The sequence below is a fragment of the Bacillus sp. FSL M8-0071 genome (assembly GCF_037975455.1).
GTDB classification, from domain to species: domain Bacteria; phylum Bacillota; class Bacilli; order Bacillales; family Bacillaceae; genus Bacillus; species Bacillus subtilis.
The window spans coordinates 2886076-3001418 of record NZ_CP150256.1 but is presented as its reverse complement, the minus strand read 5'-3'; the positions used below and the strand labels follow the sequence as shown (position 1 = coordinate 3001418).

Sequence of the window (115343 nt, the reverse complement as noted above, 5' to 3'; positions counted from 1 at the left end):
CTTACGGTGAGCTGGAATTTTGGTTCGCATTGATTAAAATTGTTGCGATCTTATCCATGATTGCTGTCGGTTTATTGATGATTATTGCAGGAGTCGGCAATGGGGGCATTGCAACTGGAATCAGCAATTTGTGGAACAACGGAGGATTTTTCCCTCATGGTTTAAAAGGGGTTCTATTGTCTCTTCAAATGGTCATGTTCGCCTATTTAGGGATTGAAATGATCGGGGTGACGGCTGGCGAAGTAAAAAACCCGCAAAAATCGTTAGCCAAAGCAATCGATACAGTATTTTGGCGGATTTTGATTTTTTATGTAGGCGCTTTATTTGTCATTATGTCTATTTATCCGTGGCAGGAAATTGGCTCTCAAGGAAGTCCATTTGTTCTCACATTTCAAAAAGTGGGCATTCCATCGGCCGCAGGTATCATTAACTTTGTCGTGTTGACAGCCGCGCTGTCTTCATGCAACAGCGGTATTTTCAGCACAGGGCGGATGCTGTTTAACTTGGCGGAACAGAAAGAGGCGCCACAAGCATATGGTCAGCTGACGAAAGGCGGCATCCCGGGTAAAGCTGTTCTGGCTTCAGCGGGCGCTTTATTAGTCGGAGTGCTGTTAAACTATGTTGTCCCTGCGAAGGTATTTACTTGGGTTACAAGTATTGCGACGTTCGGAGCGATTTGGACGTGGGCAATCATTTTGCTTTCTCAAATAAAATACAGGAAAAGTTTGAAGCCGGAAGAAAAGAAACAATTAAAGTACAAAATGCCTTTATTTCCGTTTACGTCTTATGTGTCATTGGCATTTCTAGCATTCGTCGTCATTCTTATGGCTTACAGCCCTGATACAAGAGTAGCCGTGATTATCGGGCCGATATGGTTTCTCATCTTGCTGGCTGTGTACTATGGAAAAGGGTTTCATAAAAAAAATGCAGCTGCTGCCAGCGAACGAAATATCAGCTGACAAAAAGAGCTCCCAGTGGGCTCTTTTTGTGTGTGCTCATAGAAAATAGAGAACAGGAAAGAATAGGTATGTGTTTTTGCAGAGGCTGTTTATAGTTTTGTGATAAGATAAAAGTCATACGTTTCATGCTATATGTGAACGTTTTATGGAAAAATCGAAACCCGAACTGTTATGACGTCCGGGTTAACGATGGTTATTGCTTTCAAATATAATTTGAAAAATGGTAAAGTAAGACGAAGCAGGTCTTATGTTTGTTGAAGAAATTTATAATATTGGCCCTTTTCTACATATTCTGACCGTATTCTTTGCATATCTTTTCGGTCTTCTTCCGTCAAAGGGCGGATGACTTTTGCAGGGCGGCCAAAGGCGAGATGGTCAGGCGGAATGATTTTTCCGGGCGGGACAAGACTGCCGGCACCAATAAAAGCGCCTTCGCCAATTTCGGCTCCGTCTAAAATGATTGAGCCCATCCCGATTAAGGCGTTCTTGCGGATAACAGCGCTATGAAGTGTAACCTGATGGCCTATCGTGGCGTCATCTTCAATGAGCAGCGTCTTGTTCGGGCTTTGATGGAGGCAGCTTAAATCTTGGATATTGACTCTGTTTCCGATTCTGGTCGGCGCAACATCTCCCCTTATGACAACAGAAAACCAAATGCTGGACTGTTCTCCGATCACGACATCACCGGTAATTGTTGCATTATCAGCTATAAAGGCTGTTGGGTGGATATCTGGCTTGTGTTCCTTATAAGGGTAGATCATAAGATTCATCCTTCTTTCTCTATTTAAATTTCGTATGAGGTGAAGAACATGTGGACCTGGAAAGCAGACAGACCTGTTGCAGTGATTGTAATCATTCACGGGGCAAGTGAATATCACGGACGATATAAATGGCTGATTGAAATGTGGCGGTCTTCGGGTTATCACGTTGTCATGGGCGATTTGCCTGGACAGGGAACAACGACAAGAGCGAGAGGGCATATTCGCTCGTTTCAAGAATACATTGATGAAGTAGATGCTTGGATAGATAAAGCGCGAACTTTTGATCTGCCGGTTTTTCTTCTAGGTCACAGCATGGGCGGTCTGGTCGCGATTGAATGGATTAAACAGCAAAGAAATCCCAAGATTACGGGAATTATTTTATCATCACCGTGTCTCGGACTGCAAATTAAAGTGAATAAAGCGCTTGATCTTGCATCAAAAGGCCTGAATGTCATCGCTCCGTCACTTAAGGTTGATTCGGGATTATCAATTGATATGGCGACGCGCAATGAGGACGTCATTGAGGCTGACCAAAATGATTCGTTATACGTCAGGAAAGTTTCTGTCAGATGGTACAGAGAGCTTTTAAAGACAATTGAATCGGCAATGGTGCCGACAGAGGCATTTTTGAAAGTTCCGCTTCTTGTGATGCAAGCCGGTGATGACAAGCTTGTTGACAAAACGATGGTCATCAAGTGGTTTAATGGTGTTGCTTCTCATAATAAAGCATACAGAGAGTGGGAAGGGCTTTACCATGAGATCTTCAATGAACCCGAGAGAGAAGATGTTTTTAAAGCAGCAAGAGCGTTTACTGATCAATATATTTGAACTAGTAGGGGGTGCATGTGTTGACAGTACCGGAACATCCTTTTGGATTGATGGCAAAGGTATATCGAGATATTTTTCCGCTCGTTCATCAAGAGCTGGACATATGGAAGCAAAAATCAGAATCGATTCATAACAGTGAATTGAAAGCACAGGCAACCGCAAGTATTCGGGACAAAACGTTTCACTGTGAAGGCGGCGGCATACTGGCCTTATTGTCAGGCAGCCAAAAACAGAAATGTGTCGAGTTTATCATCGCGTATCAAACGATTAGTGATTATTTGGACAATCTGTGTGACCGCAGCACCTCGCTGGACCCGCAGGATTTTCGGATGCTCCATGCCTCAATGCAGGATGCACTGACAGTTGGGGCGGAACTGCAAAACTATTATCAATTCAGGGAAGAACAGGATGACAGCGGATATCTGCACGAACTGGTCAAAACGTGCCAGCGTGTCCTTGGTTCCATTGAGCACTATGACATGATTAAACCTTATCTGCTTGAACTGTGCGGCTATTATTGCGATTTGCAGGTGCATAAGCACGTTATTGAGCATGAGCGTGTTCCGCGGCTTGAAAAGTGGTTTACTCAATATGAATCAGAGCTGCCTGAGATGGAATGGTATGAATTTTCAGCCTGTGCAGGCTCAACGTTAGGCATTTTCTGTCTGGTTGCGTATTCGTTCCAGCCTGATTTCACAGAAAGCACCGCTAAAAAAATCCGCGACAGTTATTTTCCTTACATACAGGGTCTTCATATTCTTCTTGATTATTTGATTGATCAAGAGGAGGACTTGCTGGAAGGAGACTTGAATTTCTGCTCGTATTATCAGTCTCATGAAGAGATGATGAATCGGCTTGAACACTTTATCTATAAAGCCGACGAGCATTTACAAGGCATTCCGCATGAAAACTTCCATCGTTTAATCAATCGCGGCTTGCTTGGCGTTTATTTGTCGGATGATAAAGTGGCGGGCCAAAAGGAAATGGGCCGGCTCGCAAGGAAGCTGATCAAAGCCAGCGGAAAAACTTCCTTTTTCTTTTATATCAACGGCAGAGCCTACCGGAAATTTCAAAAAATATCCTGGATGAAAAACTCAAAGAAAAAAGCTCAAATCATTTGCTGATCTGAGCTTTTTTTTCGATTGCGACAATAAATGGCGGGTCATTTTGCTGATTGATAAACCCGTAAGTTAATACACGGGCTGATTGCTGGTCCAAGTCCCGGCAAAACTCGAGCACGTCGTTTTTTTCAGCTTTGCCTTCCGGGTGGCCATGATAGACGACGAGAACAATCAGACCTTCGTCTTTCATGATGCTGAGAAGCTGTTCAATTGCTTTGATCGTAGAACTGCCGTTTGTCGTAATTGATTTGTCCCCGCCCGGCAAATAGCCGAGGTTAAATACCGCGGCCGCCACTTTGCCATGTGTTTCAGGCGGGAGGGATTCAGCGATTTTGTCATGGCTTTTGTGAAATAACGTTGTTCGCGCTTGATACATGTCACCAAGCCGTTCCTTTGTATTGGCCACGGCTGATTCTTGGATGTCGAATGCGTACACATGGCCGTTTTCACCGACAAGCTCCGCTAAAAACTGTGTATCATGTCCGTTGCCCATTGTCGCATCTACGACAATATCTCCTTCTCCCGCGGCCATTTTCAGCAGTTCTTTACTGTAGGGAAGAATTTTCTTCAAAATCATAGCGCTGATTCCTCCTCAAGCCGCTGAAAGAACTTTCCTTGATAGCTGCCTCGGTTTTCGAGCTCTTTATTAATGGCGCCAAGTACTTCCCATTTGTTGACGCTCCACATTGGCCCGATCATCAACTCAATCGGTCCGTCACCTGTAATGCGGTGGACGATCATTTCAGGCGGAATGATCTCAAGCTGATCGCAGACGAGCTGCACATAATCATCTTGAGAAAGAAATTCCAGCTTTCCTTTTTCATATTGCTTGACCATCGGCGTGCCTTTCAGTAGGTGAAGCAGATGGATTTTAATGCCCTGGACATCCAAATCTGCGACGGCCTTTGCCGTTTCCATCATCATGTCCCGGTCTTCCAAAGGCAGCCCGTTGATAATATGCGAGCAGACACGTATGCCGTGTTTTCTTAATTTATTGACGCCTTCCACATAGCAGTTAAAATCATGTGCACGGTTGATCAGAAGTGCAGTCCGTTCATGAACTGTTTGAAGCCCAAGCTCCACCCACAAATACGTACGTTCATTCAGCTCTGCCAAGTAATCAACGACATCATCAGGCAGACAGTCCGGGCGTGTGGCGATCGAAATGCCGACCACATCATCTAAGGAGAGGACGGATTCGAATTTCTCACGAAGCACCTCAACCGGGGCGTGAGTGTTTGTGAAAGCCTGAAAATAAGCGATGTACTTGCCATCCTTCCATTTTTCGTGCATGCGGTTTTTGATGTCATGGAATTGCGTAATTAAATCATCGGCCCGGTTCCCGGCAAAATCGCCGGAGCCTGCTGCGCTGCAAAAAGTACAGCCTCCGTGGGCTACGGTGCCGTCCCGATTCGGACAGTCAAAACCGCCGTCAAGCGCTACTTTAAACACCTTATGGCCGAAATGTTCTCTGAGATGATAATTCAATGTATGATAGCGTTTTTCCGTATTTGAATAAGGAAAAGGATTGTTCTGCATCACAATTCATGTGCCTCCTTGCGTACGATTGCATCCTAAAATTGTAGCACGCATTTCACAAGAGAACAAATGAATATCGACCATAAATTACTTTATTGAATAAAGTCAGATGAGGCTACAATATGAATGATGGATGATTTCCATTACCAAGAGGAGGGGTTACTGTGGCAACAAGACAATCAGTAGATGAACATCTCCAGCAATGTATGCAGGCCTATGATTATGCTGAAGAACAGCTGAAAATCGCTTCTAAACAAGAGCATTATAACGATCAAGAATATAGTGATGCACAAATGCAGCTAGAAGATGCGGTAAATGCCTTGAATAAACTATGGCTGTCGTCAAATGATCAGCAGAGAGAACAGCTGTACAGAATGAGACTTCAGCTTCAATCTTTGCAAAATAATATGATCCTGCAGCACCCTCTTGATGTGTAGGAAAACGGACCCTTTTAAAAGGGTCCGTTTTTTTTGTAAAAAAAGGATTGACTTTGTGAGTCAAAGTATTTATTGTATTAAGTGTACTAATTGAAGTAATACACTATAGACACTAATATAAAATCATTTATATATTGACATTAAGGGAGGCAGTTATGAAACATAAAAAACGAAACAAACGTAACGTGCCAATGCTGATTGCGGCATCTGTGATCGCTTGTTCTTTTTTTCTTGTTCTTGTGATGATCGGTTTTGAATGGCAAAAAAGTATAATTGATCATTTTTATCTATAAAAGGTTCAGATCGTATAGAAAGTAGGGAAGTAAATGATTCAAATCGATCCAAGAAGCTCAACACCCATTTACGAACAAATTATTCAGCAAATGAAAGAGCTTTGTTTGAAAGGGATCATGAAGCCTGGTGATAAGCTTCCTTCTGTCAGAGAATTGGCAACGATCATTATTGCGAATCCGAACACTGTCAGCAAAGCGTATAAAGAACTTGAGCGAGAGGGGATTATTGAAACGCTGCGGGGCAGAGGGACCTATATATCGGAGAATGCAAAAACGACACTGGTTGAAGGGAAGATGACGATGATTAAAGAGCAACTCAAACAGCTCATCATCGATGCACACTATGCAGGGGTTGAGCTGGAAAAACTGCACGAATGGATAAAGGAAATCAGCGCTGATGTGAAGGGAGGCAAAAAAAATGATTGAACTACGGCAGCTGTCAAAAGCGATTGACGGCAATCAAGTATTAAAAGATGTTTCATTAACAATCGAAAAAGGAGAAATCTTTGGATTGCTTGGACGCAACGGATCAGGGAAAACGACGATGCTTCGCTTAATCCAGCAAATCATTTTCGCTGACAGCGGAACGATTTTATTTGACGGCGTAGAAATCAAAAAGCACCCGAAGGTCAAACAAAATATCATCTACATGCCTGTTCAAAATCCTTTTTACGACAAGTATACATACAAGCAGCTTGTTGATATCCTGAGAAGAATATATCCGAAATTTGATGTCACGTACGCGAATGAACTGATGAACAGATACGAAATTCCAGAAACGAAAAAATACCGTGAGCTGTCGACAGGCTTGAAAAAACAGCTGTCGCTCGTTCTGTCGTTTGCGGCGAGACCGGCGCTGATCCTCCTTGATGAGCCGACGGATGGTATTGATGCGGTAACTAGACATGATGTGCTGCAGCTGATGGTCGATGAAGTGGCAGAGCGTGATACGAGTATCCTGATTACGTCCCACCGGCTTGAAGACATAGAGCGGATGTGCAACCGAATTGGCTTTCTTGAAGATAACAGGCTGACCAACGTCATGGATCTTGATGAATTAAAAGAAGAATACATCAAAATACAAATGGCGTTTGACACAGATGTCAATCTGGCCATCAGAGAGCAAAACATTCCGATGCTCGATCAGGCCGGCGTGTTTTACACAGTGCTGATACCGAAAAGCGATGAGGAGAAAAAGAGCTTTTTGAGAGAGCTGAAGCCAAAAGTATGGAATGAGCTTCCTGTCAACCTGGAAGAAGTGTTCATTGCGAAGTTTGGAGGGAAGCGGAGATGGTAGACCGAGGTCTCCTCTATCGAGAGTGGAAACAGAATCAAGTGGTGATTTTGCTAAGTATTGCGTTTTTAGTGCTGGCAAATCCGCTTTCTATCATTAATACGTATTTGTCTTATCAAGGGTGTCTGGCTCATCAAGACCCGCAATATTGTGAATTTATTGTGAATTATCATAGGAGCAATCTAATAGATATCAACTGGGTGCCGGGGGTCATTTTGGCGGTCTGCTTCCTCGGAATGGAACGTTCGAAAGGCACGATGGATTTTATATTAAGCCTCCCATATAACAGAAGCCAAATTTTTCAGACGAAATTTTGGTTAGGCGGTTTTGTGATTGTGCTGTCGCAATTAATTGGCTTTTTATTTGCGTGGCTGCTGATTCTTGTCTATAACCCTGAACACGTCTACTTTTTTGAGCACAGCAGCGTTGGAGTAATTGTGATTAGTTTTATGGCTTATTGTTTGTTGATGGCTGCTGGTGCATTAACGGGGAATGTTTTTGCCCAGTTATTAACGGCATTTGCTGCTGCGGTATTGCCGTATTTAATTGTTGCATTGCCGGTTGGAAACTTTGAAGTTGTTTTTGGTGTGAATATATGGGAAATGTTCCCTTCCCCGGAGGTGTATTTCTCTCTGACGAGCAATTTATTATATCTTGTGCCCATTGGTTATGTTGCAAGTGACTGGCTTATCGATAGTAAATATATTTTAATGATTCCAGCTGCCATGAGCATTCTGTTTTACTTGATTGGTTTGATAAGCTTCAAAAAGCTTCCAAGTGAACGAAACGGACACTTTTTCTTATGGAACAGATTAGACCGTCCGGTGCAAATTCTGGTTATGGCTTTTGGTATTCTTGGATTTGGTTTGTTTGGATACTATACCGGACATTCCATTATTGGTTATATTTTGGGTATGATCATTGGGGCAGTGGCTGGATTCTTTGTGAGCTACTTCTCTATATATAAGAAAACAAAAGTGTAAGAAATGCCTTAGGTTTGGAGGGAAGTGAGTTGCCGGATTCCGGACTGCTTTACAAAGAGTGGCGGCAGAATAAAGTCGCCTTAGTTATCACCATTTTGGCTTTTATATTTGGTAATCCATTATCAATTTTAAATATGTATCTCATCTATCAAGGCTGTGTCACTGGAAAAGAAAATTGGGTCGGCCCCTGCGTATTCAGCGTTGATTATTTAAACAGCTCATTTATCTCATTGTTTTGGATTTGGGGAGTCGTTTTGGCGGTCAGCCAGCTTGGGATTGAACGAAGCAAGGGCTTTTTTGATTTTACATTAAGCCTTCCTTATACACGAGGGCAGATATTTAACGCGAAGTTCTTTACCGGCGGAATGGTGATTGTGGTGCCGCAGCTCATAGGTTATGTTTTGTCTGTTTTGCTGATCATGCTTTTGAAGCCAGATCAGGCCGTTTATTTTCACAATTACAGCCTTGGAATGATCATTGTCAGCATGCTGGCTTATTCGCTTGTTATGGCCGGAGGAGCTTTGACAGGCAATAGTTTCTCACAGCTTCTAGTCTCATTTACCGTGGCCATTTCGCCATTTTTGCTCATCAGCCTGCCTGCGATCAACCTCGAGATCCTTTTTGGCGGATCAATAGATTTTATCCATGGTCCAGTACCTAAATGGGTGCAGTATTTCATTCCGATAATTTATGTAGACTCGAAATGGGCTGAGAATTCACCATATTATTTAGTCATTCCGGCTATCATGACTATCATTTTTTTCATCATCGGCTATATTAGCTTTGTTAAAATGTCTAATGAAAGAAACGGATATTTCTTCTTATGGAAGCCGCTTAACCGCCCGGTGCAGATCATCGTTATTATCATAGGAATCATGGGCTTCGGCTATTTTGGATTTACTGCAAGCGAGAGCTTTGCCGGTTATCTCATTGGCATGGCTGCAGGTGCGGTAATCGGTTTCTTGATTAGTTATTTTGCGATTTATAAAAAAACGAAACTTTTGTAAGGGAGAGAGAACTTATGATAGATGTTCAGCATATCGACCATTCTTTCAAGATCGGAAAAAAGGGCCGTGAGAATGAAGTTCCAGTATTGAAGGATGTTTCATTGAGCGTGGCGAAAGGTGAGATCGCCTGTATTGTCGGGCGAAGCGGCTCAGGGAAATCAACGCTTTTGAATTTGATTTCCGGCTACATATCGCCGACAAAAGGGCGGATTGTCATTAATGGCACTGATGTTACGGGGTTTAATGAAAAGGAATGGGCGCAATTTCGGCTTGACCATTTCGGGTTTATTTTTCAAAGCTTTCAGCTCATTCCGGGCTTAACGACGTATGAGAATGTGGAAATGCCGCTGGCGTTAAAAGGAATCAAGCCATCTGAGCGGAAGCAAAAGGTGCAGGACATGCTGAAACGCGTCGGTCTGGAAAACCACGCCGCTCATTATCCGAATGAACTGTCAGGCGGCCAGCAGCAGCGTGTCAGTATTGCTCGAGCATTGATTTTAAATCCTTCGATTATCTTAGCGGATGAGCCGACGGGAAGCCTTGATTCAGAAACGGAACATGAAGTGCTGGAATTGATCCAGCAGCTGAATCGTGAGCGTGGCATTACATTTGTGATCATTACTCACGATGATGAAGTCGCTTCTATCGGACATTCAAAATTTCAGCTTCATGATGGTGTGCTAAAAGGAGGAATTACCGTTGAGGTTTAAGGATCAGGTTCATTTTATCAGAAGAAATATGAAGAAAAACAGGCTTCGCGTCTTTATGACGATTCTGGCGACAACAATGGCGTGTGCGTTTTTGGTTGTGTTGTCGTCCGTTGGATTTGGGATTCAAAAGACGATTACAGATATGACAATGAGCCAGCAGATTGTAACGAAAGTCAGCGTAATGGGCAAGGAAGGAGACAAGCCGATTAAAAAAGCTGATTTAGAGAAGTATGATCACGTAAGGTCAGTTGTAGAAAGAACGCAAGTGTATGAACCAAACAAAGCTACTTTAGGCAATCGTACAAATGAAAGCTCAAATCTCATTTTTACTAATATGAATGATGAATTAAAGGCCAATATGGAATTGGAAAAGGGAAGAGTCGCAAAGTCGGAAAATGAAATCGTAGTAGGATACGACTTCGCAAAGAGATTATTAACGAAAAAAGAATCGGAAGAATATAACAAAAAAATCGAGGAAGCAAAAGGAAATCCAGAAGATATAAAAGAACCAAAGGGCTATACGAAAGATATTCTAAATAAAACAATTGAACTAAGTGTATCGAAGACAGATTCTAAAACAGGGGATGTTACAAAAACAAAAACATATGACTTTAAAATTGTCGGTATTACAAAAAAACCATCTCAAGACTGGATGGAGGACTCAAATATTTTTATCAGTGATCAATTCAAAAAAGATTTTTCGGAATTTTTAGATTTCAAAGGCGGAAATGTTGAAACGAACATTGGTGTTTTTGCTGATAAGTTTGAGAATGTGGAACAGCTGACAAATGATCTAACAGATGACGGGTACTATGTCACATCAGTGACTACCGAACTTGAGGGAGCCAATACCTTCTTCATGGTCTTCAAAATCGGACTGATCTTTGTCGGATGTATCGCAGTTATCATTTCAGCGATCGGCATTTTTAACACGATGACGATGGCGGTGACAGAGAGAACGCAAGAGATCGGCATTATGAAAGCGATTGGGGCGAGCCCGTCAATCATTCGCCGAATGTTCTTGATGGAAAGCGCGTATATCGGAATTTTAGGCTGTGTGATTGGGATTATCATTTCTTACGGCGTGAGCTACCTTGTCAACCTGGCCGTTCCGATGATTCTTGCGGCCACAAGCGGAAGTGATGCGGGCGACTTGAATTACACATTCTCCTACATCCCGGCGAGTCTTGTGATCATTGCCGTTGTGATTTGCGGAGGGGTCGCAGTCATTTCCGGAATGAACCCGGCGAGAAAAGCAACAAAAACCAACGTGCTGACAGCCTTGAGAAGAGAACTATAATGTGAACGAGCCGGCTGAGACAGCCGGCTTTTTCTATAGCACATGCTGGCGTTTTGCTATACACTTGATAAAAAAGGAAAAAGTGCGGTGAGTCGATTGTTTAAACTTTTGCTGATTGAAGATGATGAATCGCTGTTTCATGAAATCAAGGATCGTTTAACGGGATGGTCCTATGATGTATACGGCATTCAGGATTTCAGTCAGGTGCTGCAGGAATTTGCGGCGGTTAATCCTGATTGTGTCATTATTGATGTACAGCTGCCTAAATTTGACGGCTTTCATTGGTGCCGGCTGATCCGCTCCCGGTCAAATGTTCCGATTCTCTTTTTATCCTCCCGGGATCATCCTGCTGATATGGTGATGTCCATGCAGCTCGGGGCAGATGACTTTATTCAAAAGCCATTTCATTTTGATGTACTGATCGCGAAAATCCAAGCGATGTTCCGGCGTGTGCACCATTATAATATGGAGCCGAGTACGATTAAAACGTGGTGCGGCGCTGCTGTAGACGCGGAGCAGAACCTCGTCAGCAATGACAAAGGATCTGTTGAACTGACCAAAAATGAAATGTTCATTCTAAAACAATTAATAGAGCAAAAAAACAAGATCGTCAGCCGGGAAGAGCTGATCAGAAGCTTGTGGAACGATGAGCGTTTTGTTAGTGATAATACGCTGACCGTCAATGTCAATCGCCTGCGAAAAAAACTGGACGCCCTGCAGCTTGGCGCATATATCGAGACAAAGGTGGGCCAGGGCTACATCGCGAAGGAAGAGGACAAGTTTTATGATTAAAGCATTCCTTATCGAAAGGCGGAGCTGGATTGCCGCGTTTTTGTTTCAGCAGGCTTTGATGCTGTTCATTGCTTTTGTCGATCCTTCCATATCATTTGGGAATGTACTTTATATGGTGTATTTGTGCATCTTGTTTTTTATCATATTCCTTTGGTTCCGCTATCGGAAAGAAACAGCGTTTTATAAAAGCTTGAAAACATGGGAGAACAATCTCGATGTGACAGCCATAAATGAACCGGAAACGCCGTTTGAAGCAATGGTTGAAAGAAGCATTGCCGGGCAAACAGAACACTTGAAGCAGACCGCAGCACGGCATCGCTTAGCATTGGAAAATGAAAAAGATGAGCTGATGGCATGGATACATGAGGTCAAAACCCCATTAACAGCGATGCATTTAATCATTGATAGAATGGAAGAAAAAGCACTGAAATCCCAGCTGTCATATGAATGGCTGCGTATTCACCTGCTTCTTGATCAGCAGCTTCATCAAAAACGCATTTCATTTATTGAAAACGACCTGTCAGTAGAATTCATTCAGCTTCAGCCTTTGATTTTTAAAGAAATCAAAGATTTACAATCGTGGTGTATCCAAAAAGGGATCGGTTTTGACATACAGCTCGATGCCAAAGAAGTGCTGAGCGATGCAAAATGGCTGGCGTTTATCATCAGGCAGCTGCTGACAAACGCGGTGAAATACAGCGAAGCCTCTGAAATCGAGATCAAAAGCTTTCAAAAAGGGGAACAGACGCAGCTCCAAGTGAAGGACTGTGGCAGGGGCATTGATCCAAAAGATGTACCGCGTATTTTTGATAAAGGGTTTACATCCACAACGGATCACCATGATCAAGCATCAACTGGCATGGGGCTGTACTTGGCAAAAAAAGCAGCGGCGCCGTTATTGATCCATATTGATGTTGAGTCGGAGTTTGGTGCGGGAACAGTTTTTACATTAACCTTTCCAATACGGAATCAATTTGAACATGTCATAAGCGTGTGACGAAAATGTCACATGCTTTTCTTTTTTGTTCGCCGTATCGAAGGAAAAGCCCGGCATTCCTTTTTATAATGAGATTATCCAATATAAAGGAGACTGCGTAAATGGTGATTTTAGAAGCGAATAAAATTCGAAAAAGTTATGGAAACAAGCTGAATAAACAGGAAGTGCTGAAGGGCATCGATATTCACATTGAAAAGGGCGAATTCGTCAGTATTATGGGTGCTTCCGGGTCGGGAAAAACCACTTTGCTCAACGTTCTGTCCTCAATCGATCAGGTCAGTCACGGAACCATTCATATTAATGGAAATGACATGACGGCTATGAAGGAAAAGCAGCTGGCTGAATTTAGAAAACAGCATTTAGGTTTTATCTTTCAGGATTACAATTTGTTAGACACATTGACAGTGAAAGAGAATATCCTTCTGCCTTTATCGATCACGAAACTATCAAAAAAGGAAGCCAATCGCAAGTTTGAGGAAGTTGCCAAGGAACTGGGAATATATGAATTGCGGGATAAATACCCGAATGAAATTTCCGGCGGCCAGAAGCAGAGAACATCCGCTGGAAGAGCGTTTATTCATGACCCGAGCATTATTTTCGCTGATGAACCGACCGGCGCGCTCGATTCGAAATCGGCCTCCGATCTATTAAATAAGCTGAGCCAGCTCAATCAAAAACGCAACGCGACGATTATTATGGTTACCCATGATCCCGTCGCTGCCAGCTACTGCGGCAGAGTCATTTTTATTAAGGACGGGCAAATGTATACACAGCTGAATAAAGGGGGCCAGGACAGGCAAACGTTTTTCCAGGATATTATGAAAACGCAAGGCGTGTTAGGCGGGGTGCAGCATGAACATTAATCAGCTCATCCTGCGAAATTTGAAAAAGAATCTTCGTAATTACTATCTGTATGTGTTTGCGCTCATCTTTAGCGTGGCGCTTTATTTCGCCTTTGTCACGCTGCAGTATGACCCAGCAATTAACGAAGTGAAGGCTTCGATCAAGGGAGCCGCGGCTATTAAAACCGCTTCGATTTTGCTTGTGGCTGTTGTGGCGATCTTCATTTTATATGCCAATACGATTTTTATTAAGAGACGGAGTAAAGAAATCGGGCTGTTTCAATTGATTGGAATGACGAAGCATAAAATTTTTCGCATCTTAAGTGCAGAAAATGTCATGCTGTATTTCGGTTCATTAGCGATCGGGGTAGCGGCCGGGTTTTCGATATCGAAGCTTGTCTTGATGATTCTGTTCAAAATTGTCGATGTCAAAGCGGATGCGAAACTGCATTTTTCTGAGCAGGCCTTGGTCCAAACGGTCATTGTGTTCTGCGGCATTTACCTTTTGATCATGATCATGAATTATACGTTTATCAAAAAACAGAGTATTTTATCTTTGTTTAAAGTAACGTCCTCCACTGAAGACAAAGTGAAGAAAATATCATTTTTCCAAATGCTGATCGGCGCTTTAGGCATCGTGTTGATTTTGACAGGATACTATGTGTCTTCTGAGCTGTTTGGCGGAAAATTTAAGACCATTAATGAACTGTTTGTTGCGATGAGCTTCATTCTGGGGAGCGTCATTATCGGGACGTTTTTGTTTTATAAAGGATCAGTTACGTTTATCTCGAATATCATTCGAAAAAGCAAGGGCGGTTACTTAAATATTTCTGAGGTTCTGTCACTGTCATCGATCATGTTCAGAATGAAATCGAACGCATTGCTGCTGACGATTATTACAACCGTTTCAGCGCTCGCCATCGGGCTGTTATCTCTTGCTTACATCTCGTATTACTCGTCGGAAAAGACCGCTGAACAAAATGTAGCGGCTGATTTTTCATTCATGAATGAGAAAGATGCCAAGTTATTTGAAAACAATTTGAGTGAAAGCAACATCTCGTTTGTAAAAAAAGCAACACCTGTCCTGCAAGCAAATGTTGACATTGCAAATATCATGGATGGAACTCCGAAAGAGATGCAGGGCGATCCCGGCAATATGCAGCTTGCTGTTGTTAGCGACAAAGATGTAAAAGGAGTCGATGTGGCGGCTGGAGAAGCCGTTTTCTCAGGATACACCGACTTGCTGCAAAAAATAATGGTTTTCAAGGACTCTGGTGTTATTAAAGTAAAAAGCAAGCATGAGGCGCAGCCATTAAAATATAAAGGATTAAGAGAAGAGTTTCTTGTATCCTACACGTTTACAAGCGGGGGCATGCCCGCTGTCATTGTGGATGACAGCCTGTTTAAACAGCTGGACAAGGATAAAGACCCCCGCATTCAGCTGGCGCAATCTACATTTATCGGCATCAATGTGAAACATGAAGATCAAATGGAAAAAGCAAATGAGCTTTTTCAACAGGTGAACAAGAAAAACGAGCATTTATCAAGACTGGATACAAGCGCTGCGCAAAAATCACTGTTTGGTATGGTGATGTTCATCGTCGGCTTCTTAGGGTTAACGTTCCTGATTACATCAGGTTGTATCCTTTATTTTAAACAAATGGGAGAAAGTGAAGATGAAAAACCGAGCTATACGATTTTAAGAAAACTCGGTTTTACGCAGGGCGACCTGATAAAGGGGATACGCATCAAACAAATGTACAACTTCGGCATTCCGCTCGTTGTCGGCCTCTTCCACAGTTACTTTGCCGTCCAATCCGGCTGGTTCTTATTCGGATCAGAGGTATGGGCGCCTATGATTATGGTGATGGTGTTATATACTGCGCTCTACTCCATTTTTGGTTTTCTGTCAGTTCTTTATTATAAGAAGGTCATTAAATCGTCGTTGTGAAACAGAAAAAGCTCCAGACATTCTGGAGCTTTTTGTTTATCGTTTTGGCGCCCGATAACCGGCGGCTTCAGCTTCTTCAACTGAGCAAAACATTTCAGCCGGATCGGTTGTCCGGTCGTAGTATGTACTGCCTGGCGTGTGGTAGATGCCGTTTTTGCTTCCTTTGATATTACAGCCTTCTGCTTTGTCAGCTGTTTTGGTTTCATCACTTTTACTCGTATTGTTTGAAGAACTTCCAGTGTCTTCATGAGAACTGGCAGTTTGGCTTTCCGTCTCTTTTAATTGATTTTCAAGCTTTGTTTTATCTTGTCGGAGTGTTTCATTTTCAGCCTTTGCCGTTTTTGCATCTTCTTTGAGCTGCTTTTGATTTTCTTGAAGCTCTTTAATCTCAGCTTTTAATGATTTCTGAGTCTTTTTTAGATCGCTATTTTCGTTTTTAAGCTTTTCAAGCTTGTCTTGATCTTCTTTGTTGTCTTTTAATTTCTTTGCTTCGGAGCTGACAGATTTATATTCTTTCTCAAGTTCTTCATGCTCTTTTGTGAGGTTTTTATATTCGGCGTTTAGCGCTGAATATTTTTTCTCGGCATTTGCTGCGGAAGTGTCAGGTTCTGCCAATGCTGCCCCGGTAAAGAGCAGCACAAGGCCTCCAATGAAAAGCGGCCAAAAAAGTCTCTTGGAGAAACGTTTTTCCTTTTTCAGTACATATCTGACAAGGTGATATAATCCATAGCCCAGTGCAATGAGACATGCCAGAAAACCTAAGAATGCTAATACCATTTCCATAATATGACCCCTTTTTCTATTTATTTTACATTTTTCAAACAATATTTGTTAGATTTTTTCACGCTCATCAGTTGAAAAATGTGAGAGAGACAGATAGAATGAATGTGCTATGATAACTGGATTCGTACGGAGCCGTTTTAGGTTTCGTTTTTTTCATGAGCTTTTTTAGGTAAGAAAGGGGGATGAGTATGCCGCGTGCTCTTAAAATTTTAGTCATTGGAATGTTTATCAATGTGACGGGTGCTTCTTTTTTATGGCCGCTGAATACGATTTATATCCATAATCATTTAGGAAAGTCGTTAACAGTAGCCGGACTTGTCCTGATGCTGAATTCCGGCGCCAGTGTGGCTGGTAATTTATGCGGAGGTTTTTTGTTTGATAAAATCGGCGGTTTTAAATCGATTATGCTTGGGATAGCCATTACGTTAGCAAGCCTGATGGGTCTTGTCTTTTTTCATGATTGGCCAGCCTATATTGTGCTGCTGACGATTGTGGGCTTTGGCTCCGGTGTTGTTTTTCCGGCCAGCTACGCAATGGCGGGATCGGTATGGCCTGAAGGGGGAAGGAAGGCATTTAATGCGATATATGTCGCGCAAAACGCGGGCGTGGCCGTCGGTTCAGCGCTTGGCGGTATCGTGGCATCTTTCTCGTTTTCATATGTATTTTTGGCAAATGCCGCGCTGTATCTGGTCTTTTTCTTTATTGTATATTTCGGATTTCGAAATATTCAGACGGGAGATGCGTCCCAAACGTCTGTGCTTGATTATGATGCTGTGAACAGCAAAGCAAAATTTGCCGCACTGATCATTTTAAGCGGAGGCTATGTACTCGGATGGCTGGCTTATTCTCAGTGGTCAACCACAATTGCTTCGTACACACAAAGCATTGGAATATCTCTTTCCTTATACAGCGTGCTGTGGACGGTTAACGGAATTCTCATTGTGCTCGGCCAGCCGCTCGTCAGTTTTGTGGTGAAAAAATGGGCCGAGTCGCTAAAAGCGCAAATGGTCATCGGCTTTATCATTTTTATTGTGTCTTTCAGCATGCTGCTGACTGCAAAGCAATTTCCGATGTTTCTCGCTGCGATGGTAATCCTGACTATCGGAGAAATGCTTGTTTGGCCTGCTGTGCCGACTATTGCCAATCAGCTTGCCCCTAAAGGGAAAGAAGGCTTTTATCAAGGCTTTGTCAACAGTGCGGCGACAGGCGGCAGAATGATTGGTCCCCTGTTCGGAGGAGTGCTTGTCGATCATTACGGCATTAGGGCTCTTGTTTTATCTCTGTTGGTATTGCTGCTGATCAGTATTGCCACAACGCTTCTATATGACAAACGGCTAAAATCAGCTAAAGAAACAAATAAGCAGGCATCAATCTCTTCATAATAAAAGATCCCGCTGGGTGAGCGGGATCTTTCAGCGTGTCGACAAACCCTCGCATTCGTTGTCAGGCCTGCGCTTCGGTGCTCACGAATTAGAACATTCGCTCCGCTCCTATGCTCGTCCTTCCTAGACTTCAAGGGTTTTCAATCACGCTGAAAAGATGACAAAATCCTAAAATGAAAACCATTTTAGGATTTTGTCAACAATCTGAAAGATCCCGCCGGATGAGCGGGATCTTTTTACATAATCGGAAGCACTTTAACAGCATCCTTTACATTTGAATATGTTTTCAGCGACGAAAAATTGGCATCCAGTTTATTCATTTTCATGGCCAATTCAGGCTTAATGCCGGTAATGATTAACTCAGTTCCGGTCAATTTCAGCAAATGGCTCAGCTTGAAAATTTGGTCGGCCGTTTGTTCGTTCACTTGGGCCAATCCGGATAAATCAATGATCAAATAATCATCTTTGGATGTTGATAAGATATTCGTCAATGTGCAAACGATGGAATTAAATCGCTCCTCTGTCAGGTTTCCGACTAGCGGAAGAGCCGAAATGCCATTGCGAATCGGGACAATAGGAGTTGAAAGTGCAGTAATTTCCGTGAGGGAATCCTCGAGAAGCTTTTCATACTCTTTTTGCTTGGTGATGTCTTTCTGAATTCCGACAAAATACGTTTTATCCTCTATTTCCATTGGATCAATATTTAATTCATTCCAGAACATCGTTCCGTCTTTTTTGTAGTTTTGAATCTGAACGGTGACCGGTTCTTTATTTTGTAAAGCGGTTCTGATGTTGTCCACTTCTGCAGGATCTGTGTGTTTCCCCTGTAAGAAGCGGCAGTTCTTTCCTAAAATTTCCTCGGTCTCGTAGCCGGTCATTTGAACAAAGCCTTGATTTACGTAGATAATAGGATTATCTTCAAGTGCGGGATCTGTAATTACCACACCGACTCGCACGTGATCAAGCGCTTTTTTGATGACTTCCAGCTGTCCTGGTATCCCAAATGATTGAAAACTAGCCATATAAATCCCCCTTAGGCCGTCAGCTTGCTATGCGAAAGCCTGATATTCCCCTTTTTAAAATGAATTCTACAGTAACCGTAGCACAACACATGTTCTGATTCAAGCAAGTGCAGTTTGTTGTTTGTCATTAGGGCTTGTCCTCGTATACACTAAAAATAAGAACAGAATTTGAACATATGAACGGAAAGGTTTTCTACATGCTAAATAGGTGACTAGGTCAATGTCACTGGGTGAAAAATGAATCCAATGCATCAAGCTTACCGATCATGTGTTCACATATAATGGAAGAAACAAGCTTTTTACAGATTTGCCGGTATGTAGATATCGAAAATCATCGGAATCGTTTAAGGGGGCTGGATGGCCTGAAGTCGCTTTACGAAATAAGGGCTTTAGGAAGGTGATGATGAAGATGCTGCATCAGGTACTCATTGCTTGTGTAATTGGAGGAATCATGGGGATTCTCGGTCATGTGAAAAAGAGAGGCAGGCTGGAGAAGCCCAGAATGACGAAGCGGTTTATCTACCTTGGATTTTTGGAAGATTGGTTTATCGGCATGACGGCTTCCATTTTACTTGTATTATCCGCTGACCCCGATTCAGGAATTCAACTTGTCATCTTATCCATTATCTCAGGCTACGGCGGTGAAGCTGTTCTCAGAAGTTTTGACTTTGTGAGAGAACTGAACAGCGGCGGCGAACCGGCCGAGTCCAAACGTCAAACCAAAACTCCACCCGAATAATTGTCCTCAATCTCCGCCCGTTCAGGGTACATTCCCATTGTATACAAACCTGCTTGCACTTATGAACAGAATTCTATAAAATACAGTTAGATTACGGTTGCGATAAGAACAATGAAGAGGAGCAGTAAGAAACAGATATTGTTGCAGAGAGTTGACGGCTGGTGAAAGTCAATCAAGTTTGTTTCCGAACTCACCTCAGAGTTGCAGCGGTGAAAAGCCGCTGACGCATAACTGCGTTAAAAGTATCAAGTGAGTGCGGCGTATGCCGCGCTAACGAGGGTGGTACCGCGGGAAAACGAAAGTCTCTCGTCCCTTTTTGGGATGAGGGAGTTTTTTTTAGTTTGGGAATATTCTGAATATAATCCTCTCCTTCCCGTCAATACTTGAACCATACACGCCGTATTCAATCAGAAGGAGGTTTTTACTTTGAGTTTTCAGCACAAAGAGATAGAAAAGAAATGGCAGACATATTGGCTTGAAAACAAAACATTTGCCACTCTTGATAATAATGAAAAACAAAAATTTTACGCGCTGGACATGTTTCCTTATCCGTCTGGAGCTGGGTTGCACGTCGGCCATCCTGAAGGATATACAGCTACGGATATTCTGTCCCGCATGAAGCGCATGCAGGGCTATGATGTCCTTCATCCAATGGGCTGGGACGCATTCGGCCTGCCAGCTGAACAGTACGCGCTTGACACAGGGAACGACCCCGCTGTGTTTACGAAGCAGAATATTGATAACTTCCGCCGCCAAATTCAAGCGCTTGGCTTCTCATATGACTGGGATCGCGAAATCAATACGACTGACCCTGAATACTATAAATGGACGCAATGGATTTTCTTAAAGCTATACGAAAAAGGCCTTGCTTACGTTGACGAAGTGCCTGTAAACTGGTGCCCTGCGCTCGGTACGGTTCTTGCCAACGAAGAAGTCATTGACGGCAAGAGCGAACGCGGCGGCCATCCGGTAGAGAGACGCCCAATGAAGCAGTGGATGCTGAAAATCACCGCTTATGCGGACAGGCTCCTTGAGGACTTGGAAGAGCTTGATTGGCCGGAAAGCATTAAAGATATGCAGCGCAACTGGATCGGCCGTTCGGAAGGCGCTCACGTTCATTTTGCTATAGATGGACATGATGATTCCTTTACGGTGTTTACAACAAGACCAGATACGCTGTTTGGCGCTACATACACTGTCCTTGCCCCGGAACACGCATTGGTGGAAAACATCACAACGGCAGAGCAAAAAGAAGCTGTTGAAGCTTATATCAAAGAAATTCAATCAAAGAGTGACCTAGAACGCACAGATCTTGCGAAAACAAAGACAGGCGTATTTACAGGAGCGTATGCGATCAATCCTGTAAACGGAGAAAAACTGCCGATTTGGATTGCGGATTATGTTCTTGCATCATACGGAACAGGTGCTGTCATGGCAGTTCCTGGACACGATGAGCGTGATTTTGAATTCGCCAAAACATTCGGCCTTCCGGTGAAGGAAGTCGTAAAAGGCGGGAACGTTGAGGAAGCAGCCTATACTGGCGACGGCGAGCACGTGAACTCTGATTTCCTGAACGGCCTTCACAAACAGGAAGCGATTGAGAAAGTGATCGCTTGGCTGGAAGAAACGAAAAACGGTGAGAAGAAAGTGACGTACCGTCTTCGTGACTGGCTCTTCAGCCGCCAGCGTTATTGGGGCGAGCCGATTCCGGTCATTCATTGGGAAGACGGAACGTCAACAGCTGTCCCTGAAGAGGAGCTGCCGCTGATTTTGCCGAAAACGGATGAAATCAAACCGAGCGGAACGGGCGAATCACCGCTTGCGAACATTAAAGAGTGGGTGGAAGTCACAGACCCTGAGACAGGGAAAAAAGGAAGAAGAGAAACGAATACAATGCCGCAATGGGCGGGAAGCTGCTGGTATTTCTTGCGCTATATTGATCCGCACAATCCGGATCAGCTGGCATCACCAGAAAAATTGGAAAAATGGCTTCCGGTCGATATGTATATCGGCGGTGCAGAGCATGCCGTGCTTCACCTTCTGTATGCCCGCTTCTGGCATAAGTTCCTTTATGATATCGGCGTAGTGCCGACGAAAGAACCGTTCCAAAAGCTGTACAACCAAGGAATGATTCTCGGTGAAAATAACGAAAAAATGAGTAAATCTAAAGGGAACGTTGTCAACCCTGACGAAATCGTGGCCTCTCACGGTGCTGATACGCTGAGATTGTACGAAATGTTCATGGGACCTCTTGATGCTTCAATCGCCTGGTCTGAATCAGGATTAGACGGTGCGCGCCGTTTCCTTGACCGTGTATGGCGCCTATTTATTGAAGACAGCGGTGAGCTTAATGGAAAAATCGTTGAAGGCGCGGGTGAAACATTGGAGCGCGTCTATCATGAAACGGTCATGAAAGTCACAGACCATTATGAAGGCCTTCGTTTCAACACGGGTATTTCCCAGCTGATGGTCTTTATTAATGAAGCTTATAAAGCAACAGAACTGCCGAAAGAATATATGGAAGGCTTCGTGAAGCTTCTTTCTCCTGTCGCGCCACACTTAGCGGAAGAGCTATGGGAGAAGCTTGGCCATTCCGGCACAATTGCCTACGAAGCTTGGCCTGTATATGATGAAACAAAACTTGTGGATGATGAAGTTGAAATCGTTGTTCAGCTGAACGGAAAAGTAAAAGCGAAATTACAGGTTCCTGCCGATGCAACGAAAGAACAGCTGGAACAGCTTGCTCAAGCAGATGAAAAGGTCAAAGAGCAGCTTGAAGGCAAAACGATTCGGAAAATCATCGCAGTGCCTGGGAAGCTTGTCAATATTGTGGCAAACTAAGCCTAGAAAAAATCCCCTTTGCCAAAAGGGGATTTTTTTCATCAGTCTCAGAATGGCAATCGTTCAGCTGACTTTGATATACTGAACATGATCACTGTGAATAGGAGTGTTTTCTTTGGAAATAAAAGAAATCAGCACAGCCGCTTTGAAAGAAAAAATTGAGGCGGACGAAGAATTATATTTAATTGATGTCAGAGAAGATGAAGAGGTAGCGGAAGGCATGATCCCGCAAGCCGTTCATATTCGCATGGGGGATATTCCTGAAAAAATGGAAACCCTTGATAAAGACAAAGAGTACGTATTTATCTGCCGCTCAGGAATGCGCAGCATGAACGTCTGCAAGTACCTGGATGAGCAAGGCTTTAAAACAGTCAATGTTGAAGGCGGCATGATGGCCTGGGAAGGCGAAACAAAACCAAAAAACTAGGGGAGAGCGGTCCCCTAGTTTTTATTTGTATTCCGGAAGCCAATCGCCGTGTGCTGCAAATAAATCGTCGCACATGGAGATGATGTCCTTCATGGAAAGCTCCGCGCTTGTATGCGGATCAAGCATTGCAGCTTGGTAAACCGCTTCTTTTTTCCGTGTGACAGCCGCTTCGATTGTCATCAGCTGTGTATTAATATTCGTCCGGTTTAAGGCGGCAAGCTGCTCAGGCAGTTCTCCGGCGAAGCACGGTGTAATTTTTTTTCTGTCGGCGACGCATGTCACTTCCACAACCGCTTTTGAAGGAAGGTTGGTGATCAGCCCTGTATTCAAGACGTTTCCTCCGAAGGTGAATGGTTCGTTTGTTTCCATTGCTTCTATAATTCTTGAACCATATTCCTTTGAGCGTTCGTGCGTAAGGTTTTTATTATTGACGATATCATCCCGCATTTTCTCCCAATTTTCAATTTGCTTGACGCACCTTCTCGGATATTCGTCGAGCGGGATTTGCAGCTCGCTGATCAGTTCAGGGTAATTCCGTTTAATAAAGTATGGGTGATACTCTGCGTTATGTTCGGACGATTCCGTGACATAATAGCCGAACTTATCCATTAATTCAAACCGCACCATATCATGATGCTTTGTTTTTTGTTTTTCTTTCGCTCTCCTTTTGATTTCTGGATATAAATCTGTGCCGTCTTTTTTGACTTCCAAAAGCCAAGCCATATGATTGATTCCTGCGATGCGTTCCTCAATTCCGTCATGCTCCATTCCGAGAGCTTTAAATAAATCCTTCGTGCACACTTGAACACTGTGGCAGAGCCCGATTGTTTTGATATTGGTATAGCGGAGCATGGCGCCTGTAAGGGTGGCCATTGGATTTGTATAGTTTAAGAACCATGCGTCAGGGCACATTTCCTCCATATCTTTTGCGATATCAAATAAGACCGGGATTGTTCTGAGAGATCTGAATATCCCGCCGATGCCGACTGTATCGGCGATCGTCTGGCGCAGCCCATACCGTTTAGGAATCTCGAAATCGATGACTGTGCTCGGTTTGTATCCTCCAACCTGAATCGCATTGATGACATAGCCTGCGTTTTGCAAGGCGAGTTTTCTGTCATCATAGCTGTTGATGGCCACACTTGGGTTATAACGGTCTCTTAGATTTTCGAGCATGAGCTGGGATTCCTGCAGGCGTTTGGGATCAATGTCGTAAAGAGCGAACTCAAATCCATTCAGTGCCTCTGTTAACAGGCAGTCTCCCAAAACATTTTTGGCGAAAATCGTGCTCCCTGCACCGATAAATGTAATCTTTTTCATATTGCTTCCTCCTTTAATGTTAACCCTTTACCGCTCCGGAAGACAGGCCGGCAATAAAGTATTTTTGCAGCGCCAAAAACAGAACAACCATCGGCAGCATTGCCATAAGTGCCGCTGCGGCAACTAAATGAAGGTTGTTTGCGTTTTCTCCGAAAAAACCTGCCATGGCTACTGTTAATGTCTGAACCTTTTGATCTTGTAAAAAGAAAATGGCAAATTGATAGTCGTTCCAAATAAAGACACAAGAAATAATACAGATGGTCGCAGTGATCGGCTTCAGGAGAGGAAACACAATCGTAAAAAAGATTTTCAGCATGCCTGCGCCGTCAATTCTTGCGGCTTCTTCAAGCTCTTTTGGAATGGTCGATCGGATAAAGCCTGAATATAAGAATACGGTTAACGGCATGTAAGCCGCTGTATTGATGAAAATGGCGATTGCGTGTGTATTGACCATTCCGGCGTCCACGACCATTCGGTACAAAGGAACCATGGACGTTAACGGAGGGATGATCATAATGGAAATCAACAAGACAAAAACAGCTTTATTCAGTTTCGTTTCCCGCCGGGCAAGCGGGTAGGCGGCGAGTGAGCCGAATATAATTAATAACAAGGCAGAAAAACCTGTGATGATCATGGTGTTTATAAAAGAGTTTCCTAGCGAAGCGCGCTCCCACGCCTCTGAAAAATTATGAAAGGAGATGTCGGATGGAAATATCCATTTCGAACTGTAGTCTCCTTTTGCTTTCAATGAAGTGGTCAGCAGGATATAAAAAGGAATAAAATGCGCACAGGCCACAATGGCTGCAAGAAGTGTAATGATCCGCATGCTTTTTGTACGGGCGGCTCTCATGACATTTCCGTCTCCTTTCTTTTAAAGTACGCAAGCGCGCAAAAGCTGATGATCAAAATGACAAATGCCATAAATATGCCTTGCGTTGCGGCATAGCCGGCATCCTGCCGTTTGAAATACAAATCATACATAAACGTGGACATGGATTGTGACGCATTTCCGGGGCCGCCGGCGGTGAGTGCAATGATGACGTCAAACAGCTTTAAGCCTCCGATAATGTTGATGACCATATTAATGGTAATGGAGGGCATTAACAGCGGCAGCGTGATGGTAAAAAACTGCTGGCCTTGTTTCGCGCCATCCATTTGCGCCGCTTCATAGTAATCTCTTGGAATGCTTTGCAGACCGGCTAAGTAGACAACCATAGCGATCCCGACATATTGATAGGTGTTAATCATGACAATGATCCATGGATTGAGCGATGGACTGGCGAGCGCATTAATAGGGCTGATGCCGAAGACCCCGAGCAAATCGTTGAGCGCGCCTCCGTCATAGGAGAAGAAAAAGTACCAAATGTAGCCCATAATGAGCGGGCTGATCATCACCGGCAAATACACAATTGTTCTTGTTACCGCTTTCGTTTTAATGCTTTGATTTAAGAGCAGAGCGTACAGAAGCCCGACCACATTTTGAAAAAAAGTGCTGCCAAGCCCGTAAAGCAGAGTGTTTTTTAAGATGTGCCAAGTGTCAGGATCAGAAAACAGCCTTTCATATTGCGCGAATCCAACCCATTGGTAGACTTGTGAAAAGCCGTTCCAGTTTGTAAAGGTAATCAATGTGCCTTTCACAAACGGATAAATCATAAAGACCAGAACGGAGAGCAAAGCAGGAATGTACATCCACCAAAGTGAGGACTGCTTTTTTGGCTTAACCTGTTTCACATGAACGTCCCTTGCGATCTCACTCATTGTTTTCAGCTCCCTGTATTTCCGATTGCTCCCGGAGTCGTTTATATTCTCTTCCCAGCTTCTGCGAAATGTCTTGAGGCGCCAAAATGTCAGCCGCGAGCTCCTGCCCAACCGTGCCTAGGACATCCCACATTCCGTTTGGCAAGTATAAACGGTCGAAGTAAGGCTCGACTTTGACATCTTGATAATGCTCATAATCGTTTGCGTAGAAAATATCAGCTTTCACATTGGTCAGCCCTGAAGGAAGCGATGTGGCTTCAGCCATTTGTTTGGCATTGGCCGGGCGGGCCATAAATGCGATAAAATCTTTTGCCTCTTTTAATTGAGGCGAATCTTTCCATGCTGCAAGGGTGTAGCGTTCACCGCCGATCCATATCGGGTCATCACCGGGATGGATGGCAGGTGTCGGGATAATGCCGACCTTGACGTTCGGGTTGATCTGGGCAACGTCTTGGCCGAGTGTGCCGCCTTGCATTGTAAAGGCGATTTTGTTTTGGGCCATTAATTCAATGAGCTGTGATTTTTTTGCCGTGACGGCGTCGATATTGATCAATTTTTCTTTCTGCATTTGTTTGAGGATTTCTGATAAATAAGTGAATTTACTCCATTGAAAAGTGCCGTTGATGAGCTGTTTTTTTTCATTATGGGCAGGGTCTGTGATGAGAAGAGGTGTAGCGAATTGGTCGTAATATTGAGCGAATGAGCTTTTGTCATAGCCGGCAAACCAGAAGGGAACAATGCTTCCCTTGCTCTTTTCTTTAATCGTTCTCAGTGCTTTGATAAAGTCATCCATGGTTTCCGGCGGAGCAATGCCGTAACGGTCTAAAATATTGCGGTTATACGCCAGACCGTCTTTTGCCTGATTGATCGGATAGGCATACACCTTTCCGCTTTTATTTTTGAGGATGCTGTTTAAATTGGGATCAAGATCTTGAGTCCATTCCATATCCCGGAGATCGGCTGTATATTCACCGTACCTGATTTTCCCCCAGCCATGTGTATCGAATAGATCTGGCAAATCATTGGCCGCCATTCTGACACGCATCATATTTTCATAGTCATTGCCTGGGAAATGAAGGCTGACATGAATGTCACTGTGTTCCTTTTCGAATGCTGCCGCTAGTTTTCTGAACGTATCTCTTTCACTGTCGGTTGACATTGTAGAATAAATGGTTAACGTCTTTTTTGCGGTATCTGCTGAGCTTTTCTCTGCTGAACACCCGGGCAGAACAAGCAGAATAAAAGAGAGAAATAAAACAAAAGTGTGTTTCATCTTTTCCTCCTTATCATCATGATGAATCTTTGCTTATGTCACCTCCTTTGCTATACATCCGCAGCTTTGTCTTACAATTAATGTTGTGGGCAGGGTGACATGGTGAGGAAGCGTTCGGCCATTGAGACGGTCAAGCAGCAGTTTTACGCCTGTCCGGCCCATTTCCTCTGTGTATACCTTCACCGTCGTTAAAGGCGTGCTGGCAAATTCAGCTTCCTCAATGCCGTTAAAGCTGACGATTGCAGTATCCCGCGGCACTTGCAGTCCGGCTTCCTGCAGCGCTTTTAATGCGCCGATCGCCATAGAATCACTGGCAATAAAGAATGCTTCCGGCAGATGGCCTTGATCGATTGCTTTCTTCATCAGGCGATAGCCCTCACGCATGCTGTATTCTCCGATCAGCACATGCTCAGGCTGGGGGGCGGCTGACTCCAAAAAAGCGGTCAGGCGTTTATCTTCAATCGTTCTGCGAATGCTTTGGCCGTCCTTCAGCGTATGCTCTTTTTCTTGTCCGCCAATGTAGCCTAACCGTTTGTAGCCTAAGTCGAAAAGGTGATCAATCGCCTGGCGTGAAGCCGATTCAAAATCGATGCCAATCGAATCGTATGCTTGCGGATCTGGTGAATGATTGATAAATACGGCATGCTCCAGCCTCCCGCTGATATGCTTAACCGCTTCATCATGAACACGGCCGATGACAATGACACCATCCAATTCCCGAAAGATATGTTCCTGAAAGGAGCCGAGATGAATCGAATTTGTAATGAAAATTTCCTGTTCAAAGCATTCCTTTTCAATCCCTTTCCGAATGGAAGAAAAATAAGGGTCCTGCCTTTCCTGATCAGGGGACAGACAGCTCAGCACACCGATCAGCGGCTGAGCCCGCTGTTTTTGCCCGCGGGATTTTCGGCGTTTGGCAACGGTTTGATAACCAAGCTCTTCAGCGATGTTGATGACTCTTTGTCTCGTTTCGCCCGCAACAGAAAGCGACTCATCTTCATTTAAAATTCTGGACACAGTTGCGCTGGAAACTTTAGCTTTCAAGGCGATATCTTTAATACGAACCATGGGTATCCCTCTCATCTATTTAGTAAAATATTAACTCATCTGTTTTTGATAAATTGATACTATCATATGAAAGTAAGCGGTTACAATAATTGTTTTCGGAATATTTCGTTATATTTACTAAATATTTAGTAAATGATGTGATTTATGTTGGAAAAATAAAGGGGAACCCAGATCTGTCTCGTAAATGTGAAGTAAGCGAATAAGGAAGGGTGATGGGATGAGAGCCGAAAGAAGAAAGCAACTGTTTCGATTGCTTGGAGATTTGCCTGATCGGAGGCCAATCAGTGTTGAGACATTACGTATTGAAGAAAGAGAAGAAAATATTGTTGAAACGCTCCTGCTCGATTTAAATGGACATGAAAAGGTACCCGCTTATTTTGTGAAGCCGAAGAAAACAGAAGGACCGTGCCCAGCCGTATTGTTTCAGCATTCGCATGGGGGCCAGTATGATAGGGGAAAAAGTGAGCTGATTGAGGGAGCGGATTATTTGAAAGCGCCTTCTTTTGCTGATGAGCTTACTTCTCTCGGATACGGCGTTCTTGCGATTGATCATTGGGGATTTGGAGATCGGCGGGGGAAAGCGGAAAGTGAGATATTTAAAGAAATGCTTCTCACCGGAAAAGTGATGTGGGGGATGATGATTTATGACAGTTTAAGTGCGTTGGACTATATGCAGTCACGCTCTGATGTTCAGCCTGACAGGATCGGAACCATCGGCATGTCTATGGGAGGTTTGATGGCGTGGTGGACAGCGGCGCTCGATGACCGGATTAAGGTGTGTGTGGATTTGTGCAGCCAGGTGGATCATCATGTGCTGATCAAAACACAGAATCTTGACAGGCACGGCTTTTATTATTACGTCCCATCGCTTGCAAAGCATTTTTCCGCATCGGAGATCCAAAGCCTGATCGCGCCGCGCCCGCACCTTAGTCTTGTTGGTGTACACGACCGGTTAACGCCGGCCGAGGGCGTGGACAAAATCGAAAAAGAATTGACAGCTGTCTATGCTGGACAGGGAGCTGCTGATTGCTACCGAGTGGTCCGTTCTGCTTCTGGACATTTCGAAACAGCAGTTATGAGGCATGAAGCTGTCCGGTTTTTGCAAAAGTGGCTGTGACTGTTAAAAGAAATCGAAAAAGACCGTTTTGTGTAAAAACGGTCTTTTTGTTTCCTTTTAACCAACTGCCATAAATCGATGCTTTCTTCTATTGACAGAAACAGGAGAGAATAATATATTCTAATTGTTAACCTTAAAATATAATTGGTTAACAATTAAGGAGAGAAGCACTACACGTTCTTCAGTTATCAGTGAAAGGGCGAGAAATGATGCAAGAAGAAACTTTTTATAGTGTCAGAATGAGGGCTTCTATGAATGGGTCTCATGAAGACGGCGGAAAGCATATATCCGGCGGAGAACGGCTTATTCCTTTCCATGAGATGAAGCATACAGTCAATGCTTTATTAGAAAAAGGGTTATCCCATTCAAGAGGAAAACCTGATTTTATGCAAATTCAATTTGAAGAGGTACATGAATCGATAAAAACCATTCAGCCATTGCCTGTGCATACGAATGAAGTGAGCTGCCCGGAAGAAGGACAAAAGCTTGCCCGATTGTTATTGGAAAAAGAAGGCGTTTCACGAGACGTGATTGAAAAAGCATATGAACAAATCCCTGAATGGTCAGATGTCAGGGGTGCGGTGTTGTTTGATATTCATACAGGAAAGCGAATGGATCAAACAAAAGAAAAAGGGGTGCGGGTCTCCAGAATGGATTGGCCGGACGCTAATTTTGAAAAATGGGCGCTTCACAGTCACGTGCCAGCTCATTCAAGAATAAAAGAGGCCCTTGCGCTCGCTTCAAAGGTAAGCCGGCACCCGGCAGCCGTTGCAGAATTATGCTGGTCGGACGATCCGGATTACATAACAGGCTATGTTGCGGGTAAGAAAATGGGCTATCAGCGTATTACAGCAATGAAAGAATACGGGACTGAAGAAGGCTGCCGAGTCTTTTTTATTGATGGATCCAATGATGTAAACACGTACATACATGATCTGGAGAAGCAGCCTATTTTAATAGAGTGGGAGGAAGATTATGACTCATGATTTGATAGAAAAAAGTAAAAAGCACCTCTGGCTGCCATTTACCCAAATGAAAGATTATGATGAAAACCCCTTAATCATCGAAAGCGGGACTGGAATCAAAGTCAAAGACATAAATGGCAAGGAATACTATGACGGTTTTTCATCAGTTTGGCTTAATGTCCACGGACACCGCAAAAAAGAACTAGATAACGCCATAAAAAAACAGCTCGGAAAAATTGCGCACTCCACGTTATTGGGCATGACCAATGTTCCAGCAACCCAGCTTGCCGAAACATTAATCGACATCAGCCCAAAAAAGCTCACGCGGGTCTTTTATTCAGACAGCGGCGCAGAAGCGATGGAAATAGCCCTAAAAATGGCGTTTCAGTATTGGAAGAACATCGGGAAGCCCGAGAAACAAAAATTCATCGCAATGAAAAACGGGTATCACGGTGATACGATTGGCGCCGTCAGTGTCGGTTCAATTGAGCTTTTTCACCACGTATACGGCCCGTTGATGTTCGAGAGTTACAAGGCCCCGATTCCTTATGTGTATCGTTCTGAAAGCGGTGATCCTGATGAGTGCCGTGATCAGTGCCTCCGAGAGCTTGCACAGCTGCTTGAGGAACATCATGAGGAAATTGCCGCGCTTTCCATTGAATCAATGGTACAAGGCGCGTCCGGTATGATCGTGATGCCGGAAGGATATTTGGCAGGCGTGCGCGAGCTATGTACAACATACGATGTCTTAATGATCGTTGATGAAGTCGCTACAGGCTTTGGCCGTACAGGAAAAATGTTTGCGTGCGAGCACGAGAATGTCCAGCCTGATCTGATGGCTGCCGGTAAAGGCATTACAGGAGGCTATTTGCCAATTGCCGTTACGTTTGCCACTGAAGACATCTATAAGGCATTTTATGATGATTATGAAAACCTAAAAACCTTTTTCCATGGCCATTCCTATACAGGCAATCAGCTTGGCTGTGCGGTTGCGCTTGAAAATCTGGCATTATTTGAATCTGAAAACATTGTGGAACAAGTAGCGGAAAAAAGTAAAAAGCTCCATTTTCTTCTTCAAGATCTGCACGCTCTTCCTCATGTTGGGGATATTCGGCAGCTTGGATTTATGTGCGGTGCAGAGCTTGTCCGGTCAAAGGAAACCAAAGAACCTTACCCGGCTGATCGGCGGATTGGATACAAAGTTTCCTTAAAAATGAGAGAGTTAGGAATGCTGACAAGGCCGCTTGGGGACGTGATTGCATTTCTGCCTCCTCTCGCCAGCACAGCTGAGGAGCTCACGGAAATGGTTGCCATTATGAAACAAGCAATCCACGAGGTTACGAGCCTTGAAGATTGATTCCTGGTTGAACAAGCGGTTAGACAGAATGAAAGAAGCCGGCGTACATCGTAACCTGCGGTCAATGGATGGAGCGCCGGTTCCAGAGCGGAACATTGATGGCGAAAATCAAACGGTCTGGTCCTCAAACAATTATTTAGGGCTCGCAAGCGATAGACGTTTGATCGATGCAGCCCAAACAGCATTGCAGCAATTTGGGACAGGAAGCAGCGGTTCACGTTTAACGACAGGCAATTCGGTCTGGCATGAAAAGTTAGAAAAGAAGATTGCCAGCTTTAAACGGACAGAAGCGGCCCTGCTGTTTTCGAGCGGTTACTTGGCCAATGTCGGTCTCCTTTCATCCTTGCCAGAAAAGGAAGATGTCATTTTAAGTGACGAGCTCAATCATGCAAGTATGATCGACGGCTGCCGACTTTCTAAGGCTGATACAGTTGTTTATCGGCATATTGATATGAATGATCTTGAAAACAAGCTGAATGAAACACAGCGTTATCAGCGCCGTTTTATCGTAACAGACGGGGTATTCAGCATGGATGGCACAATCGCCCCTCTTGATCAGATCATCTCACTTGCGAAACGCTATCATGCCTTCGTGGTCGTTGATGATGCCCACGCAACAGGAGTTTTGGGCGATTCGGGAGGAGGAACGAGTGAATACTTTGGTGTTTGTCCCGACATTGTGATCGGCACCTTAAGCAAAGCTGTTGGCGCGGAAGGAGGTTTTGCGGCAGGATCAGCGGTCTTCATCGACTTTTTGCTGAACCATGCCAGAACATTTATCTTTCAAACCGCTATTCCGCCAGCCAGCTGTGCGGCTGCTCATGAGGCTTTCAACATCATTGAAGCCAGCAGGGAAAAACGACAGCTTTTATTTTCTTATATCAGTACGATCAGAACCAGTCTGATGAATATGGGGTATGTGGTGAAAGGAGATCACACACCGATTATTCCTGTAGTCATTGGCGATGCCCATAAAACGGTCATATTTGCTGAAAAACTGCAGGGCAAGGGAATTTATGCTCCTGCCATTCGGCCGCCGACCGTTGCGCCGGGTGAAAGCCGTATTCGAATTACAATCACGTCTGACCACAGTATGGGTGATATTGATGATTTGCTGAAAACATTTCATTCAATCGGAAAGGAGCTGCATATCATTTGAGGGGTTTTTTTGTGACGGGAACTGATACAGAAGTAGGGAAAACGGTTATATCCAGCGGAATCGCCGCTTTATTGCGAGAACATAATAGAGATGTCGGGGTGTATAAACCATTTTTAAGCGGGATATCGCGCCATCATCCAGATAGTGATACAAGTTTGCTGAAAGATATGTCGCAGACCAGTCTTTCTCATGAAGACATTACGCCTTTTGCCTTCAAGGCGCCGCTTGCACCATACGTTGCAGGGAAACTTGAGGGAAAGACTGTCACCATGGAAGAGGTTTTAAGCCATTGGGGGCGGATTAGAGAAAAACATGAATGCTTCATCGTAGAAGGTGCAGGCGGTATTTCTGTGCCATTGGGAGAGGACTATTTGGTCAGTCATGTCATAAAAGCGTTGCAGCTTCCCATGATTATTGTGGCGCGTCCTCGCCTTGGAACCATTAATCATACCTTTTTAACTGTCAAATATGCAGAAAGCATGGGGCTTCCAATCGCCGGAATTATCATCAATGGAATCAGTGACTCTCCTGATGAAGATGAAAAAACCAATCCTGAGATGATTGAGCGCTTATGCGGTGTGCCGATTTTAGGGGTTACGCCAAAGCTTGCCAACGTGACGAAAGAAACGGTTCTACATATGGTAAAAGACCATATCAATCTATCATTACTGATGAATCAAGTGGGGGTATGAGAATGAATCAATGGATGGAACTCGCAGACCGGGTGCTGGCTGGAGCAGAAGTGACTGACGAAGAGGCGCTTTCAATATTACATTGTCCTGATGAAGATATTTTGCTATTAATGCACGGGGCTTTTCACATCAGAAAACACTTTTACGGAAAAAAAGTAAAGCTCAATATGATTATGAATGCGAAATCTGGGCTCTGCCCGGAAAACTGCGGCTATTGTTCACAGTCTGCGATTTCGAAAGCGCCGATTGAGTCTTACCGGATGGTGAATAAGGAAACGCTGCTTGAAGGCGCGAAGCGGGCGCACGATCTGAATATCGGCACATATTGTATCGTGGCCAGCGGCAGAGGGCCGTCTAACAGAGAAGTGGATCAGGTCGTAGATGCGGTTCAGGAAATTAAAGAGACGTATGGACTGAAGATTTGTGCATGTCTTGGACTGTTGAAGCCAGAGCAGGCGAAGCGTCTCAAAGATGCCGGAGTAGACCGCTATAATCATAATTTGAATACGTCACAGAGAAACCATTCAAACATCACGACCTCACATACATACGATGACAGAGTCAATACGGTTGAAATCGCAAAAGAATCGGGGCTGTCTCCGTGTTCAGGCGCCATTATCGGGATGAAGGAGACGAAACAGGATGTCATTGACATCGCCAAAAGCTTGAAGGCTCTTGACGCCGATTCCATTCCGGTGAATTTTTTGCATGCAATTGATGGCACGCCGTTAGAAGGCGTCAACGAATTAAACCCGCTGTATTGTTTAAAAGTGCTGGCGCTGTTCCGTTTTATCAATCCATCAAAAGAAATTCGCATTTCCGGAGGAAGAGAGGTCAATCTCCGCTCATTGCAGCCATTAGGGCTTTACGCCGCAAACTCCATTTTTGTCGGAGACTACTTAACAACTGCCGGGCAAGAGGAGACGGAGGATCATAAAATGCTGAGTGATTTAGGCTTTGAAGTTGAATCAGTCGAAGAAATGAAGGCCAGTTTAAGTGCGAAAAGCTGAAAGAATCAATAAAAGCAATCGGTATGATGTCGATTGCTTTTATTTTTGAACAGAAAGGAGAAAATCACGTGACAATTGCATCATCAACTGCATCTTCTGAGTTTTTGAAAAACCCATATTCTTTTTACGACACATTGCGAGCTGTTCATCCTATCTATAAAGGGAGTTTCTTAAAATATCCGGGCTGGTATGTCACAGGATATGAAGAAACGGCTGCTATTTTGAAAGATGCGAGATTCAAAGTCCGCACCCCGCTGCCTGAGAGCTCAACCAAATATCAGGACCTTTCACATGTACAAAATCAAATGATGCTGTTTCAGAACCAGCCTGATCATAGACGATTGCGGACGCTTGCCAGCGGAGCATTTACGCCGAGAGCGACAGAGAGTTATCAGCCGTATATCATTGAAACTGTCCATCAATTGCTTGATCAAGTGCAAGGTAAAAAAAAGATGGAGGTCATTTCGGACTTTGCTTTTCCTTTAGCAAGCTGTGTCATAGCTAACATTATAGGTGTACCGGAGGAAGATAGGGAGCAATTAAAGGAGTGGGCTGGGAGTCTCATTCAAACGATTGATTTTACCCGGTCAAGAAAGGCATTAACAGAGGGCAATCATATGGCTGTGCAGGCTATGGCATATTTCAGAGAGCTGATTCAAGAGCGAAAACGCCACCCTCAACAGGATATGATCAGCATGCTCTTGAAGGGGAAAGAAAAGGATAAGCTGACGGAAGAGGAAGCGGCATCTACGTGCATATTGCTGGCGATCGCCGGACATGAGACAACGGTCAATCTCATCAGCAATTCAGTCCTTTGTCTGCTTGAGCATCCAGAACAGCTTTTGAAACTAAGAGAAAATCCAGATCTTATTGGTACCGCAGTCGAGGAATGTTTACGCTATGAAAGCCCCACGCAAATGACAGCCAGAGTTGCGTCAGAGGATATTGACATCTGCGGGGTGACGATCCGTCAAGGAGAGCAAGTCTATCTTTTGTTAGGAGCGGCTAATCGAGACCCTAGCATATTCACGAACCCCGATGTCTTCGATATTACGAGAAGTCCTAATCCGCATCTTTCATTCGGGCATGGCCATCATGTTTGCTTAGGGTCCTCGCTGGCACGATTAGAAGCGCAAATTGCGATTAACACCCTTCTGCAGCGAATGCCCAGCCTTAAGCTCGCGGATTTTGAATGGCGGTATCGACCGCTTTTTGGATTTCGGGCGCTTGAGGAGCTGCCGGTGACTTTTGAATAAGCCTAAGAATGTGAGTGCCAAAAAAGTGTCAGCCCCGCCGAAAATGGGCAATCTATAAAAAAGGGGAGTGAACATAGTGAAAAAAGTGCTGATCGCCGGCGGAAATGGTGTGATTGGGAGACTGCTTGCTGAAGGGCTTATTTCAGACTATGAAGTGACAGTGCTTGATAAAGATCATTTCGATGGCAAAGCCTCTTCCATTCAGGCTGACGCGGCAAATTATGAGGAGCTGTTGAAGAAGATTCCAAAAGATACGGATGTCATCTTGAATTTACTCGCTGTTAAAATCAAATACGATATTATGGACATCGCTGAGTTTGAAAAAATGACGGATGTTTTCTATAGGGCAAGCTATTATCTGTGCCGTGCGGCAGCGGAGCTCGGCATTCAAAAGCTCGTGTTCGCCAGCAGTAATCATGTCACAGATGTCTACGAAAAAGACGGGCGCTCGCTCTTAGGACGGGAAATCACAACAAGCGATTATCCGCTGTCAAAAAACTTGTACGGTGTATTAAAGCTGACCTCTGAACAGATCGGCCATTTGTTTTATTTGGAAAATAAGCTATCAGTAATCAACCTGCGAATCGGAACAGTCGTCACAGATGAAATGGATACGCTGCATGAAAAAGAACGGACGAAAAAGACACTGCTTTCTCACCCCGATCTGCTGTCGATTTTCAAAGCCGCCATTGAGACCAATATCCGGTACGGCACTTATTACGCCGTCTCTGATAATCCGGGCCGGCCATGGTCCATTGAATCTGCCGTGAATGAACTTGGGTTTTCGCCACAAATCAATACGGCTGAACTTCTGAACGAGGAGGAGAACGGAGCATAATCATTTTCTAAGATTATGCTCTTTTTCTTTTGTTATCGGTCTCAATTCGCGGCAGCCCCCGCCCGGCCGGGGACACTGTTCAAATGATTATAGACATGGCAATCACAGATTTGCTACATTTTAGACACGATATCGTCACATGCTGAGCTCGGTTTCCAAAATATGATAACGCTTACAAAGAGAGGTGGGAGCTATCGCACATTCACTGAAAAACCGTCTGTTTGATATGTTGATTTATGGTTTCTTGCTGATGTTCGCTTTAATATGCGTACTTCCGTTCATTCATGTCATCGCAGCATCCTTCGCCACAGTAGAAGAAGTCGTGTCGAAAACATTTATTTTAATACCGACCACTTTTTCGCTAGATGCTTATCGCTACATTTTTTCAACAGATATTATTTATAAGAGTTTGCTTGTTTCTGTGTTTGTGACAGTGATAGGCACTGCGGTCAGCATGTTTCTTTCGTCACTGATGGCTTACGGGTTATCCCGCCGTGATTTAATCGGCCGGCAGCCGCTCATGTTTCTCGTCGTATTTACGATGCTGTTTAGCGGCGGCATGATTCCGACTTTCCTTGTGGTCAAATCGCTTGGATTGCTCGATTCTTACTGGGCGCTTATTTTGCCGACAGCCATTAATGCCTTTAACCTGATCATTCTGAAAAACTTCTTTCAAAATATCCCATCAAGCCTGGAAGAGTCCGCGAAAATTGATGGGTGCAATGATCTGGGCATATTCTTTAAAATTGTGCTGCCGCTGTCTCTTCCTGCGATCGCAACGATTTCACTATTTTATGCGGTCACGTATTGGAACACGTATATGACAGCGATCTTGTACTTAAATGATTCAGCAAAATGGCCGATTCAGGTTCTTCTGCGCCAAATCGTCATTGTATCAAGCGGTATGCAGGGGGATATGTCTGAAATGGGGTCGGGCAGCCCGCCGCCTGAGCAAACCATTAAAATGGCGGTCATAGTGGTGGCGACCATCCCTGTTCTGCTTGTCTATCCGTTTATACAAAAGCATTTTGCAAAAGGAGCTTTGCTGGGATCTGTCAAAGGATAAAGAAATATGAAACGGAGGGGTACGATGGGAAACAAATGGAGGGTGCTTTTGATTGTGCTTGTACTGGCACTCGGCGGAGTGCTGGCGGGCTGTAAAGGAACTGATCAGTCTTCGGCTGAAGGCAAAGCTGGCCCAGATTCAAAGGTAAAGCTGTCTTGGATGGCGATTTTGTATCACCAGCAGCCGCCGAAAGACAGGGCGATTAAAGAAATTGAAAAGCTGACAAATACAGAACTCGACATCACCTGGGTTCCAGACGCGGTGAAAGAAGACAGGCTGAATGCAGCGCTTGCAGCCGGGAATCTTCCGCAAATCGTGACCATCCAGGATATTAAAAATTCGTCAGTCATGAATGCCTTTCGGTCAGGAATGTTTTGGGAAATCGGCGATTATATCAAGGATTATCCCAACTTAAACAAAATGAACAAACTCATTAATAAAAATGTGACAATTGACGGCAAGCTCTACGGGATATACAGAGAGCGCCCGCTTTCCAGACAGGGGATCGTCATTCGGAAGGACTGGCTGGACAATTTAAATTTGAAAACCCCGAAAACGTTGGATGAGCTTTATGAAGTGGCCAAAGCATTTACGGAGGACGACCCGGACAAGGATGGGAAAGATGATACGATCGGGCTGGCAGACCGTAATGACTTGATTTACGGCGCGTTTAAAACGATTGGCTCGTATGAAGGCATGCCGACAGATTGGAAGGAATCGGGCGGCAAATTCACGCCTGATTTCATGACACAGGAATACAAAGACACGATGAACTATATGAAAAAGCTGCGTGATAACGGGTATATGAATAAGGATTTTCCCGTCACAAGCAAAACCCAGCAGCAGGAGCTGTTTTCTCAAGGAAAAGCCGGAATTTATATTGGCAATATGGTAGATGCGGTCAATCTGCGCGACCATGCCTCTGATAAATCGATGAAGCTCGAGATCATCAACCGCATAAAAGGCCCAGATGGGAAAGAGCGGGTATGGGCATCAGGAGGCCATAACGGCGTGTTTGCTTTCCCGAAAACGAGTGTGAAAACGGAAGCTGAGCTTAAACGGATCTTGGCGTTTTTTGACCGAATTGCCGAAGAAGATGTCTATAGCCTGATGACTTATGGCATTGACGGCGTTCATTACAACAAAGGTGAGGACAAAACGTTTACACGCAAAGAAAGCCAGGTAAAAGACTGGCAGACTGATATTCAGCCGCTGTCCGCTTTAATTGCCATTGATAAAGCCTACTTAAAAAACACTGGAGATCCGCTTCGGACGGCGTACGAGGAGCTGACCGAGGACAATGAAAAGATTATCGTCTCAAACCCGGCTGAAAGCCTGTATTCCGCATCGGAGTCGGAACGGGGTGACGAACTGAAGAAAATCATTGATGACGCGACCTACAAATATATGATTGGAGACATCACAGAAAGCCAGTTCGATAAAGAAGTGGAAAAATGGGAGTCAAGCGGAGGAAAACAAATTATTCAGGAATACGAAGAAGCGTTTAAACAAGCAAAATAACATTGGAAAAACCCAAAACGCGCAAGCGGTTTTGGGTTTTTTACATGCTTCTTTTTTACATGCTTCTTTTTTACATGCTTCTTTTTTACATGCTTCTTTTTTACATGCTTCTTTTTTACATGCTTCTTTTTTACATGCTTCTTTTTTACATGCTTCTTTTTTACATGCTTCTTTTTTACATGCTTCTTTTTTACATGCTTCTTTTTTACATGCTTCTTTTTTACATGCTTCTTTTTTACATGCTTCTTTTTTACATGCTTCTTTTTTACATGCTTCTTTTTTACATGCTTCTTTTTTACATGCTTCTTTTTTACATGCTTCTTTTTTACATGCTTCTTTTTTACATGCTTCTTTTTTACATGCTTCTTTTTTACATGCTTCTTTTTTACATGCTTCTTTTTTACATGCTTCTTTTTTACATGCTTCTTTTTTGCTGGCGGTAGTTTCCCGGTGTAATCCCTTCCAGCTTCTTAAATGATCTGATGAAGTTTTGGGAGTTTTTATATTTCAGCTTTTCGGCAATGTCCTTGACCGCCATGTCGGTTTCGGCAAGCCAGCTTTTCGCCATATGATGTCGGTAGCTTGAGACATACTCGCTGAATGAAATACCCATTTCTTTTTTGAAAATGCTGCTTAAATAGTTTGGGTTGTAATGGAGCCTGCGTGCGATTTCATCCAGTGTCAATTCAGATTCAAACTCATGGTGGATGATATGAATGATGTTGTCGGAAATATTTTTGTACTGGGCATCCGCGCGGGCGTTCACTTTGTCTGTCATCGGGTCAATAAACTCATTTTTGAGCCAGTTTTCGGTATCCTCGAACGTTTTCAGCTCGAAAATCTGGTCATACAGCATTTTGTTTTCTTCAAGCTCAAACAATTCGATCCCAAGCACATGCATCAGCTCAATCACATGGTTCAAAAAACGGGCGATGGCGATTTGAAATTGATACGGGTTGGTGTTCTGGGTGAAAATGGCTTGCAAAATCGCGTGCAGGCATTTATCCGCTTTCTCCTTGTCTCCTGCTTTAACGGCATCGAACAGCTCATGCTGAAGCTGCTTTGGAAAATGGGTTTTGAAGGTTTTTTTCTGGTCAAGGTCTTCGTAAAAGATGATCGACTTGTTTTCCGCTTTAAGCCGGTATTTCAACGCTTCTGAGCCTTCCGCATAGGCTGTTTTCGCTTTTGTCAGCACATCAAACGGCTGGCTGATGCCGATGCTGACAGACAGCTGCAGCTCAGCTTCCGCTTTTTCCTGAATCATCCTTGCAGTCTCATTCAGCTCAGCTATGAATTCTTCTTTTGTCCCGCTTTGGTTGATCAAAATCGTCGCCTGCTGTTTGTCAACTACGGCGGGGGCAAGATGTTTGTCCGTCGGGATGCTGCGCTCAATCAGGCTGTTGACGGCAAACAAAAGCAGATCCATATCTTTTTTCTCATAAGGCGTATGATTCAGTGTGTCAATTTGGAGCACAAGCAAGGCAAGGTGTCGCCAATTTTGCTTTAAACCGAGGCTTTCAAAACGGTTATCAACCTCCTCATCCGTCAGTTTTCCGAGCATAAGCCTGACCATAAAATATTGCTGCAGGTGAGTGGCCTGCTGCTTCATCGTTTCTTCAAGGTCGTCATTTCTGTCCTTCAGCTGCTTAAAGCTCTGTTCAATTAACTCAAATTCATTTTGAGGAGGCTGTTGTTTCTCTTGTATGGCTCCATGTCTTGCGAATGATTCGTAAAGCACCCTGATCGGCTTGTAAAAATGGCGGGAGCCCAGCCAGGAGAACAATAATGAAAGCGTTAACAAAATAAGGCATACTGCAAAAGTGATCCAGCCGATTGATTTGGCTTCTTTTTTTAGCTCAGGCAGGGAAACGAGAGAAAAATAAGTCCATGTATTATAGTCAGATTTTTGATAGGTGACTTTATAATGAATCCGGTTAATAACTGTTTCAAACTGTCCGCTATTGGCGGTTTGCGCCAGCACTTTTTGGACAAAGCCGTCGTTATGAAGAGTTTCACCAACGTCAGACATATTGTTATGAAGGATGATGCGGCCTTTTTCATCGATGATAAACAGGTTGTTGGCGTTTGAATAGCCAGGCATATTTTTGACAAGCGAGCAGCTCGGGATGCTTGCGGCGGCCAATCCCTTTGTATTTGTGCTGTTCAAAGGAAGCTGCTTAATTAAATTGATATTGTAGCGGCAGTTTTCTGATGTGCCTTCTTTGGTTGAAATCAAATGATTGTTTTCCTCAAGCGTCCAATAGGAACGGCTCGCTTTGTGTTTCGTGTATGCTGAGGCTGCTTCATGAAGAGTATCTGTATTCAAACGGTACAAACCAGAATTGTTCATGTACCATTTTTTCGTATAACTGACTAACGTCATGTTGGACAGATCGGTATCAAAGCTTTGCAGATAATTGAGCTCTTGGTTCACTTGGTTATAGATTTGGAATTGGTCTGAGTGCAAAGGCTCGGACAATGTGCGAAGGAGAGGCGGCGAACTCACATAGTGGGTTAAAGAGTGATCGACGGTTTTCAATATATGCTCGATGCTTTGCTGGGTCTGCTGGAGTGTGTCGAATTTTTCCTCTGAAACGTTGGAAATAGCCGTTTTCTGAGAGTGCTCGTACGAAAACAATCCGACCAAAATAACCGGAATGGTGCTGAGCAGGCAGAAAAACGTAATCAGTTTGTAGTAAAACTTGTATTGGCTTCTTTTCATAAAACCCCCCATTTCATAACATCCACTTCACCTTAATACAATTAATCCAAAGATTGATAGATATTGTCAATAATCATTTTCTAATATCGGTGTCTTTTTTTCAGGTGGACCTCCTGAACCTTTGATTATAAAGGGATAAAACAGGATGTGATCATATGATTGTAGACGGACTTTTACCTCTGCGCTACAGTGAATGCAAGAACCCGTGAAAGGAGGCTGGGAAAAAATGAAAACAGCAGAAGCGCAAGCGCCGGCTGTTGATACAGTCATTTTTAAAAAAGAAAAAAGAAAGCGCTTACTAATCAAGCTGATTCAGCAAAAATATTTGTACTTGATGATTTTGCCGGGGTGTATTTATTTTTTGCTTTTTAAGTATGTCCCGATGTGGGGAATTGTGATTGCGTTTCAGGATTATCAGCCGTTCCTCGGCATTTTGGGCAGTGAGTGGGTGGGGCTGAAGCATTTTATCAGGCTGTTTACTGAGCCTACATTTTTTCTCTTGTTAAAAAACACGCTCGTGTTATTTGCTTTGAACCTGGCCATATTTTTCCCGGTGCCGATACTGCTGGCGCTTCTATTGAACGAAGTGCGGATTGCTCTCTTTAAAAAATTTGTTCAGACGCTGATTTATATCCCGCATTTTATGTCTTGGGTCATTGTTGTATCGCTTTCGTTTGTGCTTTTAACGGTAGACGGAGGCTTGATTAATGAACTGATTGTGTTTTTTGGCGGTGAAAAAATCAATTTTCTGCTGAACGAAGAATGGTTCCGGCCCCTGTATATTCTTCAGGTTATCTGGAGGGAAGCGGGCTGGTCGACGATCATTTATCTGGCGGCCATTACAGCGGTTGACCCCCAGCTGTATGAAGCGGCGAAAATGGACGGAGCGGGACGGCTGCGGCAAATGTGGCATATTACGCTGCCCGCCATTAAAAGCGTTATCGTCGTTTTGCTGATTTTGAAAATCGGAGACACGCTGGAGCTTGGCTTCGAGCATGTGTATTTGCTGTTAAATGCGACTAACAGGGAAGTGGCGGAAATTTTTGATACGTATGTTTATACTGCAGGGCTGAAACAGGGCCAATTCAGCTACAGTACAGCAGTCGGCGTATTTAAAGCGGCGGTCGGGCTGATTTTGGTCATGCTTGCGAATCGTTTGGCGAAGAAATTTGGCGAGGAAGGAATTTATTAAGAAAGGGATGGGATCAATGGATCAATCAATCGCTGTAAAATCGCCTCTTACGTACGCGGAGGCATTGGCAAAAACCATTATGAATACGTACACAGTCGAGGAGCTGCCTCCTGCAAACCGCTGGCACTACCACCAGGGTGTTTTCTTATGCGGTGTATTGCGGCTGTGGGAAGCAACCGGGGAAAAGCGGTATTTTGAGTATGCAAAGGCTTATGCAGATCTCTTAATCGATGATTATGGCAATCTATTATTTAGAAGAGATGAACTGGATGCCATTCAAGCGGGTCTCATTCTTTTTCCATTATACGAGCAGACGAAGGATGAACGGTATGCCAAAGCGGCAAAAAGGCTGCGCGGCTTATATGGAACACTGAACCGGACGTCTGAGGGCGGTTTTTGGCACAAAGACGGTTATCCTTACCAAATGTGGCTTGATGGCTTATACATGGGGGGGCCGTTCGCACTGAAATATGCCAATCTGAAGCAGGAGCCGGAGCTGTTTGATCAGGTCGTGCTGCAGGAGTCATTGATGAGAAAGCATACGAAGGATGCAAAAACCGGACTCTTTTATCACGCCTGGGATGAAGCGAAAAAAATGCCTTGGGCCAATGAAGAGACAGGCTGTTCACCGGAATTTTGGGCACGTTCCATCGGCTGGTACGTCATGTCTCTTGCTGACATGATTGAAGAGCTGCCGAAGAAGCATCCAAACCGTCATGTGTGGAAAAACACGCTGCAGGACATGATGGAAAGCATCTGCTGCTATCAAGACAAAGAGACGGGGCTATGGTATCAGATTGTTGATAAGGGAGACAGGTCTGATAACTGGCTGGAAAGCTCAGGATCCTGCCTGTACATGTACGCATTTGCGAAGGGAATCAATAAAGGCTATTTAGACAGAGCTTACGAAACAACACTGCTAAAAGCGTATCAAGGCTTGATTCAGCATAAAACCGAAACATCAGAAGACGGCGCGTTTCTCGTCAAAGACATATGTGTCGGAACGTCAGCCGGTTTTTATGACTATTATGTCAGCCGCGAAAGAAGCACAAACGACCTGCACGGAGCCGGCGCGTTTATTTTGGCTATGACAGAGCTGGAGCCTCTTTTTAGGTCAGCGGGGAAATGACAAAAAGGATACGTACGGCTTTGTGTGTGATCGTCTCAGTGCTCTTTTTGGCATCGTGCTCAAGCAGGCCGGACGGAATGCATGTCATTCTCTTTTCTGATATGCAGGCTGGCGTACAGGAAAAAATAAAAAAGGCCGCCGAGCAGAATGCCGGGAAGGTCGATATCTTTCCAGCTTTTCAGGAAAAACTGCTGACTGAAATTACCGCTCATGAGGGAGATGTTTTCATCGTGCCTGAAGACATGTTTCAAGCTTACGATGATCCGGAAAATTTTCAGCCGTTAAACGGATTGCCTCCTGAAAAAACAACTCCTTATACAACTGTTAATAATAAAACAGGAGAAAAAACGATCTATGCCGTTCAGATCGAAAAAGGGAAAAAACAGCTGAACGGCTATTCTTTTCGATTGAATCGCGATATGGCGGCGTTTATCCCTGTGTATGCTGAAAAAACAGAGGAAGCGCTGCAGTTGATTTCTCAACTAACTGAAGCCCGATAGAGGTGAGGATATTGAAGAACATCGTCTTTTGCGGATTGAGCAGCAGAGCATTCAGTATGTTTATCAAACCGCTGTTGGAGCGGTTTTCAACTCATTATGAGATTACGGGATTGCTGGATGCCGATCCGAAACGTTTTGCCGTTTGCAAAAAGAAATTTCCCGAGCTGGCCCACGTGCCCGAGTTTAGCGAAGATGCTTTTGACGAGATGATGCGCGTGTCAAAGCCTGATATCGTCATTGTGGCAGGCAGGGACGATACGCATGTCACATATATTGTAAAAAGCCTTCAGTGGAATACAGATGTGATTACTGAAAAACCAATGGTGACAACAGTGCAGGATGCGAATCGGGTGCTTGAAGCGGAGGCCAAAAGCGAAGGAAAAGTCACCGTCGCGTTTAACTATCGCTACAGCCCGTTTCATCGGAAAATAAAAGAAATGATTCTGGACGAAAAAATAGGCAGGGTCACCTCCGTTGATTTAAATTGGTATATTGATACGTATCATGGCGCCAGCTATTTTAAACGCTGGAACAGGTCGAGACAGTTTTCCGGCGGTCTTTCTGTCCATAAATCAACACATCACTTCGATCTCGTTAATTGGTGGCTCGGGCAAAATCCGGAAGAGGTATTTGCTTATGGCGCCTTGAATTACTATGGGCCGGACAGTGAGTGGAACCCCTTGCCGGAAGAAGACGGGCGTTTTTGCGGGACGTGCCGGGTCAAAGAAAAATGCCACTACTATTCAAGGTGGCATCCCCGTTCCTCTAAAGCTTCTATAAAAGATGATCATCTCGAAGCAGGAGACCAGTCTAGCTTATATACTGCATACAGGCCTGACGCGTGTATTTTTGACGAGGAAATTGACATCGAGGATACGTACGTGGCGGCAGTCAAATATGATGGCGGCGCACTGTTAAGCTACTCGATTGTTTTTTCGGCCCCGTATGAAGGCTACCGGCTGACGATCAACGGCACAAAAGGGCGTATTGAATCAAATGAATTTCACGAACCTTCCAGAATTCCGTTTGCTTTTCCTGAGCAGACAATCGAATACTATCCGCTTTTTGAATCAAAGCAGACGATACAAGTAGTCAAAAATGAAGGGGGGCATGGCGGAGGTGATCCGCTTTTGCTTGAGGATCTTTTTTTAGGGAAAGACCCGCTGCGCCGCTATGATATTTTAGCCGGGGCTGAAGCTGGAGCCTACTCCATCGCGGTTGGTGAGGGAATGTGGCGCTCGGTTGCCGAAAAGAAGCCGATCGGCATGAAAGAGCTTTTTCAGATGCAGAATGTATAATGCAAAAAAGGAGGGGGCGCCATGGAACATGATGGCTCACTGGGACGGATGCTGCGTTTTTGCGAATGGATCATGAGATTTGCGTATACAAACTTGCTGTGGCTGTTTTTTACGTTGCTCGGTCTCGGTGTGTTTGGCATCATGCCCGCGACCGCGGCTTTATTCGCTGTCATGCGGAAGTGGATTCAGGGGCAGGACAACGTTCCCGTGCTCAAAACGTTTTGGCAGGAATACAAGGGTGAATTTTTTCGTTCAAATCTGCTCGGCGCTGTTCTGGCGCTCATCGGAGTGATCATTTATATTGATTTGGCCTTCATTTATCCAAGTCATTTCCTTCTGCACATCCTGCGCTTCGCCATTATGATATTTGGCTTTTTGTTCGTATCCATGCTTTTTTATGTGTTTCCGCTGCTCGTCCACTTTGACTGGAAAAAACGTCTGTATGTGAAATTTTCGCTCTTGCTCAGTGTGGCGTATTTGCAATATACGCTTACTATGCTTGCGCTGACTGTTGCTCTCTTTTTCTTGCTTGCGTACCTGCCCGGCATTGTCCCTTTTTTCAGCGTCAGCCTGATCAGCTACTGCCATATGCGAATTGTTTATGCCGTGCTGCTGAAAGTGGGGCAGCAAGGCGGCGAGCCACAGAGGGAATCCCATATACGGAAAGCTTTTTATCTGGAAACGAGATAATCATCATTTCTCTATCATAACGCTGTTCCAAACGGAATAGATTGATAGAGAAAGGAGAGCGGATAAAATGCTGAAGGTAGCGGTATTTGATGAAGAGCATGAAAAAGACTTACAGACGGAAATCAATTCATTTTTAAAAGGGATATCGGAGGAGCAGCTGATTGATATCAAATATACGGTTTCGGCCGCGTGCGACCCAGACGGCGAGCAGCTTTACTGTTTTTCCGCCCTTATTTTATATCGCAAATAAAAAGATCTTCCCGCAGGCGCGGAAAGATCTTTTTTGTTAATATGCTTTTTTCACTCTTGGACTTCTCGGTTTATCGAGTTTCTCCGCTTTTTTGATCTCTCTTCTTTCTTTTGAGAGCGATTGATAGAGAGAGGCAATCATCAGCAGGATAACGATAGAAAACGGCAGCGCTGCCAGAATCGCTGTGTTCTGCAAAGCGGCAAGCCCTCCGGAATATAGGAGCACAGCCGCCATGGCGGACTGAATGATCCCCCAGCTGAGTTTCACAGAATTCGCCGGATTTAAAGAACCGTACGACGTCTGCATGCCCAGCACGAATGTAGCTGAATCAGCAGACGTGATAAAGAATACTGCGATCAGAATCAATGCAAGGATCGATGTCACCATTGTCAGCGGATAGTGATCAAGTGTTCCGAACAGCATCGTTTCAGTGGACAGCTTTGCTACATTGAACGTGCCTTTTTGCTGGAGATCCATGGCTGATACGCCGAAAATGGAGAACCATAGAAATGTCAAAATACAAGGTGTCACCAAGACGCCAATTAAAAATTCTCGGATCGTCCGGCCTCTGGATACACGGGCGATGAAAATGCCGACAAATGGAGACCAGGAAATCCACCATGCCCAATAGAAAATCGTCCAGCTGTTAATCCATTCGCGTTTTTCAGGATCGTTCGGTGTCAGTCTGAAGCTCATTTGAACGATATTTTGAATGTATTGTCCGATAGAATCTGTAAATGAGTTCATTATCAGCACTGTAGGCCCGACAACGAGCATAAACAACATTAACAATCCGGCCAATACCATGTTTGTGTTGCTTAAATACTTAATTCCTTTTCCGAGTCCGCTCCACGCAGAAAGTAAAAAGAGCACTGTCACAATAATGATTAAAACCAATTGGACGATAAACGCATTCGGAATGCCGAACAGGTAATTCAAACCGCCGTTAATTTGGGTTGCGCCAAGACCAAGACTTGTTGACACCCCGACAACAGTGGCGAAAACTGCAATACAGTCAATGGCCTTTCCGATCGGTCCGTTTACTTTATCCCCGAGAATCGGTGACAGTGTGCTGCTGATTAACCCGGGTGCGCCTTTGCGGAATTGGAAATAGGCAATGCATAATGCCACAATGGCATAAATGGCCCAAGCGTGCAAACCCCAGTGGAAAAACGTATAGCGGAGTGCATCTCTGAAGGCTTGGGGGGTTTCTGTTTCACCTGATGGAGAGCTAATTGCGTAATGGCTGATCGGTTCAGCCGCACCGTAGAATACTAAGCCGATTCCCATGCCTGCGCTGAACAGCATGGCAAACCATGATAATAACCCGAATTCCGGTTTTTCATCAGGTTTTCCGAGTTTGATTTTTCCGATCGGGCTGAAAATCAAAAAGAGACAAAACCCGACAAACAAAGAGACAACTAAAAGATAATACCAACCAAATGAATCGGTAATAAATGCTTGTGCCGATTGAGACACATTTTGCAGGCTGTCAGGAGAAATAACACCCCATAATACAGCTGCAGCTGTGATTGCAATCACAATCCAAAATACACTAGATATATGTTTCAACATTTCTCACCCTCTAATTTTTTGTGTACGCCTATATCTTGCTCGCAGGCTTAGTATGGTCGTACGATGGCAGCTCATTCCTCTCTTAAAATTACCCCGCAATCAGGTGAAACAAAACAAGTCTCACCCTAACATGAATGCGGGGAATGTTCAAATGTGAGTTTGGCGGCAAGAGATTTAAAGAGTAATGATTAAGAACGGGCGTATTGCCCGGCATTTAGCCCTGCAAGCCTGCCTGTGACAAGGGCGGAGGTAATATTGTATCCGCCTGTGTAGCCATGGATATCCAGAATTTCACCGCAAAAATAAAGCCCCTCCATTTTTTTAGAAGCCATTTTTTTCGGGTCAATTTCTTTTACAGATACCCCGCCTCCCGTGACAAATGCCTTATCAAGCGACAGTGTGCCATTTGCGAGGACAGTAAACTGCTTGCAGTCCCTTACAAATTGTCTGAAAGGATCCTTCGGCAGCTCAGAAAACGATACGTTCGGAGAGATGCCGTTTTTTTCGAGCAGGAATAGGAGATAGCGCTCCTGCATCCAAGGCTTCAGCACGTTTTTAATGGTTTTTTTCGGTGCTTCCTTCAGTTCTTTATACATCTTTTGGAAAAGCGTTTCTTCATTGATATCCGGATACAAGTCGATTCTGATCGGCACTTGAGGCTGTTTTTTCAGCTCTTTTACGACAAATTGGCTGCATCTGAGAATGGCAGGTCCTGAGAGGCCGAAATGGGTAAACAGCATGTCCATTTTATGTGTGATAATCGGTTTGCCTTTTTTATTTAACACACTGACGGCTACATCTCTTAGTGATAAGCCCTGAAGTGTTTTTTGCTTAATGAACGGTTCGCCAGAAGTGACGGGAACCTCTGTCGGAAACAGCTCTGTTATGGTATGGCCCGCGGCTTCAGCCCATTCATAGCCGTCTCCCGTGCTTCCGGTATGAGGCACGCTTTTACCGCCGACAGCGATAATGACTGCCTGGCTATGGATCATTTCGCCATTATTCGTCACAATCCCTGCTGCCTGTCCATCTTCATATAAAACAGATTTAATTTTCTCGTTCGTTCTGATTGTTACGCGGAGCTGCTTCAGCCTGTTTAACAGTGCGTCAACGACACTTTGGGCTTTGTCGGTCACAGGAAACATCCGGCCGTGATCCTCTTCCTTCAATTGAATGCCGAGGTTTTCAAAAAACTTGATAATGTCCTCATTATTAAATTCAGAAAACGCGCTGTATAAAAAACGCCCGTTGCCGGGGATGTGCTTGATAATTTCTTCCACAGGAAGGCGGTTCGTCACATTACAGCGGCCGCCCCCGGAAATCGCGAGTTTCCGTCCTAATTTATTTCCTTTATCTATCAGCAACACGCCAGCGCCCTGTTCTCCTGCTGCAATCGCAGCCATCAAGCCTGAAGGGCCTCCGCCGATTACGATTACGTCATATTGTTTCATCTTTATCATCAACTTTCTTTTCATTTCGTGTGCGGACACCCCGTCCGCAGTACTATTATAGCGAAAGAAAGCCGCTCCTTAAACGTCTTTTGCCGCGGACATGAATGTTCACAGGATTGCTTTTGTATTTATTACCGTCTAAATGCCCAGTTGTGGTAAAATAGAAAAGTTGAATCTTCGTAGAAAATGGTGATGAAGAAACATGTCAAGCAAACTGTTAAGAGGCACGTTTGTATTAACGCTCGGTACATATATATCGCGGATTCTGGGGATGGTCTATTTAATTCCCTTCAGCATTATGGTCGGGGCGACAGGCGGTGCATTATTTCAATACGGATACAACCAATACACTTTATTTTTGAATATTGCTACGATGGGCTTTCCGGCCGCTGTTTCTAAATTTGTTTCCAAATATAATTCAAAAGGGGATTATGAGACAAGCAGGAAAATGCTCAAGGCGGGCATGTCGGTTATGCTCGTCACAGGAATGATAGCCTTTTTCATTCTGTATCTATCGGCTCCGATGTTTGCGGAAATATCGCTGGGAGGCAAGGATAATAACGGCCTGACAATTGATCATGTTGTTTATGTCATCCGCATGGTCAGCTTAGCGCTTTTGGTCGTACCGATTATGAGCCTTGTCCGCGGATTCTTTCAAGGGCACCAAATGATGGGTCCGACAGCTGTTTCCCAAGTCGTTGAACAGATTGTCCGCATCATCTTTCTATTGAGTGCGACATTCTTGATTTTGAAGGTTTTCAACGGCGGCCTTGTCATCGCTGTGGGCTATGCAACCTTCGCAGCGCTGATCGGTGCCTTCGGAGGGCTGGTCGTGCTTTATATTTATTGGAACAAACGGAAGGGCAGCCTGCTGGCGATGATGCCGAATACGGGTCCGACAGCAAACCTAAGCTACAAGAAAATGTTTTTCGAGCTGTTCAGCTATGCTGCTCCGTACGTTTTTGTCGGACTAGCCATCCCTTTGTATAACTATATTGATACAAATACGTTTAACAAAGCGATGATTGAAGCCGGTCATCAAGCCATCAGCCAAGACATGCTTGCGATTCTAACCCTGTATGTTCAGAAGCTCGTGATGATCCCGGTTTCCCTAGCAACTGCTTTCGGACTGACATTAATTCCAACGATTACTGAATCGTTTACAAGCGGAAACTATAAGCTGTTAAATCAGCAGATTAATCAAACGATGCAGACGATCCTGTTTTTAATTATTCCGGCTGTTGTCGGGATCTCTCTATTGTCAGGACCGACGTATACGTTCTTTTACGGGTCAGAGAGCCTTCACCCTGAACTGGGGGCAAACATTTTGCTATGGTATTCGCCAGTCGCAATTCTGTTCTCTTTGTTTACAGTCAACGCAGCCATTCTGCAGGGCATCAATAAGCAAAAATTTGCGGTTGTCAGCCTTGTGATCGGCGTCGTGATCAAGCTTGTGCTGAATGTTCCGCTGATCAAGCTGATGCAGGCTGACGGAGCGATTTTAGCGACGGCGCTTGGATATATCGCTTCCCTTTTATATGGGTTTATCATGATTAAGCGCCATGCAGGCTATTCGTATAAGATACTAGTTAAACGAACTGTTTTGATGCTGGTCTTATCAGCCATTATGGGTATTGCCGTGAAAATCGTGCAGTGGGTATTAGGCTTCTTTATTTCCTATCAGGATGGCCAGCTGCAAGCTGCGATTGTTGTGGTGATCGCGGCCGCTGTTGGCGGAGCTGTCTACCTGTATTGCGGCTACCGATTAGGATTTTTACAGAAAATTTTAGGCCGCCGTTTGCCAGGTTTCTTAAAGAAAGGCAGACATGCAGGCTGATGAACTAGATATGATGAAACTGAGGGCTCGCATGCTGCGGGCTTTCTTTTATAAAGGAGAGATTGGGAATGAGACTTGATAAGCTGCTTGCCAACAGCGGGTATGGTTCCAGAAAAGAAGTCAAAGCCGTTGTGAAGGCTGGAGCCGTGATGATCGACGGCAAACCTGCCAAAGATGTAAAGGCGCACGTTGATCCTGATACACAGGAGGTGACCGTATACGGGGAACCGGTTGATTATCGAGAGTTCATTTATCTTATGATGAATAAACCGCAGGGCGTGCTGTCGGCGACTGAGGACAGCCGGCAGCAAACAGTGGTCGATCTGCTGACGCCGGAGGAGATGAGATTTGAGCCATTTCCAGCCGGCAGGCTTGATAAAGATACAGAGGGCTTTTTGCTGCTCACAAATGACGGGCAGCTCGCACATCGGCTCCTTTCTCCTAAAAAGCATGTTCCAAAAACGTATGAAGTCCATTTAAAATCACAGATTTCTCGGGAAGACATCTCCAATTTGGAAACGGGTGTCTACATAGAGGGCGGCTATAAAACAAAGCCGGCAAAAGCGGAAATCAAAACAAACGACAGTGGCAATACCGTGATATACCTGACAATTACAGAAGGAAAATACCATCAGGTCAAGCAAATGGCAAAGGCTGTCGGCAATGAAGTGGTTTATCTGAAGCGGCTTTCGATGGGACGCGTTTCCCTAGATCCCGCTCTGGCACCCGGAGAATACCGTGAGCTGACAGAGGAAGAGCTTCATTTGCTCAATGAGCCGCAAGCATGACAAAAACCCCGCATACCGAATGCGGGGTTTTATTTATAAGCACACAAAAACAAGGCTCAGTAGTTTCTTCGCCCTACTATCTATCGGGCCGCTCTCAGGCGGCCCTATGTAATTTTTCAATTTATGAGGTAATCTTTACTTTCTTTCTCGTTGTCTCCCACTTGCCACGGCTTGGACTATGAACAAGATCATTATATGCCAACACATTTAAGTCTCTTTGAATCGTTCTAGGTGTAATGCCGAATTCGTCAACCAGTTCCTGTGTTGTCACAAGACCTTTTTCTTGGATAAACATGTAAACTGATTTGATTCGAGTTAGCATACGGTTTGTTGAAGGTTTCAAAAAACCACTCCCTATCATAAGATCGGATGGACTTGACTAACCACAACTCACGACTATCAACTGCGTACGAAATAGCAACAAAGGCAGACATCTGTAATTGTTAAAATAATTCGCCCTCATTATACACGATATTGCAGTGATGAATCTAGGGATAACTCCTATTAATTTTTTCCAATTCGCGTTGGGCAGCCATCCTTGTTGGATTACTATGTATTTCGGCTCAATATTATTATGGTTAAAGAAACTTTTTTTATTCTGTTTCGTAGTAAATTTTGGAGGTGGGTGAGTTTTGACAAATTTGCTTGAAGCTTCAATAGAACAGGCCGGGTATACAAGCCGAAAAAAAGTGCTCACCGATGTTTTTCTGGAAGTCAGAAAAGGGGAACTAGTTGGACTGATCGGAGCTAACGGCGCCGGAAAAAGCACCGCAATCAAGGCGATACTCGGCCTTTCAGAAGATTTTAAAGGGCATATTGCCTGGAACGACTGTTCATTTGCATATATTCCGGAGCATCCGTCCTTTTACGAAGAACTGACGCTGTGGGAGCATTTGGATCTGATCAGCACACTCCACGGCATTGAAGAGAGAGAATTTGCGCATCGGGCCCAAAGCCTGCTGCAGACGTTTTCGCTTGATCATGTCAAACATGAGCTGCCTGTCACCTTTTCGAAGGGCATGCAGCAAAAACTAATGCTTATCCAGGCCTTTCTCTCTAAGCCGGATATGTATGTGATTGATGAACCGTTTATCGGCCTTGATCCGATATCGACGAAACGCTTTGTGGACATGCTTAAGGCTGAAAAAGAACGTGGAGCCGGAATTCTTATGTGCACGCATGTACTCGATACCGCGGAAAAAATCTGTGACCGGTTTTATATGATTGAGAAAGGTTCATTATTTCTCCAAGGCACGTTAAAAGATATTCAGGACAAGACCGGATTAGAGGGGCAGTCATTGCTTGACTGTTTTTATAAGGCAGTTCAAGGTGATCGGCCATGAACGGGCGTACGCTCTTTTTTCGAAGGCTGTTTGACTATTACAAGTATCAGTTTAAAGTGTTGCATGCGGTCATTGACTGGACAGTCGCTCTCTATATTGTTTTGCCGGCGATTGCTTTTGTCATCTATCAGTATATTGATTTGATGAATGGAAGAGGTCTTCTTTATGAGTGGTCTGAAGTGGCGGAGTGGAGATGGCTGTACGCTGTGTGTGGGCTGATCATGTTTACAGGCTCGATTCGTACATTTTTAATGGAAGCGGACAAAGTGTTTTTGCTGCAAAAGAAGGAAATCATCTATCAGCTCAAACGGTACGCGCTTTTGTATTCTTTTCTCGTCACGATGGCTAAATGGCTGCTTCTCTTTTTCATTGTCTTTCCCTTGATCAGTCATTCTGTTCACATCACATTCGCAGAAAGCACTGCTCTATTGTGTTATTTGTTTGGCCTTCATATATTCTTTTTATCCTTAAAGCAAGACAGGATCAGAAAGCCGCGCTCCATTTCGAGATGGATTGGCGATATTTTTGTTAGAGCTATATTTTTTGCTGGTTCTGCTATCCTGATTGTTTTGACTCAGTGGCACTTGCTTGCGCTTTTTGGCATTTTATTTTTGCTTTTCTCAGTTATCCGCAGTTTGAAAAAGACGGCTTCGTTCACGGCTTTTGAAGCTGAGGTGACTGAAGAGAAAAAAAGCAGGCTTGCCCTTGCAGGACTTGTGATGATGATGAGTCAGGAGGCGGGAATGCCAAAAGTAAAAGACAGGATGAGAAGAAAACCGTTATTATACAGAAATTCAAAAAGGATATTTAAAAGACGAACGATCTGCACAGGCTATAAGGAATTGTTTTTTAAAGTCATGCTGAGGAATGGCGAGTATGCGAGGCAGATGTACATGCTACTGTCAGCTTTCACCGTTCTCATATTTGTTTCCCCAATTTGGCTTAAGGTGATTGCGCTGCTGGTATACACAGGGGTTTGCCTTTATATCCTGACGCTTATTTTTGACAAGGTCATGGATGCCCCTTTTTTAATTGGCACCGATAAGGAAAGTGATGAATATTATCGGGCCAGAAAAAGCTGTATCAACATCCTGCACTATGCGTTTGCCGCCTGTTGTTTTTTAGCGGCCGCTGTCTCTTTATTGTTTACATAAAAAACCCAAACGGCGACGTTTGGGTTTTTTGGTCTATGTTATAAAATAAACAGCTGGATGAAAAACAGAATGGCGAAAACGATGACGAGCGGATGAATCTCTCTCCATTTTCCCCGCGCCGCTTTTACGATCGGATATGAAATAAAGCCAAGCGCAATTCCTGTAGAAATGCTGGATGTCAAAGGCATGGCCAGAATGACGAGAAACGCTGGAAATGCCTCGTCCATCTCTTTCCAGTTCATATTGGAAACTGAACCCATCATCAGGCTGCCGACGATAATCAAAGCAGGCGAGGTGATGGCGGCTATACCGGACAAGGCGCTGACAAGCGGACTGAAAAACATTGAAGCCGCAAACATCACCGCGACAGTCAAAGCCGTAAGCCCCGTTCTTCCTCCGGCTGCGACACCGGCGGAAGACTCGATAAATGCAGTCGTTGGACTTGTGCCGAAAACAGCTCCTACTGTCGTCGCGGTTGAATCAGCAAGCAGCGCTTTTCGCACGTTCGGCAGCTTGTTGTTCTTCATCAGCCCGGCTTGCTCGGCAACTCCGATCATCGTGCCTGTCGTATCAAAAATGGTGACTAATAGAAAAGAAAAGACGACAGCGTACAGGCCGTGATGAATGACATCGCCAAAAGCGGTAAATGGATTTGAGATCATCAATCCTTCCGGCAAATGAGGAAGCGACATAAATCCCTTTGGAAAATGGAGCTGACCGGTGAAAAAGGCGATTAAAGCGGTAGCTGCCATTCCGATAAATAAAGCGCCGCTTACATTCAGCACCATCAGGACCACGCTGATCAAAAGGCCAACCAGCGTTAAGATAACACCAGGTGAATGCAGATTGCCGAGAGTGACCAGGTTTGACTCATCAGCTGCCACAATGCCCGCTTGACGCAAACCGATAAAAGCAATAAACAGCCCGATCCCTGTTGTGATCCCGTATTTTAAATTGTTTGGAATCGCTTCTATAAGTTGTTTTCTTAAAGGCGTTAACGATAGAATAATGAAGAGAACCCCTGCTGTAAATACTGCGCTGAAAGCTGTTGCGTACGTGATGCCGCCATCGCTTGCGCTTACGACATGAAAGGCTAAATAAGCGTTCAAGCCCATGCCGGGCGCAATAGCAATCGGATAATTTGCTGCCAGGGCCATCCACAGCGTTCCGACAATGGAGGCAATAATCGTTGCGGTGAAAACCTGGTCGAAAGGAACCCCGGCGTTAGCCAGAATGACCGGATTGACCACGACGATATAGACCATTGTGAAAAAGGTCGTCAGCCCTGCTATGATTTCTTGCTTTATGGATGTTTGCTGCTCTTTTAGATGAAACATAGTATCCTCCAATTACGAACGTTTTAACAAAACACCATTAATATTATTCGTTTTATTTGGTTTTTGCAAGTCATTTCTTGCGGAAAGGGGATCATTATGAACTGGGAAGTTGAAGTGATCAGAAAAAAAGAGGATTTAATTCGTGATACGCAGGAATTTTTGAGAATCAACAGTGTCATGGACGAAACAACCGCTGGACCCGGTAAACCGTTTGGAGAAGGGGTAAATGCCAGCCTGACTTCATTGCTGGAGCTTGGAGAAAAAGAAGGCTTTACAACAAAAAATCTTGACGGCTTCGCAGGTCATATTGAATGGGGGGAGGGCGATGACATTATCGGCGTACTTTGCCATGTTGACGTCGTGCCGCCGGGAGATGGGTGGACGAGTGATCCATTTTCAGCTGAAATCCGCAACGGACGGATTTATGCAAGGGGCGCCATTGATGACAAAGGCCCGACAATGGCGGCATTCTACGCGCTGAAAATCGTGAAAGACATGAATTTGCCCCTGTCCAAGCGAGTCAGAATGATTATCGGAACAGATGAAGAAAGCGATTGGAGATGCGTAGAGCATTATTTCAAGCATGAAGAAATGCCAACAATGGGCTTTGCGCCTGACGCCGATTTTCCAATCATTAATGCGGAAAAAGGGATCATCGATGCTTCTTTACTTATTCCGCACCGCCCAAATCAAGCAGAACCAAAGGCAGTGCTTGTCTCGTTTCAATCAGGCCTTCGTTTGAACATGGTGCCTGATGCTGCGGAAGCTGTCATTGAAGGGCCGAAAAATGAAGAGATTCTATCTTCATTTAAAGACATGCTCCGCACGACGGACCAAAAAGGGGAAGCTGCAATAGAGAACGGACAGCTCATTTTGCGTATGTACGGTCTTTCCTGCCATGCGATGGAACCGAACAATGGGATCAATGCCGGTATTTTATTGTGCGAATTTCTCCAGCAGACTGAGCTTGACGATGCAGGAAAGCGGTTTGTGCAAGTTGTGACAGATAAGTTCTCAGGTGATACAAGAGGAAAAAAACTGGACATCGACTGTGAGGATGAAATCAGCGGTGAGCTGACATTAAATGTCGGAACACTGCGCTATAAAGAAGGGCAAGGAGGCGAGCTCGGGATCAATATCCGCTATCCTGTGACAGCAGAAAGCAAAGCGATTCGCGATGCATTCGAAAGTGCATCTGAATTTGATCTGGGAGAATTCAAAGACAGCAAGCCGCATCACGTGTCCGCAGATCATCCGTTAGTCAAAACCCTGCAAAAGGTTTATGAAGGCCAGCTGGGTAAAAAAGCTGACTTAATCTCAATCGGCGGGGGGACATATGCGAGATCCTTAAAAGCCGGTGTCGCGTTCGGCCCGCTGTTCCCCGGACGCCCTGACAGCGCACACCAAAAGGATGAATATATCGAAATTGATGACCTGCTGAGATCGACAGCGTTATATGCTCAGGCCATTTACGAGCTTGCAAAATAAAAGGACCGGCTTCTGCTGAAGCCAGTCCTTTTTTTAAATAAATGACCATAAATCAGTTGATAAGTACCGTTCTCCTGTATCAGCTGTCATGCAGACCACAACTTTGTCAGGAGAGAGGCGTTTCGCTGTTTCGATTGCCGCGAAGCAGGCAGCGCCTGATGAAGGACCGACAAGAATTCCTTCTTCAGCAGCGAGCCGTCTTGTCGTCGTATACGCGTCTTCATCAGAGATTTTGATAATTTCATCATAAACGTCTTCGTTTAAAATCGGCGGTATAAAGCCTGGACTCGTTCCTACAAGTTTATGCGCGTCAGGTTTTCCGCCAGATAATACAGGCGAACCCGCTGGCTCAACAACATGAACCGTGATATCCGGAAAAAGCTCTTTGAGCGCCTCACCTGTTCCGGTAATGGTTCCGCCCGTTCCAGAGGAGGCGACAAAAGCGCCGAGCGGTTTTCCGATTTCCTCTATTGCCCGGGCGATTTCAGGCGCTGTTGTTTTCCGGTGCGCATCAGGATTAGCAGTGTTATCGAACTGCATTGGAATATAGCTGTTCGGAATTTGTTCGGCAAGCTCCTTCGCTTTTTTGATGCTGCCCGGCATTCTTTCCTCTCCGGGAGTTAATACAACCTCTGCACCGTAAGCTTTAAGTAGGTTGATCCGTTCCTTCGTCATCGTATCAGGCATAACTAAGATTGCTTTATATCCGCGTGCTGCCGCATTCATGGCGAGCCCGATTCCGGTATTTCCGCTTGTCGGCTCTATAATAACTGATCCCGGCTTGAGTAAACCGTTTTGTTCAGCTTCTATGATCATTTGATAAGCGGCTCTGTCTTTCACACTGCCGCTCGGATTGAAAAATTCAAGCTTCAAATAGACTTGTGCCGCATTTTCCGGCTGAAGCCTATTCAATCTCACTAGCGGTGTATCTCCTATCAGATCAGCTGTGTTTGCAACGATTTTCAACATTGTCATTCCTTTCTGAATAAAACAAGTGTCATATAATATCCTAACATAATAAACGTTTGTGCGAGAGTGTTTTCATACACTGTTCCTCTATCCGCACAGCCTCTTTATTGATAAAATAATAGCTGTCAAAGAAGGGAGTGTCAGACGGATGCCAGATATACGGCCTCATTATTTCATCGGCGTTCCCATACCTGAGGGAATTGCAAATCCGATCTACCAGGCTGCGAAAAACGAACCGATATTGACGTTTCAAAAATGGGTGCACCCGCTTGACTATCATATCACGTTAATTTTTCTCGGAGCGGCGGATGAGACACAAATAAAGAAGCTTGAAGGTTCGCTAGCAGAGATTGCTTCAGAAATTGATCCATTTTCAATTAAGTTTGGCAAGATAGATGTATTCGGCGACCGCAGAAAGCCGCGCGTTTTACATCTGGAGCCAAAGAAAAACAAAACGCTTGATAGACTGCGGGAACATACGAAACAGGCTGTACTTCAGGCCGGCTTTCAAGTGGAAAAAAGACCGTATCATCCTCATATGACGCTGGCAAGAAAATGGACAGGCGAAGATGGATTTCCAGCTCATGTTCCGTTTGAAAGCGGCGAGGTTTCGATGATGGCTGAACGATTTTCGCTCTTTCAAATACACTTGAACCAATCACCAAAATACGAGGAAATATTCAAATTTCAATTATCTTAATTCATTGCGGAGTGGAGAAACAAACATGGCACAAATCATCAAAATTCATGATTATATATCGAGATATGAGCTTGATCCGTACCATTATATCAACCAGTTTGTACGTTTGAAAAAAGAGCGCTGGCTTTCACTAGTAGAAGCAGCGGAGCGCCAGCATGAAGAAAGGCAAGCCAGTGCTGAAGAACCGGAACCGGTGCAGAAACGAAAAAAATTTTCATTGAAAAGAAGAAAAGAAGAGATAAAAGCCGATATACAAGAAGAGAGACACCAATGGTTTGAGGACGAAGAAGATATTCATGTAAGGCTCCCGAAGAGCAGGGTGGCGCTTGCTTCTTTTTATAAAAGGCATTTATATGATTTTCAGCTCAAATGGGCAAGCTCTACTCTTTCAGAAATATCTCAACTCTCAAACCAAGTGAAGCAGGACCGCATTTTGCGTTATCTGACCCAGCAGCTGCCTGATTCTTATTTTATTATGTATAAGCCTGTGCTGAAAATTCAGCAGGCGGCGGTTGAATTAAGCATTGTGATTATTTCTCCTCTGGAAATTTATTGCGTTTCTTTTTTAGAGGCTGAGGAAGACAGTGTCTACATAGGGTCTAAAAATCGTTTTTGGGACAAGAAAACAGCCTCTCAGACTGCATCAGTGTTAAATCCAGGGCTTAGCCTGTTTCGTACGGACTCGGTTGTGTCAAAGATCGTAAAGGAAAAACAGGCTGAGATTCCGGTTCGAAAATTGCTTCTGAGCAGAACGTCGTACATCGATTACCCGGAGCCGCCATACGGCTTAGAAATAGCGGATAAGCGGAGCGCGGAAGAATGGATTGAGCGGCAGAAGAAAAACACTGCTCCGATCAAACATCATCAGGTAAAGGCTGCAAAGGCTCTATTGTCTTACTGCATGTCTGACTCCTATCGCAGACAGGAGTGGCTGGAGTAAAAGAGAACGATTTGAGCGGTTTTCTCATAACATAAGCAGGTGAGAAAGATGAGCCATTGGTTTTTTATTATTAATCCGACAGCAGGACATCGAAACGGCCTGCGTGTTTGGAAGTCCATTCAAAAAGAATTGATCAAACGAAAGGTTGAGCACCGTTCATTTTTAACTGAACATCCGGGACACGCCGAGGTGCTCGCCAGACAGATTTCAACGATACAGGAATATAAGCTGAAGCGCCTGATCGTCATTGGCGGAGACGGAACCATGCATGAAGTTGTCAACGGGCTGAAAGATGTTGACGATATTGAGCTGAGCTTTGTGCCGGCGGGCGCGTATAATGATTTTTCGCGAGGGTTCTCTATTAAAAAAATCGATCTGATACAGGAAATCAAGAAGGTGAAGCGCCCGTTAACAAGAACCTTTCATTTAGGGAGCGTCAATTTCCTTCAGGATAAATCACAGATTCTTTATTTTATGAATCATATCGGGATCGGGTTTGACGCATATGTCAATAAAAAGGCGATGGAATTTCCGTTGAGACGGGTTTTTCTTTTTCTCCGCCTTCGATTTCTTGTGTATCCGCTTTCTCATTTGCACGCTTCGGCAACCTTTAAGCCGTTTACGTTAGCTTGTACGACGGAAGACGAGACGCGCGAATTTCATGATGTCTGGTTTGCCGTTGTATCCAACCATCCGTTTTACGGGGGAGGCATGAAGGCGGCGCCCCTAGCAAATCCGCGCGAGAAGACATTTGATATCGTAATCGTTGAAAACCAGCCGTTTTTGAAAAAATATTGGCTTTTATGTCTCATGGCATTTGGAAAACATACAAAGATGGATGGCGTTACGATGTTTAAAGCGAAGGACATTACATTTTACACGAAGGACAAAATCCCGTTCCATGCTGACGGAGAAATCATGGGCACTACCCCGTTTCGTCTGGCATCTAGTCCTTCACCCCTAAGAATCAAAACATAAACGTGTTTGGAGGAGAGAGCTTCCGATGGTCAGCATCCGCCGCAGCTTCGAAGCGTATGTCGATGACATGAATATCATTACTGTTCTGATTCCTGCTGAACAAAAGGAAATCATGACACCGCCGTTTCGGCTTGAGACAGAAATAACAGATTTTCCTCTGGCTGTCAGGGAGGAATACTCCCTTGAAGCAAAATACAAGTACGTCTGCGTATCCGACCATCCTGTGACATTTGGAAAAATCCATTGCGTCAGAGCATCCAGCGGCCACAAAACGGATCTCCAAATTGGCGCGGTCATCCGGACGGCAGCGTTTGATGACGAATTTTATTATGACGGAGAGCTGGGCGCCGTTTATACCGCGGATCATACCGTATTTAAAGTATGGGCGCCTGCTGCAACCTCAGCTGCTGTCAAGCTTTCACACCCCAATAAAAGCGGGCGCACATTCCAAATGACTCGGTTGGAAAAAGGCGTCTATGCCGTTACGGTCACAGGTGACCTTCACGGATATGAGTATTTGTTTTGCATCTGCAACAATTCAGAATGGATGGAAACAGTTGACCCGTATGCCAAGGCTGTGACTGTAAATGGAGAGAAGGGCGTCGTCTTGCGCCCGGATCAAATGAAATGGACTGCTCCTCTTAAACCATTCTCACACCCTGTGGATGCCGTCATCTATGAGACGCATCTTCGCGACTTCTCCATCCATGAAAACAGCGGCATGATAAACAAGGGAAAATACTTAGCGCTGACGGAAACTGATACACAAACCGCAAATGGCAGTTCTTCGGGATTAGCGTATGTAAAAGAGCTTGGTGTGACACATGTGGAGCTTCTGCCGGTGAATGATTTTGCCGGAGTTGATGAAGAGAAGCCGCTTGATGCATACAATTGGGGATATAACCCGCTTCATTTCTTTGCCCCGGAGGGAAGCTATGCCTCAAATCCTCATGATCCTCAAACGAGAAAAACAGAGCTGAAACAAATGATCAATACCCTGCATCAGCACGGTCTGCGAGTCATTCTGGATGTTGTTTTTAACCATGTGTATAAGAGGGAGAATTCCCCCTTTGAAAAGACAGTGCCCGGTTATTTTTTCCGGCACGACGAATGTGGGATGCCATCAAACGGCACCGGCGTTGGCAATGATATTGCATCAGAAAGAAGGATGGCAAGAAAATTCATTGCGGATTGCGTGGTCTATTGGCTTGAAGAATACAATGTTGACGGCTTCCGCTTTGATCTCCTCGGGATTTTAGATATTGACACCGTGCTTTATATGAAAGAGAAAGCAACTAAGGCAAAGCCCGGAATCCTGCTTTTTGGAGAAGGGTGGGGTCTGGCTACACCGCTGCCGCATGAACAGAAAGCTGCTTTGGCGAACGCGCCAAGAATGCCGGGCATCGGCTTTTTTAATGATATGTTTCGTGACGCTGTAAAAGGGAACACCTTTCACCTTAAGGCAGCAGGGTTTGCGCTCGGCAGCGGTGAATCAGCACAAGCTGTGATGCATGGAATTGCCGGGTCTTCCGGATGGAAGGCATTAGCACCGATTGTTCCGGAACCAAGCCAGTCCATCAATTATGTCGAATCACACGACAATCACACCTTTTGGGATAAAATGAGCTTTGCGCTTCCTCAAGAAAATGACAGCCGAAAGCGAAGCAGGCAAAGGCTTGCAGCCGCGATTATTTTGCTTGCCCAAGGGGTGCCGTTTATTCACAGCGGCCAGGAATTTTTCCGGACGAAGCAGGGAGTGGAAAACAGCTATCAATCCAGTGACAGCATCAACCAGCTCGACTGGGATCGCCGTGAAACATTCAAAGAAGATGTTCACTATATCCGCAGGCTGATCTCGCTGAGAAAAGCGCATCCTGCATTCCGTCTTAGGTCCGCTGCAGACATCCAGCGCCATCTTGAATGCTTGACGCTAAAAGAACACCTTATCGCATACAGGCTTTATGATCTTGACGAGGTTGACGAATGGAAAGATATCATTGTTATCCATCACGCGAGTCCAGACTCCGTCGAGTGGAGGCTGCCAAACGACATACCTTATCGGCTTTTATGTGATCCATCAGGATTTCAGGAAGACCCAACAGAAATCAAGAAAACGGTTGCAGTAAACGGCATCGGAACGGTTATCTTATATTTAGCATCAGATCTTAAGAGTTTTGCTTGACGAAGTTTGTGCTATAGCGCTAAAATTTAAAGGACGGCTATTGATTAGCATATGAGACTCTCAATAGCTGTCTTTTTTATTTTTATACGATTCGTACGAAAAAGGCATTCGCTGGATAGACTAGAAACGATTAGCCTTAATTCTAAAATATTTTAAGAAATGATGGGTTGAACATTGATATGAACTGGTTGGGACAATTACTAGGTAGCGATTGGGAGATCTTCCCCGCCGGAGGAGCTACAGGAGATGCATATTATGCGAAACATAACGGGCAGCAGCTTTTTTTAAAACGTAATAGCTCACCTTTTTTAGCTGTTTTATCCGCCGAAGGCATTGTTCCGAAGCTGGTTTGGACAAAACGGATGGAAAATGGGGACGTCATTACGGCCCAGCACTGGATGACCGGCAGAGAGCTGAAGCCTAAAGACATGAGCGGACGGCCCGTTGCTGAATTGCTTCGTAAAATACACACATCAAAAGCCTTGCTGGACATGCTGAAGAGACTTGGAAAAGAACCGCTGAACCCGGGGGCTCTTTTGTCTCAGCTGAAGCAGGCTGTATTTGCTGTGCAGCAATCTTCGCCGCTGATTCAAGAAGGGATCAAGTATTTGGAAGAACACCTGCATGAAGTGCATTTCGGTGAGAAAGTCGTTTGCCATTGTGATGTCAATCATAATAACTGGCTATTGTCTGAAGACAACCAGCTGTATTTAATTGACTGGGACGGCGCCATGATCGCTGATCCGGCGATGGACCTCGGGCCTTTGCTGTACCACTACGTCGAAAAGCCAGCTTGGGAGAGCTGGCTGAGCATGTACGGCATAGAGCTGACAGAAAGCCTTCGGTTGCGAATGGCTTGGTATGTGTTATCTGAAACAATTACTTTCATTGCCTGGCATAAAGCAAAAGGCAATGATAAGGAATTTCATGATGCAATGGAAGAGCTGCATATCCTCATGAAACGAATTGTTGATTAATCAGGAATACGAATCCATTTGCTCTACCCATTGAGACAGGCTGTTCTGATGCTCTTGTATGTGTGAGTCGATGGATTTGGACGATATTCCTGATTGGCTGTAGCGGTAAACATCTTCAAGCACGTTTTTGAAATTTGAATCAAGCTCGGTGTTTGCCATCAGTGATTTAATCACACGCTCAAGCTGCTCGTACTCTGCGACTGTTCCGCAGCAGTCCAATTGATGGTCAGTCAATATATCCTTCAATAAATGAACTTGATGCTCATAATGTAAACCCATAACGGTACACATCCCTTCAGTATCATACGGGTTAAATTGTTCAAAACAGAGCGTTTTTATACATGGGAAAGGAGTGTTCCAGCAGACGGGACCCTCTTTTTTTATGCGCTCGGCCTTAAGAGAGATACACTGGAAAAACGAGCTTGCGGGTCTTTTTAATTCATGGTATGTTGTTAGTCGAAATAATAGATAGAGGTGTCAATCATATGAGAATGCGCCACAAGCCTTGGGCTGATGACTTTTTGGCTGAAAACGCAGATATTGCCATCAGCAATCCTGCTGATTATAAAGGGAAATGGAACACAGTGTTTGGCAACGACAATCCGATCCATATCGAGGTTGGTACAGGAAAAGGCCAATTTATTTCTGGTATGGCCAAACAAAATCCCGACATCAATTATATTGGTATTGAGTTATTTAAAAGCGTCATCGTGACAGCCGTCCAAAAAGTAAAAGACAGCGAAGCGCAGAATGTAAAGCTTCTGAATATAGATGCGGACACGCTGACGGATGTGTTTGAGCCGGGGGAAGTGAAACGGGTCTACTTGAACTTTTCTGATCCTTGGCCGAAGAAACGGCATGAAAAACGCCGCCTGACATATTCCCACTTCCTCAAAAAATATGAAGAAGTAATGGGCAAAGGCGGATCGATTCATTTTAAAACGGACAACCGAGGTTTATTTGAGTACTCTTTGAAGAGCTTCTCTGAGTACGGCCTCCTGCTGACATACGTCAGTCTCGATTTGCATAACAGCAATCTGGAAGGCAATATTATGACAGAATATGAAGAAAAATTCTCTGCACTCGGCCAGCCGATCTATCGGGCTGAGGTTGAATGGAGAACGTAAAGACAGACTCTGACAGGAGTCTGTTTTTTTTATGGGCCGTTTGCTACCATGATGAGAGGGGGGATGAAAATGGAAACAATGAAAATTGGTAATATCACGTTGACCTGGCTTGACGGGGGCGTGACGCATATGGACGGAGGTGCCATGTTCGGCGTCGTTCCAAAGCCGCTTTGGTCTAAAAAATATCCAGTCAATGAAAAAAACCAGATTGAACTAAGGACAGACCCTATTTTGATTCAAAAGGATGGGCTCAATATCATCGTTGACGCCGGAATTGGGTACGGCAAGCTGACTGATAAACAAAAACGAAACTATGGCGTGACACAAGAGTCGAATGTGAAACCATCATTAGCAGCACTCGGATTAACGGTTGCCGATATAGATGTGATCGCAATGACACACCTTCATTTTGATCATGCATGCGGTTTAACGGAATATGAAGGTGAACGGCTCGTCTCTGTCTTTCCGAATGCAGTGATTTATACATCAGCTGTTGAATGGGACGAAATGCGCCATCCGAATATCAGGTCGAAAAATACGTATTGGAAAGAAAATTGGGAGGCTGTAGCTGGCCAAGTCAAAACCTTTGAAGACACCTTAACGATCACAGAGGGTATTACAATGCATCACACCGGAGGCCATAGCGACGGACACAGCGTCCTGATATGCGAGGATGCGGGTGAAACTGCCGTACATATGGCAGATCTGATGCCGACACATGCCCACCGCAATCCGCTATGGGTGCTGGCTTACGATGATTATCCGATGACCTCTATCCCGCAAAAGCAGAAATGGCAGGCGTTCGCAGCAGAAAAAGACGCTTGGTTTATTTTTTACCATGATGCCGAGTATCGCGCCCTTCAATGGGAGGAGGACGGAAGCATCAAAAAGTCAGTTAAGCGAATGAAGCAATAGCATATTTTTATGTTTACCCTGCATGTTTTCCGGCTAATAATGCAAACCTAGTACTAATTATGCTCAGAAAGGAAGAGGCAGGGTGAAACAATTCAGAGTAACAAACGAAGGAGACATTCAAACAACATTAAGAGGCCTTGAAGTGCTCTCTGTTCCTTTTTTGAACAAAGGTGTTGCTTTTACTGAGGAAGAAAGAAAAGAACTTGGTTTAAAAGGCTTTCTGCCGCCCAAGGTATTAACAATTGATGATCAGGCGAAAAGAGCGTATGAACAATATTCCGCACAGCCTGACGATTTGAGCAAAAATGTCTATTTAACGGCGCTGCACGATCGGAATGAAACGCTGTTTTACCGCCTGTTAAATGACCATTTAGGGGAAATGCTCCCGATTGTCTACACACCGACAGTCGGAACGGCAATCCAGAGATACAGCCATGAATACAGAAAACCACGAGGGCTCTATCTGTCAATCGATGACCCGGACGGTATGAAAGAAGCATTTAAACAGTATAAAGATCAAAATGATACGATTGATTTAATTGTTGCAACTGATGCGGAAGGAATTTTAGGAATCGGTGACTGGGGCGTCGGAGGAATCGCGATTTCTATTGGCAAGCTGGCGGTTTATACAGCGGCTGCAGGCATTGATCCGAGCAGAGTGTTGGCTGTTGTTTTAGATGCGGGGACAAATCAGGAGAGCCTCTTGAACGACCCGCTTTATGTCGGCAACCAGCATTCCAGAGTGCGCGGGGAACGCTATGACCAATTTATTGACGACTACGTTGCGCTGGCGAGAGAAACATTTCCGAATGCATTGCTGCATTGGGAGGATTTCGGGGCGAAAAACGCGCGAAGCATTTTGAAACGCTATAAAGATAAAGTGTGTACCTTCAATGATGATATCCAAGGAACTGGCGCTGTTTCTTTGGCCGCAGTCTTATCCTGTGCAAAAGCGTCTAAAGTTCCGCTGAGAGATCACAGAGTTGTTATATTCGGAGCGGGAACGGCAGGAATCGGAATTGCCGAACAGCTGCGGGAAGCATTGGTGCGCGAGGGACTGAGTGAAGAAGAATCATACAAGCGCTTCTGGTGCATAGACAGGAACGGGCTGTTAACAGATGATATGGATCAGCTTCTTGATTTCCAAAAGCCGTATGCTCGTTCGGCTGATGAAGTGAAGGATTATCAGCGGAACGGAGACGGCGGAGGCATTGATCTTCTTGAAGTGGTCCGGCAGGCGAAACCGACGATCCTGATCGGCACATCTACGGTTTCCGGCGCTTTCACTGAAGAAATTGTAAAAGAAATGGCGTCACATGTGAAACGGCCGGCGATTTTGCCAATGTCAAATCCGACAACTCTTTCTGAAGCAAAGCCGGAGGATTTAATCGAATGGACAGAAGGCCGTGCGCTGATCACGACAGGAAGCCCGTTCCCGCCAGTTGAATATAACGGAGTTACGTATCATATCGGGCAGGCAAACAACGCGCTTGTCTTCCCTGGTCTCGGTCTTGGAACGATTGTTACCAAATCAAAATTAATTACCGACGGCATGTTTGAAGCATGTGCCCGGGCAATCGCAGGTATGGTCAATGTCGGGGTGCCTGGCGCGCCGATGCTTCCAAAAGTTGAAGATTTGCGCACTGTTTCGGCAACCGTTGCTGTTGAAGTTGCAAAAACCGCAATGAAGGAAGGCGTCGCTACGGAAGAGCCTGAAGACATTATACAGGCAGTGCAGAATGCGATGTGGTATCCGGTATACAAACCGATTCGCGCGATATAATAAAAAAGAGCCGCTGCGTGGGCAGCGGCTTCTATTTTTTGCTTGTCCGGTGTTAAGAGGCGATTGTATCAATGACATCAACAATTTCTCCCGTTTTCGCATCCACCATGACTTCATACTGTTCTAATTCTCCGAAAGCTGATCGTGTAATGCCGGTTTTGTATACATGTACCGTTTCTCCGTTAATATTGTAGGGCTCCGGCTGGGTGTAAATCCATGATCCGTCAATCGGGCCCCGCTGCTTAAAAGCAGACTTTACAATTCGAAGCGCTTTTTCTGAAGAAATATAAGGCTTCATCACATATTGTTTCACAACGACAGCCGTACAAATTCCAAGTCCTGCTCCTAAAAGAAGATGACGCAATTTCAAAATAAAGCACCTCCTGGTTGATCGTACTTTTCATTATACAGAAACAGCCAAATCCTGTTAAGCAATACGCGGCTGATCGAGCAGATTGGGTCAGGGTGCTTGGAAAACTTCATTGTTTCTAATAAAATAAAAGGACTACATAGAAATGAGGGGAAAACATGAATCAAGAAACGAAAGCGCTTTTCCAAACACTGACGCAGCTTCCCGGCGCGCCGGGCAATGAGCATCAGGTTCGTGCTTTTATGAAGCAGGAGCTAGCCAAATATGCCGATGACATCGTTCAGGACAGACTGGGAAGTGTTTTCGGAGTCAGACGAGGCGCAGAGGACGCACCGAGAATTATGGTAGCCGGGCACATGGACGAAGTCGGCTTCATGGTGACATCCATTACAGACAACGGGCTGCTCAGATTCCAGACGCTCGGAGGCTGGTGGAGCCAAGTTTTGCTTGCGCAGCGGGTTGAAATTCAAACAGATAACGGGCCGGTTCCGGGTGTGATTTCAAGCATACCGCCGCATTTATTGACAGATGCGCAGCGAAACCGTCCGATGGATATCAAGAACATGATGATCGACATTGGAGCGGATGATAAGGAAGACGCCATCAAAATCGGCATTAAACCGGGACAGCAGATCGTGCCTGTTTGTCCGTTTACGACGATGGCGAATGAAAAGAAAATTTTATCAAAAGCATGGGATAACAGATATGGATGCGGCTTAAGCATTGAACTTCTGAAGGAATTACACGGTAAAGAGCTTCCGAATACACTCTATGCGGGTGCAACGGTTCAGGAAGAAGTAGGGCTAAGGGGCGCGCAGACGGCTTCTCATATGATTAAACCGGACTTGTTTTTCGCCCTTGACGCCAGCCCGGCAAACGATATGAGCGGAGACAAAAATGAATTCGGCAAGCTTGGAAAAGGCTTTTTGCTGCGCATTCTTGACAGAACGACAGTCATGCATCGCGGAATGAGGGAATTCGTTCTTGATATGGCTGAAACGCATGATATTCCATATCAATATTTTGTATCCGGCGGGGGAACAGACGCAGGCAAGGTTCATATTTCGAACAGCGGTGTGCCGTCAGCGGTTATCGGAATATGTTCCCGCTATATTCATACAAACGCTTCTATCATTCATATTGATGATTATGCTGCTGCTAAAGAAATGCTCATCAAACTTGTAACAGCCTGCGATAAGCAGACAGTGGATGCGATTAAAGAAAATATGTAGGTTTCACAAAAGCTTGTTGAACGAGCAGTAAGCCCGGATCGACAAGCTTTTTTCTTATTCTGTTTCAAATAGATAGGAAAGGGCCTTAATGGCTTGGTTAACGGTTTCAACCGTAATATTCGCTTTATTTGAAAGCTCTTTTAAAGGATGGTGGAGCGATTCCGGCCGGATGATAATCAGGGGTTTTCCTTTTGCGATCGCATATGATGCATCCATTGCCGTGTTCCACTGTTTGTACTTTTCGCCAAACAGGGCGATCACAAAGTCTGCTTTATTCATCAGGACGGCGGTTCTGAAGTTGTTGATGTCAGAGGCTTTGTCATCCTTTAAAACGGCATTTGGCTGTACGCCCATAATTTCTTCACCAATATTGTCTGAGCGGTCATGATTCTCCATCGGGCCAACAAACGTAATCGGGAGCTTCAGTGATTTTGTTTTTTCTTTAATTTCCTCGCGCCAATTGCTGTGGATTTCTCCTGCTAGATAGACGATAAACTCCATATAAAAATCCCTCCTTATGTATGTCCATCTGTAAATTTTACCCTCATGTACACGATGTTAAACGAAACGAGCTTGATAATGCAAATAAAATATGATAATGATAATGGGAAAGCCAATCTTACATATTCATTCGTTGCATATAAGTGGTTTTGCCTCAAGCAGTTTGGTATGATCCAAATGGACGAGTATCGATAAAAAACATGTAAGAACTTAAACAACTGGAGGGATATGAAATGAAAAAAATTGAATCAACTCAAGAGTTGGAAAAAGCGGTACAGGATGATTGGGCTGTATTTATGTTTTCAGCCGATTGGTGCCCGGATTGCCGTTTTGTAGAGCCTTTCCTGCCTGAACTGGAAGCGAATTTTCCTGAATTCACCTACTACTACGTAGACCGTGACAAATTCATTGATACATGTGCAGAGTGGGAAATTTACGGAATCCCAAGCTTTGTGGTGTTTAATGAAGGAAAAGAAGTAAATCGTTTTGTGAGCAAAGACCGCAAAACAAAAGAAGAAATTGAACAGTTTTTAACAGACTCTCTCGCTAAAGCGTAAAGGAGGACATCGGTTTGAAAATGACCTCAAGGAAGCTGTCAGATATACTGAAACAGCGCCTTCAGCACGAGAATCGCTCCTTTCTGTTTGACAGAGAAAAAGACACCCTCCGTGTTGAGGATCAAACGACTAAAAAAGGGATTACGCTCGATTTGCCGCCGATTATTGCAAAATGGGAACTGAAAAAAGACGAAGCCATTGATGAGATCGTGTACTATGTCTCCGAAGCGATGACGGCAATGGAAGGGAAGGCTCAGGAAATGACCGGGAAAGAAACTCGCATTTATCCGGTCATCCGCTCGACTTCCTTCCCGGACAAGTCCAGTGAAGATATCCCGCTCATTTATGACGATCATACCGCAGAGACAAGAATTTATTACGCGCTTGATCTCGGGAAAACCTACCGTTTAATTGACCAGCGCATGCTTGAGAAAGAAAACTGGACAAAAGAGCGGATCAGAGAGACGGCCGCATTTAATCTCCGTTCCCTGCCGACGGTTGTCAAAGAGGATACGGTTGCCGGCAATTACTTTTATTTCTTCAGGGCAAACGACGGATACGACGCAAGCCGGATTTTGAACGAAGCGATCTTAAATGAATATAAGCAGCATGCAGAAGGGGAGCTGGCGATCTCTGTTCCTCATCAGGACGTTTTGATTCTTGCTGACATCCGAAATGAATCGGGGTATGATATTCTAGGACAAATGTCGATGAGCTTCTTTGCAGGCGGCACCGTCCCGATTACCGCCCTATCATTTTTGTACAATGAAGGAAAGCTGGAACCGGTGTTTATCCTGGCGAAAAGCCGTCCGAAAAAGGATTAGAAAGGATTTTTACTTATGAACGCTTTTTATAATAAAGAAGGTGTGGGAGACACGCTCCTGATCTCTCTTCAAGATGTGACACGCGAACAATTAGGCTATGAAAAACACGGCGATGTCGTCAAAATTTTCAATAACGAAACAAAAGAAACAACGGGCTTCAACATTTTCAATGCGTCTTCTTACTTGACCATTGATGAAAACGGCCCTGTTGCGCTCTCAGAAACATTCGTGCAAGATGTGAATGAGATTTTAAACAGAAACGGCGTTGAAGAAACATTAGTCGTTGATTTATCTCCGAAGTTTGTTGTGGGTTATGTAGAATCAAAAGAAAAACATCCGAATGCGGATAAATTAAGCGTATGTAAAGTCAACGTAGGAGAAGAAACGCTTCAGATCGTCTGCGGCGCGCCTAACGTTGACCAAGGCCAAAAAGTTGTCGTTGCCAAAGTCGGTGCTGTGATGCCAAGCGGACTTGTCATTAAGGATGCAGAGCTTCGTGGCGTTCCGTCAAGCGGGATGATCTGCTCAGCGAAAGAGCTTGATTTGCCGGATGCCCCTGCTGAAAAAGGAATCCTTGTGTTAGAAGGAGACTATGAGGCGGGAGACGCATTTCAGTTTTAGACTCCCATAAATCCGCCAAAAAAAACGAATCATGTGAAAAGCCGCTAAGCCCTTGTTTAGCGGCTTTGTTTCTGCTGATAGCTTAATCTTTTCTGGGCCGACCAGCAGTGGTATACTAAAAACCGTCCCAGAAAACTATAAGGGAGTTAGAGATAAATTATGAGTTGGCTTCATAAATTTTTTGATTTGTTTTTAGGCGAAAGCGAAGAGGATGCTGAACGGGAGACAAAACCCGCTCAAATTCCGCAGCAACAAGAAGTACATCATCCTGAAGGACAATTAAAAAGATTGGAAGATCCTAAAATATATTATGAATATCCAAAAGGCAAATTCCGTTTTCCAGTCGTGCCTGACGGATACAAAAATCATGACCTGAGAAGGCGCCGCACACCATCGGACGAACCGAAATCCGCGCCTCGTCCAAGTGCTGCACCTTACAGAGAGCGTCCCAGAAATGAAGAAGAGCAGCATACATATCAAGCAGCAGAGCCGGCGAAGAAACCGTTTAAACCGACAAATATCCCTTCGCCTGTCTATGGATTCAATCAAAAACCATCTGTTAAAAAGGATGTGCCGAAAAAGCCTTCTGAAACATTGAACGAACCGGATAAATCGGTAAAAGAGAAGATAACACTGCTGTCAGAAGAGATCGAACGTGAACGCGGCTATCCTGCTTCAGACACACAGGCGCATTCCAAAAAAGAAAGTCCTTTCTTCCCGGATACCCAATTTGAAAAACAGCCTTCTGGCGTTTTAAACAGAAAGGATACGGAGCATGATGAGGCGCTGGCGAAACGGCCAGCCGAGCCGTCAGGTAACAAAGTGCCATTTGAGTCAGGCGTTCAACAGCCGGAAAAAGAGGAGCCTTCCTTCCCAGCTGAACATGCCGAAGAGCAAACACCGCCTGAGATGCTCACAGATACGGCGGCTGAAGGGCTTTCAGACAGTGAAGTAGGCCGCGAAGAGCCTGCAACGGCTAAGGAAGAACAAAGGGAGCAGCAGTCAGAGAAAATTGAAGAGCCTGTTTTCTCCGCTGAACTTGATGAAGAGCAAACAGCTCCTGAATCTCAGACTGAGTCAGTATCTGAGGATGAAAAAGCAAAAGAGCCGTCAGACAGCCTAGTATACAATCATCATGAAAACGCGGCAGAAGGTGCTGAGTCCCCGTTCGTTCAAGAAGAACAAATGGACATTCGTCAGGAAGAGCCTTTATTGACTGATCATGAGTATTCATCAGAGGCTCTGGCTCAAGCAGAAACTGTGGCAAAAGAATCAGAAGAGCCATCAGACAGCATAATAAATAATCATTATGACACCCTGGGAGAGGCTCAGGAAACGAAGATAGATGTTCAGCCAGACAGCCATACAGAGCTTGAGAAAACTGAACGCTTAGAGCAGGGTTCCAAATCGTTTACTGCAACTCTTGAAAATCGGCAGGGAATTCACGCAGACAAACCTCGCGAAGCTTCAGAAGAGCCGAAAAAAAGGCCTGGTGTACAGGCGAAAAGGACTGAACAAAACGCATCTTCTCAAAAAGGGCCATCCGTTCCTTTTAATGTGATGATGCTGAAAAGAGATACGCATAAACAGCAAAAAGCAGAGGAGCGCCGCGGCAGCTATGTATTTCCGAATGTTGCACTGCTTGATGTCCCGCCAGCGCAGGTTCAAGATGATGCTGCGTGGATCGAAGAACAGCGTCAACTTCTTGATTTGACCTTGAAAAACTTCAATGTCCGCGCCAATGTGGTCCATGTAACCCAGGGGCCGTCTGTCACGAGATTTGAAGTGCATCCTGAACCGGGTGTAAAGGTGAATAAAATCACCAACTTGTCCGATGATATTAAACTCAGTCTCTCAGCGAGAGATATTCGGATTGAAGCGCCGATTCCGGGGAAAAACACGATCGGAATTGAAGTGCCGAACCGCACGAGCAAGGTGGTTGATTTGCGCCAAATGATTCGCAGCTCAGCTTTCAGGACAAGCAAGTCACCGCTCACAGCTGCGCTGGGATTAGATATTTCAGGAAATCCTGTTGTTATCGACTTGAAGAAAATGCCGCATGGCTTGATTGCCGGCGCTACAGGCTCCGGAAAAAGCGTATGCATCAATACAATATTAGTCAGCCTGCTTTATAAAGCTGACCCGAGTGAGGTAAAGGTGCTGCTGATTGATCCGAAAATGGTAGAGCTGGCCCCTTACAATAAAATTCCTCACCTCGTCAGCCCGGTCATTACTGACGCTAAAGCGGCTACAGCTGCTTTGAAATGGGTCGTTGAGGAAATGGAGCGACGCTATGAGCTTTTTGCCCATTCAGGTGTCCGCGACATTGACCGCTTTAATCAATTAACCGCTGAACACCAAATGGGTGAAAAGCTGCCATATTTAGTTGTCATTATTGATGAGCTTGCAGATTTGATGATGGTGGCTCCAAACGATGTGGAAGAAAGCATTGCGCGGATCGCCCAAAAAGCCAGAGCGTGCGGTATCCATCTTCTCGTCGCAACTCAGCGTCCGTCAGTCGATGTCATTACAGGTCTGATTAAGGCGAATATCCCGACGAGAATCGCCTTTTCTGTCTCAAGCCAGGTTGATTCCCGAACAATTATTGACATAGCCGGTGCAGAAAAGCTTCTCGGAAAAGGGGATATGCTCTTTTTGGAAAACGGATCGGGAAAACCGGTCCGTCTGCAAGGTAACTTTGTGTCAGACCGGGAAATTGACCGCGTCGTTTCCCATGTCAGAAGCCAAATGCCGCCGACCTATTTATTTGAACAAGAAGAGCTCGTAAGACAAGGATCAGCCCTGAAAGAAGAGGACGAACTGTTTTACGAAGCGTGTGAGTTTGTTGTAGAGCAAAACAGTGCGAGCACCTCAAGCCTGCAAAGAAGATTCAGAATCGGTTACAATCGTGCGGCAAGGCTGATCGACATGATGGAAGCGGAAGGCATGATCTCTGAGGCAAAAGGAAGCAAGCCTCGAGAGGTGCTGATCACAGCAAGTGATTTAATAAACGAATAATATGGGTTCATTTTCACACCAAACATGGTATGATAGTGTTTAGAGCATTTAACAGCTATGCCGCTTTACAGCAGCTGTGCATAGACAAATCTTGATATCTGGGTTTAATCGGAAAGAAATAACCTGATACTAAACATAACAAAACATATAAAATACGCCGCTAAGGGAGGCTTTTCAGCCGCCGCGGTCGCAAATTGAAATGAGCGTCATATACTGGGGAACAGATAGACGTTTGTTGGAGGTACAATTATGACTGTTTATCATTTTGTTGGAATAAAAGGGACCGGTATGAGTCCGCTTGCCCAAATACTTCATGATAATGGATATACTGTCCAAGGATCGGATATCGAAAAATTTATTTTTACGCAAACAGCGCTTGAAAAAAGAAATATTACGATTCTTCCTTTTAGCGCGGAAAATATTAAACCCGGCATGACAGTCATCGCCGGAAACGCATTCCCAGACACGCATCCTGAAATAGAAAAAGCGATGTCTGAGGGAATTCCGGTGATACGTTATCATAAGTTTTTAGGCGACTACATGAAAAAATTCACGAGTGTTGCCGTTACGGGCGCACACGGCAAAACGTCGACTACGGGTCTGCTGGCTCACGTGATCCAAAACGCAAAACCGACGTCTTTCTTAATCGGGGACGGAACAGGCCAGGGAAATGAAAACAGCGAATACTTTGTGTTTGAAGCGTGCGAATACCGCCGCCATTTCTTAAGCTATCAGCCAGATTACGCAATTATGACGAATATTGATTTTGATCACCCTGATTACTTCTCAAGCATTGACGATGTATTTGACGCTTTCCAAGAGATGGCTCTTCAAGTCAACAAAGGCATTATTGCCTGCGGAGACGATGAGCATCTGCCGAAAATCCATGCAAACGTCCCGGTTGTGTATTACGGCACGGGGGAAGAAAATGATTTTCAAGCCAGAAACATCGTAAAAAGCACGGAAGGGACAACTTTTGATGTCTTTGTCCGCAATACGTTCTATGATACGTTTTATATTCCTGCGTACGGCCACCACAATGTATTAAACTCATTGGCGGTCATTGCGTTATGCCATTATGAAGAAATTGATTCCAGCATCATTAAGCATGCTCTCAAATCCTTTGGGGGCGTCAAACGCAGATTCAATGAGAAGCAGCTTGGGGATCAAGTGCTGATCGATGACTATGCCCATCATCCGACAGAAATAAAAGTGACAATCGAGGCGGCAAGACAGAAATATCCTGATCGGGAAATTGTCGCGGTATTCCAGCCTCATACATTTACACGGACGCAGCAGTTCCTTGACGAATTTGCAGAAAGCCTGAGCGGCGCTGACTGTGTGTATTTATGCGATATTTTCGGCTCAGCCCGTGAGAATGCCGGAAAGCTGACGATCGGGGATCTCCAGGGAAAAATTCATAATGCCAAGCTGATTGAAGAAGATGACACATCTGTTTTAAAAGCTCATGATAAAGCCGTTCTCATCTTCATGGGAGCAGGAGATATCCAAAAATATATGAGAGCCTACGAAAACGTCATGGCATAATAAAAAGCAGTGATCTCACTGCTTTTTATTTATCTGATGGAAAAGCTTATTAAAGGATTTTCTTACATAACGGAGAATAGTATGTATACAGCCCAGTACACATGTTTAGGATTGAAGAAAACGGGTAAACAGCAGTATATCCTGCAGCAAGGAGGTTTGAGATGATTATTATTCTTTATTTGAGCGTTGCACTCATCGCAGTTGCATTTCTCGTATTAGTGATCTACTTGTCTAAAACACTGAAGTCATTGCAGCTGACACTAAAAAACGTCGCATCCACTCTTGAAGGGCTGGAGGGACAAATGAAGGGCATCACAACTGAAACAGCCGAGCTTTTACATAAGACCAACCGCCTGGCTGAAGATATTCAGGAAAAATCAGAAAAGCTGAACACGGTCGTTCATGCTGTTCAAGGAGTGGGAGCTTCTGTACAGCAGTTCAATACATCCATGAAACAAGCGGCAGGGTCTGTATCGGCATCAGTTAGAGAAAATCAAGATAAGATCAATCAAGTTGTCACATGGAGTCAAGCAGCAATGGAAATTTGGGAGAAATGGAAGCAAAAGAAAAAATCAGCCCTGTAAGAGAAAAAAATACTAAGAGGAGGAATAATGATGAGCAAAGATGGAATTAATAGTAAAGATTTTTTAATCGGAACTTTAATCGGGGGAATCATCGGTGCCACTACAGCTCTTTTTCTAGCGCCTAAATCAGGCAAAGAACTTCGCGACGATCTCGGCAGCCAGGCTGTTGCTTTACGGGACAAAACTGATAAAATGACGGCAGATGCGAAGGAAAAAGGCACGCAATATGTCAGCATCGCAAAAGACAAAACTTCCAACATCACACAGCTTGTAGCGGATCAGTCTGGACAGATCATGAACAAGGTAAAGGATTTAAGAGACCGTTCCAAATCTGACAAAACGGATTCATCGACTGCAATGCAGGATATGAGGGAAGAAGCGATGCAGGCGGCTGATGAAACAAAAGATCAAGTCCTCCAGACGAAAGAAGATGTAAAAGACGAACTGAAAGATGCACAAAAACAGGCTGAGCAGTTGAATCGCTGAGCAGGGAAGGAAGAGCTTGAGTCATGGCTAAACAGCTTATTCAATCTGAGGAAGAATTTAAACGGATTGCAGAACAGGAAGGCGCTTTCGTCTTCTTTAAACACAGCACCACATGCCCGATCAGCCAGGCAGCATTTCATGAGTTTGATGCCTTTGCAAATCAGCATGAGGATGTGCCGGCTTACTATCTTCAAGTACAAGAAGCCCGGCCGCTGTCCAATTTCATTGCAGAAACATATGGGGTCAAGCATGAAAGCCCTCAGGTATTCATCATCCAGAACGGTGAAGTGAAATGGCATACCTCACATTCACAAATTACAGAAGCCGCTATTGAGCAGCATTTGTCATAGAAAAAAGCGTCCAGATAACATCTGGCGCTTTTTTTTGTAAAAAACCCTTGAACATTGCCCTCACATCATGTAGGATAGCTTCATAGATTACTTTATCACTTAAAAGCGTTTGGGTAATAAAGTAGAGTTTTTATAAAATTTTTTGTATTTCAGTATTTCCATTTGGAATTACTTATAGTAAGATGCATGATAACTACAAAATAAAAAATGAATGTGCAGGGAAAGGATGAAAAAAATGAGCAACACAGAGTTAGAGCTTTTAAGGCAGAAAGCAGACGAATTAAACCTACAAATTTTAAAATTAATCAACGAACGCGGCAATGTTGTAAAAGAGATCGGTAAAGCGAAGGAAGCACAGGGTGTCAACCGATTTGACCCTGTCAGAGAACGCACAATGTTAAACAATATCATTGAAAACAATGACGGGCCGTTCGAAAATTCAACCATCCAGCACATTTTTAAAGAGATATTCAAAGCCGGTTTAGAGCTTCAGGAAGAAGATCACAGCAAAGCGCTGCTTGTCTCCCGCAAGAAAAAACCTGAAGATACAATTGTTGATATCAAAGGCGAAAAAATCGGAGACGGCCAGCAAAGATTCATTGTCGGCCCATGTGCGGTAGAGAGCTATGAGCAGGTAGCTGAAGTCGCTGCAGCTGCGAAAAAACAAGGGATTAAAATTTTGCGCGGTGGAGCCTTTAAGCCTCGTACGAGCCCATACGATTTCCAAGGGCTTGGTGTTGAAGGCCTTCAAATTTTAAAACGTGTAGCGGATGAATTTGATCTGGCGGTTATCAGTGAAATCGTAACTCCGGCTCATATCGAAGAAGCGCTGGACTACATTGATGTCATTCAAATCGGAGCGCGCAACATGCAAAACTTCGAATTGCTGAAAGCGGCCGGCGCCGTGAAAAAGCCAGTGCTTCTGAAGCGCGGTCTTGCTGCAACGATCTCTGAATTCATCAATGCTGCTGAATACATCATGTCACAAGGAAATGACCAAATTATCCTTTGTGAGCGCGGAATCAGAACATATGAAACAGCAACGAGAAACACGCTGGATATTTCAGCTGTGCCGATTTTGAAACAAGAAACGCATTTGCCAGTCTTTGTTGATGTTACGCATTCAACAGGCCGCCGTGACCTCTTGCTTCCGACAGCTAAAGCCGCTTTAGCGATCGGTGCTGATGGCGTAATGGCTGAGGTTCACCCTGATCCGTCAGTCGCACTTTCTGACTCTGCTCAGCAAATGGCGATTCCTGAATTCGAAAAATGGCTGAATGAACTGAAGCCAATGGTGAAAGTCAACGCTTAATTGAACAATCCAAAAGGCCGCGCCTGCGGCCTTTTTTTATGCTTTCTCGTTTATTTAGTTATAAAAACCAAGTATACGTTTTCATCATCTATAAAAACGTGTATAATTTCATGAGAAGTAATTAAATTTGATGAATAATGAAAAATAATGTACACTACTGACTTACGCTTACAAATCATAAACGACATAAATTCGGACATTATGACATTTCTCTACATAAAGTGTTTATGCTATAGATAAGGATAAGTGTATCCAGTAAAAGGAGTGGTTTTAGGATGAGCAATATTACGATCTACGATGTAGCGAGAGAAGCTAATGTAAGCATGGCAACCGTTTCCCGTGTCGTGAACGGCAACCCGAATGTAAAACCGACAACGAGGAAAAAAGTCTTGGAAGCCATTGAACGTCTCGGTTACCGTCCAAACGCGGTGGCAAGAGGGCTGGCAAGTAAAAAAACAACAACTGTAGGTGTCATCATTCCCGATATCTCAAGCATTTTCTATTCAGAGCTTGCGCGCGGAATTGAAGATATCGCGACAATGTATAAATACAATATTATTTTGAGCAACTCTGACCAAAACATGGAGAAAGAGCTGCACTTGTTAAACACAATGCTCGGCAAACAAGTGGACGGCATCGTGTTTATGGGCGGAAACATTACGGACGAGCATGTGGCGGAATTTAAGCGTTCCCCAGTGCCGATTGTACTTGCCGCTTCTGTAGAAGAGCAGGAGGAAACACCGTCAGTCGCTATCGATTACGAACAGGCGATTTATGATGCCGTGAAGCTTTTGGTTGATAAAGGACATACAGACATCGCGTTCGTTTCCGGACCAATGGCAGAACCGATCAACCGTTCGAAAAAACTCCAAGGCTACAAACGTGCGCTTGAAGAAGCGAACCTTCCGTTTAATGAACAATTTGTAGCTGAAGGGGATTACACATATGATTCCGGACTCGAAGCACTGCAGCATCTGATGAGCCTGGATAAAAAACCGACAGCCATTCTTTCTGCAACTGATGAAATGGCACTCGGCATTATCCATGCCGCTCAGGATCAGGGCTTATCCATTCCGGAGGATCTCGACATTATCGGTTTTGATAATACAAGATTAAGCCTCATGGTTCGTCCTCAGCTTTCAACAGTTGTTCAGCCGACATATGATATCGGCGCCGTTGCGATGAGACTGCTGACGAAGCTCATGAATAAAGAGCCGGTTGAAGAGCATATCGTCGAACTGCCGCACCGTATAGAGCTTAGAAAGTCAACCAAGTCATAAGAAAAACAAAGAGCAAGCTTCACCTTTATGGTGAATTCTTGCTTTTTTCATGGGGAGAAATGATGAAACGTTTTGATTATCTTACACCTGTTGGATTTGTGTTAGGAACGATTATTATTGTTATCGGGATTATTTCAGGATCGGGAGTAAGCGGTTTCCGCTCTTTTCTTGATCTGACCTCTTTCTTCATCGTAACAGGGGGACTTTGCGCCGCTGTTTTTATCAGTTTTCCGCCAAGAGAGCTGAAAAAAGCGCCCTCTGTGTTAAAGCAGGCATTCATCCGCCAGGAAGACAATGTGAAAGATCTTGTGAAAACCTTTGTTTCCCTTTCCGATCACGCGCGAAAACACGGGCTTTTATCATTGGATGATCAGGCTCGGGAAATCAAAGATCCATTCTTGAAAAAAGGGCTGCTTTTAGCGATTGACGGCTGGGATGAAGAAACGATTCGGCTCGTCATGGATTCAGAAATCGCAGCAATGGAGGAACGGCACCGAAAAGGGCGGCGAGTTTTTGAAAAAGCGGGAGAATTCGCTCCGGCATGGGGAATGATCGGAACACTCGTCGGGCTTGTGCTGATGCTCAAAAACTTAAATGACCCGCATATGCTTGGACCAAATATGGCCATTGCGCTTCTGACGACTTTATATGGTTCATTACTGGCAAATATGGTCTTCAACCCGATCGCGGCTAAGCTTGAAGAGAAAACAGAAAGTGAAATTTTCATCAAGCAGGTAATGGTGGAAGGGATTATCGGTGTTCAATCCGGAAAAAACCCGCGCAACCTTGAAAGCCAGCTGGTCGTTTTCAGCTCACGGGAAGAATGGCAGAAGCAGCCAAAACAAGTAAAAACAAAAAAGGGATCTGTACATGAAGCTTAGAAGAGAACGTTTTGAAAGAAGGAATGGAAGCGGAAAAAACAGTCAATCTTCATCCAGCTGGATGGTAACCTTTACAGATTTGATCACCTTGATCCTTGTGTTCTTTATTTTACTCTTTTCGATGTCCCAAATCGATCTGCAAAAATTCAAAGCTGCAGTGGACTCGATCCAGAAGGAAGGCAACGGGCTTCAGCCGGACCAAACATCCATAGAAAAAAAGAATACATCCCCATCTGATACGAAGAAGCAAGAGGATCAGCAGGATCAGCTTCTCAAGAAAGTAAATACATATATAAAAGACAATCATTTGAAGGCCCAAATGACAGCCAAACGGGATGAACGCGGTGTCGTGCTCGTTCTTCAGGAGGCTGTGCTGTTTGATACAGGTGAGGCAAAGGTGCTGAAAAATGCCGAAACACTTCTTCACCAAATTGCCGTTCTTCTTCAAACCATTCCAAATGACATTCAGGTGGAGGGACATACAGACAGCCGAAACATTTCGACATACCGATACCCGTCGAACTGGGAGCTATCAGCAGCACGGGCAAGTGGGGTTATTCAATACTTCACGTCTAAAGAGAAGCTTCCCTCCAAGCGCTTTATTGCTGTCGGTTATGCGGATACAAAGCCAGTAAAGGATAACAAGACAAATGAACACATGAAGGAAAATCGGCGTGTGGAAATAGTGATTAAAAAATCAAAAACGACCTCTTCGTAAAGGTCGTTTTTTACTTTGTTCTTTGCTGTTCAGAACGTATCGCATATAATGCTTTGCTGACAGTTTGGGCATTTTTTTCTGTAATTTCAGGCTTGCGGGGAATCGGAGGATATAAATCAGCCGGATCGCTCCAGCTCGACGGAAGGGCCACGGGGCATTGTTTTTGCCATTTAGCAATCCATTCCGGCGGGATCTCGTGTCCCGGATCAATTCCCTTCATTTCAAGCCATATTCTGGCCCAGGCGCGGGGCACGACACGCCAAATATCATATCCGCCCCCTCCGACTGCAATCCATTTCCCTCCGCAATATTGATGAGCCAAAGTGTGTGCAAGACGGGGGATTTCTTCGTATATATTGATTGTTGCTGATAAATGCGTCAGCGGGTCGTAGTAATGGGCATCGGCGCCGTTTTGGCTGATAATGACATCAGGCTCGAAATACGCGGCGACTTCTGAAGCTGCTGTCCGGTAAGCCTCAAGAAAAGAATCATCCTCTGTAAAAGCGTCAAGCGGGATATTAAAGGAATAGCCATATCCTTTTCCGCTGCCTTTTTCTTGGATCTGGCCGGTTCCAGGGAATAAATACCTTCCTGTTTCATGAATGGACAGCGTGCATACGTCAGGATTATCGTAAAATGTAAATTGCACACCGTCCCCGTGGTGGGCGTCCGTATCAATATAAAGCACTCTGGCGCTATATTTTTTCTGGATATATTGAATCGCCACAGCGCTGTCGTTGTATATGCAGAATCCTGATGCTCTCCCGCGAAAGCCATGATGAAGCCCTCCACCAAGGTTTGCCGCATGCAGGGCTTGTCCTGACATGACCCAGTCTGCGGCCGTTAAAGTGCCGCCGACCAAGAGTGATGCCGCTTCGTGCATGCCGGCAAAGACGGGTGTGTCTTCAGTGCCGAGCCCGTAGCTTTCTCCTTCTTCAGCGGGAAGCTTTCCGGCGCCCGCAAGCTTTACGGCCTGAATGTAATCGTCCGTGTGGACAAGGGAAAGCTCCTCTTCTGAAGCGAGTCTGGGGGTGACAATGTCTCCATCATCAAAGGCATTGATCGTCTTAAGCAAATCATATGTTAACAGAACCCGCTGCTGATTAAAGGGATGCTCCTGATGAAACATATAGGTTTGGTAGGATGGAGAATAGATAAATACACTGTCTCTCATAGCAGATCCCTTTGCTCTGACGGCCATACGACGTGGTGTCCATTTCTTTGTAATGCCTGCAAAAACGGCAGCGGATACATCGTTTTTACACGGAAGACAAGCACTTTTACACCGGGATCGTCATGCGGATAAACAAGCACGCTTAATATTTTCACTTGAAGGTCTTGGCAAAGACTGCTGATCTCAGCGAGGCTTTTGGTGATGTCGTTTACTTTTATCTCAATTTGCGATCCCGGCTGGTCAGCGCCTGTCAATTTGACAAACGTCCGCAGCAAATCGGTTTTTGTTAAAATGCCTATTAATTTTTGATGGTGCACCACTGGAAGGCAGCCGATGCCATGCTCGTAGAACACGGCTGATATTTCTTCGACAAAATCTAACGGGTGGGCGCAGACAACATCCTTTTTCATAATTGAATCTACGCTTCGTGTGAGAAATAGGCTTCGTTTGTTTTCTTCAAAAATACTCGGGCTGGCCTGTTTCATGTCTCTGTCTGTAATCATGCCGATCACGTGTCGTTCTTCATCTACAACAGGCAGATGTCTGATATGGAATTCCTTCAGTTTGCATATGGCTGTTTCAAGCGTATCTGTCTTCGTTAATGTAATGACATCTCTTTTCATGATTTGCTCAACAATCATTATTTTTTCCCCTTTGCCAGTGTCAGTTAATACATATAACGATGATAAAAACGGAGCCTGTCAAATTGCTCAATTGATTCTTGGCTGACGTTTTTTCCAATGCGGGCCATCAGACAGTTTGCAGGGTGGGAGCTGATCTCCGGCTCATCCGTTGCAAACCAGACCAATCCGCCTGCATTCATCATCTTTTCCATGATCTTTCTGTATTCCCACACATCTTTGTTCATCCCTTTTAAATCCCAATGCCAGTAATATTCTGTCGTCATCACAATGTAGTTTTCCATTTGTTCATCCATCATGCTGACGGTCAGGAGCGTCTTTCCGACAGCGCATCCCCGATAGTCCGGCGCTACTTCGATGGCTCCGAGCTCAATCAAATCCTCCATATTTCCTTCAGACCATCTTTCGAGCGGGTCAGGATATAAATACGTGACATAGCCGACAATGGTTCGGCCGTCTCTGGCAATAATAATGCGCCCTTCGGGAAGGCCTGCAATGTCGACTAGCGCTTCATGCTGCTCGCGAGGCGGGCGAAATGCGGTTAAATCTTTATGAAACTCATAACCTGCCAAATCCTCTGGAGAGACAGGCCCTTCTATCAGTATAGAGCCGGTTGCTGTTTTGATGTTTGCTGAATGGTATGTTTTATGATGTTCCACTAATTCACCGTCCCATCAATTCTTATAAAAATACATGCCTTCTTTAAGAATACCAAATTATAAAGCGTTTTCAACATGGTTTATATTTTAAAAATTGAGAAGAATATGAATATATACTATAATAATTGTGACAACTTCAGCAAAGGGGGATGTTTGGGCATGAATTTGAAAGCGTTACCAGCAATAGAGGGGGATCATAACTTAAAAAACTATGAAGAAACGTACCGGCATTTTGATTGGGCCGAGGCGGAGAAACATTTCTCTTGGCATGAGACAGGGAAACTGAATGCGGCGTATGAAGCGATTGACCGCCATGCCGAATCGTTTCGAAAAAACAAAGTAGCGCTTTATTATAAAGACGCAAAACGGGATGAAAAATACACATTTAAAGAAATGAAGGAAGAATCAAACAGAGCCGGGAATGTGCTGAGACGGTATGGAAATGTGGAAAAAGGGGACCGCGTTTTTATTTTTATGCCGAGATCACCCGAGCTTTATTTTATTATGCTTGGCGCAATCAAAATTGGCGCCATCGCCGGGCCGCTGTTCGAAGCATTTATGGAGGGAGCGGTGAAAGACCGGCTTGAAAACAGTGAGGCAAAGGTTGTTGTCACAACACCTGAGCTGCTGGAGAGAATACCGGTAGACAAACTGCCTCATTTGCAGCATGTCTTCGTAGTCGGGGGAGAGGCTGAGAGCGGCACGAATATCATCAATTATGATGAAGCAGCGAAACAGGAAAGCACAAGACTGGATATCGAATGGATGGATAAAAAAGACGGCTTTCTGCTTCACTATACATCAGGTTCCACTGGTACGCCAAAGGGCGTGCTGCATGTCCATGAAGCGATGATTCAGCAATATCAAACAGGAAAGTGGGTCCTTGATTTAAAGGAAGAAGACATTTATTGGTGCACGGCTGATCCAGGCTGGGTGACAGGTACGGTATACGGCATTTTTGCACCGTGGCTGAACGGAGCGACAAATGTCATCGTCGGCGGACGTTTCAGCCCGGAAAGCTGGTATGGTACGATTGAACAGCTTGGCGTCAATGTCTGGTACAGCGCGCCGACCGCTTTTCGGATGCTGATGGGAGCGGGAGATGAAATGGCTGCGAAATATGATCTAACTTCACTCCGGCATGTGCTCAGTGTCGGTGAGCCGCTAAATCCGGAAGTCATCAGATGGGGACATAAAGTTTTTAACAAACGAATTCATGATACATGGTGGATGACAGAAACGGGCAGTCAGCTTATCTGCAACTATCCTTGCATGGATATTAAACCGGGTTCAATGGGTAAGCCGATTCCAGGAGTGGAGGCAGCGATCGTTGACAATCAAGGCAACGAGCTTCCGCCGTACCGAATGGGCAATCTCGCCATCAAAAAGGGCTGGCCTTCCATGATGCATACCATTTGGAATAACCCTGAAAAATATGAATCGTATTTCATGCCGGGCGGCTGGTATGTGTCTGGGGATTCTGCTTACATGGATGAAGAGGGATACTTTTGGTTCCAAGGCAGAGTTGATGACGTCATCATGACCTCCGGTGAGCGCGTCGGCCCATTTGAAGTGGAAAGCAAGCTTGTCGAACATCCGGCTATTGCAGAAGCAGGCGTAATCGGAAAGCCTGACCCAGTGCGTGGAGAAATCATTAAAGCCTTTATTGCACTCAGAGAAGGATTTGAGCCGTCTGATAAACTGAAAGAAGAGATCCGCCTATTTGTAAAGCAGGGTCTTGCAGCCCATGCGGCTCCGCGTGAGATCGAATTTAAAGATAAGCTTCCGAAAACCCGAAGCGGAAAGATCATGAGACGCGTGCTGAAGGCATGGGAGCTTAATTTGCCGGCTGGAGATCTGTCAACAATGGAGGATTAAAAGGCGGCGTTGACACAGGATTTTATTTATGTTAAAAATGATATAGCTTCATATGAAAAGGTAAAGATTGAGACAAGTAGAATATCCTTACGTTCCAGAGAGCTGATGGCCGGTGAAAATCAGCACAGACGGATATATCGAATACACTCATGAACCGCTTTTGCAAACAAAGCCGCCCAGGCTTTCAGTAGTGAAAGAACGGACCTGATCCGTTATCAGGCAAAGTGATAAGACGAATGTTTGCATTCTCTTATTAGTAGGGTGGTACCGCGATAATCAATCGTCCCTTCGTGTAAACGAAGGGGCGTTTTTATTTTAATCAAAAAAGGAGCTTTATCTTATGACAAACTTACTTGAAGACTTATCCTTCCGCGGATTGATTCAGCAAATGACAGATGAAGAAGGGTTAAATAAACAGCTGAATGAAGAAAAAATCCGCTTGTACTCAGGCTTTGACCCGACAGCAGACAGCTTGCACATCGGACACCTGCTTCCTATTTTAACACTTCGCCGTTTTCAGCTCGCAGGGCATCATCCAATTGCGCTTGTGGGCGGCGCGACGGGCCTCATCGGTGATCCAAGCGGAAAAAAAGCAGAGCGTACACTAAACACTGCTGACATCGTATCCGAATGGTCCCAAAAAATCAAAAACCAGCTGTCCAGATTTCTAGATTTTGACGCAGCAGAAAACCCAGCTGTCATTGCGAACAACTTTGACTGGATCGGCAAAATGAATGTGATCGATTTTCTTCGTGACGTTGGTAAAAATTTCGGCATCAATTACATGCTTGCAAAAGATACGGTCAGCTCAAGAATTGAATCCGGCATCTCGTACACGGAATTCAGCTACATGATTCTTCAATCTTATGATTTCTTAAATCTTTACAGAGACAAAAACTGTAAATTGCAAATCGGCGGAAGCGATCAGTGGGGCAACATCACAGCGGGTCTTGAACTGATCAGAAAATCAGAAGAAGAAGGAGCAAAAGCGTTTGGCCTTACGATTCCGCTTGTCACAAAAGCAGACGGCACGAAGTTCGGAAAAACGGAAGGTGGCGCGATCTGGCTTGATAAAGAAAAAACATCGCCATATGAATTCTATCAATTCTGGATCAACACAGACGACCGTGACGTTATCAAATACTTGAAATACTTTACGTTCCTTTCAAAAGAGGAGATTGAAGCATACGCTGAAAAAACAGAAACGGCGCCAGAAAAACGTGAAGCGCAAAAACGCCTGGCAGAAGAAGTGACATCGCTTGTTCACGGACGCGAGGCGCTGGAGCAAGCCATCAACATCTCCCAAGCGCTGTTCAGCGGCAATATTAAAGAGCTTTCCGCTCAAGATGTAAAGGTAGGCTTTAAAGATGTTCCTTCTATGGAAGTTGACAGCACCCAAGAGCTTTCACTTGTAGATGTGTTGGTGCAATCTAAATTATCTCCTTCTAAACGCCAAGCGCGTGAAGACATTCAAAACGGAGCTGTTTACATTAACGGTGAACGCCAGACGGAAATAAATTATACCCTATCAGGTGAAGACCGCATCGAAGATCAATTTACTGTTCTGCGCCGCGGGAAGAAAAAATACTTCCTTGTGACGTATAAATAAGAAAAAGATCCTTTGCCACTGAAGGCAAAGGATCTTTTTGTTTACCGCATAGGAATGAAAGGAAAAGAGTATATTAGATAGGGCAAACACGACCAATCACCACCTTTTAAATGAAAGGAGCGCTAAAGTGTGAATCTCATGTGTACGATTGCAAAAGAACGGCTGCAGCAGGATTACTGGGATCAGCAGGCGCAAGATAGTGTTGGCCAGCAAGAGGCGAATGACGAAACAGACGATAAAAAAACCCCGACCGCATAGCGGCAGGGGTTTTTAAAACGATTAACGAGAGTAGAACTCAACGATAAGCGCTTCGTTAATTTCCGGAGCAAGTTCAGAACGCTCAGGAAGACGAGTGAAAGTACCTTCAAGCTTTTCAGCGTCGAAAGTAAGGTATTCAGGAACGAAGTTGTTCACTTCAACAGATTCTTTGATGATAGAAAGGTTTCTTGATTTTTCGCGAACACCGATTGTTTGACCAGGTTTCACTAGGTAAGACGGGATGTCAACGCGGCTTCCGTCTACAAGAATGTGACCGTGGTTAACCAATTGGCGAGCTTGACGGCGAGTACGTGCTAAACCTAGCTTGTACACAACGTTATCAAGACGAGAATCTAAAAGAATCATGAAGTTTTCACCGTGTTTACCAGCTAGTTTGCCAGCTTTGTCAAACAAAGTGCGGAATTGACGTTCGTTTACACCGTACATGTGACGAAGCTTTTGCTTTTCTTGCAATTGCAAACCGTATTCTGATAATTTTTTACGTTGTCCTGGGCCGTGTGGACCTGGAGCGTAAGGGCGTTTTTCTAATTCTTTTCCTGTACCGCTAAGAGAGATTCCTAGACGGCGGGACAGTTTCCAAGATGGACCTGTATAGCGAGCCATAATGTGACTCCTCCTTTGGTTTTATTTTTGTGGAAAATAAAAACCGTCTGCTCTATTCGACCATGCACATTTTGTTTTCATGTATCCTCGCTCCAGCAGCAGAGAGTTACACGATACACCTTATTGATAAGGAACAAAATGAAAACATAGAAGCTGAACAAAAAGGCTGCAATATTTCACACAAAGGTCATTATATAATTTATTTGTTTTGAAGTCAACCATTCCTCCATTATTGCTTCACTGTTTATGATATAATAAACAAAAATTAGTGGTAAACTTTTAGGTGATAAAAACATGGTAGAACAAACTAAAGATCAATTATCCGCCTTTCATTATCATATGCTCGATTTTTTATTAACCAAATCTGAAAAAGTCACATTCACCGACTCTTTCATATGGCTGACTTCGGCTATTCAAACCTATTTTTCAACCCTTTGTGTTTCGCTTACACCGTCATCATCAGACTTTGTGACAAAACTGGCAGATGGTGAAGCGCGTTTTTCCGCTTCGAAAATAAACGCTTCATGTTACCTGATTGAGGACGGCTCCGGCAGGCGTTTCCATCTTGCGTGCAGGCAGGATGAAGAGATTCCTGAAGGGCTTCCGGACGTGGTTGCTTCATTTTTAAACCAGTCGATGAAACAGGAAAGACTCTATAACAAAACGATCTACCAAAAAAAGATATACAAAATGACAGAGCTGTTCCATTCACTGCTTGATCAGACAGATGTGCTGAAGCAGCTTTTAGAAAGCTTGACCAGCACATTTTCTCTTTTTGAGTTTTCTTTATTTATATCGCACGATCAAGACCAATGTTTAGGGATACCTGCAAAAGAGCTGTATATGGAAGGGGAAAAATCCGATTCCTTTGCGCTCAAAGTGTATTTGTCCGGAGACATTTTGCGGGAAAATGAATCTGCCGCCTATATTCCGGTCAAAGGACAGCAGGGCACATACGGGGTGTTGAAGGCTGAAGGAACGGGTGACAGCTTTCTTACTGATGCCTGCCTTGATGAAATGTCGCTGTTAGCAAACGCCGCGGGAAAAGCGTTTGAAAATGCCCAGCTCTACGAACAATCCAAAGCAAGCATCGCAAATTTGGAATTGATTAATGAAACATCACGACGCCTGAATCAGCGGCTGACATTGACTGATACAATGAATGATCTGGCTGTGAGAATGGCAGAATCGTTTCAGGCAGAAGAAGTGGGATTTTTTCATATAGACCATTTTGAAAACCTAACATTGCTCCCAGGCAGCACAGCATTTTTTAAAGAAGCGAAGCCGTCAGATTTTTATAATGAGCTGAAAGAAAAGCTGTATGAAGGTGAAAAAGGGGTTTTCATCGGGAATGGCCAGTCTGTTTTTGGGAAGGCGGGGTACGGCTCGCTGATGGCTGCTCCGATGATTCAAAACGACCGGCTTTTAGGCTTTGCGGTTTTATTGAAACAGGAGCTGTACGCTTTTACATTTGAAATGTACAAGCTGTTTCAGGCGCTGATTCATCACGCGACACTGGCTGTAACCAATTCAATGCTTCGCGACCGCCTTGAGCATCTCGTGAAAACAGATCAGCTGACTGAACTGTATTCACGAGCGTATTTAGATGAAAAAATTCAATACAGCATGAAAATCCATCAAAAGGGTGTTTTTATTCTTGTTGATATTGATAATTTTAAAAATGTAAATGATACGTACGGCCATCAGACTGGGGACGAGATTTTAATTCAAGTCGCTTCAGTGATTAAAAGCAACATCCGAAAGCATGATGTCGGTGCCCGCTGGGGAGGAGAGGAGCTGGCGATTTATTTGCCAAATGTGCCGGTTGCAGTGGGGAAACGGATTACCGAGCGACTGGTTTACGCGGTCAGAAAAAATACGAAACCCGAGGTAACCATTTCCTGCGGTATCTCCTGCTGGACGACAGAAACAAAAAAGTCGCTGAAAGGGCTTGTGCATGAGGCAGATGAAGCGCTCTACAGCGCGAAACGGAGCGGGAAAAACCGCTTGATGATTCATGACTCAATAAAATAAAAAAAGCCCAAAACGATATCAGTTTTGGGCTTTTATATTACTGCGCTAACGCTTTTTCTAGCGTTTCGGCAAATTGAGTTAAGTATTTTTCATCAATTTCGTCGAAACGGTTTTTCACTGGGCTGTCGATGTCCAAGACGCCGACAATTTTTCCGTCTACACGAATCGGAAGCACAATTTCTGATTGAGACGCTGCATCGCAGGCGATATGTCCCGGAAACGCGTTTACATCCTCAATACGTTCCACTTTTCCGTTTGCGTACGCTGTGCCGCAAACCCCTCTGCCGAAAGGAATCCGAACACATGCCGGCAGGCCTTGGAACGGACCTAACACAAGCTGTCCATCCTCTTCTTTGGCAAAATAGAAACCCGCCCAGTTGACTTCAGGCAGCGAATGATACAGCAGTGCTGAGGCATTTGCATAGTTAGCTATTTGGTCTGTTTCGTCTTCGGTCATGGCTTCGAGCTGTTTTAGCAGAAGCTGATAGTCTTTTTCTTTATCTCCAGATTGTTTTTCGACATGGAACATGGAAAACCCTCACTTTTTCTATAATATAAAACAAAGTTCCGGCTTTTCTGCCGGCATTTGTCGATAAGTTCTTACAGGAACAGCGGCTTTCTGCTTGAATAGTATCAAGAGGAAGGAGTGAGCCGTATGAAAGTAAGCACCAAAGACAAAATTATTGAATCTGCTGTCATGCTTTTTAACCAAAAAGGATTTTCTGGCACGTCTGTCCGTGAAATCGCAAAGTCAGCTGATGTAAATGTTGCGCACATCTCCTACTATTTTAAAGGCAAAGGAGGCTTGATGGAACACTTAGTTTCAGAGTTTTACGAAGGCTACAGCAAAACGCTTGAAACAGCGGCAAGCAATATCTCTACTCAAAGCACGCAGGAACAGCTTCTTCAATTGGTTTTCGATATTTTATCCTATCAGCATAATCATCGTCAATTAACTCGTTTTGTCTACCGGGAAGTCACAATTGACTCCACATTAATCAGGGAAATTATGTCGACATATCTAATGAAGGAAAAGTATATCTTCCAGCTGATCATTGAGGAAGGAGAAAAACAGCGTGAATATTTAACGCTGCCGCTGCCTCATTTTATTCTCCAATTAAAATCTCTCTTGATGATGCCCTATCTCCAGCCTCAATATATTTCAGAAGTACTCTACATGCAGCCGCACGAGCCGTATTTTTATAAAATGTATTTTGAAGAAATCAAGATTTGGATCAGAAGCGTCTTCCGGACAGGAGACGTGGCGCTCACCAACTAGCACCGTTCCAAAAACGCCTCATACGCATATCCGACATCTCCCGCTTGATGGGCATCAGACCCAAACACAAGCGGGATCTTCTTTTGCTTCGCTTCATTCAGCATCCAATCCTCGATATAAATACCGCCAGCGTAAGTTTTTCTTAAGCCGGAAGTATTGAAGTCGAGCTCCATTCCGTTTTCTTCAATGGCATTCAGGCACAGAGAAACGAGGCCGCGAATATGCTCTGACATGCTGTATGGAAACAGCTTGATGAATTTTTGGACGAGTGTGATGTGACCGACTCTTTTTGGCTTATAAACGCCGAGAGATGCTACAATGGAAGAATAGATACTCCGGTAATATTGTTCATATACCGCTTCAATGCTTCCGCAGGCTGAAATCAGCTCTTTGAAGGTATGCTCGTCATAATCAAGGCATAGATAGGAAGAGTCTGTGCGCAAAAAATGAACGGATAAGATGCTGTCATCTAAATATGGCCCGTATGTGTCTAGGAATAATGTAATTTCGTCTTCAAATTCAGCGATATAATCGACTTCAAGCCCTGTCCGTATGCTAAGCTGTCCGCGATATTCTTTTTTTAATCCGGAAATTTCATGAATATAGCGTTCCAAAGAAGCTTGCGCCATCGCGCTGTCTTTCAGCGGCGTGGGATCGGTAAAAGATGGCGGCAATGGGGCGTGTTCGGTAAAAGTAATCGATTCGAACCCTTTTTTTAAGGCTTTTTCTGCATATTGTCTGAGTGTGTCATTGGAGCCGTGAGGGCAAAATGGTGTGTGAATATGTCCGTCTCGCTTTTGCATTGATGTCACCCCATGAAAAAATAGTCAAATCCTGCCGATTTTGCACAAAAAGTTTTTGATTTCTGGTCAAAAAATGTTTGTTACATGGTATCATAATAACAATGAAAACGACAGTTTTTCTCAATACATATCCTGAAATCTTTCTGAATAAATAAAACACCCTGACAGATTAAGGTAAACAGCAAGGGGGCTCATTATGGAGTTTGTCATTGGATTATTAATTGTACTGCTTGCGCTGTTTGCGGCAGGCTACTTTTTCAGGAAAAAAATCTACGCCGAAATCGACCGGCTGGAATCGTGGAAGATTGAAATTCTGAATCGGTCGATCGTGGAAGAAATGTCTAAAATAAAACATTTAAAAATGACGGGTCAGACAGAAGAGTTCTTTGAGAAGTGGCGTGAAGAATGGGATGAGATTGTCACAGCCCACATGCCGAAAGTTGAAGAGCTCCTTTATGATGCCGAGGAAAATGCAGACAAATACCGGTTTAAAAAGGCCAATCAAGTGCTCGTTCATATCGACGACCTGCTGACAGCGGCTGAATCAAGCATTGAAAAGATTCTTCGGGAAATCAGCGATCTTGTCACAAGTGAGGAAAAGAGCCGTGAAGAGATTGAACAGGTGAGGGAGCGCTATTCGAAATCTCGAAAAAACCTGCTGGCTTACAGCCACCTTTACGGGGAGCTTTATGACAGCCTTGAAAAGGATCTGGACGAAATTTGGAGCGGCATCAAACAATTTGAAGAAGAAACAGAAGGCGGAAACTATATTACTGCACGAAAAGTACTGCTTGAGCAGGACCGCAATCTTGAACGGCTTCAGTCATACATAGATGATGTGCCGAAGCTGTTAGCTGACTGTAAACAGACGGTGCCCGGACAGATTGCAAAGCTCAAGGATGGCTATGGCGAAATGAAAGAAAAAGGGTACAAGCTTGAGCATATCCAGCTTGATAAGGAATTAGAAAATCTGTCAAACCAGCTGAAACGAGCGGAACATGTCCTGATGACTGAACTGGATATTGATGAAGCGTCCGCAATCCTGCAGCTCATTGACGAAAATATTCAATCTGTTTATCAGCAGCTGGAGGGCGAAGTTGAAGCCGGTCAATCCGTACTAAGCAAAATGCCTGAATTGATTATTGCTTACGACAAGCTTAAAGAAGAGAAAGAGCATACGAAAGCGGAAACTGAGCTGGTGAAGGAAAGCTACAGGCTGACAGCCGGTGAGCTCGGCAAACAGCAGGCTTTTGAAAAGCGCCTTGATGAAATTGGAAAGCTGCTATCATCCGTTAAAGATAAGCTTGATGCAGAGCATGTCGCCTACTCACTTTTAGTAGAAGAAGTTGCTTCAATAGAGAAGCAAATTGAAGAAGTGAAAAAAGAGCATGCCGAGTATCGTGAAAATCTGCAAGCGCTGAGAAAAGAAGAGCTTCAGGCGAGGGAGACGCTCAGCAATTTGAAAAAAACAATTTCTGAGACAGCAAGACTGCTGAAGACTAGCAACATTCCAGGCATTCCGAGCCATATTCAAGAGATGCTGGAGAACGCGCATCATCATATTCAAGAAACAGTCAATCAACTAAACGAACTTCCATTAAATATGGAAGAAGCCGGAGCCCATTTGAAACAAGCAGAAGATATCGTCAACAGGGCAAGCCGGGAATCAGAGGAACTTGTCGAGCAGGTCATCCTCATTGAAAAAATCATTCAGTTCGGAAACCGGTTCAGAAGCCAGAATCATATTTTATCTGAACAGCTGAAAGAAGCGGAAAGACGTTTTTATGCTTTTGATTATGACGACTCTTATGAAATTGCAGCTGCCGCTGTAGAAAAGGCTGCGCCAGGTGCAGTTGAAAAAATCAAAGCAGACATATCCGCTTAGATAATCACGACTATGAAAAAGAGCCCGCAGTGTAATGAGCAGGCTCTTTTTTTCATTGCAAAACGCCTGCGCAATAACGCAGGCGTTCTGTGACATTAACTTATTTCATTAAGCTGTTTGGATGGTCCGATGAATAAGGTCAGCACATAGCCGATAACCGCTCCGACGATTCCTGGAAGCACCCAGCCGATGCCGAGGCTGTAAAGAGGAAGATTCGCATTTAGAAACGCATCTAAAGATCCAAGTGAAAAACCGGCTGCTTTGATACCGTCTAAAATACTGAAAAGTCCTGTACCGATCAAGCATGCGATGTACACTTCGCGTCTTTCTTTAAAGATCTTATCGATGAAGGAAAGAACGATAATGACAATGGCAAGCGGATAGATAGCTGATAAAATAGGAACAGAAAACGCGATAATTTGCGCGAGTCCGAAATTCGCAATGATCAAGCTGAATAACGTGACAATCGTAACGACAATTTTATATGATAATGCCGGAATAAGTTTTGAAAAATATTGGCCGCAAGATGTGACAAGGCCGATGCTTGTTGTTAAACATGCGACTGTAATCGCTGCTCCGAGTACGATGTTGCCCAATGAACCGAATAAATAATGGGAAGACGCAGATAAAATTTTAGCTCCTTCACCAACAGGACCGATGGCATTTGTGCTTGTTGCACCTAAATAAGCAAGGGATACATAAATGAAAGTCAGGCCTAAAGCGGCAATCACACCTGCTTTAATGCAGGCTGCAGCAAGAGCTTTAGACTGTGTAACGCCTTTGCTTTTTACAGCATTTACAACGACAACGCCAAATACAATTGAAGCAAGTGCGTCCATTGTTTTATAGCCTTCTAAAAATCCTTTAAAAACCGGTGTTCCTTTATATGCTTCTGTCACGGCGCCCAATCCGCCCATCGGCGTGAAGATGGCTTTGAGAACAATGATTAAAATAATCGTGAATTTGATGGGAGTCAGAATTTTTCCGACTCGATCGACAACCTTGGATGGGTTTAACGCTAAATAGTACGTAACGCCGAAAAAGATAAGTGTAAATATTAATAAAGAAAGTCTTTCTGGTACGCCAGTCAAAAACGGAACAGCGCCAATTTCATATGAAACAGTTCCTGTTCTCGGGATGGCGAATAATGGTCCGATTGATAAATAAAGCACGACAGTAAAGATTGTGCCGAAAACAGGGTGCGCTTTGTCAGCAAGGCCTTTAGCGTCCTTACCAGTTAATGCGATGGCGATAATGCCGAGAAGCGGCAGGCCTACCCCTGTCAGTAAAAATCCGCCGATGGCCTTCCAGACGTTGTGTCCGGCTGCTTGTCCAAGTTCCGGCGGATAGATCATATTTCCTGCTCCAAAGAATAACGCAAATAGCATGAAACCAATAATAATGGTATCTTTGACAGGCAGTGAGTGTTTCATGAAAAAAATCCTCCTAATAATTATGTTAAAATATTCTGTCAATTAATTGTCAGATAATATGACGAAACGAACAAATCTTATTATATGGTAAAAAAATTAGAAGTCAATACTAGTTTTTCGTAATTTTCTATTAAATTTTGTTATGGTAACATAAATATCATACCTTGTACCGCTTTCATAAAGGAGTAAAAAAGATGATATATTTAGATAATAGTTCAACGACGAAGCCTTACGATGAAGTCTTGAACGTATATGAACAGACAAGCAGCCGATACTTTGGCAATCCTTCATCTTTGCACCGATATGGAGCCGAAACGGAACAGCTGCTTCAAGCAGCCAAAAATCAAATCAAAAGGTCCTTAGGCCTAAAAAAATATGATATTGTATTTACGTCAGGCGCCACAGAAGCCAATAATGCGGCTTTAAAAGGAGCGGCTTTGTCAAAGATAAAAACAGGCAAACATATCATTGCCACTTCTATTGAACATCCATCCGTTACGGAATCGTTAGAACAGCTGAAAGAGTTGTTCGGGTTTGATATCACTTATCTTTCTGTGAATGAAGACGGATTTGTTTCTATTGAAGATCTAAAAGCAGCCATCCGTCCCGATACCGTGCTTGTCAGCATGATGCATGTGAACAATGAAGTCGGTTCCGTGCAGCCGATTGAAGCGGCAGGGGAAGTGCTGAAGAAGCACCCGAACATTTTGTTCCACGTCGATTATGTGCAGGGCATCTATAAAGTGCCCTTGGCAATTGAAAAGGCCGGCATTGATCTATGTTCAATTTCGGGGCATAAATTTCACGGCCTAAAGGGGACAGGCGCACTTATTGTAAAAGAGGGAACACGCCTTATTCCGCTCATAACGGGAGGCTCTCAGCAAAAAGGCATACGGGCCGGAACAGAACATACTGCTGGTGCGGTTTCGCTTGCCAAGGCCATTAATCTTGCCTCTGCTGATTTTGACACACGGCTTGACACGATGACTGCCGCAAAGGAATTGTTTATGAAAAGGCTGAGTGAAATTGAGGGCGTCGTTATCAACACGCCTCAAATGAATAGCGCGCCGCACATTATTAATTTCTCTGTACCGGGGATTAAAGCGGAAGTGCTTTTACACATGCTTGAGGAACAGGATATATTCGTCTCCACAACATCGGCTTGCTCGGCAAAAGAACATAAGCCCAGTAAAGTTCTCTTAGAGATGGGCAAAGGAGAGCAGATTGCCGGAAGCAGCATCAGAATCAGTTTAAATTACAGCCAGACAAGCGATGTGGCAGAACCGTTTATGAACGCGCTTCGTCCTGGTATCAAAAAATTAAGGGAAATGATGAGGTAGAACATGAATTACGATCATATATTAATTCGTTTTGGGGAAATTTCGACCAAAGGCAAAAACAGAAAAAGCTTTATTGAGCGCTTAAAACAAAACATCAGACTCGTTTTGAAAGACTATCCGAATTTAAAATACTTTTCCAACAGGGATCGTATGACGATTACATTAAATGGAGAGGATCCTGAGGCTCTTTTTCCTCATTTAAAGCAAGTGTTTGGGATTCAAAGCTTCAGCCTGGCAATTAAGTGTGACAGCCGCCTTGATGATATTAAGGCAACCGCACTAAAGGCTATCAAAGATCAGTATAAACCAGGTGATACGTTTAAAGTCGCGACAAAGAGAGCGTATAAGCAATTTGAATTAGATACAAACCAAATGAACGCTGAAATCGGCGGCCATATTTTGCGAAATACAGAAGGATTGACGGTCGATGTTCGCAACCCAGACATCCCGCTCAGAATCGAAATCAGGGAAGAAGCAACATTTTTGACAATTCGTGATGAAAAAGGTGCAGGCGGGTTGCCAGTTGGTTCAGCAGGAAAAGCGATGCTGATGCTTTCTGGCGGTTTTGACAGCCCTGTTGCCGGTTTTTATGCGATGAAACGGGGATTGTCGGTAGAAGCTGTTCATTTCTTCAGCCCGCCATACACAAGCGAGCGCGCAAAGCAAAAGGTAATGGATCTGGCGAAATGTCTGTCCCGTTTTGGGGGAAGCATGACACTTCATATTGTTCCATTTACAAAAACGCAAGAGCTCATTCAAAAACAAATTCCTGAAAATTACACAATGACGGCAACCCGCCGCCTCATGCTTCAGATAGCCGACAGAATCAGAGAAAAGAGAAACGGGCTTGCCATTATTACGGGAGAAAGCCTCGGTCAGGTAGCGAGCCAAACGCTTGAAAGCATGTATGCAATTAATGCGGTGACGTCAACACCGATTTTGCGTCCGCTAATCGCCATGGACAAAACAGAAATCATCGAAAAATCACGGGAAATTGGCACATATGAGACAAGTATTCAGCCGTTTGAAGACTGCTGCACGATCTTTACACCGCCAAGCCCGAAAACACGCCCTAAAAAAGAGAAAATTGAACACTTTGAAAGCTTTGTTGATTTCGAGCCGTATATTCAAGAAGCGGTAGATAACATTGAGACAATGACCCTTTATAGCGAACAAGAAGCTAACGATAAATTCGCTGAACTCTTTTAAATCAATTTTCAGCTCCTGTATACAATTACCAAAGTTTTTCTGAATGAAGCCATGTGTTTTGACACATTCTATACTCACAAGGAGGTGAGACACATGGCTAACAATAACTCAGGTAACAGCAACAACCTTTTAGTACCAGGAGCTGCTCAAGCGATCGACCAAATGAAATTAGAAATCGCTTCTGAATTCGGTGTAAACCTTGGAGCAGACACAACTTCTCGCGCTAACGGTTCTGTTGGAGGAGAGATCACAAAACGTCTTGTATCTTTTGCTCAACAAAACATGGGCGGAGGACAATTCTAATTTACAATTTCACATAATGGCTTAGGAGTGGGGGTATCCCCACTCTTTTTCATTTTTTACATATAAAAAAGGACCAGCGGCCTATAAAATCTATGTTTACAGAGGTTGCTTTTAGGCATATCCTTACGGAAAGAGCCTGTATTTATGTATAATGGGTGGAGAAAGTGAGGAGTTGTTCGTGTTAAAACGTGAAGATTTAATTGCCCCTGTGCAATATAATTTAGTGAATGAAATGGAAAAGTTCAGTGCTGCTGGACAAAAAACCGCTCTTCTTTGGGAGGACGAGTCGGGCAAGCAAGAATCTTGGTCGTATGAAAAGCTGATGGAAGAAACAAATAAAATCGGAGCGGCCTTAGCTGATCTTGGATTTAAAAAGGGAGACAAGCTGATTGTAATGGTTCCGCGGGTGCTTGAAGCCTATGCCGTTTATTTGGCTATCCTGAAATCAGGAATGGTTGTCATTCCGTGCTCCGAAATGCTTCGCGCGAAAGATCTTGAATACCGGATTGAACATGCAGAGGTAAAAGGCGCTATCGTCTACTCAGAATTTATTGGCGCTTTCCGGGATGTCAGTACGACTGACAAACTGATTACACTGTCTATTGGTGAAAATGATGCCGGCTGGAAAAACCTCTTATCAATTGAAGCGGACGGAAGCCAATTTAAAACAGCTGACACAACAAGAGATGATATGGCTTTCTTATCTTATACATCCGGGACAACAGGTCAGCCGAAAGGTGTTGTACATACACATGGATGGGCATTTGCTCATTTAAAAACTTCTGCCGGCGCTTGGCTTGATATTTCTGAAAAGGATATTGTCTGGGCAACTGCTGCCCCTGGCTGGCAAAAGTGGGTATGGAGTCCGTTTTTAGCGGTGCTTGGCAGCGGAGCAACCGGTTTTGTGTACCACGGCAGATTCAAAGCAGAAAAATATCTAGAGCTTTTAAATCGCTACAAAATCAATGTTTTCTGCTGCACGCCGACAGAATACCGCTTAATGGCGAAGGTCGAGGGCTTGGACCGCTTTGATCTTTCTGCCCTGCACAGCGCTGTTTCCGCAGGTGAGCCGCTCAACCGTGAAGTCATTGATGTTTTCCAAAAGCACTTTGGCATTAAGGTACGGGACGGATATGGCCAAACAGAAAGCACGCTTTTGGTTGGTGTTTTGAAAGATACGCCTATTAAACCGGGAAGCATGGGAAAACCGACACCGGGAAATCAGGTGGAGATCATAAATGAAGACGGTGAAATCTGCAAATCTGGTGAGGTTGGCGATATCGCTGTTCACCTCAGTACGCCTGCGCTCTTTAAAGAGTATTTTAAAGATCCAGAAAGAATGAAAACACAAATTCGCGGCGATTATTTCCTAACGGGAGACAGAGCAAGAAAAGATGAGGAAGGTTACTTCTGGTTTGAAAGCCGAAATGACGATATTATTATCAGCTCCGGCTATACGATCGGGCCTTTCGAGGTGGAAGACGCGCTTGTTAAGCACCCAGAAGTAAAAGAATGTGCTGTTGTCGCAAGCCCTGATGAAATCAGAGGCTCCATCGTAAAGGCATATGTTGTCCTGCAAAATCATGAAAAACGCAGTGATGAGCTTGTCAAAATGCTGCAAAACCATGTGAAGACGATTACCGCTCCATACAAATATCCTAGAGAAATTGAATTTGTGGAAAGCCTGCCGAAAACGGCTTCTGCAAAAATCAGACGAGTGGAATTAAGAAAACGTGAAGAACAGCTCAAAGCCAATAAAAAGGCGTAAAGAAAGAGAGTGAACGTGAATGAAGGCGATATGGCACGGCGGTTTCATTTATACGATGCTCAAAGAAGGCGATCGGACTGAGGCAGTTTATGTTGAGGATGGTGTCATAAAAGGCACCGGCAGCTATGAACGTTTGAAGGAAAAGTACGGGTCGCCGGAAACAGAAGAAATCAGCCTGAACGGAGCAGTGATGTTCCCCGGTTTTGTTGACAGCCATCTACATTTGATCGGCCACGGTGAGAAACAGCTTCAGCTCGATCTGTCCGCACTGACGTCGAAAGATTCAATTTTACAGGCTGCGAAGGAAAGAGAGCGGCAGCTTCCTAAAAACGATTGGCTCATTGGAGAGGGCTGGAATGAAAATCAGTTTGAGACACCTGACTACTTGACTAAGCATGATCTTGATCGCCTGTTTCCTGACAGGCCCGTCTTGCTCAAGCGTATATGCCGGCATGCAATAGCTGTCAATTCTGCGGCTCTTCAAGCAGCTGGAATTTCAAGAAATACTCCTGATCCTGACGGCGGAGTCATCGTAAAAGATGCAAATGGCGAGCCGACCGGACTCCTGTTTGATAAGGCGCAGGATTTAATTCTGAAGGCTGTCCCGCCAGTCTCTCAGCACTATGTTGATGAGGCATTAACGGCTGCAATAAAGGATTGCTGGACAAAAGGCCTGACGGGCGGTCATTCGGAAGACTTGTCCTATTATGGTGATGTTTCGGTGCCGTTGAAAGCTTATGAGAAAGCTGTTGCTGGCGGAAAGTATCCGTTCCGCTGCCATTTGCTCGTTCATCATGAAGCTGTCGATCGATGGGAGCAGCTGGAGAAGCTGTCCGGCCCGTATGTGGAGTTCGGTGCTATGAAAATCTTTGCGGACGGGGCGCTTGGCGGGAGAACGGCTTTATTGAAAGAACCATATCAGGATGATCCATCAACAAATGGTGTTCAGGTTCACGATGACGAAACCCTTGGCCGGCTCATTCGCAAAGCGAGAGAAAAAGGGATGGAGGTTGCTGTTCATGCAATCGGCGATCTTGCTTTTGAAAAAGTGCTGAACGCAATAGAAAAGCATCCGCCCAAAAACGGCCGGCATGATCGGCTTATTCATGCTCAAGTGCTTGATAACGAATTAATCGAGAGAGCAGCACGCATGCCGATCGCACTTGACCTTCAGCCGCACTTCGTTGCAAGCGACTTTCCGTGGGTCATTGACCGTCTCGGAAAAGACCGGATGAAGACTGCATTTGCCTGGAAAACCCTCATATCTAAAGGCATTTTATGCGCGGGCGGTTCAGACGCCCCGATTGAGTCTGTTGACCCGCTTCTAGGGATCCAGTCCGCGGTCCTCAGGAAAAGCAGTCATGAGCAAAACGGGCCAAGCTATAATGAAAGTGAATGCTTACCTGTATATGAAGCGATAAAGCTTTATACAGAAGGTAGCGCCGGTATCATTTATAAAGAGAAGTCACGCGGAAAAATTGCGGAAGGCTATGATGCGGATTTTACAGTTCTCAGTGGTGATCCGTTTGCCATTGACCCCGCACAGCTTCATCTTTTAGATATTAAAAAAACCGTGATTAACGGCCAGATTGTATATGAGAAATCATAAAAGGACAGGCAGCAGCCTGTCCTTTTATTTTCTATAAAAAAGTACGCTTCACTTTTTCCCAAAATGAATTGTCCTTTAGTTTGACTGTTTTGATTTTCTTATTAGACAGTTTGATTTCGATCGTTTTCACATTTCTCGTGCTGAGTGCTTCATTGTCCAAGCCGATGATTGGGTGTTCGTTGCCGTCCTGCACCACACGAAGGGTCAGCTTTCGGTCAGAGCTGAGGACAAATGGCGAGCCGAGTGTCCGGTAGGTATTATTGTTAAGGGATGCAAGCTCTGATACCTGCATGCATGGAAGCAGCGGATCAACAACCGCTCCTGCAACAGACTTGTTATAGGCGGTGCTCCCTGTAGGCGTTGAGATAATCATTCCGTCACCTCTAAACGTTTCAAAGTGCAGATCGTCAATCAGCACGTCCATCACAAAGGTTTTAATGATGCTTGAGCGGATGGATACCTCGTTTAAGCAGTGAAAAGGACTGGCATGATCCACTGTCACTTCAATCAGCGGGTATTTTCTCACTTCAATTTGTTCAAACGTCATTGCATCGACCATTTTTTCTCGCTCATCACTATGAAAGTCGCAATATAAATGAGCTTTCCCCTTTTTGGTAATGCCGACGTACAAGCAGTCATCACGAAAATTCGTCTTTCTGACTGCCTGCAAAAATGTGCCGTCCCCGCCAATGCTAGCGATAATATTAGCGTCTGAGTGCTGGTTCACAACGGTAAATCCATGCTCTTCCGCCAATTGTGTTAACGAGCGGGCTTGTTCGTTCGTTTCCTGATCCTGTTTGTGAAAAAAATAAACATTACGGCGTTGATCGGTCATATCCCATTTCCCCTTTGCTGTCATATTTAAGTTTTTCTGCCATCCAGTATTTGTGATAAAATACCTTTGGCCATAAGTGTACCACGTTTGCCGGCAGCCCGTTAAGCCGGAGCTTTCTCATGAAGTGAAACATTTTTCATATTGAATCGTATAATGAGAGAGTTTAGGAAAAAGGAGGAGAAAAAATGAATGCAAAAAGATGGATTGCATTAGTGATTGCTCTGGGGATTTTCGGCGTGTCTATTATCGTCAGCATCTCTATGAGTTTCTTTGAAAGCGTCAAAGGCGCTCAAACGGATCTCACATCACTGACGGATGAATCGCAGGAAAAGACGCTGGAAAACGGCAGTCTCTCAAGTAAAATTGCCGTATTAGAGGTCAGCGGCACCATTCAGGATAATGGGGACTCAAGCAGTCTGCTTGGTGCAGACGGATATAACCACAGAACGTTCTTAAAAAACCTTGAGCGCGCAAAAGATGACAAGACGGTCAAAGGTATCGTTCTGAAGGTGAATTCTCCGGGTGGCGGAGTGTATGAAAGTGCTGAAATACATAAGAAACTGGAAGAAATTAAAAAAGAAACGAAAAAACCGATTTACGTATCAATGGGTTCGATGGCAGCATCAGGAGGCTATTACATCTCAACAGCGGCTGATAAGATTTTTGCGACACCGGAAACCCTGACCGGGTCACTCGGCGTCATTATGGAAAGCGTCAATTATTCAAAGCTTGCCGATAAGCTTGGCATTTCTTTTGAAACGATTAAGAGCGGGGCCCATAAGGACATTATGTCTCCGTCCCGTGAAATGACGAAAGAAGAAAAAAACATCATGCAATCGATGGTTGATAATTCGTATGAAGGCTTTGTTGATGTCATTTCAAAAGGGCGCGGCATGTCGAAAGCAGAGGTAAAGAAAATTGCGGACGGCCGCGTGTATGACGGACGGCAGGCGAAAAAACTGAACCTCGTTGATGAGCTTGGTTTTTATGACGATACCATTACGGCCATGAAAAAGGATCACAAGGATTTGAAAAACGCCTCTGTCATTTCTTATGAGGAAAGCTTCGGATTAGGCTCACTGTTTTCCATGGGCGCGAACAAAATGTTTAAAAGTGAAATTGATTTTTTGAATATGAGAGAAATTCTATCGCAATCCGGTTCGCCGAGAATGATGTATCTCTATGCGAAGTAGGAGGGAACAATAATGGACGCGACATATGAAGAGTTAGAGCGCAATGACATCAAAGGCCCGCAAGAAGCGGAGCAGCTGACACATGCCTATGCTGGCTTTTGGGTTCGTTTCTGGGCTTTCCTGCTTGATTGGCTCGTGATATGGGGATTAAACCATTTGCTCGTTTCACCCCTCTTTACCGTATTGGATCTGCCGAAAACATCCGGCATGTTTACCTTCTCGGCCTATAGTGTCACAACGCTTATTGTGTATCTTGCCTATTTCGCACTAATGACAAAATACTTCAGGCAGACGCTTGGTAAAATGGTGTTCGGCCTCAAAGTGGTTTCTGTGAAGCAAGATAGCAAGCTGACATGGAGTACAGTGATTTTTCGTGAAGTGGTTGGACGGTATATTGATAAGATTTGGATTTTATATATCGTTGTTGCCTTTTCACCTACAAAACAAGGGATTCATGATTACATCGCGGATACCACCGTGGTGCATGAAAAATTATACCGCAAATAACCGATAACCCGGACTTCCGTCCGGGTTTATTTTTTTAGGAATTGGCGATAATGCTCCTAGAGGAAGTGAAGAATATGGTGTATGTACTGACAGCCATTCTTATTCTCATAGGGATCTTACTGCTTCTCAGAATGAAAATCCATGTTGCGCTGGAGTATCTTCATGCCGATGATAATGACAAATTGACCTTGAAGATTACGGCGCTGTTTGGCCTTATAAGGATCAAAAAAACAATCCCGGCGATTAAGGTGAACAAAGAAGACGGAACAGTGGATATCAAACAAAAAACTGAATCCAAAATGAAAAAAAGCAGCGGAAAGAAAAAAATTACACAAAACGATGTGCAGCAAAGCATTAATAAAATCGAAATGCTTTTGCATCAGGTCACCAGACTACGGAAAATCAGCGCGTCTTTTCTCGCGCATTTACATATCACAAAACTAGAATGGGTTACAGTAATCGGAATTCAGGACGCGGCAGTGACAGGTGTGTTAACAGGTGCTGTATGGGGCGTGAAGGGCGGTATCGCAGCAATGCTCTACGACCACCTGGACTTTGTGAATAAACCTGTCTATGAGGTGATCCCGTCGTTTCAAGTCCCTGTTTCCAAGACCCATTTTCAGTGTATATTCTTTTTTCGCTTTGGACATGCTATGCTTGCAGCTTTCAAATTCGTCAAATACGGACGGGAGCTATCCGTATTAAAGAAGAATCCGTCGGCTAGAATGACTTCAAAGAATGATTCATCAGTTTAAGGAGGAAGCGTATATGGCAGACCATCCCATCCAAGGATTAATGAAAACCGCAATGGAAAACTTGAAGGAAATGATTGATGTTAACACCATCATCGGAGATCCAGTAGAAACGCCTGATGGAAGTGTGATTTTAACTGTTTCTAAAGTTGGATTCGGATTCGCCGCAGGCGGAAGCGAGTTTGGCGGAAAGCCGGCCGAAAAGAAATCGGAAGACGATGAGACAAGAGAACAGAAACTTCCTTTCGGAGGCGGAAGCGGGGGCGGTGTGTCCATTACGCCGATCGCGTTTTTAATTGTCGGATCGACAGGCATCAGAATGCTTCATTTAGATGAAAATACCCATTTAATAGAGAAAATTTTAGACGCAGCCCCTCAAACACTCGAACGCATCCAGCAAATGTTCAAGAAAAATAACAAGAACCAAGGCCAGGGCCAAAATCAAAACCAAATGAACAATATGAATTATTAAAAAAAGGTTAACTGCGCTGGCCGCAGTTAACTTTTTTTTGGCATAAACTTTGCAGTTTGCAGGAAACTTTACTATGATAGAGACATACATACAAAAGGGAGGAATTATAATGGCTGAAATTACATTCAAAGGCGGTCCGGTTACACTTGTCGGACAAGAAGTGAAGGTAGGAGATCAAGCTCCTGATTTCACAGTGCTGACTAACAGCCTTGAAGAAAAATCGTTAGCTGACATGAAAGGAAAGGTAACGATTATTTCTGTTATCCCTTCAATTGATACAGGTGTTTGTGATGCACAAACACGCCGTTTTAACGAAGAAGCTGCAAAGCTTGGAGATGTCAACGTCTACACAATCAGTGCAGACCTTCCATTCGCGCAAGCGCGCTGGTGCGGCGCTAACGGAATTGACAAAGTGGAAACACTGTCTGACCACAGAGATATGTCATTTGGCGAAGCGTTCGGTGTGTATATTAAAGAACTTCGTCTGCTTGCGCGTTCCGTATTTGTCCTTGATGAGAATGGAAAAGTCGTTTACGCTGAATATGTAAGCGAAGCAACAAACCACCCGAACTATGAAAAGCCAATTGAGGCTGCTAAGGCATTAGTGAAGTAAGCAGGGAAAAAAGCTCCAGGCTGCCGCCGGAGCTTTTTTCATGGCAAGGAGGAACACAATATGCAAAAAGACCATGTAGGTGCGGTGTATGAGCTGTTAAACGAAGCCGCGATTATGATAAAGAATGAATTGCAGATTTCATATATAGAGGCGCTGGCCGAAGCAGGAGAAATGTATTTTCTTGAAAAAACGGATCAGCTGAAACTGCCTGCTGATCAGAAAACCAAACAACTTCAGGCTCTGCTTGAAAAAGCGGAATTCGGCACGTATGAGCATGAGTGGGTACGCAAGGCTTTTCAGCTTGCCGTCCTTAAAGGAATGAAAGATATCTCCCATCCAAACAGACAAATGACGCCGGATACGATCGGGCTTTTCATCAGCTATTTGGTGAATAAATTTATGGCGGACAAAAAGGAACTGACCATTCTTGATCCAGCCCTGGGAACTGGGAACCTTCTGTTTACCGTGCTGAACCAGCTGTCTGAAAAAACGGCAAACAGCTTTGGCATTGAAATTGATGATGTGCTCTTGAAAATCGCCTATGCCCAAGCGAATCTTCTGAAAAAAGAGCTTGAGCTTTTCCACCAGGACAGCCTTGAGCCGTTGTTTATTGATCCAGTTGACACGGTCATTTGTGATCTGCCAGTCGGCTATTATCCGAATGACGAAGGAGCAGAAGCGTTTGAGCTCAAAGCTGACGAAGGCCATTCCTTCGCTCATCATCTGTTTATTGAACAGAGCGTCAAGCATACCAAACCGGGCGGCTACTTATTTTTTATGATTCCGAATCATTTGTTTGAGAGCTCCCAAAGCGGCAAGCTGAAACAGTTTTTCAAAGATAAGGTTCATATCAACGCACTGTTGCAGCTGCCAAAATCTATTTTTAAAGACGAAGCTCATGCCAAAAGCATCCTTGTGCTTCAGAAACAAGGAGAGAATACGAAAGCGCCGGGGCAAATTCTGCTTGCGAATCTTCCGTCTTTCTCCAATCAAAAGGCGATGCTTGATATGATGGCTCAATTTGATGAATGGTTTAAAAAAGAAAAGTAAGTGTTTTAAAAGCAGCTTAGGCAGCCGTATGAGGTCGATGCCTAAGCTGCTTTTATTTATGCTTTTGAAGACCGGACTTGACGAATTGAATCCAGCTTTGAAACACAAAATACAGAGGGAAAAACCGCAAATTGTAAGCGTTCATCAATACAAAACCTATAGGGAATGTGTCTGAAAATAACGACTTCTTATTGTAAGCGTTATCAATACGCAAGTTGACTTGAAAAGCCGACATGACAATGTTTAAATGGAAAAGTCAGATATTTTTCGGAGAAGATGTTGATATTCACCGGGAAAAAAGTACGAAAACGAAGTTGTTGATACAGAGTATAAAGGAGCGTCAATCATGTCCAAAATTATTGCAATTAACGCAGGAAGCTCGTCTTTGAAATTTCAGCTTTTCGAAATGCCTTCAGAAACCGTTTTAACGAAGGGTTTAGTTGAACGAATCGGTATCGCCGACAGCGTATTCACAATTTCTGTGAACGGCGAAAAAAATACAGAAGTAACTGATATTCCGGATCATGCGGTAGCTGTTAAAATGCTGCTGAATAAGTTAACGGAATTCGGCATTATTAAAGACTTGAATGAAATTGACGGAATTGGCCATCGTGTCGTTCACGGCGGAGAAAAATTCAGCGATTCTGTTTTATTAACGGATGAAACCATTAAGGAAATCGAAGATATTTCTGAATTGGCACCGCTTCACAATCCGGCAAATATCGTTGGAATTAAAGCGTTCAAAGAAGTGCTTCCAAATGTTCCTGCGGTAGCTGTATTTGATACGGCATTCCACCAAACAATGCCTGAGCAGTCTTACCTGTACAGCTTGCCGTATGAATACTATGAAAAATTCGGCATCCGTAAATACGGCTTCCACGGCACTTCACATAAATATGTAACTGAGCGTGCGGCAGAGCTTCTCGGCCGTCCGTTAAAAGACTTGCGCCTGATTTCCTGCCACCTTGGAAACGGAGCAAGTATTGCGGCTGTTGAAGGCGGAAAATCAATTGACACATCCATGGGCTTTACGCCGCTTGCCGGTGTAGCAATGGGTACACGTTCTGGAAACATCGACCCTGCCCTGATTCCATACATCATGGAGAAAACAGGCCAAACGGCTGACGAAGTATTGAATACATTAAACAAAAAAAGCGGACTGCTCGGCATTTCCGGTTTCTCAAGCGATCTTCGTGACATCGTTGAAGCAACGAAAGAAGGAAATGAGCGCGCGGAAACGGCTCTTGAAGTATTCGCAAGCAGAATCCACAAATACATCGGTTCTTATGCTGCAAGAATGAGCGGTGTAGATGCGATCGTCTTTACTGCCGGTATCGGTGAAAACAGTGTGGAAGTCAGAGAACGCGTTCTTCGCGGTTTAGAATTCATGGGCGTATACTGGGATCCTGCGCTTAATAACGTGCGCGGCGAGGAAGCTTTCATCAGCTATCCGCATTCTCCAGTAAAAGTCATGATCATTCCGACTGATGAAGAAGTCATGATTGCGCGCGACGTTGTTCGTTTAGCAAAATAAATCGCATGAAAGCACATTCTCTTGAATGTGCTTTTTTATTGATGCATGATAGTGACAGACAGAAAACATAAAAGAGGTGGGCCTATGAGCGTTCAAGAGCATAAACAAGAAGCTCCCGATATCGTTCGGTGCAAAGTGATTACTGTCAGTGACACGAGGACAGAGGAAACCGATAAAAGCGGCAAGCTGATGATCTCATTTTTAGAAGAAGCCGGTCATCACATTTCTGCATATGAAATTGTAAAAGACGAAAAGGATGCTTTGCAGCGGTCAGTGCTTGCAGGCTGCATGGATGAACAGACAGACGCGGTACTCTTAAACGGAGGGACAGGCATAGCAGATCGGGATGTCACTATTGAAGCCATAACGCCGTTGTTTTCGAAAGAGCTGCCCGGCTTTGGAGAAATATTCAGGATGCTGAGTTATACAGAGGATATCGGCTCTGCCGCAATCATGTCGAGAGCAACTGCCGGCGTCATTCAGCATACCGCTGTTTTCTCAACGCCAGGCTCAAGCGGCGCAGTAAAGCTGGCAATGAATAAGCTGATTATTCCCGAACTTGCACATGTGGTCAGAGAAATCAGAAAAGACAAGTAAATGAATAAATACTATGAAACTTCACCTGAAATTTAGGTGAAGTTTTTTTTATAAAAGGCTTGAAAAAACGAAACGTACTTGTTAAAGTGTATACATACAAAATGTATTTTTATTAAATATAATTTATTTTTATACAAAATAGAAACACGGTTGAGAGGGGATTTTTATCATGTCAGAACAGAAAAAAGTCGTATTAGCATACTCAGGGGGTCTTGATACTTCCGTCGCAATAAAATGGCTTCAGGAGCAAGGATATAATGTCATCGCCTGCTGCCTGGATGTCGGTGAGGGCAAAGATTTGGCATTTGTTCAGCAGAAAGCGCTTGAAGTCGGCGCGACAAACTCCTACGTGATCGATGCAAAAGAAGAATTTGCACAGGATTACGCGCTTATCTCTTTGCAGGCCCACACGATGTATGAAGGAAAATATCCGCTTGTTTCGGCATTATCTCGGCCGCTGATCGCGAAAAAACTGGTTGAAATTGCGGAAAAAGAAGATGCACAGGCGATTGCCCACGGATGCACAGGGAAAGGAAATGACCAGGTTCGTTTCGAAGTCTCCATTAAATCATTAAACCCTGACCTAGAAGTCATCGCGCCGGTTCGCGAATGGCAGTGGTCACGTGAAGAAGAAATTGAATATGCGGCTAGCCGCGGCATTCCGATTCCGATCAATCTTGACAGCCCGTATTCTATCGACCAAAACCTCTGGGGACGCGCCAATGAGTGCGGCATTTTAGAAGATCCATGGACGGCGCCGCCAGAAGGTGCATACGATTTAACAGCTCCGCTGGAAAAAACGCCGGACACGCCGGAAGTGATTGAAATTGCATTTGAACAGGGCGTGCCTGTCTCCATTGACGGTGTTTCCTACTCGCTTTCTGAGCTGATCTTGAAGCTGAATGAAATGGCGGGCGCGCACGGTGTCGGACGTATCGACCACGTGGAAAACCGCCTCGTCGGCATTAAATCCCGGGAAGTATACGAATGCCCTGGTGCGATGACACTGATCAAAGCGCATAAAGAATTAGAAGATTTGACACTGGTGAAAGAGGTAGCCCACTTTAAACCGATCATCGAGCAAAAAATGTCAGAGATCATTTACAACGGCTTATGGTTCTCGCCGTTAAAAGATGCGCTGCACGCTTTCTTAAAAGAAACGCAAAAGCATGTCACAGGCATTGTCCGCGTGAAGCTGTTTAAAGGCCATGCAATTGTAGAAGGACGTAAATCAGAATACTCTCTATATGATGAAAAACTTGCAACATATACAAAAGACGATGCATTTGATCACCATGCAGCAATTGGATTTATCGAGCTTTGGGGACTTCCGACAAAAGTGAACAGCATCGTAAAAAAGAAGGAGCAGATTAAAGCATGAAGAAGCTCTGGGGAGGCCGATTTCAAAAAACACCGGAAAAATGGGTCGACGAGTTCGGCGCGTCCATATCATTTGACCAAAATTTAGTTGCTGAAGACATTACAGGGTCTCTCGCGCATGCTGCCATGCTGAAAAAATGCGGTATTCTGACAGCAGAAGAAGAGTTGAAAATCCGAGAGGGCCTGAATACCCTTTTGCAAAAAGCAGAGGAGGGAGCATTGGAATTCTCAGTCGATTATGAGGATATTCATTTGAACATTGAGAAAATGCTCATTGACGAAATCGGTCCTCTTGGCGGCAAGCTGCATACCGGCAGAAGCCGGAATGACCAGGTGGCGACTGACATGCATTTATACTTGAAGAATCATGTCGGCCACATCATCGAGCTGATTGAGGCATTCCAAAGTGCGCTGATCGAAAAGGCGGAAGCGAACGTTGAAACGATTCTGCCGGGCTACACACATTTGCAGCGCGCCCAGCCGATTTCATTCGCTCACCATCTGCTTGCGTATTTCTGGATGCTTGAGCGCGACAAGGAGCGTTTTCAGGATTCGATGAAGCGGATTAACAAATCTCCGCTCGGCTGCGGGGCGCTCGCGGGAACAACCTTCCCAATTGACCGTGATTATTCAGCGGAACTGCTCGGCTTTGATTCCATTTATGAAAACAGCTTGGACGGCGTCAGCGACAGAGACTTCATTTTGGAGTTTTTAAGCAACAGCAGTATGCTGATGATGCACCTATCCCGTTTCTCTGAAGAAATCATTTTATGGTGCTCGCAGGAGTTTAAATTCATCGAGCTTGACGATACGTACGCAACAGGAAGCAGCATGATGCCGCAAAAGAAAAATCCTGATATGGCGGAGCTGATCCGCGGCAAAACAGGACGCGTATACGGCGATATGATGGGGCTGTTTACGATCATGAAAGGACTTCCGCTCGCTTACAACAAAGATCTGCAGGAAGACAAAGAGGGCATGTTTGACACGGTGAAAACGGTGGAGGGCAGCCTGCAAATCTTCACAGGCATGATCCAAACAATGACTGTAAACAAAGACGTCATGAAGCAAGCAACAAAACAAGACTTTTCAAATGCGACGGAACTGGCCGATTATTTAGCTAAAAAAGGAATGCCGTTCAGAGAAGCGCATGAAGTGGTCGGGAAACTTGTGTACACATGCATCGAAAGAGGGATCTATTTAAGCGATATGCCGTTTGGCGAGTTTCAGCAGGCGAGCACACTATTTGAAGAAGATATTTACACTGTGTTAGACCCTTACTACGCAGTTGAAAAAAGAATGAGCGCCGGCGGCACCGGATTCAAACAGGTAAAGCAGGCGCTTGAAAAAGCGAAAGCTTGCGTGGCAGCAGGAGTTTGTTAAAATTTCCTTCATAAAATCCCGTCATTATAGCCAACCTACCTCTATAATGATGGGAGGCAGAATGATGAAAAAAGAACCGGAACGCTATATTTATGATGAACAAGAAAGCCAGGAGACAACAAGGCTCATTTCAGAAGCGTATCAAAGCGGTTATGTCGATATGCCTGATCAGGAGTCTTCATCTCCTGCAGAATAAGCTGTCTGTACAGGCAGCTTTTTTTGTATGCCAAAGTGTAAAAAGTGATATTGCAAGCCTTTTATAGTAAAGTAGAAGAAGAAACACTTTATTGAAAGCGGCGACGTTGCTTTGGGAGGTATTCATGTGCGACATGCTTTAATTACTGCCGGTTCGAAGGGTTTAGGCCGCAAAGTGACTGAAACGTTGCTTGCAAAGGGGTATTCAGTAACAGTCAATTACAGACAGGATGAGGAGGCAGTCAGCCGCCTGAAGGAAGCCTGTCCCGATTGTCTTGACCGGCTGCAATTTGTAAAAGGTGATGTCACCAAAAAAGAAGATCTGCTGCGTATTGCAGAGGCTGCCTTAAACCGCTTCGGAAGGATCGACTTTTTGATTAACAACGCGGGACCATACATATTTGAACGTAAAAAGTTAGCCGATTATACTGATGATGAATGGTATGGCATGCTGGAAGGAAATTTAAGCGCCGTCTTTCATTTATTCAAAGCGGTTATTCCTATTATGAGAAAACAGCAATTTGGACGCATCATTACGTACGGATTCCAAGGTGCGGCTCACGCGCCCGGCTGGCTTCACCGATCTGCATTTGGCGCTGCGAAAGTGGGCTTGGCTTCTTTGACGAAGACAATTGCCATTGAAGAAGCCGAATTCGGCATAACCGCCAACATGGTTTGCCCGGGAGACATTGTCGGCGACATGAAAGAAGCATCGATAGAGGAAGCCAGAATGCGAATCGGCAAAGAAAAAACGCCGATAGGAAGATCCGGTACAGGCGAGGATATCGCCCGGATTATCGCTTTCTTGTGTGAGGAGAACTCAGACCTTGTGACAGGGACTGTCATTGAAGCCACCGGTGGCCTCAATGTCATTAACAAGAATCAAACAACATAAGTTTTTCAGCTTTTTAAAAAGGGAAAATAAAAAAATCAAAATCATGTGACGAGGTGAAAGAAATGAAAGTGACATATCACGGACATTCTGTAATCACAGTGGAAACGAAGGACCATCATATTATTTTTGATCCGTTTTTAACAGGGAATTCATTAACGGATATAAAGCCGGAGGATGTAAAAGCGGATGTCATCTTACTAACGCACGGCCACAATGACCATGTCGGTGATACTGAACAAATCGCCAAGCAAAATAACGCGCTGGTTATAGCCCCGAACGAGCTCGCTGTGTACTTAGGCTGGAAAGGCTTGAATGTTCATCCAATGCACATCGGCGGCTCCCGCCAGTTCGATTTTGGAAAAGTGAAGCTCACACAGGCCTTTCATGGATCAGCCATCACAGATGAAGAAAACAAA

115 protein-coding genes and 2 other annotated features (2 of these 117 only partly in view) are annotated in these 115343 nt (G+C 44.4%); of the genes, 88 read left to right on the top strand and 27 right to left on the bottom strand.

Annotated features, from left to right (window positions below; translation table 11 throughout):
• Positions 1-959: the 3' portion of an alanine permease AlaP gene (gene alaP, locus MKX71_RS15565; RefSeq protein WP_003229105.1), read on the top strand. It extends 433 nt beyond the left edge of the window; 959 of the gene's 1392 nt are visible here — the last part of the coding sequence; the start codon falls outside the window, past its left edge; it ends in the stop codon at positions 957-959.
• 245 nt (positions 960-1204) lie between these two features.
• Here alaP and MKX71_RS15560 read toward each other — a convergent pair whose 3' ends face one another.
• Entirely contained in the window at positions 1205-1720 is a 516-nt protein-coding gene (locus MKX71_RS15560) for a gamma carbonic anhydrase family protein (RefSeq protein ID WP_003229106.1), read from the bottom strand.
• 48 nt (positions 1721-1768) lie between these two features.
• Here MKX71_RS15560 and ytpA point away from each other — a divergent pair, with 48 nt between their 5' ends.
• Both ytpA and tbcS read left to right on the top strand, forming a co-directional pair.
• Positions 1769-2548, top strand: coding sequence for a phospholipase YtpA (gene ytpA / locus MKX71_RS15555; protein WP_003229109.1), 780 nt, complete (start codon positions 1769-1771; stop codon positions 2546-2548).
• A 20-nt stretch (positions 2549-2568) separates the two neighbouring features.
• Entirely contained in the window at positions 2569-3672 is a 1104-nt protein-coding gene (tbcS, locus tag MKX71_RS15550; RefSeq protein WP_021480355.1) for a tetraprenyl-beta-curcumene synthase, read from the top strand.
• On the opposite strand, the gene MKX71_RS15545 is transcribed toward tbcS, so the two are convergent.
• Positions 3662-4246 (bottom strand): class I SAM-dependent methyltransferase, encoded by a 585-nt coding sequence (locus MKX71_RS15545; protein ID WP_014480625.1) that lies wholly within the window; start codon positions 4244-4246, stop codon positions 3662-3664. The genes tbcS and MKX71_RS15545 overlap by 11 nt on opposite strands.
• A complete protein-coding gene (locus MKX71_RS15540) occupies positions 4243-5211 on the bottom strand; it encodes a TIGR01212 family radical SAM protein (protein WP_021480354.1) in 969 nt (322 codons plus the stop codon). Before MKX71_RS15540 ends, MKX71_RS15545 begins: the two co-directional genes overlap by 4 nt.
• A gap of 161 nt (positions 5212-5372) precedes the next feature.
• On the opposite strand from MKX71_RS15540, the gene MKX71_RS15535 reads away from it, so the two are divergent.
• The 12 genes from MKX71_RS15535 to bceB all read left to right on the top strand — a co-directional run bounded on the left by MKX71_RS15535 (position 5373) and on the right by bceB (position 15814).
• Positions 5373-5645 carry a YtzC family protein gene (locus tag MKX71_RS15535; RefSeq protein WP_003229117.1) on the top strand — a complete coding sequence of 91 codons (273 nt, stop codon included), beginning with the start codon at positions 5373-5375 and terminating at the stop codon, positions 5643-5645.
• Positions 5646-5800: 155 nt separating this feature from the next.
• On the top strand, positions 5801-5938 hold the full coding sequence (locus MKX71_RS15530) for a hypothetical protein (protein WP_003229119.1): 138 nt from the start codon (positions 5801-5803) through the stop codon (positions 5936-5938).
• A gap of 33 nt (positions 5939-5971) precedes the next feature.
• Complete coding sequence (gene ytrA, locus MKX71_RS15525; RefSeq protein WP_003229121.1) at positions 5972-6364, top strand: GntR family transcriptional regulator YtrA; 393 nt, start codon at positions 5972-5974, stop codon at positions 6362-6364.
• On the top strand, positions 6357-7235 hold the full coding sequence (gene ytrB, locus MKX71_RS15520; protein WP_003229123.1) for an ABC transporter ATP-binding protein YtrB: 879 nt from the start codon (positions 6357-6359) through the stop codon (positions 7233-7235). The genes ytrA and ytrB overlap by 8 nt, the downstream gene beginning before the upstream one ends.
• Entirely contained in the window at positions 7229-8215 is a 987-nt protein-coding gene (gene ytrC / locus MKX71_RS15515) for an ABC transporter permease YtrC (protein ID WP_339231296.1), read from the top strand. Before ytrB ends, ytrC begins: the two co-directional genes overlap by 7 nt.
• Before the next feature lie 29 nt (positions 8216-8244).
• Entirely contained in the window at positions 8245-9222 is a 978-nt protein-coding gene (gene ytrD, locus MKX71_RS15510; RefSeq protein WP_339231295.1) for an ABC transporter permease YtrD, read from the top strand.
• Between the two features lie 14 nt (positions 9223-9236).
• The gene (gene ytrE, locus MKX71_RS15505; RefSeq protein WP_151262389.1) at positions 9237-9932 is read left to right on the top strand and encodes an ABC transporter ATP-binding protein YtrE; all 696 of its coding nucleotides are present in this window, start codon (positions 9237-9239) and stop codon (positions 9930-9932) included.
• Complete coding sequence (gene ytrF / locus MKX71_RS15500) at positions 9922-11232, top strand: ABC transporter permease YtrF (protein ID WP_029318285.1); 1311 nt, start codon at positions 9922-9924, stop codon at positions 11230-11232. Before ytrE ends, ytrF begins: the two co-directional genes overlap by 11 nt.
• A gap of 96 nt (positions 11233-11328) precedes the next feature.
• Positions 11329-12024, top strand: coding sequence for a two-component response regulator BceR (bceR, locus tag MKX71_RS15495; RefSeq protein ID WP_029318284.1), 696 nt, complete (start codon positions 11329-11331; stop codon positions 12022-12024).
• The gene (gene bceS / locus MKX71_RS15490) at positions 12017-13021 is read left to right on the top strand and encodes a two-component sensor histidine kinase BceS (protein ID WP_024573099.1); all 1005 of its coding nucleotides are present in this window, start codon (positions 12017-12019) and stop codon (positions 13019-13021) included. Before bceR ends, bceS begins: the two co-directional genes overlap by 8 nt.
• A 101-nt stretch (positions 13022-13122) precedes the next feature.
• Positions 13123-13884 (top strand): bacitracin ABC transporter ATP-binding protein BceA, encoded by a 762-nt coding sequence (gene bceA / locus MKX71_RS15485; protein ID WP_003229137.1) that lies wholly within the window; start codon positions 13123-13125, stop codon positions 13882-13884.
• Positions 13874-15814, top strand: coding sequence for a bacitracin ABC transporter permease BceB (bceB, locus tag MKX71_RS15480; protein ID WP_339187633.1), 1941 nt, complete (start codon positions 13874-13876; stop codon positions 15812-15814). Before bceA ends, bceB begins: the two co-directional genes overlap by 11 nt.
• A 36-nt stretch (positions 15815-15850) precedes the next feature.
• Here bceB and MKX71_RS15475 read toward each other — a convergent pair whose 3' ends face one another.
• The gene (locus tag MKX71_RS15475; protein WP_048655239.1) at positions 15851-16597 is read right to left on the bottom strand and encodes an LMBR1 domain-containing protein; all 747 of its coding nucleotides are present in this window, start codon (positions 16595-16597) and stop codon (positions 15851-15853) included.
• Positions 16598-16785: 188 nt separating this feature from the next.
• Here MKX71_RS15475 and MKX71_RS15470 point away from each other — a divergent pair, with 188 nt between their 5' ends.
• Entirely contained in the window at positions 16786-17979 is a 1194-nt protein-coding gene (locus MKX71_RS15470) for an MFS transporter (protein ID WP_069322835.1), read from the top strand.
• 236 nt (positions 17980-18215) lie between these two features.
• On the opposite strand, the gene MKX71_RS15465 is transcribed toward MKX71_RS15470, so the two are convergent.
• Positions 18216-19001, bottom strand: coding sequence for a blue-light photoreceptor (locus MKX71_RS15465; protein WP_003229169.1), 786 nt, complete (start codon positions 18999-19001; stop codon positions 18216-18218).
• A gap of 403 nt (positions 19002-19404) precedes the next feature.
• Here MKX71_RS15465 and MKX71_RS15460 point away from each other — a divergent pair, with 403 nt between their 5' ends.
• The 3 genes from MKX71_RS15460 to MKX71_RS15450 all read left to right on the top strand — a co-directional run bounded on the left by MKX71_RS15460 (position 19405) and on the right by MKX71_RS15450 (position 23008).
• A complete protein-coding gene (locus tag MKX71_RS15460; RefSeq protein ID WP_003246114.1) occupies positions 19405-19740 on the top strand; it encodes a DUF4257 domain-containing protein in 336 nt (111 codons plus the stop codon).
• Between the two features lie 102 nt (positions 19741-19842).
• Positions 19843-20057: a binding site (T-box leader), on the top strand.
• A 109-nt stretch (positions 20058-20166) separates the two neighbouring features.
• Positions 20167-22581: a leucine--tRNA ligase gene (gene leuS, locus MKX71_RS15455; protein ID WP_003246072.1), complete on the top strand. Its 2415-nt coding sequence runs from the start codon at positions 20167-20169 to the stop codon at positions 22579-22581.
• A gap of 115 nt (positions 22582-22696) precedes the next feature.
• Complete coding sequence (locus MKX71_RS15450) at positions 22697-23008, top strand: rhodanese-like domain-containing protein (RefSeq protein WP_004398993.1); 312 nt, start codon at positions 22697-22699, stop codon at positions 23006-23008.
• 21 nt (positions 23009-23029) lie between these two features.
• Here the strand turns inward: MKX71_RS15450 and melA are convergent, their stop codons facing one another.
• The 5 genes from melA to MKX71_RS15425 are packed head-to-tail and all read right to left on the bottom strand — an operon-like array spanning position 23030 to position 28427.
• Entirely contained in the window at positions 23030-24328 is a 1299-nt protein-coding gene (gene melA, locus MKX71_RS15445; protein ID WP_003246000.1) for an alpha-galactosidase MelA, read from the bottom strand.
• Positions 24329-24347: 19 nt separating this feature from the next.
• Complete coding sequence (locus MKX71_RS15440; RefSeq protein WP_029318281.1) at positions 24348-25178, bottom strand: carbohydrate ABC transporter permease; 831 nt, start codon at positions 25176-25178, stop codon at positions 24348-24350.
• Positions 25175-26086, bottom strand: a complete 912-nt coding sequence (locus tag MKX71_RS15435; protein ID WP_029318280.1) for a sugar ABC transporter permease — start codon at positions 26084-26086, stop codon at positions 25175-25177. Before MKX71_RS15435 ends, MKX71_RS15440 begins: the two co-directional genes overlap by 4 nt.
• Positions 26079-27359, bottom strand: a complete 1281-nt coding sequence (locus MKX71_RS15430) for an ABC transporter substrate-binding protein (protein ID WP_032730360.1) — start codon at positions 27357-27359, stop codon at positions 26079-26081. The genes MKX71_RS15435 and MKX71_RS15430 overlap by 8 nt, the downstream gene beginning before the upstream one ends.
• Positions 27360-27392: 33 nt before the next feature.
• Positions 27393-28427 (bottom strand): LacI family DNA-binding transcriptional regulator, encoded by a 1035-nt coding sequence (locus MKX71_RS15425; protein WP_015251411.1) that lies wholly within the window; start codon positions 28425-28427, stop codon positions 27393-27395.
• 217 nt (positions 28428-28644) lie between these two features.
• Here MKX71_RS15425 and MKX71_RS15420 point away from each other — a divergent pair, with 217 nt between their 5' ends.
• The 11 genes from MKX71_RS15420 (at position 28645) to MKX71_RS15370 (ending at position 39886) form a co-directional block, all read left to right on the top strand.
• On the top strand, positions 28645-29544 hold the full coding sequence (locus MKX71_RS15420; RefSeq protein ID WP_327847037.1) for an alpha/beta hydrolase: 900 nt from the start codon (positions 28645-28647) through the stop codon (positions 29542-29544).
• 209 nt (positions 29545-29753) lie between these two features.
• Entirely contained in the window at positions 29754-30530 is a 777-nt protein-coding gene (gene bioW, locus MKX71_RS15415; RefSeq protein ID WP_167408372.1) for a 6-carboxyhexanoate--CoA ligase, read from the top strand.
• Entirely contained in the window at positions 30520-31866 is a 1347-nt protein-coding gene (gene bioA / locus MKX71_RS15410) for an adenosylmethionine--8-amino-7-oxononanoate transaminase (protein ID WP_086344216.1), read from the top strand. Before bioW ends, bioA begins: the two co-directional genes overlap by 11 nt.
• On the top strand, positions 31856-33025 hold the full coding sequence (gene bioF, locus MKX71_RS15405; protein WP_339231294.1) for an 8-amino-7-oxononanoate synthase: 1170 nt from the start codon (positions 31856-31858) through the stop codon (positions 33023-33025). Before bioA ends, bioF begins: the two co-directional genes overlap by 11 nt.
• Positions 33022-33717 (top strand): dethiobiotin synthase, encoded by a 696-nt coding sequence (gene bioD / locus MKX71_RS15400; RefSeq protein ID WP_015251416.1) that lies wholly within the window; start codon positions 33022-33024, stop codon positions 33715-33717. Before bioF ends, bioD begins: the two co-directional genes overlap by 4 nt.
• A 2-nt stretch (positions 33718-33719) precedes the next feature.
• A complete protein-coding gene (bioB, locus tag MKX71_RS15395; RefSeq protein WP_017695470.1) occupies positions 33720-34727 on the top strand; it encodes a biotin synthase BioB in 1008 nt (335 codons plus the stop codon).
• 68 nt (positions 34728-34795) lie between these two features.
• On the top strand, positions 34796-35983 hold the full coding sequence (gene bioI / locus MKX71_RS15390; RefSeq protein WP_339231293.1) for a biotin biosynthesis cytochrome P450: 1188 nt from the start codon (positions 34796-34798) through the stop codon (positions 35981-35983).
• Between the two features lie 76 nt (positions 35984-36059).
• Positions 36060-36821, top strand: a complete 762-nt coding sequence (locus MKX71_RS15385) for an NAD(P)-dependent oxidoreductase (protein ID WP_041351158.1) — start codon at positions 36060-36062, stop codon at positions 36819-36821.
• 205 nt (positions 36822-37026) lie between these two features.
• Positions 37027-37887 (top strand): carbohydrate ABC transporter permease, encoded by an 861-nt coding sequence (locus MKX71_RS15380; RefSeq protein ID WP_015251420.1) that lies wholly within the window; start codon positions 37027-37029, stop codon positions 37885-37887.
• 24 nt (positions 37888-37911) lie between these two features.
• Positions 37912-39408 carry an extracellular solute-binding protein gene (locus MKX71_RS15375; protein WP_044052476.1) on the top strand — a complete coding sequence of 499 codons (1497 nt, stop codon included), beginning with the start codon at positions 37912-37914 and terminating at the stop codon, positions 39406-39408.
• A 31-nt stretch (positions 39409-39439) separates the two neighbouring features.
• Positions 39440-39886, top strand: a complete 447-nt coding sequence (locus tag MKX71_RS15370; protein ID WP_339231291.1) for a hypothetical protein — start codon at positions 39440-39442, stop codon at positions 39884-39886.
• Here MKX71_RS15370 and MKX71_RS15365 read toward each other — a convergent pair.
• Complete coding sequence (locus tag MKX71_RS15365) at positions 39824-42142, bottom strand: helix-turn-helix domain-containing protein (RefSeq protein WP_144528892.1); 2319 nt, start codon at positions 42140-42142, stop codon at positions 39824-39826. The two genes, MKX71_RS15370 and MKX71_RS15365, sit on opposite strands and share 63 nt — an antisense overlap.
• Before the next feature lie 214 nt (positions 42143-42356).
• Here MKX71_RS15365 and rmgP point away from each other — a divergent pair, with 214 nt between their 5' ends.
• The 6 genes from rmgP to MKX71_RS15335 all read left to right on the top strand — a co-directional run bounded on the left by rmgP (position 42357) and on the right by MKX71_RS15335 (position 47189).
• Entirely contained in the window at positions 42357-43322 is a 966-nt protein-coding gene (gene rmgP / locus MKX71_RS15360; RefSeq protein ID WP_029946384.1) for a polygalacturonan/rhamnogalacturonan ABC transporter permease, read from the top strand.
• 7 nt (positions 43323-43329) lie between these two features.
• The gene (rmgQ, locus tag MKX71_RS15355) at positions 43330-44451 is read left to right on the top strand and encodes an unsaturated rhamnogalacturonyl hydrolase (RefSeq protein WP_144483400.1); all 1122 of its coding nucleotides are present in this window, start codon (positions 43330-43332) and stop codon (positions 44449-44451) included.
• Complete coding sequence (gene rmgS / locus MKX71_RS15350) at positions 44448-44951, top strand: rhamnogalaturonan transport/degradation protein RmgS (protein WP_339231289.1); 504 nt, start codon at positions 44448-44450, stop codon at positions 44949-44951. The genes rmgQ and rmgS overlap by 4 nt, the downstream gene beginning before the upstream one ends.
• A gap of 11 nt (positions 44952-44962) precedes the next feature.
• Positions 44963-46249, top strand: a complete 1287-nt coding sequence (locus MKX71_RS15345; protein ID WP_339231288.1) for a Gfo/Idh/MocA family oxidoreductase — start codon at positions 44963-44965, stop codon at positions 46247-46249.
• A gap of 21 nt (positions 46250-46270) precedes the next feature.
• A complete protein-coding gene (locus MKX71_RS15340) occupies positions 46271-46939 on the top strand; it encodes a YesL family protein (protein WP_187001867.1) in 669 nt (222 codons plus the stop codon).
• A 67-nt stretch (positions 46940-47006) separates the two neighbouring features.
• The gene (locus MKX71_RS15335) at positions 47007-47189 is read left to right on the top strand and encodes a sporulation protein Cse60 (protein WP_003223398.1); all 183 of its coding nucleotides are present in this window, start codon (positions 47007-47009) and stop codon (positions 47187-47189) included.
• Positions 47190-47225: 36 nt separating this feature from the next.
• Here the strand turns inward: MKX71_RS15335 and opuD are convergent, their stop codons facing one another.
• The gene (gene opuD, locus MKX71_RS15330) at positions 47226-48764 is read right to left on the bottom strand and encodes a glycine betaine transporter OpuD (RefSeq protein ID WP_015384403.1); all 1539 of its coding nucleotides are present in this window, start codon (positions 48762-48764) and stop codon (positions 47226-47228) included.
• Positions 48765-48952: 188 nt separating this feature from the next.
• Complete coding sequence (locus MKX71_RS15325; RefSeq protein ID WP_003229222.1) at positions 48953-50215, bottom strand: NAD(P)/FAD-dependent oxidoreductase; 1263 nt, start codon at positions 50213-50215, stop codon at positions 48953-48955.
• A gap of 202 nt (positions 50216-50417) precedes the next feature.
• Between MKX71_RS15325 and murJ the strand changes: the two genes are divergently transcribed.
• On the top strand, positions 50418-52052 hold the full coding sequence (gene murJ, locus MKX71_RS15320; RefSeq protein WP_015251430.1) for a lipid II flippase MurJ: 1635 nt from the start codon (positions 50418-50420) through the stop codon (positions 52050-52052).
• Between the two features lie 68 nt (positions 52053-52120).
• Positions 52121-52840 carry a pseudouridine synthase gene (locus tag MKX71_RS15315; protein WP_029318266.1) on the top strand — a complete coding sequence of 240 codons (720 nt, stop codon included), beginning with the start codon at positions 52121-52123 and terminating at the stop codon, positions 52838-52840.
• A 121-nt stretch (positions 52841-52961) separates the two neighbouring features.
• Here MKX71_RS15315 and MKX71_RS15310 read toward each other — a convergent pair whose 3' ends face one another.
• On the bottom strand, positions 52962-53183 hold the full coding sequence (locus tag MKX71_RS15310) for a DeoR family transcriptional regulator (RefSeq protein ID WP_003152337.1): 222 nt from the start codon (positions 53181-53183) through the stop codon (positions 52962-52964).
• Positions 53184-53472: 289 nt separating this feature from the next.
• Here MKX71_RS15310 and MKX71_RS15305 point away from each other — a divergent pair, with 289 nt between their 5' ends.
• Both MKX71_RS15305 and MKX71_RS15300 read left to right on the top strand, forming a co-directional pair.
• Positions 53473-54183: an ABC transporter ATP-binding protein gene (locus MKX71_RS15305; protein WP_015714539.1), complete on the top strand. Its 711-nt coding sequence runs from the start codon at positions 53473-53475 to the stop codon at positions 54181-54183.
• Complete coding sequence (locus tag MKX71_RS15300) at positions 54180-55337, top strand: ABC transporter permease (protein WP_339231287.1); 1158 nt, start codon at positions 54180-54182, stop codon at positions 55335-55337. Before MKX71_RS15305 ends, MKX71_RS15300 begins: the two co-directional genes overlap by 4 nt.
• Positions 55338-55375: 38 nt before the next feature.
• Here the strand turns inward: MKX71_RS15300 and pbuO are convergent, their stop codons facing one another.
• A complete protein-coding gene (pbuO, locus tag MKX71_RS15295; protein WP_014480583.1) occupies positions 55376-56674 on the bottom strand; it encodes a hypoxanthine/guanine permease PbuO in 1299 nt (432 codons plus the stop codon).
• 96 nt (positions 56675-56770) lie between these two features.
• On the opposite strand from pbuO, the gene pepV reads away from it, so the two are divergent.
• Positions 56771-58162, top strand: a complete 1392-nt coding sequence (gene pepV / locus MKX71_RS15290) for a dipeptidase PepV (RefSeq protein WP_029318264.1) — start codon at positions 56771-56773, stop codon at positions 58160-58162.
• A 33-nt stretch (positions 58163-58195) separates the two neighbouring features.
• Here the strand turns inward: pepV and cysK are convergent, their stop codons facing one another.
• Positions 58196-59131, bottom strand: coding sequence for a cysteine synthase A (gene cysK, locus MKX71_RS15285; RefSeq protein WP_339231286.1), 936 nt, complete (start codon positions 59129-59131; stop codon positions 58196-58198).
• Positions 59132-59279: 148 nt separating this feature from the next.
• Between cysK and thpR the strand changes: the two genes are divergently transcribed.
• From thpR to MKX71_RS15260, 5 genes are all read left to right on the top strand, one after another.
• The gene (gene thpR, locus MKX71_RS15280; protein WP_003229239.1) at positions 59280-59831 is read left to right on the top strand and encodes an RNA 2',3'-cyclic phosphodiesterase; all 552 of its coding nucleotides are present in this window, start codon (positions 59280-59282) and stop codon (positions 59829-59831) included.
• Between the two features lie 25 nt (positions 59832-59856).
• Entirely contained in the window at positions 59857-60771 is a 915-nt protein-coding gene (locus tag MKX71_RS15275; protein ID WP_003229241.1) for a hypothetical protein, read from the top strand.
• Between the two features lie 48 nt (positions 60772-60819).
• Complete coding sequence (locus MKX71_RS15270; RefSeq protein WP_003229243.1) at positions 60820-61749, top strand: diacylglycerol kinase family lipid kinase; 930 nt, start codon at positions 60820-60822, stop codon at positions 61747-61749.
• Between the two features lie 25 nt (positions 61750-61774).
• Entirely contained in the window at positions 61775-63931 is a 2157-nt protein-coding gene (pulA, locus tag MKX71_RS15265; protein ID WP_339231285.1) for a type I pullulanase, read from the top strand.
• 179 nt (positions 63932-64110) lie between these two features.
• Positions 64111-64908 carry a phosphotransferase family protein gene (locus MKX71_RS15260; RefSeq protein ID WP_009967993.1) on the top strand — a complete coding sequence of 266 codons (798 nt, stop codon included), beginning with the start codon at positions 64111-64113 and terminating at the stop codon, positions 64906-64908.
• Here MKX71_RS15260 and MKX71_RS15255 read toward each other — a convergent pair whose 3' ends face one another.
• Entirely contained in the window at positions 64909-65187 is a 279-nt protein-coding gene (locus tag MKX71_RS15255) for a YtzH-like family protein (RefSeq protein ID WP_003237926.1), read from the bottom strand.
• Positions 65188-65393: 206 nt separating this feature from the next.
• Between MKX71_RS15255 and trmB the strand changes: the two genes are divergently transcribed.
• The 3 genes from trmB (at position 65394) to MKX71_RS15240 (ending at position 68733) form a co-directional block, all read left to right on the top strand.
• Complete coding sequence (gene trmB, locus MKX71_RS15250) at positions 65394-66035, top strand: tRNA (guanosine(46)-N7)-methyltransferase TrmB (protein ID WP_004398646.1); 642 nt, start codon at positions 65394-65396, stop codon at positions 66033-66035.
• Positions 66036-66104: 69 nt separating this feature from the next.
• Positions 66105-66950: an MBL fold metallo-hydrolase gene (locus MKX71_RS15245; protein WP_024572201.1), complete on the top strand. Its 846-nt coding sequence runs from the start codon at positions 66105-66107 to the stop codon at positions 66948-66950.
• 82 nt (positions 66951-67032) lie between these two features.
• Positions 67033-68733, top strand: a complete 1701-nt coding sequence (locus MKX71_RS15240; protein WP_327847042.1) for an NAD-dependent malic enzyme — start codon at positions 67033-67035, stop codon at positions 68731-68733.
• A 52-nt stretch (positions 68734-68785) separates the two neighbouring features.
• On the opposite strand, the gene MKX71_RS15235 is transcribed toward MKX71_RS15240, so the two are convergent.
• Positions 68786-69103, bottom strand: a complete 318-nt coding sequence (locus MKX71_RS15235; protein WP_160221752.1) for a PepSY domain-containing protein — start codon at positions 69101-69103, stop codon at positions 68786-68788.
• Positions 69104-69261: 158 nt separating this feature from the next.
• Between MKX71_RS15235 and MKX71_RS15230 the strand changes: the two genes are divergently transcribed.
• Complete coding sequence (locus MKX71_RS15230; RefSeq protein ID WP_327847043.1) at positions 69262-70335, top strand: M42 family metallopeptidase; 1074 nt, start codon at positions 69262-69264, stop codon at positions 70333-70335.
• A 54-nt stretch (positions 70336-70389) separates the two neighbouring features.
• On the opposite strand, the gene MKX71_RS15225 is transcribed toward MKX71_RS15230, so the two are convergent.
• Entirely contained in the window at positions 70390-70836 is a 447-nt protein-coding gene (locus tag MKX71_RS15225) for a YtoQ family protein (RefSeq protein ID WP_003229263.1), read from the bottom strand.
• Between the two features lie 78 nt (positions 70837-70914).
• Between MKX71_RS15225 and MKX71_RS15220 the strand changes: the two genes are divergently transcribed.
• The 13 genes from MKX71_RS15220 to motS all read left to right on the top strand — a co-directional run bounded on the left by MKX71_RS15220 (position 70915) and on the right by motS (position 83015).
• Complete coding sequence (locus MKX71_RS15220) at positions 70915-71031, top strand: hypothetical protein (protein ID WP_004399150.1); 117 nt, start codon at positions 70915-70917, stop codon at positions 71029-71031.
• A gap of 38 nt (positions 71032-71069) precedes the next feature.
• Entirely contained in the window at positions 71070-71393 is a 324-nt protein-coding gene (locus MKX71_RS15215) for a thioredoxin family protein (RefSeq protein WP_024572891.1), read from the top strand.
• Positions 71394-71407: 14 nt separating this feature from the next.
• Complete coding sequence (locus MKX71_RS15210; protein ID WP_009967991.1) at positions 71408-72217, top strand: DUF1444 domain-containing protein; 810 nt, start codon at positions 71408-71410, stop codon at positions 72215-72217.
• Positions 72218-72232: 15 nt separating this feature from the next.
• The gene (gene ytpR / locus MKX71_RS15205) at positions 72233-72838 is read left to right on the top strand and encodes a YtpR family tRNA-binding protein (protein WP_003229269.1); all 606 of its coding nucleotides are present in this window, start codon (positions 72233-72235) and stop codon (positions 72836-72838) included.
• A 159-nt stretch (positions 72839-72997) separates the two neighbouring features.
• Positions 72998-75856: a DNA translocase SftA gene (gene sftA, locus MKX71_RS15200; protein ID WP_339231283.1), complete on the top strand. Its 2859-nt coding sequence runs from the start codon at positions 72998-73000 to the stop codon at positions 75854-75856.
• 249 nt (positions 75857-76105) lie between these two features.
• On the top strand, positions 76106-77404 hold the full coding sequence (gene murC / locus MKX71_RS15195) for a UDP-N-acetylmuramate--L-alanine ligase (protein WP_003229274.1): 1299 nt from the start codon (positions 76106-76108) through the stop codon (positions 77402-77404).
• Between the two features lie 161 nt (positions 77405-77565).
• Entirely contained in the window at positions 77566-77988 is a 423-nt protein-coding gene (locus tag MKX71_RS15190) for a DUF948 domain-containing protein (protein WP_003229276.1), read from the top strand.
• 30 nt (positions 77989-78018) lie between these two features.
• A complete protein-coding gene (locus MKX71_RS15185; protein ID WP_004398549.1) occupies positions 78019-78474 on the top strand; it encodes a YtxH domain-containing protein in 456 nt (151 codons plus the stop codon).
• Between the two features lie 23 nt (positions 78475-78497).
• On the top strand, positions 78498-78824 hold the full coding sequence (gene ytxJ, locus MKX71_RS15180; RefSeq protein ID WP_014665009.1) for a bacillithiol system redox-active protein YtxJ: 327 nt from the start codon (positions 78498-78500) through the stop codon (positions 78822-78824).
• Positions 78825-79059: 235 nt separating this feature from the next.
• The gene (locus MKX71_RS15175; RefSeq protein ID WP_003223454.1) at positions 79060-80136 is read left to right on the top strand and encodes a bifunctional 3-deoxy-7-phosphoheptulonate synthase/chorismate mutase; all 1077 of its coding nucleotides are present in this window, start codon (positions 79060-79062) and stop codon (positions 80134-80136) included.
• A gap of 275 nt (positions 80137-80411) precedes the next feature.
• On the top strand, positions 80412-81416 hold the full coding sequence (ccpA, locus tag MKX71_RS15170; protein WP_003229285.1) for a catabolite control protein A: 1005 nt from the start codon (positions 80412-80414) through the stop codon (positions 81414-81416).
• A 62-nt stretch (positions 81417-81478) separates the two neighbouring features.
• Positions 81479-82297, top strand: a complete 819-nt coding sequence (motP, locus tag MKX71_RS15165) for a flagellar motor protein MotP (protein WP_014477672.1) — start codon at positions 81479-81481, stop codon at positions 82295-82297.
• A complete protein-coding gene (gene motS, locus MKX71_RS15160; RefSeq protein ID WP_003229290.1) occupies positions 82287-83015 on the top strand; it encodes a flagellar motor protein MotS in 729 nt (242 codons plus the stop codon). Before motP ends, motS begins: the two co-directional genes overlap by 11 nt.
• Positions 83016-83025: 10 nt before the next feature.
• Here motS and MKX71_RS15155 read toward each other — a convergent pair whose 3' ends face one another.
• Genes MKX71_RS15155 through acuA form a run of 3 tightly spaced genes read right to left on the bottom strand, consistent with a single transcriptional unit; the run spans position 83026 to position 85489 of the window.
• Positions 83026-84189, bottom strand: a complete 1164-nt coding sequence (locus MKX71_RS15155; protein WP_015251447.1) for an acetoin utilization protein AcuC — start codon at positions 84187-84189, stop codon at positions 83026-83028.
• Positions 84186-84830 (bottom strand): acetoin utilization AcuB family protein, encoded by a 645-nt coding sequence (locus MKX71_RS15150; protein WP_339231282.1) that lies wholly within the window; start codon positions 84828-84830, stop codon positions 84186-84188. The genes MKX71_RS15155 and MKX71_RS15150 overlap by 4 nt, the downstream gene beginning before the upstream one ends.
• A 26-nt stretch (positions 84831-84856) precedes the next feature.
• Positions 84857-85489, bottom strand: a complete 633-nt coding sequence (acuA, locus tag MKX71_RS15145) for an acetoin utilization protein acetyltransferase AcuA (protein ID WP_029726417.1) — start codon at positions 85487-85489, stop codon at positions 84857-84859.
• Positions 85490-85648: 159 nt separating this feature from the next.
• On the opposite strand from acuA, the gene acsA reads away from it, so the two are divergent.
• The 3 genes from acsA to MKX71_RS15130 all read left to right on the top strand — a co-directional run bounded on the left by acsA (position 85649) and on the right by MKX71_RS15130 (position 89234).
• Entirely contained in the window at positions 85649-87367 is a 1719-nt protein-coding gene (gene acsA / locus MKX71_RS15140) for an acetate--CoA ligase (RefSeq protein WP_004399030.1), read from the top strand.
• A gap of 54 nt (positions 87368-87421) precedes the next feature.
• Positions 87422-87658 (top strand) — a binding site (T-box leader).
• 49 nt (positions 87659-87707) lie between these two features.
• Positions 87708-88976, top strand: a complete 1269-nt coding sequence (gene tyrS, locus MKX71_RS15135) for a tyrosine--tRNA ligase (protein ID WP_029318254.1) — start codon at positions 87708-87710, stop codon at positions 88974-88976.
• A gap of 129 nt (positions 88977-89105) precedes the next feature.
• Positions 89106-89234: a hypothetical protein gene (locus MKX71_RS15130; RefSeq protein WP_015714524.1), complete on the top strand. Its 129-nt coding sequence runs from the start codon at positions 89106-89108 to the stop codon at positions 89232-89234.
• A gap of 21 nt (positions 89235-89255) precedes the next feature.
• Here the strand turns inward: MKX71_RS15130 and rpsD are convergent, their stop codons facing one another.
• Positions 89256-89858, bottom strand: coding sequence for a 30S ribosomal protein S4 (gene rpsD, locus MKX71_RS15125; RefSeq protein ID WP_003229304.1), 603 nt, complete (start codon positions 89856-89858; stop codon positions 89256-89258).
• A 294-nt stretch (positions 89859-90152) separates the two neighbouring features.
• On the opposite strand from rpsD, the gene MKX71_RS15120 reads away from it, so the two are divergent.
• Entirely contained in the window at positions 90153-91892 is a 1740-nt protein-coding gene (locus MKX71_RS15120; protein ID WP_339231281.1) for a diguanylate cyclase, read from the top strand.
• Between the two features lie 37 nt (positions 91893-91929).
• Here MKX71_RS15120 and MKX71_RS15115 read toward each other — a convergent pair whose 3' ends face one another.
• Complete coding sequence (locus MKX71_RS15115) at positions 91930-92421, bottom strand: GAF domain-containing protein (RefSeq protein WP_003229311.1); 492 nt, start codon at positions 92419-92421, stop codon at positions 91930-91932.
• A gap of 126 nt (positions 92422-92547) precedes the next feature.
• Between MKX71_RS15115 and refZ the strand changes: the two genes are divergently transcribed.
• Complete coding sequence (gene refZ / locus MKX71_RS15110) at positions 92548-93171, top strand: transcriptional regulator RefZ (protein ID WP_003229313.1); 624 nt, start codon at positions 92548-92550, stop codon at positions 93169-93171.
• Here refZ and hisJ read toward each other — a convergent pair.
• Positions 93168-93974 (bottom strand): histidinol-phosphatase HisJ, encoded by an 807-nt coding sequence (gene hisJ / locus MKX71_RS15105; RefSeq protein WP_339231280.1) that lies wholly within the window; start codon positions 93972-93974, stop codon positions 93168-93170. The genes refZ and hisJ overlap by 4 nt on opposite strands.
• A 196-nt stretch (positions 93975-94170) precedes the next feature.
• On the opposite strand from hisJ, the gene ezrA reads away from it, so the two are divergent.
• On the top strand, positions 94171-95859 hold the full coding sequence (ezrA, locus tag MKX71_RS15100) for a septation ring formation regulator EzrA (protein ID WP_003229320.1): 1689 nt from the start codon (positions 94171-94173) through the stop codon (positions 95857-95859).
• Between the two features lie 95 nt (positions 95860-95954).
• Here ezrA and brnQ read toward each other — a convergent pair whose 3' ends face one another.
• Positions 95955-97292 carry a branched-chain amino acid transport system II carrier protein gene (brnQ, locus tag MKX71_RS15095; RefSeq protein ID WP_017695726.1) on the bottom strand — a complete coding sequence of 446 codons (1338 nt, stop codon included), beginning with the start codon at positions 97290-97292 and terminating at the stop codon, positions 95955-95957.
• A gap of 194 nt (positions 97293-97486) precedes the next feature.
• Between brnQ and MKX71_RS15090 the strand changes: the two genes are divergently transcribed.
• From MKX71_RS15090 to MKX71_RS15070, 5 genes are all read left to right on the top strand, one after another.
• Positions 97487-98632 carry a cysteine desulfurase family protein gene (locus MKX71_RS15090; RefSeq protein ID WP_014480560.1) on the top strand — a complete coding sequence of 382 codons (1146 nt, stop codon included), beginning with the start codon at positions 97487-97489 and terminating at the stop codon, positions 98630-98632.
• A gap of 3 nt (positions 98633-98635) precedes the next feature.
• The gene (gene thiI, locus MKX71_RS15085; protein ID WP_003229326.1) at positions 98636-99841 is read left to right on the top strand and encodes a tRNA uracil 4-sulfurtransferase ThiI; all 1206 of its coding nucleotides are present in this window, start codon (positions 98636-98638) and stop codon (positions 99839-99841) included.
• A gap of 93 nt (positions 99842-99934) precedes the next feature.
• Positions 99935-100144: an alpha type acid-soluble spore protein SspA gene (sspA, locus tag MKX71_RS15080; RefSeq protein WP_003223491.1), complete on the top strand. Its 210-nt coding sequence runs from the start codon at positions 99935-99937 to the stop codon at positions 100142-100144.
• A gap of 178 nt (positions 100145-100322) precedes the next feature.
• Complete coding sequence (locus tag MKX71_RS15075) at positions 100323-101912, top strand: acyl--CoA ligase (protein WP_029726411.1); 1590 nt, start codon at positions 100323-100325, stop codon at positions 101910-101912.
• A 19-nt stretch (positions 101913-101931) separates the two neighbouring features.
• A complete protein-coding gene (locus tag MKX71_RS15070) occupies positions 101932-103521 on the top strand; it encodes an amidohydrolase (protein ID WP_339231278.1) in 1590 nt (529 codons plus the stop codon).
• Positions 103522-103552: 31 nt separating this feature from the next.
• Here the strand turns inward: MKX71_RS15070 and MKX71_RS15065 are convergent, their stop codons facing one another.
• Positions 103553-104356, bottom strand: a complete 804-nt coding sequence (locus MKX71_RS15065; RefSeq protein WP_014477655.1) for an NAD kinase — start codon at positions 104354-104356, stop codon at positions 103553-103555.
• Positions 104357-104541: 185 nt separating this feature from the next.
• Here MKX71_RS15065 and sppA point away from each other — a divergent pair, with 185 nt between their 5' ends.
• The 14 genes from sppA to MKX71_RS14995 form a co-directional block, all read left to right on the top strand.
• Positions 104542-105549: a signal peptide peptidase SppA gene (sppA, locus tag MKX71_RS15060; RefSeq protein WP_015714516.1), complete on the top strand. Its 1008-nt coding sequence runs from the start codon at positions 104542-104544 to the stop codon at positions 105547-105549.
• A gap of 12 nt (positions 105550-105561) precedes the next feature.
• Entirely contained in the window at positions 105562-106056 is a 495-nt protein-coding gene (locus tag MKX71_RS15055) for an RDD family protein (RefSeq protein WP_014477652.1), read from the top strand.
• 74 nt (positions 106057-106130) lie between these two features.
• Positions 106131-106811 carry a DUF2953 domain-containing protein gene (locus MKX71_RS15050; protein ID WP_339231277.1) on the top strand — a complete coding sequence of 227 codons (681 nt, stop codon included), beginning with the start codon at positions 106131-106133 and terminating at the stop codon, positions 106809-106811.
• 13 nt (positions 106812-106824) lie between these two features.
• Positions 106825-107280, top strand: coding sequence for a GerW family sporulation protein (ytfJ, locus tag MKX71_RS15045; protein WP_003223504.1), 456 nt, complete (start codon positions 106825-106827; stop codon positions 107278-107280).
• 109 nt (positions 107281-107389) lie between these two features.
• Positions 107390-107893 (top strand): thiol peroxidase, encoded by a 504-nt coding sequence (gene tpx, locus MKX71_RS15040; RefSeq protein ID WP_003223506.1) that lies wholly within the window; start codon positions 107390-107392, stop codon positions 107891-107893.
• 60 nt (positions 107894-107953) lie between these two features.
• Complete coding sequence (locus MKX71_RS15035) at positions 107954-108943, top strand: N-6 DNA methylase (RefSeq protein ID WP_003229346.1); 990 nt, start codon at positions 107954-107956, stop codon at positions 108941-108943.
• Positions 108915-109118, top strand: coding sequence for a hypothetical protein (locus tag MKX71_RS15030; protein WP_123372909.1), 204 nt, complete (start codon positions 108915-108917; stop codon positions 109116-109118). The genes MKX71_RS15035 and MKX71_RS15030 overlap by 29 nt, the downstream gene beginning before the upstream one ends.
• A 171-nt stretch (positions 109119-109289) precedes the next feature.
• On the top strand, positions 109290-110477 hold the full coding sequence (locus MKX71_RS15025; RefSeq protein WP_167408359.1) for an acetate kinase: 1188 nt from the start codon (positions 109290-109292) through the stop codon (positions 110475-110477).
• A gap of 84 nt (positions 110478-110561) precedes the next feature.
• Entirely contained in the window at positions 110562-111074 is a 513-nt protein-coding gene (locus MKX71_RS15020; RefSeq protein WP_120028476.1) for a molybdenum cofactor biosynthesis protein B, read from the top strand.
• A gap of 169 nt (positions 111075-111243) precedes the next feature.
• A complete protein-coding gene (locus tag MKX71_RS15015; protein ID WP_015251460.1) occupies positions 111244-112455 on the top strand; it encodes an argininosuccinate synthase in 1212 nt (403 codons plus the stop codon).
• Entirely contained in the window at positions 112452-113837 is a 1386-nt protein-coding gene (argH, locus tag MKX71_RS15010; RefSeq protein ID WP_257435804.1) for an argininosuccinate lyase, read from the top strand. The genes MKX71_RS15015 and argH overlap by 4 nt, the downstream gene beginning before the upstream one ends.
• A gap of 61 nt (positions 113838-113898) precedes the next feature.
• Entirely contained in the window at positions 113899-114033 is a 135-nt protein-coding gene (locus tag MKX71_RS15005) for a hypothetical protein (RefSeq protein WP_004399018.1), read from the top strand.
• A 126-nt stretch (positions 114034-114159) separates the two neighbouring features.
• Entirely contained in the window at positions 114160-114927 is a 768-nt protein-coding gene (locus MKX71_RS15000) for an SDR family oxidoreductase (protein ID WP_004398521.1), read from the top strand.
• A 62-nt stretch (positions 114928-114989) separates the two neighbouring features.
• On the top strand, positions 114990-115343 hold the 5' portion of the coding sequence (locus MKX71_RS14995; protein WP_003245964.1) for a metal-dependent hydrolase. Its footprint extends 330 nt past the window's final position; only the first 354 of its 684 coding nucleotides appear in the window; its start codon is at positions 114990-114992; its stop codon lies off the right edge, out of view.

Bases quoted from the DNA above. Each gene is read 5' to 3' on its own strand.
- MKX71_RS15560 (WP_003229106.1), bottom strand. From the start codon at position 1,720: ATGATCTACCCTTATAAGGAACACAAGCCAGATATCCACCCAACAGCC.
- ytpA (WP_003229109.1), top strand. From the start codon at position 1,769: ATGTGGACCTGGAAAGCAGACAGACCTGTTGCAGTGATTGTAATCATT.
- MKX71_RS15545 (WP_014480625.1), bottom strand. From the start codon at position 4,246: ATGATTTTGAAGAAAATTCTTCCCTACAGTAAAGAACTGCTGAAAATG.
- MKX71_RS15530 (WP_003229119.1), top strand. From the start codon at position 5,801: ATGAAACATAAAAAACGAAACAAACGTAACGTGCCAATGCTGATTGCG.
- ytrA (WP_003229121.1), top strand. From the start codon at position 5,972: ATGATTCAAATCGATCCAAGAAGCTCAACACCCATTTACGAACAAATT.
- ytrB (WP_003229123.1), top strand. From the start codon at position 6,357: ATGATTGAACTACGGCAGCTGTCAAAAGCGATTGACGGCAATCAAGTA.
- ytrC (WP_339231296.1), top strand. From the start codon at position 7,229: ATGGTAGACCGAGGTCTCCTCTATCGAGAGTGGAAACAGAATCAAGTG.
- ytrE (WP_151262389.1), top strand. From the start codon at position 9,237: ATGATAGATGTTCAGCATATCGACCATTCTTTCAAGATCGGAAAAAAG.
- bceS (WP_024573099.1), top strand. From the start codon at position 12,017: ATGATTAAAGCATTCCTTATCGAAAGGCGGAGCTGGATTGCCGCGTTT.
- bceA (WP_003229137.1), top strand. From the start codon at position 13,123: ATGGTGATTTTAGAAGCGAATAAAATTCGAAAAAGTTATGGAAACAAG.
- bceB (WP_339187633.1), top strand. From the start codon at position 13,874: ATGAACATTAATCAGCTCATCCTGCGAAATTTGAAAAAGAATCTTCGT.
- MKX71_RS15475 (WP_048655239.1), bottom strand. From the start codon at position 16,597: ATGGAAATGGTATTAGCATTCTTAGGTTTTCTGGCATGTCTCATTGCA.
- MKX71_RS15470 (WP_069322835.1), top strand. From the start codon at position 16,786: ATGCCGCGTGCTCTTAAAATTTTAGTCATTGGAATGTTTATCAATGTG.
- MKX71_RS15465 (WP_003229169.1), bottom strand. From the start codon at position 19,001: ATGGCTAGTTTTCAATCATTTGGGATACCAGGACAGCTGGAAGTCATC.
- MKX71_RS15460 (WP_003246114.1), top strand. From the start codon at position 19,405: ATGAAGATGCTGCATCAGGTACTCATTGCTTGTGTAATTGGAGGAATC.
- melA (WP_003246000.1), bottom strand. From the start codon at position 24,328: ATGAAAAAGATTACATTTATCGGTGCAGGGAGCACGATTTTCGCCAAA.
- MKX71_RS15440 (WP_029318281.1), bottom strand. From the start codon at position 25,178: ATGAGAGCCGCCCGTACAAAAAGCATGCGGATCATTACACTTCTTGCA.
- MKX71_RS15435 (WP_029318280.1), bottom strand. From the start codon at position 26,086: ATGAGTGAGATCGCAAGGGACGTTCATGTGAAACAGGTTAAGCCAAAA.
- MKX71_RS15430 (WP_032730360.1), bottom strand. From the start codon at position 27,359: ATGAAACACACTTTTGTTTTATTTCTCTCTTTTATTCTGCTTGTTCTG.
- MKX71_RS15425 (WP_015251411.1), bottom strand. From the start codon at position 28,427: ATGGTTCGTATTAAAGATATCGCCTTGAAAGCTAAAGTTTCCAGCGCA.
- MKX71_RS15420 (WP_327847037.1), top strand. From the start codon at position 28,645: ATGAGAGCCGAAAGAAGAAAGCAACTGTTTCGATTGCTTGGAGATTTG.
- bioW (WP_167408372.1), top strand. From the start codon at position 29,754: ATGCAAGAAGAAACTTTTTATAGTGTCAGAATGAGGGCTTCTATGAAT.
- bioA (WP_086344216.1), top strand. From the start codon at position 30,520: ATGACTCATGATTTGATAGAAAAAAGTAAAAAGCACCTCTGGCTGCCA.
- bioB (WP_017695470.1), top strand. From the start codon at position 33,720: ATGAATCAATGGATGGAACTCGCAGACCGGGTGCTGGCTGGAGCAGAA.
- MKX71_RS15375 (WP_044052476.1), top strand. From the start codon at position 37,912: ATGGGAAACAAATGGAGGGTGCTTTTGATTGTGCTTGTACTGGCACTC.
- MKX71_RS15365 (WP_144528892.1), bottom strand. From the start codon at position 42,142: ATGGGGGGTTTTATGAAAAGAAGCCAATACAAGTTTTACTACAAACTG.
- rmgP (WP_029946384.1), top strand. From the start codon at position 42,357: ATGAAAACAGCAGAAGCGCAAGCGCCGGCTGTTGATACAGTCATTTTT.
- rmgQ (WP_144483400.1), top strand. From the start codon at position 43,330: ATGGGATCAATGGATCAATCAATCGCTGTAAAATCGCCTCTTACGTAC.
- rmgS (WP_339231289.1), top strand. From the start codon at position 44,448: ATGACAAAAAGGATACGTACGGCTTTGTGTGTGATCGTCTCAGTGCTC.
- MKX71_RS15340 (WP_187001867.1), top strand. From the start codon at position 46,271: ATGGAACATGATGGCTCACTGGGACGGATGCTGCGTTTTTGCGAATGG.
- MKX71_RS15335 (WP_003223398.1), top strand. From the start codon at position 47,007: ATGCTGAAGGTAGCGGTATTTGATGAAGAGCATGAAAAAGACTTACAG.
- opuD (WP_015384403.1), bottom strand. From the start codon at position 48,764: ATGTTGAAACATATATCTAGTGTATTTTGGATTGTGATTGCAATCACA.
- MKX71_RS15325 (WP_003229222.1), bottom strand. From the start codon at position 50,215: ATGAAACAATATGACGTAATCGTAATCGGCGGAGGCCCTTCAGGCTTG.
- murJ (WP_015251430.1), top strand. From the start codon at position 50,418: ATGTCAAGCAAACTGTTAAGAGGCACGTTTGTATTAACGCTCGGTACA.
- MKX71_RS15315 (WP_029318266.1), top strand. From the start codon at position 52,121: ATGAGACTTGATAAGCTGCTTGCCAACAGCGGGTATGGTTCCAGAAAA.
- MKX71_RS15300 (WP_339231287.1), top strand. From the start codon at position 54,180: ATGAACGGGCGTACGCTCTTTTTTCGAAGGCTGTTTGACTATTACAAG.
- pbuO (WP_014480583.1), bottom strand. From the start codon at position 56,674: ATGTTTCATCTAAAAGAGCAGCAAACATCCATAAAGCAAGAAATCATA.
- pepV (WP_029318264.1), top strand. From the start codon at position 56,771: ATGAACTGGGAAGTTGAAGTGATCAGAAAAAAAGAGGATTTAATTCGT.
- cysK (WP_339231286.1), bottom strand. From the start codon at position 59,131: ATGTTGAAAATCGTTGCAAACACAGCTGATCTGATAGGAGATACACCG.
- thpR (WP_003229239.1), top strand. From the start codon at position 59,280: ATGCCAGATATACGGCCTCATTATTTCATCGGCGTTCCCATACCTGAG.
- MKX71_RS15275 (WP_003229241.1), top strand. From the start codon at position 59,857: ATGGCACAAATCATCAAAATTCATGATTATATATCGAGATATGAGCTT.
- MKX71_RS15270 (WP_003229243.1), top strand. From the start codon at position 60,820: ATGAGCCATTGGTTTTTTATTATTAATCCGACAGCAGGACATCGAAAC.
- pulA (WP_339231285.1), top strand. From the start codon at position 61,775: ATGGTCAGCATCCGCCGCAGCTTCGAAGCGTATGTCGATGACATGAAT.
- MKX71_RS15260 (WP_009967993.1), top strand. From the start codon at position 64,111: ATGAACTGGTTGGGACAATTACTAGGTAGCGATTGGGAGATCTTCCCC.
- MKX71_RS15255 (WP_003237926.1), bottom strand. From the start codon at position 65,187: ATGGGTTTACATTATGAGCATCAAGTTCATTTATTGAAGGATATATTG.
- trmB (WP_004398646.1), top strand. From the start codon at position 65,394: ATGAGAATGCGCCACAAGCCTTGGGCTGATGACTTTTTGGCTGAAAAC.
- MKX71_RS15245 (WP_024572201.1), top strand. From the start codon at position 66,105: ATGGAAACAATGAAAATTGGTAATATCACGTTGACCTGGCTTGACGGG.
- MKX71_RS15230 (WP_327847043.1), top strand. From the start codon at position 69,262: ATGAATCAAGAAACGAAAGCGCTTTTCCAAACACTGACGCAGCTTCCC.
- MKX71_RS15225 (WP_003229263.1), bottom strand. From the start codon at position 70,836: ATGGAGTTTATCGTCTATCTAGCAGGAGAAATCCACAGCAATTGGCGC.
- MKX71_RS15220 (WP_004399150.1), top strand. From the start codon at position 70,915: ATGCAAATAAAATATGATAATGATAATGGGAAAGCCAATCTTACATAT.
- MKX71_RS15215 (WP_024572891.1), top strand. From the start codon at position 71,070: ATGAAAAAAATTGAATCAACTCAAGAGTTGGAAAAAGCGGTACAGGAT.
- ytpR (WP_003229269.1), top strand. From the start codon at position 72,233: ATGAACGCTTTTTATAATAAAGAAGGTGTGGGAGACACGCTCCTGATC.
- sftA (WP_339231283.1), top strand. From the start codon at position 72,998: ATGAGTTGGCTTCATAAATTTTTTGATTTGTTTTTAGGCGAAAGCGAA.
- murC (WP_003229274.1), top strand. From the start codon at position 76,106: ATGACTGTTTATCATTTTGTTGGAATAAAAGGGACCGGTATGAGTCCG.
- MKX71_RS15190 (WP_003229276.1), top strand. From the start codon at position 77,566: ATGATTATTATTCTTTATTTGAGCGTTGCACTCATCGCAGTTGCATTT.
- MKX71_RS15185 (WP_004398549.1), top strand. From the start codon at position 78,019: ATGAGCAAAGATGGAATTAATAGTAAAGATTTTTTAATCGGAACTTTA.
- ytxJ (WP_014665009.1), top strand. From the start codon at position 78,498: ATGGCTAAACAGCTTATTCAATCTGAGGAAGAATTTAAACGGATTGCA.
- MKX71_RS15175 (WP_003223454.1), top strand. From the start codon at position 79,060: ATGAGCAACACAGAGTTAGAGCTTTTAAGGCAGAAAGCAGACGAATTA.
- ccpA (WP_003229285.1), top strand. From the start codon at position 80,412: ATGAGCAATATTACGATCTACGATGTAGCGAGAGAAGCTAATGTAAGC.
- motP (WP_014477672.1), top strand. From the start codon at position 81,479: ATGAAACGTTTTGATTATCTTACACCTGTTGGATTTGTGTTAGGAACG.
- motS (WP_003229290.1), top strand. From the start codon at position 82,287: ATGAAGCTTAGAAGAGAACGTTTTGAAAGAAGGAATGGAAGCGGAAAA.
- MKX71_RS15155 (WP_015251447.1), bottom strand. From the start codon at position 84,189: ATGAGAGACAGTGTATTTATCTATTCTCCATCCTACCAAACCTATATG.
- MKX71_RS15150 (WP_339231282.1), bottom strand. From the start codon at position 84,830: ATGATTGTTGAGCAAATCATGAAAAGAGATGTCATTACATTAACGAAG.
- acsA (WP_004399030.1), top strand. From the start codon at position 85,649: ATGAATTTGAAAGCGTTACCAGCAATAGAGGGGGATCATAACTTAAAA.
- tyrS (WP_029318254.1), top strand. From the start codon at position 87,708: ATGACAAACTTACTTGAAGACTTATCCTTCCGCGGATTGATTCAGCAA.
- rpsD (WP_003229304.1), bottom strand. From the start codon at position 89,858: ATGGCTCGCTATACAGGTCCATCTTGGAAACTGTCCCGCCGTCTAGGA.
- MKX71_RS15120 (WP_339231281.1), top strand. From the start codon at position 90,153: ATGGTAGAACAAACTAAAGATCAATTATCCGCCTTTCATTATCATATG.
- MKX71_RS15115 (WP_003229311.1), bottom strand. From the start codon at position 92,421: ATGTTCCATGTCGAAAAACAATCTGGAGATAAAGAAAAAGACTATCAG.
- refZ (WP_003229313.1), top strand. From the start codon at position 92,548: ATGAAAGTAAGCACCAAAGACAAAATTATTGAATCTGCTGTCATGCTT.
- hisJ (WP_339231280.1), bottom strand. From the start codon at position 93,974: ATGCAAAAGCGAGACGGACATATTCACACACCATTTTGCCCTCACGGC.
- ezrA (WP_003229320.1), top strand. From the start codon at position 94,171: ATGGAGTTTGTCATTGGATTATTAATTGTACTGCTTGCGCTGTTTGCG.
- brnQ (WP_017695726.1), bottom strand. From the start codon at position 97,292: ATGAAACACTCACTGCCTGTCAAAGATACCATTATTATTGGTTTCATG.
- MKX71_RS15090 (WP_014480560.1), top strand. From the start codon at position 97,487: ATGATATATTTAGATAATAGTTCAACGACGAAGCCTTACGATGAAGTC.
- thiI (WP_003229326.1), top strand. From the start codon at position 98,636: ATGAATTACGATCATATATTAATTCGTTTTGGGGAAATTTCGACCAAA.
- sspA (WP_003223491.1), top strand. From the start codon at position 99,935: ATGGCTAACAATAACTCAGGTAACAGCAACAACCTTTTAGTACCAGGA.
- MKX71_RS15070 (WP_339231278.1), top strand. From the start codon at position 101,932: ATGAAGGCGATATGGCACGGCGGTTTCATTTATACGATGCTCAAAGAA.
- MKX71_RS15065 (WP_014477655.1), bottom strand. From the start codon at position 104,356: ATGACCGATCAACGCCGTAATGTTTATTTTTTTCACAAACAGGATCAG.
- sppA (WP_015714516.1), top strand. From the start codon at position 104,542: ATGAATGCAAAAAGATGGATTGCATTAGTGATTGCTCTGGGGATTTTC.
- MKX71_RS15055 (WP_014477652.1), top strand. From the start codon at position 105,562: ATGGACGCGACATATGAAGAGTTAGAGCGCAATGACATCAAAGGCCCG.
- MKX71_RS15050 (WP_339231277.1), top strand. From the start codon at position 106,131: ATGGTGTATGTACTGACAGCCATTCTTATTCTCATAGGGATCTTACTG.
- ytfJ (WP_003223504.1), top strand. From the start codon at position 106,825: ATGGCAGACCATCCCATCCAAGGATTAATGAAAACCGCAATGGAAAAC.
- tpx (WP_003223506.1), top strand. From the start codon at position 107,390: ATGGCTGAAATTACATTCAAAGGCGGTCCGGTTACACTTGTCGGACAA.
- MKX71_RS15035 (WP_003229346.1), top strand. From the start codon at position 107,954: ATGCAAAAAGACCATGTAGGTGCGGTGTATGAGCTGTTAAACGAAGCC.
- MKX71_RS15025 (WP_167408359.1), top strand. From the start codon at position 109,290: ATGTCCAAAATTATTGCAATTAACGCAGGAAGCTCGTCTTTGAAATTT.
- MKX71_RS15020 (WP_120028476.1), top strand. From the start codon at position 110,562: ATGAGCGTTCAAGAGCATAAACAAGAAGCTCCCGATATCGTTCGGTGC.
- MKX71_RS15015 (WP_015251460.1), top strand. From the start codon at position 111,244: ATGTCAGAACAGAAAAAAGTCGTATTAGCATACTCAGGGGGTCTTGAT.
- argH (WP_257435804.1), top strand. From the start codon at position 112,452: ATGAAGAAGCTCTGGGGAGGCCGATTTCAAAAAACACCGGAAAAATGG.
- MKX71_RS15005 (WP_004399018.1), top strand. From the start codon at position 113,899: ATGATGAAAAAAGAACCGGAACGCTATATTTATGATGAACAAGAAAGC.